This window comes from Rhizobium sullae (assembly GCF_900169785.1).
Taxonomy (GTDB): Bacteria; Pseudomonadota; Alphaproteobacteria; order Rhizobiales; family Rhizobiaceae; genus Rhizobium; species Rhizobium sullae.
The window spans coordinates 112,712-226,989 of record NZ_FWER01000004.1 but is presented as its reverse complement, the minus strand read 5'-3'; the positions used below and the strand labels follow the sequence as shown (position 1 = coordinate 226,989).

102 protein-coding genes, 1 tRNA gene and 2 pseudogenes (2 of these 105 running past the window's edge) are annotated in these 114,278 nt (G+C 60.0%); 49 read left to right on the top strand and 56 right to left on the bottom strand.

Features of this window, described 5'->3' with window-relative positions:
* A protein-coding gene (locus BN1800_RS05740) for a bifunctional diguanylate cyclase/phosphodiesterase (protein ID WP_086995342.1) crosses the window boundary here: on the top strand, positions 1-1,815 show its 3' portion. Its footprint begins 393 nt before the window's first position; the window shows 1,815 of its 2,208 coding nt (coding positions 394-2,208); the start codon falls outside the window, past its left edge; the stop codon is at positions 1,813-1,815.
* A gap of 2 nt (positions 1,816-1,817) precedes the next feature.
* Here BN1800_RS05740 and trhO read toward each other — a convergent pair whose 3' ends face one another.
* From trhO to BN1800_RS05725, 3 genes are all read right to left on the bottom strand, one after another.
* Positions 1,818-2,747: an oxygen-dependent tRNA uridine(34) hydroxylase TrhO gene (trhO, locus tag BN1800_RS05735; protein ID WP_086995655.1), complete on the bottom strand. Its 930-nt coding sequence runs from the start codon at positions 2,745-2,747 to the stop codon at positions 1,818-1,820.
* 94 nt (positions 2,748-2,841) lie between these two features.
* Positions 2,842-3,738: a CHAD domain-containing protein gene (locus tag BN1800_RS05730; RefSeq protein WP_086995339.1), complete on the bottom strand. Its 897-nt coding sequence runs from the start codon at positions 3,736-3,738 to the stop codon at positions 2,842-2,844.
* The gene (locus BN1800_RS05725; RefSeq protein ID WP_086995336.1) at positions 3,716-4,204 is read right to left on the bottom strand and encodes a CYTH domain-containing protein; all 489 of its coding nucleotides are present in this window, start codon (positions 4,202-4,204) and stop codon (positions 3,716-3,718) included. The genes BN1800_RS05730 and BN1800_RS05725 overlap by 23 nt, the downstream gene beginning before the upstream one ends.
* A 151-nt stretch (positions 4,205-4,355) precedes the next feature.
* Here BN1800_RS05725 and BN1800_RS05720 point away from each other — a divergent pair, with 151 nt between their 5' ends.
* The 4 genes from BN1800_RS05720 (at position 4,356) to BN1800_RS05705 (ending at position 6,778) form a co-directional block, all read left to right on the top strand.
* Positions 4,356-4,994 carry a 2-dehydro-3-deoxy-phosphogluconate aldolase gene (locus tag BN1800_RS05720; RefSeq protein ID WP_027507953.1) on the top strand — a complete coding sequence of 213 codons (639 nt, stop codon included), beginning with the start codon at positions 4,356-4,358 and terminating at the stop codon, positions 4,992-4,994.
* 104 nt (positions 4,995-5,098) lie between these two features.
* Positions 5,099-5,818 (top strand): tellurite resistance TerB family protein, encoded by a 720-nt coding sequence (locus BN1800_RS05715; protein WP_086995333.1) that lies wholly within the window; start codon positions 5,099-5,101, stop codon positions 5,816-5,818.
* A gap of 64 nt (positions 5,819-5,882) precedes the next feature.
* Entirely contained in the window at positions 5,883-6,575 is a 693-nt protein-coding gene (locus BN1800_RS05710) for a GNAT family N-acetyltransferase (RefSeq protein WP_086995330.1), read from the top strand.
* Complete coding sequence (locus BN1800_RS05705; RefSeq protein ID WP_027507956.1) at positions 6,572-6,778, top strand: hypothetical protein; 207 nt, start codon at positions 6,572-6,574, stop codon at positions 6,776-6,778. The genes BN1800_RS05710 and BN1800_RS05705 overlap by 4 nt, the downstream gene beginning before the upstream one ends.
* 4 nt (positions 6,779-6,782) lie before the next feature.
* Here the strand turns inward: BN1800_RS05705 and BN1800_RS05700 are convergent, their stop codons facing one another.
* The 3 genes from BN1800_RS05700 to BN1800_RS05690 all read right to left on the bottom strand — a co-directional run bounded on the left by BN1800_RS05700 (position 6,783) and on the right by BN1800_RS05690 (position 9,488).
* A complete protein-coding gene (locus BN1800_RS05700; RefSeq protein ID WP_086995327.1) occupies positions 6,783-7,856 on the bottom strand; it encodes a nickel/cobalt transporter in 1,074 nt (357 codons plus the stop codon).
* On the bottom strand, positions 7,850-8,491 hold the full coding sequence (locus BN1800_RS05695) for a DUF1007 family protein (protein WP_086995324.1): 642 nt from the start codon (positions 8,489-8,491) through the stop codon (positions 7,850-7,852). The genes BN1800_RS05700 and BN1800_RS05695 overlap by 7 nt, the downstream gene beginning before the upstream one ends.
* 103 nt (positions 8,492-8,594) lie before the next feature.
* On the bottom strand, positions 8,595-9,488 hold the full coding sequence (locus tag BN1800_RS05690; RefSeq protein ID WP_027507959.1) for a LysR family transcriptional regulator: 894 nt from the start codon (positions 9,486-9,488) through the stop codon (positions 8,595-8,597).
* A 524-nt stretch (positions 9,489-10,012) separates the two neighbouring features.
* Here BN1800_RS05690 and odc2 point away from each other — a divergent pair.
* Both odc2 and BN1800_RS05680 read left to right on the top strand, forming a co-directional pair.
* Entirely contained in the window at positions 10,013-11,146 is a 1,134-nt protein-coding gene (gene odc2 / locus BN1800_RS05685) for an ornithine/lysine decarboxylase (protein ID WP_027507960.1), read from the top strand.
* An 88-nt stretch (positions 11,147-11,234) separates the two neighbouring features.
* Entirely contained in the window at positions 11,235-11,825 is a 591-nt protein-coding gene (locus tag BN1800_RS05680; protein WP_086995321.1) for a GNAT family N-acetyltransferase, read from the top strand.
* Positions 11,826-11,859: 34 nt separating this feature from the next.
* Here BN1800_RS05680 and BN1800_RS05675 read toward each other — a convergent pair whose 3' ends face one another.
* A complete protein-coding gene (locus BN1800_RS05675) occupies positions 11,860-12,819 on the bottom strand; it encodes an NAD-dependent epimerase/dehydratase family protein (protein WP_086995652.1) in 960 nt (319 codons plus the stop codon).
* Positions 12,820-12,969: 150 nt separating this feature from the next.
* On the opposite strand from BN1800_RS05675, the gene BN1800_RS05670 reads away from it, so the two are divergent.
* Positions 12,970-13,980 carry a serine hydrolase domain-containing protein gene (locus tag BN1800_RS05670; RefSeq protein WP_086995649.1) on the top strand — a complete coding sequence of 337 codons (1,011 nt, stop codon included), beginning with the start codon at positions 12,970-12,972 and terminating at the stop codon, positions 13,978-13,980.
* Positions 13,981-14,024: 44 nt separating this feature from the next.
* Here BN1800_RS05670 and BN1800_RS05665 read toward each other — a convergent pair whose 3' ends face one another.
* From BN1800_RS05665 to BN1800_RS05655, 3 genes are all read right to left on the bottom strand, one after another.
* Positions 14,025-15,014: a WD40 repeat domain-containing protein gene (locus BN1800_RS05665; protein WP_086995318.1), complete on the bottom strand. Its 990-nt coding sequence runs from the start codon at positions 15,012-15,014 to the stop codon at positions 14,025-14,027.
* Positions 15,014-16,111 carry a CobW family GTP-binding protein gene (locus BN1800_RS05660; protein WP_086995315.1) on the bottom strand — a complete coding sequence of 366 codons (1,098 nt, stop codon included), beginning with the start codon at positions 16,109-16,111 and terminating at the stop codon, positions 15,014-15,016. Before BN1800_RS05660 ends, BN1800_RS05665 begins: the two co-directional genes overlap by 1 nt.
* A 132-nt stretch (positions 16,112-16,243) precedes the next feature.
* On the bottom strand, positions 16,244-17,137 hold the full coding sequence (locus tag BN1800_RS05655) for a LysR family transcriptional regulator (protein ID WP_086995313.1): 894 nt from the start codon (positions 17,135-17,137) through the stop codon (positions 16,244-16,246).
* A 104-nt stretch (positions 17,138-17,241) separates the two neighbouring features.
* Between BN1800_RS05655 and BN1800_RS05650 the strand changes: the two genes are divergently transcribed.
* Together BN1800_RS05650 and BN1800_RS05645 are read left to right on the top strand one after the other, a co-directional pair.
* Complete coding sequence (locus BN1800_RS05650) at positions 17,242-18,153, top strand: NmrA/HSCARG family protein (protein ID WP_086995647.1); 912 nt, start codon at positions 17,242-17,244, stop codon at positions 18,151-18,153.
* Entirely contained in the window at positions 18,146-18,409 is a 264-nt protein-coding gene (locus BN1800_RS05645; RefSeq protein WP_086995310.1) for a DUF2798 domain-containing protein, read from the top strand. Before BN1800_RS05650 ends, BN1800_RS05645 begins: the two co-directional genes overlap by 8 nt.
* A 91-nt stretch (positions 18,410-18,500) precedes the next feature.
* Here BN1800_RS05645 and BN1800_RS05640 read toward each other — a convergent pair whose 3' ends face one another.
* Positions 18,501-19,292, bottom strand: coding sequence for a creatininase family protein (locus BN1800_RS05640; protein WP_086995307.1), 792 nt, complete (start codon positions 19,290-19,292; stop codon positions 18,501-18,503).
* An 87-nt stretch (positions 19,293-19,379) separates the two neighbouring features.
* Here BN1800_RS05640 and BN1800_RS05635 point away from each other — a divergent pair, with 87 nt between their 5' ends.
* The 3 genes from BN1800_RS05635 to BN1800_RS05625 all read left to right on the top strand — a co-directional run bounded on the left by BN1800_RS05635 (position 19,380) and on the right by BN1800_RS05625 (position 22,008).
* Positions 19,380-19,892, top strand: a complete 513-nt coding sequence (locus BN1800_RS05635) for a MarR family winged helix-turn-helix transcriptional regulator (RefSeq protein WP_027507968.1) — start codon at positions 19,380-19,382, stop codon at positions 19,890-19,892.
* Between the two features lie 120 nt (positions 19,893-20,012).
* On the top strand, positions 20,013-21,035 hold the full coding sequence (locus tag BN1800_RS05630) for a LacI family DNA-binding transcriptional regulator (protein ID WP_086995305.1): 1,023 nt from the start codon (positions 20,013-20,015) through the stop codon (positions 21,033-21,035).
* A gap of 16 nt (positions 21,036-21,051) precedes the next feature.
* Positions 21,052-22,008 (top strand): 2-hydroxyacid dehydrogenase, encoded by a 957-nt coding sequence (locus BN1800_RS05625; protein WP_027507970.1) that lies wholly within the window; start codon positions 21,052-21,054, stop codon positions 22,006-22,008.
* Here BN1800_RS05625 and BN1800_RS05620 read toward each other — a convergent pair.
* Positions 21,997-22,779 (bottom strand): gamma-glutamyl-gamma-aminobutyrate hydrolase family protein, encoded by a 783-nt coding sequence (locus BN1800_RS05620; protein WP_086995302.1) that lies wholly within the window; start codon positions 22,777-22,779, stop codon positions 21,997-21,999. The two genes, BN1800_RS05625 and BN1800_RS05620, sit on opposite strands and share 12 nt — an antisense overlap.
* A 292-nt stretch (positions 22,780-23,071) precedes the next feature.
* Here BN1800_RS05620 and BN1800_RS05615 point away from each other — a divergent pair, with 292 nt between their 5' ends.
* Positions 23,072-24,178 carry a TRAP transporter substrate-binding protein gene (locus BN1800_RS05615; RefSeq protein WP_086995299.1) on the top strand — a complete coding sequence of 369 codons (1,107 nt, stop codon included), beginning with the start codon at positions 23,072-23,074 and terminating at the stop codon, positions 24,176-24,178.
* A gap of 81 nt (positions 24,179-24,259) precedes the next feature.
* Here BN1800_RS05615 and BN1800_RS05610 read toward each other — a convergent pair whose 3' ends face one another.
* Positions 24,260-25,819, bottom strand: coding sequence for a TRAP transporter large permease (locus BN1800_RS05610; protein ID WP_027507973.1), 1,560 nt, complete (start codon positions 25,817-25,819; stop codon positions 24,260-24,262).
* Between the two features lie 21 nt (positions 25,820-25,840).
* The gene (locus BN1800_RS05605) at positions 25,841-26,380 is read right to left on the bottom strand and encodes a TRAP transporter small permease subunit (RefSeq protein WP_027507974.1); all 540 of its coding nucleotides are present in this window, start codon (positions 26,378-26,380) and stop codon (positions 25,841-25,843) included.
* A gap of 320 nt (positions 26,381-26,700) precedes the next feature.
* Between BN1800_RS05605 and BN1800_RS05600 the strand changes: the two genes are divergently transcribed.
* The 6 genes from BN1800_RS05600 to BN1800_RS05575 all read left to right on the top strand — a co-directional run bounded on the left by BN1800_RS05600 (position 26,701) and on the right by BN1800_RS05575 (position 33,348).
* A complete protein-coding gene (locus tag BN1800_RS05600) occupies positions 26,701-29,004 on the top strand; it encodes a putative bifunctional diguanylate cyclase/phosphodiesterase (protein ID WP_086995296.1) in 2,304 nt (767 codons plus the stop codon).
* 140 nt (positions 29,005-29,144) lie between these two features.
* A complete protein-coding gene (locus BN1800_RS05595; RefSeq protein WP_027507976.1) occupies positions 29,145-29,897 on the top strand; it encodes an N-acyl amino acid synthase FeeM domain-containing protein in 753 nt (250 codons plus the stop codon).
* 176 nt (positions 29,898-30,073) lie between these two features.
* A complete protein-coding gene (locus BN1800_RS05590; protein ID WP_027507977.1) occupies positions 30,074-30,298 on the top strand; it encodes an aa3-type cytochrome c oxidase subunit IV in 225 nt (74 codons plus the stop codon).
* A 98-nt stretch (positions 30,299-30,396) separates the two neighbouring features.
* Positions 30,397-31,545, top strand: a complete 1,149-nt coding sequence (locus tag BN1800_RS05585) for a Re/Si-specific NAD(P)(+) transhydrogenase subunit alpha (RefSeq protein ID WP_086995292.1) — start codon at positions 30,397-30,399, stop codon at positions 31,543-31,545.
* On the top strand, positions 31,545-31,943 hold the full coding sequence (locus tag BN1800_RS05580) for a proton-translocating transhydrogenase family protein (protein WP_086995289.1): 399 nt from the start codon (positions 31,545-31,547) through the stop codon (positions 31,941-31,943). The genes BN1800_RS05585 and BN1800_RS05580 overlap by 1 nt, the downstream gene beginning before the upstream one ends.
* Positions 31,944-31,953: 10 nt before the next feature.
* Entirely contained in the window at positions 31,954-33,348 is a 1,395-nt protein-coding gene (locus BN1800_RS05575) for an NAD(P)(+) transhydrogenase (Re/Si-specific) subunit beta (RefSeq protein ID WP_027507980.1), read from the top strand.
* 97 nt (positions 33,349-33,445) lie between these two features.
* Here the strand turns inward: BN1800_RS05575 and BN1800_RS05570 are convergent, their stop codons facing one another.
* The 5 genes from BN1800_RS05570 to rpsU (BN1800_RS05550) form a co-directional block, all read right to left on the bottom strand.
* The gene (locus BN1800_RS05570) at positions 33,446-33,928 is read right to left on the bottom strand and encodes a DUF992 domain-containing protein (protein ID WP_027507981.1); all 483 of its coding nucleotides are present in this window, start codon (positions 33,926-33,928) and stop codon (positions 33,446-33,448) included.
* A 61-nt stretch (positions 33,929-33,989) separates the two neighbouring features.
* Positions 33,990-35,648 (bottom strand): sensor histidine kinase, encoded by a 1,659-nt coding sequence (locus BN1800_RS05565; RefSeq protein ID WP_027507982.1) that lies wholly within the window; start codon positions 35,646-35,648, stop codon positions 33,990-33,992.
* Between the two features lie 218 nt (positions 35,649-35,866).
* Positions 35,867-36,931 carry an NAD(P)/FAD-dependent oxidoreductase gene (locus tag BN1800_RS05560; protein WP_086995286.1) on the bottom strand — a complete coding sequence of 355 codons (1,065 nt, stop codon included), beginning with the start codon at positions 36,929-36,931 and terminating at the stop codon, positions 35,867-35,869.
* 26 nt (positions 36,932-36,957) lie between these two features.
* Positions 36,958-37,827, bottom strand: coding sequence for a tetratricopeptide repeat protein (locus tag BN1800_RS05555; protein ID WP_086995282.1), 870 nt, complete (start codon positions 37,825-37,827; stop codon positions 36,958-36,960).
* A 136-nt stretch (positions 37,828-37,963) separates the two neighbouring features.
* Positions 37,964-38,176 carry a 30S ribosomal protein S21 gene (gene rpsU / locus BN1800_RS05550; RefSeq protein ID WP_003585885.1) on the bottom strand — a complete coding sequence of 71 codons (213 nt, stop codon included), beginning with the start codon at positions 38,174-38,176 and terminating at the stop codon, positions 37,964-37,966.
* A gap of 365 nt (positions 38,177-38,541) precedes the next feature.
* Here rpsU (BN1800_RS05550) and BN1800_RS05545 point away from each other — a divergent pair, with 365 nt between their 5' ends.
* The 5 genes from BN1800_RS05545 to BN1800_RS05525 all read left to right on the top strand — a co-directional run bounded on the left by BN1800_RS05545 (position 38,542) and on the right by BN1800_RS05525 (position 42,099).
* Positions 38,542-38,751 (top strand): cold-shock protein, encoded by a 210-nt coding sequence (locus BN1800_RS05545; RefSeq protein WP_086995279.1) that lies wholly within the window; start codon positions 38,542-38,544, stop codon positions 38,749-38,751.
* Between the two features lie 126 nt (positions 38,752-38,877).
* Positions 38,878-39,171, top strand: coding sequence for a hypothetical protein (locus tag BN1800_RS05540; RefSeq protein WP_027507986.1), 294 nt, complete (start codon positions 38,878-38,880; stop codon positions 39,169-39,171).
* A 52-nt stretch (positions 39,172-39,223) separates the two neighbouring features.
* Complete coding sequence (gene rpsU / locus BN1800_RS05535; protein ID WP_022715889.1) at positions 39,224-39,460, top strand: 30S ribosomal protein S21; 237 nt, start codon at positions 39,224-39,226, stop codon at positions 39,458-39,460.
* A 54-nt stretch (positions 39,461-39,514) separates the two neighbouring features.
* Positions 39,515-39,745, top strand: coding sequence for a hypothetical protein (locus BN1800_RS05530; protein ID WP_027507987.1), 231 nt, complete (start codon positions 39,515-39,517; stop codon positions 39,743-39,745).
* Positions 39,746-39,927: 182 nt separating this feature from the next.
* The gene (locus BN1800_RS05525; RefSeq protein ID WP_086995276.1) at positions 39,928-42,099 is read left to right on the top strand and encodes a CHASE2 domain-containing protein; all 2,172 of its coding nucleotides are present in this window, start codon (positions 39,928-39,930) and stop codon (positions 42,097-42,099) included.
* Positions 42,100-42,103: 4 nt separating this feature from the next.
* On the opposite strand, the gene BN1800_RS05520 is transcribed toward BN1800_RS05525, so the two are convergent.
* Entirely contained in the window at positions 42,104-43,030 is a 927-nt protein-coding gene (locus BN1800_RS05520; protein ID WP_086995644.1) for a FecR family protein, read from the bottom strand.
* A 241-nt stretch (positions 43,031-43,271) separates the two neighbouring features.
* Here BN1800_RS05520 and BN1800_RS05515 point away from each other — a divergent pair, with 241 nt between their 5' ends.
* The 4 genes from BN1800_RS05515 (at position 43,272) to BN1800_RS05500 (ending at position 48,687) form a co-directional block, all read left to right on the top strand.
* Entirely contained in the window at positions 43,272-44,525 is a 1,254-nt protein-coding gene (locus tag BN1800_RS05515; protein ID WP_027507990.1) for a sarcosine oxidase subunit beta family protein, read from the top strand.
* A gap of 214 nt (positions 44,526-44,739) precedes the next feature.
* Positions 44,740-45,081 (top strand): sarcosine oxidase subunit delta, encoded by a 342-nt coding sequence (locus BN1800_RS05510; RefSeq protein ID WP_027507991.1) that lies wholly within the window; start codon positions 44,740-44,742, stop codon positions 45,079-45,081.
* Positions 45,078-48,146, top strand: coding sequence for a sarcosine oxidase subunit alpha (locus BN1800_RS05505; protein ID WP_086995273.1), 3,069 nt, complete (start codon positions 45,078-45,080; stop codon positions 48,144-48,146). Before BN1800_RS05510 ends, BN1800_RS05505 begins: the two co-directional genes overlap by 4 nt.
* Positions 48,139-48,687 (top strand): sarcosine oxidase subunit gamma, encoded by a 549-nt coding sequence (locus BN1800_RS05500; RefSeq protein WP_086995270.1) that lies wholly within the window; start codon positions 48,139-48,141, stop codon positions 48,685-48,687. Before BN1800_RS05505 ends, BN1800_RS05500 begins: the two co-directional genes overlap by 8 nt.
* Before the next feature lie 29 nt (positions 48,688-48,716).
* On the opposite strand, the pseudogene BN1800_RS05495 reads toward BN1800_RS05500, so the two are convergent.
* From BN1800_RS05495 to BN1800_RS05420, 15 genes and pseudogenes are all read right to left on the bottom strand, one after another.
* Positions 48,717-49,195, bottom strand: a pseudogene (locus BN1800_RS05495) (HIT family protein).
* A 12-nt stretch (positions 49,196-49,207) separates the two neighbouring features.
* On the bottom strand, positions 49,208-49,693 hold the full coding sequence (locus BN1800_RS05490) for a MaoC family dehydratase (protein WP_086995267.1): 486 nt from the start codon (positions 49,691-49,693) through the stop codon (positions 49,208-49,210).
* A gap of 88 nt (positions 49,694-49,781) precedes the next feature.
* Positions 49,782-51,761 carry a glycogen debranching protein GlgX gene (glgX, locus tag BN1800_RS05485; protein ID WP_086995265.1) on the bottom strand — a complete coding sequence of 660 codons (1,980 nt, stop codon included), beginning with the start codon at positions 51,759-51,761 and terminating at the stop codon, positions 49,782-49,784.
* Between the two features lie 10 nt (positions 51,762-51,771).
* The gene (locus BN1800_RS05480; protein WP_086995262.1) at positions 51,772-53,403 is read right to left on the bottom strand and encodes an alpha-D-glucose phosphate-specific phosphoglucomutase; all 1,632 of its coding nucleotides are present in this window, start codon (positions 53,401-53,403) and stop codon (positions 51,772-51,774) included.
* A gap of 5 nt (positions 53,404-53,408) precedes the next feature.
* On the bottom strand, positions 53,409-54,851 hold the full coding sequence (gene glgA, locus BN1800_RS05475; RefSeq protein WP_086995259.1) for a glycogen synthase GlgA: 1,443 nt from the start codon (positions 54,849-54,851) through the stop codon (positions 53,409-53,411).
* Between the two features lie 4 nt (positions 54,852-54,855).
* Positions 54,856-56,118, bottom strand: a complete 1,263-nt coding sequence (gene glgC, locus BN1800_RS05470) for a glucose-1-phosphate adenylyltransferase (RefSeq protein WP_086995256.1) — start codon at positions 56,116-56,118, stop codon at positions 54,856-54,858.
* A 22-nt stretch (positions 56,119-56,140) separates the two neighbouring features.
* Positions 56,141-58,348 (bottom strand): 1,4-alpha-glucan branching protein GlgB, encoded by a 2,208-nt coding sequence (gene glgB, locus BN1800_RS05465; RefSeq protein ID WP_086995253.1) that lies wholly within the window; start codon positions 58,346-58,348, stop codon positions 56,141-56,143.
* Entirely contained in the window at positions 58,345-60,807 is a 2,463-nt protein-coding gene (locus BN1800_RS05460; protein ID WP_086995642.1) for a glycogen/starch/alpha-glucan phosphorylase, read from the bottom strand. The genes glgB and BN1800_RS05460 overlap by 4 nt, the downstream gene beginning before the upstream one ends.
* Before the next feature lie 271 nt (positions 60,808-61,078).
* A complete protein-coding gene (locus BN1800_RS05455; RefSeq protein WP_244564441.1) occupies positions 61,079-62,200 on the bottom strand; it encodes a VWA domain-containing protein in 1,122 nt (373 codons plus the stop codon).
* 394 nt (positions 62,201-62,594) lie between these two features.
* Positions 62,595-63,482, bottom strand: a complete 888-nt coding sequence (locus tag BN1800_RS05445) for a transglutaminase family protein (protein ID WP_086995247.1) — start codon at positions 63,480-63,482, stop codon at positions 62,595-62,597.
* On the bottom strand, positions 63,479-65,899 hold the full coding sequence (locus tag BN1800_RS05440; RefSeq protein WP_086995244.1) for a circularly permuted type 2 ATP-grasp protein: 2,421 nt from the start codon (positions 65,897-65,899) through the stop codon (positions 63,479-63,481). The genes BN1800_RS05445 and BN1800_RS05440 overlap by 4 nt, the downstream gene beginning before the upstream one ends.
* A 14-nt stretch (positions 65,900-65,913) precedes the next feature.
* Positions 65,914-69,237, bottom strand: a complete 3,324-nt coding sequence (locus tag BN1800_RS05435; RefSeq protein ID WP_086995241.1) for a transglutaminase family protein — start codon at positions 69,235-69,237, stop codon at positions 65,914-65,916.
* Between the two features lie 108 nt (positions 69,238-69,345).
* Positions 69,346-70,728, bottom strand: a complete 1,383-nt coding sequence (locus tag BN1800_RS05430; protein ID WP_086995238.1) for a sensor histidine kinase — start codon at positions 70,726-70,728, stop codon at positions 69,346-69,348.
* Positions 70,725-71,402 (bottom strand): response regulator, encoded by a 678-nt coding sequence (locus tag BN1800_RS05425; protein ID WP_086995236.1) that lies wholly within the window; start codon positions 71,400-71,402, stop codon positions 70,725-70,727. Before BN1800_RS05425 ends, BN1800_RS05430 begins: the two co-directional genes overlap by 4 nt.
* A 101-nt stretch (positions 71,403-71,503) precedes the next feature.
* Positions 71,504-73,384 (bottom strand): annotated as a pseudogene (locus BN1800_RS05420) (TPR end-of-group domain-containing protein).
* A gap of 339 nt (positions 73,385-73,723) precedes the next feature.
* On the opposite strand from BN1800_RS05420, the gene BN1800_RS05415 reads away from it, so the two are divergent.
* From BN1800_RS05415 to BN1800_RS41285, 5 genes are all read left to right on the top strand, one after another.
* Entirely contained in the window at positions 73,724-74,788 is a 1,065-nt protein-coding gene (locus tag BN1800_RS05415; protein ID WP_086995232.1) for an ABC transporter substrate-binding protein, read from the top strand.
* Positions 74,789-75,098: 310 nt separating this feature from the next.
* Positions 75,099-76,043, top strand: a complete 945-nt coding sequence (locus BN1800_RS05410; RefSeq protein ID WP_086995229.1) for a Bug family tripartite tricarboxylate transporter substrate binding protein — start codon at positions 75,099-75,101, stop codon at positions 76,041-76,043.
* Positions 76,040-76,531 (top strand): tripartite tricarboxylate transporter TctB family protein, encoded by a 492-nt coding sequence (locus BN1800_RS05405; protein ID WP_086995226.1) that lies wholly within the window; start codon positions 76,040-76,042, stop codon positions 76,529-76,531. Before BN1800_RS05410 ends, BN1800_RS05405 begins: the two co-directional genes overlap by 4 nt.
* An 11-nt stretch (positions 76,532-76,542) precedes the next feature.
* Entirely contained in the window at positions 76,543-78,060 is a 1,518-nt protein-coding gene (locus BN1800_RS05400) for a tripartite tricarboxylate transporter permease (protein WP_027508012.1), read from the top strand.
* A gap of 159 nt (positions 78,061-78,219) precedes the next feature.
* Positions 78,220-78,390, top strand: coding sequence for a hypothetical protein (locus BN1800_RS41285; protein ID WP_086995223.1), 171 nt, complete (start codon positions 78,220-78,222; stop codon positions 78,388-78,390).
* A 105-nt stretch (positions 78,391-78,495) separates the two neighbouring features.
* On the opposite strand, the gene BN1800_RS05390 is transcribed toward BN1800_RS41285, so the two are convergent.
* Positions 78,496-79,623 (bottom strand): DUF475 domain-containing protein, encoded by a 1,128-nt coding sequence (locus BN1800_RS05390; RefSeq protein WP_086995221.1) that lies wholly within the window; start codon positions 79,621-79,623, stop codon positions 78,496-78,498.
* Between the two features lie 404 nt (positions 79,624-80,027).
* On the opposite strand from BN1800_RS05390, the gene BN1800_RS05385 reads away from it, so the two are divergent.
* Together BN1800_RS05385 and BN1800_RS05380 are read left to right on the top strand one after the other, a co-directional pair.
* Positions 80,028-80,261: a hypothetical protein gene (locus BN1800_RS05385; RefSeq protein WP_086995217.1), complete on the top strand. Its 234-nt coding sequence runs from the start codon at positions 80,028-80,030 to the stop codon at positions 80,259-80,261.
* A 73-nt stretch (positions 80,262-80,334) separates the two neighbouring features.
* Positions 80,335-80,532 (top strand): hypothetical protein, encoded by a 198-nt coding sequence (locus BN1800_RS05380; RefSeq protein ID WP_086995214.1) that lies wholly within the window; start codon positions 80,335-80,337, stop codon positions 80,530-80,532.
* A gap of 28 nt (positions 80,533-80,560) precedes the next feature.
* Here the strand turns inward: BN1800_RS05380 and BN1800_RS05375 are convergent, their stop codons facing one another.
* The gene (locus tag BN1800_RS05375) at positions 80,561-81,079 is read right to left on the bottom strand and encodes an MgtC/SapB family protein (RefSeq protein WP_086995211.1); all 519 of its coding nucleotides are present in this window, start codon (positions 81,077-81,079) and stop codon (positions 80,561-80,563) included.
* Between the two features lie 143 nt (positions 81,080-81,222).
* Here BN1800_RS05375 and BN1800_RS05370 point away from each other — a divergent pair, with 143 nt between their 5' ends.
* Complete coding sequence (locus tag BN1800_RS05370) at positions 81,223-81,921, top strand: hypothetical protein (protein ID WP_086995209.1); 699 nt, start codon at positions 81,223-81,225, stop codon at positions 81,919-81,921.
* Between the two features lie 3 nt (positions 81,922-81,924).
* Here BN1800_RS05370 and BN1800_RS05365 read toward each other — a convergent pair whose 3' ends face one another.
* Both BN1800_RS05365 and BN1800_RS05360 read right to left on the bottom strand, forming a co-directional pair.
* Positions 81,925-82,401 carry a hypothetical protein gene (locus BN1800_RS05365; RefSeq protein ID WP_027508018.1) on the bottom strand — a complete coding sequence of 159 codons (477 nt, stop codon included), beginning with the start codon at positions 82,399-82,401 and terminating at the stop codon, positions 81,925-81,927.
* Positions 82,402-82,593: 192 nt separating this feature from the next.
* Complete coding sequence (locus BN1800_RS05360; protein WP_086995206.1) at positions 82,594-82,791, bottom strand: CrpP-related protein; 198 nt, start codon at positions 82,789-82,791, stop codon at positions 82,594-82,596.
* A 317-nt stretch (positions 82,792-83,108) separates the two neighbouring features.
* On the opposite strand from BN1800_RS05360, the gene BN1800_RS43385 reads away from it, so the two are divergent.
* Positions 83,109-83,243 (top strand): hypothetical protein, encoded by a 135-nt coding sequence (locus BN1800_RS43385; RefSeq protein ID WP_022715855.1) that lies wholly within the window; start codon positions 83,109-83,111, stop codon positions 83,241-83,243.
* 184 nt (positions 83,244-83,427) lie between these two features.
* On the opposite strand, the gene BN1800_RS05355 is transcribed toward BN1800_RS43385, so the two are convergent.
* Together BN1800_RS05355 and BN1800_RS05350 are read right to left on the bottom strand one after the other, a co-directional pair.
* Positions 83,428-84,363 (bottom strand): HEPN domain-containing protein, encoded by a 936-nt coding sequence (locus BN1800_RS05355; RefSeq protein ID WP_086995203.1) that lies wholly within the window; start codon positions 84,361-84,363, stop codon positions 83,428-83,430.
* Between the two features lie 627 nt (positions 84,364-84,990).
* Positions 84,991-85,296 (bottom strand): hypothetical protein, encoded by a 306-nt coding sequence (locus BN1800_RS05350; RefSeq protein ID WP_179213751.1) that lies wholly within the window; start codon positions 85,294-85,296, stop codon positions 84,991-84,993.
* Between the two features lie 198 nt (positions 85,297-85,494).
* Between BN1800_RS05350 and BN1800_RS42225 the strand changes: the two genes are divergently transcribed.
* Positions 85,495-86,007 carry a sunset domain-containing protein gene (locus tag BN1800_RS42225; RefSeq protein ID WP_244564449.1) on the top strand — a complete coding sequence of 171 codons (513 nt, stop codon included), beginning with the start codon at positions 85,495-85,497 and terminating at the stop codon, positions 86,005-86,007.
* A gap of 492 nt (positions 86,008-86,499) precedes the next feature.
* Here the strand turns inward: BN1800_RS42225 and BN1800_RS05340 are convergent.
* Positions 86,500-86,574, bottom strand: a tRNA-Val gene (locus BN1800_RS05340).
* Positions 86,575-86,658: 84 nt separating this feature from the next.
* Complete coding sequence (gene cpdR1, locus BN1800_RS05335) at positions 86,659-87,021, bottom strand: response regulator CpdR1 (RefSeq protein WP_003542883.1); 363 nt, start codon at positions 87,019-87,021, stop codon at positions 86,659-86,661.
* Between the two features lie 188 nt (positions 87,022-87,209).
* Here cpdR1 and BN1800_RS05330 point away from each other — a divergent pair, with 188 nt between their 5' ends.
* Complete coding sequence (locus tag BN1800_RS05330; protein ID WP_086995197.1) at positions 87,210-88,091, top strand: N-formylglutamate amidohydrolase; 882 nt, start codon at positions 87,210-87,212, stop codon at positions 88,089-88,091.
* A 251-nt stretch (positions 88,092-88,342) separates the two neighbouring features.
* Positions 88,343-89,116, top strand: a complete 774-nt coding sequence (gene hisN, locus BN1800_RS05325; protein ID WP_086995195.1) for a histidinol-phosphatase — start codon at positions 88,343-88,345, stop codon at positions 89,114-89,116.
* A 12-nt stretch (positions 89,117-89,128) separates the two neighbouring features.
* On the opposite strand, the gene BN1800_RS05320 is transcribed toward hisN, so the two are convergent.
* Positions 89,129-90,103, bottom strand: coding sequence for an alpha/beta fold hydrolase (locus tag BN1800_RS05320; RefSeq protein ID WP_086995192.1), 975 nt, complete (start codon positions 90,101-90,103; stop codon positions 89,129-89,131).
* A 403-nt stretch (positions 90,104-90,506) separates the two neighbouring features.
* Between BN1800_RS05320 and BN1800_RS05315 the strand changes: the two genes are divergently transcribed.
* Complete coding sequence (locus tag BN1800_RS05315) at positions 90,507-90,974, top strand: Hsp20 family protein (protein ID WP_086995189.1); 468 nt, start codon at positions 90,507-90,509, stop codon at positions 90,972-90,974.
* Between the two features lie 70 nt (positions 90,975-91,044).
* On the opposite strand, the gene BN1800_RS05310 is transcribed toward BN1800_RS05315, so the two are convergent.
* On the bottom strand, positions 91,045-92,049 hold the full coding sequence (locus BN1800_RS05310; RefSeq protein WP_086995186.1) for a bile acid:sodium symporter family protein: 1,005 nt from the start codon (positions 92,047-92,049) through the stop codon (positions 91,045-91,047).
* A 94-nt stretch (positions 92,050-92,143) separates the two neighbouring features.
* On the opposite strand from BN1800_RS05310, the gene BN1800_RS05305 reads away from it, so the two are divergent.
* Positions 92,144-93,001 carry a LysR family transcriptional regulator gene (locus BN1800_RS05305; protein ID WP_086995183.1) on the top strand — a complete coding sequence of 286 codons (858 nt, stop codon included), beginning with the start codon at positions 92,144-92,146 and terminating at the stop codon, positions 92,999-93,001.
* 42 nt (positions 93,002-93,043) lie between these two features.
* Here BN1800_RS05305 and BN1800_RS05300 read toward each other — a convergent pair whose 3' ends face one another.
* Both BN1800_RS05300 and BN1800_RS05295 read right to left on the bottom strand, forming a co-directional pair.
* A complete protein-coding gene (locus BN1800_RS05300) occupies positions 93,044-93,562 on the bottom strand; it encodes a BA14K family protein (RefSeq protein WP_086995180.1) in 519 nt (172 codons plus the stop codon).
* Positions 93,563-93,910: 348 nt separating this feature from the next.
* On the bottom strand, positions 93,911-94,963 hold the full coding sequence (locus BN1800_RS05295; protein WP_086995178.1) for a threonine aldolase family protein: 1,053 nt from the start codon (positions 94,961-94,963) through the stop codon (positions 93,911-93,913).
* A 523-nt stretch (positions 94,964-95,486) separates the two neighbouring features.
* Between BN1800_RS05295 and gltB the strand changes: the two genes are divergently transcribed.
* The 4 genes from gltB to BN1800_RS05280 all read left to right on the top strand — a co-directional run bounded on the left by gltB (position 95,487) and on the right by BN1800_RS05280 (position 102,560).
* Positions 95,487-100,208, top strand: a complete 4,722-nt coding sequence (gene gltB / locus BN1800_RS05290; protein WP_086995175.1) for a glutamate synthase large subunit — start codon at positions 95,487-95,489, stop codon at positions 100,206-100,208.
* Positions 100,209-100,272: 64 nt separating this feature from the next.
* Positions 100,273-100,446, top strand: coding sequence for a hypothetical protein (locus tag BN1800_RS41280; protein WP_156915194.1), 174 nt, complete (start codon positions 100,273-100,275; stop codon positions 100,444-100,446).
* Between the two features lie 19 nt (positions 100,447-100,465).
* Complete coding sequence (locus BN1800_RS05285) at positions 100,466-101,920, top strand: glutamate synthase subunit beta (protein ID WP_086995172.1); 1,455 nt, start codon at positions 100,466-100,468, stop codon at positions 101,918-101,920.
* Between the two features lie 112 nt (positions 101,921-102,032).
* Entirely contained in the window at positions 102,033-102,560 is a 528-nt protein-coding gene (locus tag BN1800_RS05280; RefSeq protein WP_086995170.1) for a GNAT family N-acetyltransferase, read from the top strand.
* A 3-nt stretch (positions 102,561-102,563) separates the two neighbouring features.
* Here BN1800_RS05280 and BN1800_RS05275 read toward each other — a convergent pair whose 3' ends face one another.
* Positions 102,564-103,772, bottom strand: a complete 1,209-nt coding sequence (locus tag BN1800_RS05275; protein ID WP_244564440.1) for an SGNH/GDSL hydrolase family protein — start codon at positions 103,770-103,772, stop codon at positions 102,564-102,566.
* Positions 103,773-103,852: 80 nt separating this feature from the next.
* Positions 103,853-105,076, bottom strand: a complete 1,224-nt coding sequence (locus BN1800_RS05270; RefSeq protein WP_086995167.1) for a lytic murein transglycosylase — start codon at positions 105,074-105,076, stop codon at positions 103,853-103,855.
* Between the two features lie 202 nt (positions 105,077-105,278).
* Between BN1800_RS05270 and galU the strand changes: the two genes are divergently transcribed.
* Entirely contained in the window at positions 105,279-106,166 is an 888-nt protein-coding gene (gene galU / locus BN1800_RS05265) for a UTP--glucose-1-phosphate uridylyltransferase GalU (protein WP_027508033.1), read from the top strand.
* Between the two features lie 2 nt (positions 106,167-106,168).
* Here the strand turns inward: galU and BN1800_RS05260 are convergent, their stop codons facing one another.
* Positions 106,169-107,752: an outer membrane beta-barrel protein gene (locus BN1800_RS05260; protein ID WP_086995164.1), complete on the bottom strand. Its 1,584-nt coding sequence runs from the start codon at positions 107,750-107,752 to the stop codon at positions 106,169-106,171.
* Positions 107,753-107,890: 138 nt separating this feature from the next.
* Between BN1800_RS05260 and BN1800_RS05255 the strand changes: the two genes are divergently transcribed.
* Entirely contained in the window at positions 107,891-108,889 is a 999-nt protein-coding gene (locus BN1800_RS05255) for a KpsF/GutQ family sugar-phosphate isomerase (RefSeq protein WP_375714111.1), read from the top strand.
* Here BN1800_RS05255 and BN1800_RS05250 read toward each other — a convergent pair whose 3' ends face one another.
* The 6 genes from BN1800_RS05250 to BN1800_RS05225 all read right to left on the bottom strand — a co-directional run.
* Positions 108,890-109,345 carry an NfeD family protein gene (locus BN1800_RS05250; RefSeq protein WP_027508036.1) on the bottom strand — a complete coding sequence of 152 codons (456 nt, stop codon included), beginning with the start codon at positions 109,343-109,345 and terminating at the stop codon, positions 108,890-108,892.
* A gap of 3 nt (positions 109,346-109,348) precedes the next feature.
* Positions 109,349-110,359, bottom strand: a complete 1,011-nt coding sequence (locus tag BN1800_RS05245) for an SPFH domain-containing protein (RefSeq protein WP_027508037.1) — start codon at positions 110,357-110,359, stop codon at positions 109,349-109,351.
* 84 nt (positions 110,360-110,443) lie between these two features.
* The gene (hemH, locus tag BN1800_RS05240) at positions 110,444-111,478 is read right to left on the bottom strand and encodes a ferrochelatase (RefSeq protein WP_027508038.1); all 1,035 of its coding nucleotides are present in this window, start codon (positions 111,476-111,478) and stop codon (positions 110,444-110,446) included.
* A gap of 126 nt (positions 111,479-111,604) precedes the next feature.
* Positions 111,605-113,449 carry a 5'-nucleotidase C-terminal domain-containing protein gene (locus BN1800_RS05235; protein WP_086995161.1) on the bottom strand — a complete coding sequence of 615 codons (1,845 nt, stop codon included), beginning with the start codon at positions 113,447-113,449 and terminating at the stop codon, positions 111,605-111,607.
* A gap of 208 nt (positions 113,450-113,657) precedes the next feature.
* On the bottom strand, positions 113,658-114,020 hold the full coding sequence (omp10, locus tag BN1800_RS05230) for an outer membrane lipoprotein Omp10 (protein WP_027508040.1): 363 nt from the start codon (positions 114,018-114,020) through the stop codon (positions 113,658-113,660).
* Positions 114,021-114,196: 176 nt separating this feature from the next.
* On the bottom strand, positions 114,197-114,278 hold the 3' end of the coding sequence (locus tag BN1800_RS05225; protein WP_244564439.1) for a GNAT family N-acetyltransferase. Its footprint extends 503 nt past the window's final position; only the last 82 of its 585 coding nucleotides appear in the window; its start codon lies beyond the right edge, outside the window; it ends in the stop codon at positions 114,197-114,199.

Genomic DNA, 114,278 nt, shown 5'->3' with positions numbered 1-114,278 from the left:
CTGTCGATGAGTGAAGCGCTTGATGATTTCTTTGCGCCATCGCTTTGGACGTTGTTCGACAAAGTGAACGCCGCCGGACTTGAATCACCGGAAGCCGTAGGTTTCATCGGCACCAAGAGCGGCATCGCGGCAGTTGGCGTTGCGCTCGTGCGGGAAAAATCCGGCGCCTTGAATACACCCGTCGGCCAGCGCCGCTACCTGATTTTTGCTCGGCATCTGAACGACGCGACGATCAAGGGCCTCGGTGAGACCTACGTTATTCAGGGTTTGAAGCTGGTGCCAGCCGCTTACGACGCGCAGTATTCCGTGGCGATCGATGATGCCGCCGGTAAGGCGCTTGGCAAACTCGTGTGGATTTCGCGTTCGCCGGGCGACATCAGCTACGCCCAAGTGCGTCCGACGGTTGTGAAGGCGCTCGGTCTCGTCGGGCTGTTCTTTGCTGTGCTGCTCGTCATAGGCTGGCTCGCTGGACGCCGGCTGAAGGCAGAGGAAAACAATGCCCGCGAGGATGCCCTCCGCGATCGCCTCAGTGGGCTATCGAACCGTGAAGGCTTGGGAATTGCTGTCGATGACGTCGTTGCCAAGGCCAAGCAGACCGGCAAGAACGTGCTGCTTCTTTATCTCGACCTCGACGGTTTCAAGGAAGTCAACGACAGCTACGGGCACGGGACCGGTGACCAGTTGATCCGCGCGGTTGCTGCCGGTCTCAAGGTGCTGATCCCAGAGGGTGCGGTTCTGGCGCGCATTGGCGGCGACGAATTCGCGATCGCCTTCCAGTCCGAAGGCGGCAACGCCGATGCACTGCAGCTTTCGGAACAGATTCTGGATTTCCTGGCGGAGCCGCTGGAGATCGGCCGGCGCGTCGTAGTCATTGGCGCCAGTATCGGCATCGCGATGGCCGCTGGCGGGACGATCGGCCGCGAAGAATTGGTCCGCCGTGCCGATCTTGCGATGTACAAGGCCAAGGAAGCCGGTCGGGCCCGCATGACGCTTTACGATCCCGCTATGGATGCCGACCGCGAGGAGCGAAATGCGCTTGAACTCGATCTGCGCATCGCGATCGAAAGCGGCGATCTGACACTGGCCTATCAGCCGCTGATCGACGCCTCCTCTCATGAGATGAATGGTGTCGAAGCGCTGGTGCGCTGGAACCGTCCTGGCTACGGGCCAGTCTCGCCGGAGGTTTTCATTCCGATCGCAGAAACCAGCGGGCTTATCGAGGCACTCGGTCTTTTCGTGCTGCGCAAAGCCTGCGAGACGGCCAAGCAGTGGCCCGAACTGCGTGTTGCCGTAAACGTTTCCCCCGGCCAGTTCCGGAACCCGGCCTTTACCGACTATGTCCGCTATGTCCTGAAACAGACGGAGATCGAGGCGGAGCGCATAACGCTCGAGATCACCGAAGGCTACATGATCCAAAACCCGCAGCGCACCCGCCATTCGATCGAGCGGCTGAAGACGCTCGGCGTCAAGATAGCGCTCGACGATTTCGGTTCGGGCTTTTCATCGATCGGCTATCTCCGCCAGTTCGGCTTCGACCGCATCAAGATCGACCGCTCGCTGATTGAGGGCGTCACCGAAAGCGACAGCCAGCGCGAGATGCTGCAAGCGACGGTCGCGCTGGCCCGCTCATTGAATATTCCGGTGACGGCCGAGGGTATCGAGACAGAAGAGCAGGCGCTCGCCGCCCGTCTCTTCGGTTGCGATTGCCTCCAGGGTTATTTCTTCAGCAAGCCGGTGCCGGCAGACAGAATCACCGAAATGCTTGAGGCACGCCGTGCGCTTGACGCGATGCCGCGCCGGATAACCGCTGCCTGACCCTAAATCCCGATGTGCTTCTGACCGCGCTTCTTGGCAAGCGCGATCTGGAGCTGCCGTTGACGGTAGCGCAGCCGGTCGTCGTCGGTGCGCGTGTGGTAGCAGTTGCAGCAGGAAACGCCTTCCTCGTAGAGAGGCGACGTGATCTCCTCTGCGGTAATCGGATTGCGGCAGGCATGACAGAGCTTGTGCTCGCCTTCCTTGAGTCCATGCTCGACCGAGACTCGCTCGTCGAAGACGAAGCAGGCGCCATCCCAGAGACTTTCCTCCTGCGGAACTTCTTCCAGGTATTTCAGAATGCCGCCCTTGAGGTGGTAGACCTCCTCAAAACCTTGCTCTTTCATGAAAGCCGTCGCCTTTTCGCAGCGGATACCACCTGTGCAGTACATGGCGATCTTCGGCTTGTTGTGCAGGCCGGTGTTCTGGCGCACCCATTCCGGAAAGTCGCGGAAGGTCTTCGTCTTCGGGTCGACCGCGCCGCGGAAGGTACCGATCGCCGTCTCGTAGTCGTTGCGTGTGTCGATGACGATGGTGTCGGGGTCGGAAATCAGCGCATTCCAATGCTGCGGCGTCACATAGGTGCCGACGACCATGTTAGGGTCGATATTCTCGACGCCCATCGTGACAATCTCTTTCTTGAGCTTCACCTTCATGCGCAGGAAAGGCATCTTGGATGAGCGGCTTTCCTTGTGCTCTAGCGCCGCGAATTCCGGCTGCGCGCGCAAATAGGCGAGCACCGTCCGGATGCCCACATCCGGCCCGGCGATCGTTCCGTTGATGCCCTCATGCGCCAGAAGCAGTGTGCCTTTCACGCCGTTTTCTTCGCAAAGCGCCTGCAGAGGCTCGCGCAGGCTTTCGAAGCGCGGCACGGAAACAAAATGGTAAAGCGCCGCCACGAGGAACGGGCTGGTGTGATTGATGCTGTCGGTCATGCGCGCTGAAATACAGTCTGCAGCGTTTTCGCGCAAGCGTTGGCAATGCGACCTGAAGACACGGATCAGCCCACCTTCGAGATTCAGCTTCAAACTACAGCCAGAGTGCTTCGATACGGCTAGCCTCGCGCCGCGGTTTGTCGGCAAAGACGCGTTCGGCGCTGGCAAGAGCGCTGTGCCGCTCTTCCTGCTGGCGGAAGATGATGGCGTCGAGCAGATGAGCGAGATCTTCGTTGCGGGTAATGAGCTGCGGCTCGGCCTCAACCAGTTGCGAAAGCACCGAGAGATCATTTATACGGCCGAGCTGCTCTGCCAGTTCCTCGGCGTCATCGTGCTTCGCCTTCATCGCGGCGGGCCACAGATTGCGCAGCAGCGCGTGATAGAGCCGGTAGTCATAGGTTCGCTTGCGCAGTTCATGAAAATCTTCGGCTGCTGCCGTATCGTGGCATGCCGTGAGCGCCGCCCGCGCCCTTCGCAAGGTTCGCTGCCAGCCTTTGGCGAGCATGCGAGCGTTTCTGCGATGGCTGTTTTTGAAGGAAACCTCGTCGAGTGCGGCGATCGCATCCTTCAGCGTCACGGCCGTCTCGTGAAGCTTCTGTTCAAGCCCGCTTTCGGCCTTGGCCATCCAGTCGCGGCGTGCTTCCAGAACGGCGACGATGCGGCTGAGCGCCTCGCTCTCTGCGTCGCTGCGGGCGCCTCTTTGCAGATATTCGGCGGTGCCGATCAGAGCTGCTGCGTCCCTGATCGCCGAGAGCGATTTTGCGATGTCGCGCAGTCTGGCATTTTCGCACTTCTGAAAGTCCGGCACCTCTTTCGCCACGAGCCGGTAAAGCGAGCGCAGCCGCTTCAGGTTCTTGCGAAAATCATGGACCGCTTCGTCCGCGCCGTCCGGCCGCTTCTCAAGAACGGCAATGGCGCGTTCAAGCTGTTCCGTCGCCACCCTTCGGAACTCATCGGTAAAATCCGCATCAGGCCGTATGCGAAAGGGCATCCTGATCGTACTCGAATTCGGTGGCGAGTGCCTGGTTGGAATAGCGGAAATCGCCGGTCACTTCGCGGCCGAGCCAAGCGGGACGGGAGGGATTGTCATCCTCGGACTCCATTTCCACTTCCGCAATCACCAGCCCGCGGTGCGCGCCGGCAAAAACGTCGACTTCCCAGACGAAGCTGTCATGCGGCACGCGGTAGCGCGTCTTTTCAATCACGAGGCCGATGGCGCTCTGCATCAGTTCTTCGGCATCGGAAACAGGGATTTCGTATTCGAACTCGTCGCGGGTGACAGTGCTGCGGCCAATCTTGATCGTCAGCTTCGCTTTCTTTCCGTCGAGGATGCGCACACGCACGGAGCGGTCGTCCATCGAGGCGATGTAGCCCTGCCTAAGGAGCGATTTCGTCTCGGCCTTTGCGCGCCAGCCGTCGTTGCGTACCAGAAATTTCCGCTCGATCTCTTTCGCCATTTCAGTGAACCTTTTGTGACGATCGGCGTACCGTAACGTAAATCTCCCAGGAGGGATACCCACTTCTTGCCGCATCTGTTTTGTCTCGACAAAGCCCGTCCGCAGGGGTATTCGGGAGCCCGAATTCAACGCTTTAAGGAACCGTGCTGCTATGGGCGAGAAGACAGAAAAGCTCCTTTCCATCCTCAAACTCCAGCCAGTCGTTCCGGTGCTCATCGTCGATGACGTGAAGTCCGGCGTTTTGTTGGCGCGCGCGCTGGTCGCAGGCGGTCTGAAGGCGATCGAGATCACCATGCGCACGCCTGCCGCACTCGATACGGTCCGCGCCGTTGCGCAGGAAGTCGAAGGTGCCGAAGTCGGCACAGGCACGATCCTGAACGCCCAGCACTGGGATGCAGCCGTTGCCGCCGGCTCGAAGTTCGTCGTCAGCCCAGGCGCCACGCAGGAACTGCTCGCCGCGGCATCGAAATCGCCGGTTCCGTTGCTGCCGGGCGCTGCGACGGCCAGCGAAGTCATGGCGCTTCGCGAAGAAGGTTATCAGGTGCTAAAGTTCTTCCCGGCCGAGCAGGCGGGTGGTGTGGCATACCTCAAGGCGCTCTCCTCACCGCTCGCTGGCACGTTCTTCTGCCCGACCGGCGGCATTTCGCTGAAAAATGCCAATGACTACCTGTCGCTGCCGAACGTCATTTGCGTCGGCGGATCCTGGGTGGCGCCGAAGGAACTCGTCGCCGCGGGCGATTGGGCAGGCATCACCAAGCTCGCCTCGGAAGCGGCTGCGCTGAAGGCCTGACATTTTCCCCGAGTGTTCTAGGATGCCGGCGGTTTTGCCGGCATTTGTATTTGCAGGTTTGCTTCCTATCTTCAGGTCTGCCTCTAACAGGGAGACGATGAAGGATGTTCGACGCGAAGAAGCTTCTTGACCAGTTTCTGGGCTCGCAAATACCGGGCGTTGGCGGCAGTGTCCGCGACAGAGCCGGAGATACCGTCCAGTTGGCCAAGGACAATCCGTGGAAGGCCGGAGCGCTGGCAACCGTGCTTCTCGGAACGAAAACGGGCCGAAATATCGCCGGCAATGCGCTTACAATCGGCGGGCTTGCGGCTATCGCCGGTCTCGGCTACCAGGCCTACAAGAATTACCAGGCAGGTCAGGCGCCCGCCACGCCTTCGGATGTCACTCCACCTTCGACGCCCGTTCTGCTGCCGGCACCGGCCGAATCTGGCTTCGGCCCGGCATCGCCCGCAGGCAGCAATGAATTTGCCCTTGTGCTCATCCGCGCCATGATCGCGGCGGCCAAGGCCGACGGGCATATCGATGATGCCGAGCGTGCGCATATCATGGACAAGATGAAGGCCGCCGATGTCAGCGGCGAAGCCGCGTCCTTCATCGAGCATGAGCTTGCCTCGCCGACCGATCTCGACGCGCTGGTCGCCGCCGCCGGGACCGAGGAACAGAAGGTCGAGCTCTATACGGCCTCGCGCCTGACGATCGAGCCGGACTCGCGTGCTGAGCGCGGCTATCTCGACCTTCTTGCCGGCCGTCTCGGCCTTGCCGATGCGCTTGTGGACCACATCGAAGCAACGGTTTCCTCCGCCAAGGTTTCCTTGTCACAGTGACATGCGGGCCGGTTGCCTTTCCCGGGCGGCTGGCCTATCCACTCTTCCGATGAGAGGAGTGAGCATGCGCGATCTATCGAATTTCAAGGTGCCGGCACCTGATTATGTGACACTGAAGGGGCGCTACGTGACGGTCGAGCCCTATGTCCGCGCGGAGCATCTTCAGGCGCTCTGGGACGGCCTCGGCGGCATGGGTATCAATCCGCTGCTTCTCTATTTCTCGCAGGACGATTTCACCGGCTTGGACGATTTTGCCAAGTGGCTCGGGAACGCCCATGCCAAGTCCGGCTGGCTTACCCACGTCTTTCGCGACAATGCCACCGGCAGGATCGTCGGCATGGCCAATTACATGCGCGCCGACCCGGCCAACGGCGTCGTCGAAATCGGCGGTGTGGCGCATGGGCCGGATATGAAGCGTTCGCCGCTTTCCACCGAAGCGCATTACCTGATGGCCAAGCATGTCTTCGAAGACCTTGGTTACCGCCGCTACGAATGGAAGTGCGACAACAACAACGAAGCCAGCAAGACGACGGCGGCACGCTACGGCTTCACCTTCGAAGGCGTGTTCCGCCAGCATATGATCTCCAAGCGCCGCAACCGCGATACCGCCTGGTTCTCCATGATCGACAGCGAATGGCCGATAATCAAGGAAGCTTTCGAGACCTGGCTTGCGCCGGATAACTTCGATGCCGAAGGCAAGCAGTGCCGGCGCCTGCAGGATATCCGAGCCGATCTCGAAAAGGAAAGGCTCGCATGAGCCCGGAAAGCCGTTCTCAGGCGATCGCCGCCGGGATCATCCTCGTCGGGGTAGGGCTGGTCATCTATTTCCTGCCGACGCTTGTTCTTTGGATCGGCAATTACTCTCCAGTGCTCGCGTTTGTCGCCGGCGCGGCGCTGCTGCTCGGCTTCTTTGCGATATTCTGGCTGAGGGCGCGGTATCAACGAGGTAGGGGGAAGTAGCAGCCTACCCCTGAAGCGAGGCTCCCAACAGCAGCACGCCCATGAAAATCACCAGAACGGCACCCAGAATCTCGATCGCGTTGCCAACCCAGACTGAAGTCGTCGAGCCGCGGCCCGAGATGCGAACGGCGGTGCCTTTGGCGGTGACGGCAAGGATCGCGAGGACGGCGACCGTGATGGCCGTGCCAAGCGACATGGCGAGCACGGAAAAAATACCGCCGAGATAAAGGCCGTTCAGCAGCGAAAAGGTCATGACGAGCAGGGCGCCGGAGCAGGGGCGGAGGCCGACGGCAACGATCGCCGACCAGGCTTCCCGGATGCTGAACGTGTCGCCGCCCAGCAGCGACGGGTCCGGCGCATGAGAGCGGCCGCAGGTCTCGCAGGCCATGCCGGAGATGAAGTTGTGCCCCGCCCGGCGTGCCTGCTTCTCGCCGAAGGCAGAGGTCTCCCTGCGGCTTTCCTTGTCCTTCCAGTCGAGCATCATGCTGATCGGACCGGCCGAGGTTTCCACGACCTCGCGTTTTGGTAGGCCGCTGACCATCGAACGCAGTTTGCGAAAAAGCAGCCAGCCGCCGAAGGCGATGACCATCACGAAGCTTGTGATCTCCATCGCATTCGTCGCCTGCGTCAGTGTGATGCCGCTACCGCGCAGGATGAGCCAGGCACCACCAACGAGCGCCACTGCCACCGCACCCTGGAGGAAGGCTGAGATGAAGGAGATTGCTACGCCGCGCTTCAGCTCGATTTCGTTGGCGATCATGTAGGAGGAGATCACTGCCTTGCCGTGCCCGGGGCCCGCTGCATGGAAGACGCCATAGACGAAGGATAGGCCGACCAGAGACCCGAGTTGCCACGGGTCTTCGCGCATCGCCCTCAGTGCCGCGGTCAACGCGCGGTAGAAGGCCTGCTGCTCGTAATTGATGTAGGCAAGCAGCGGTGCCAGCGGGCCGCCTGTCGGCTGGAAACTCGGCTCCGCAGTTCCGATCCCGAGCGGCGATTGCGCATGTGCCCCGCTCATCAGCGCAAGCAATGCAAATGCGGCCATCGGAAGGAACAGCGAAGCGTTCCGTTTCAGCATGAAACCTCCAGCTTGGTGGCAAAGAGCTTGGACATGTTGGTGCCGGTCGGATCGGTGAAGAAGGCGTCGGTGAGCGACTGCTTGTTCTGAGAAATCACCTGATCGGCGTCCGGCCGCAACACATCGTGCTTGCAGTTCTTGAAGCCGTCGCCAACCATCGCCAGTTCCTGGTCCGTCGGAAAGTCGATCGAGGTGTAGAGCGTCGGATCGTAGACGCCGAAAGTGAGCTTGCCCTTCAGCGGCATCTTCTCCGTGGGTTTGACCGCGAAGAACATCAGAAGCTGGCCCTCCTTGTAGTCGACGTGAATGATGTCCGGCTTCTGCACGGTAACGTTCTTCCCGTCGATCGTCAGGTTCATGTAGTAGTCGTAGTCCGCGAGCGATTCCCGGACGGTCTTGCCGACTTCGGCGAGTTCGTTCGGCTCCAGCTTCAAATCGGTGTTCTTGTCGAAATCCATGACGACCGAGGAGGAGAACACCTCGTCGAAGCGCCAGACGTTCCGCAGCTCCTGAATGCTGCCGTCGGGCGCTGCCACGACTTCGAGCCGAGCTTCCACGAAAATATGCGGATGTGCCATGGCGGTGACCGGCGCAAGCGAGATCAGCGCGGCCGTAAGGAAAGTCGATTTTTTCATGCTTCGGGTTACCGCTCTGTCCCAAATCGGTTGGTGTTTTCTTGCCGGAGAATGGGACGGAATTGGGACCGGCCTCAAAGTGGCAAGGTGAACCAGGTCTGATTCAAGGGTGCTTCTTGAACCAAGCATGGAGGTAGTCCACGAAGATGCGGACCTTTGCGGGCAGGTAGCGCCGGTGCGGATAGACGGCATAAATCCCGCGATCGGTGGGTATGTAGTCGTTGAACAGCGTCACGAGCCGGCCGTCCTCGATCGGTTTGCGGGCGATGAAATCCGGAATGACTGCGATGCCGATTCCGGAGAGAGCCGCGCGTAATGTCGCATGCGGACTGTTCACTTCGATCGGTCCGGAAACTGCGACCGCGAAGGACGTGCTGTCCGGATTATAGAATCGGACGCTGGCCTGCGTACGCGAATTCGTATCGACGATGAAGGGAACGTTGGAAATGTCCGCCGGATGTTCGATGTTTGGATAACGCTCGAGAAACTCCGGTGTCGCGCAGACATGCACGCGGAAATCCGAGATCTTGCGCGCAATCATCCCCGAATCTTCAAGCTTCGTAACGCGGATCGCCAGGTCGAAGCCTTCTTCGATCAGATCGACGAACCGGTCGTCCGCCGCGATTTCCAGCTGCAGGTCCGGGTTCTCCTTGGCGAAATCGATCAGCGATTGACCAACATCAGCGTCGACAAAGGTACGTGGCACCGAGATCTTCAGCCGGCCTTTGAGCTGCGCGTTGTTCTCGCGCACCAGATCGGCGAGGTTGTCGATCTCCTTGAGGATGTCAGAGGCGGTGCGATAATAGGTGTGACCGGCTTCCGTCATCGAGAACTGGCGAGTGGTGCGGTTGAGCAACAGGGCGCCGAGTTCGTCTTCCAACTCGCGCACATATTTGGAGAGCAGCGCCTTGGAGCGGCCGGTGCGCCGCGCTGCGGCGGAAAAACCTTCCGCTTCAACGACATCGATGAAGGCGCGTATGCGCGTCAGTGTGTCCATGGCCATCCTCCGTTGTTGAGGAAGACTGAACAAATTGCGCGTGTTTGTTCAATTTATTTTTTGAGGGAGGGGCAAAAAAAATCTTGATTATGACTGCGAATATTCTTATCTCGTCCTCAGCCCAAAGTCGCACGTGCCCATGGGTGTCCGCCGACCCTCGATTAGGTGAGGTCATCGGTAAGGTACCTGGAACTAACCCCTCCAGTCGCTATTCCGGCCAACCGGGAAATGCGAGGACGCCTAAGCAACGACGGTGCGGGCCTTTCTGGTGTCTTCCGGCTTTCCATCAGCCGGGGTTACTGAAGAGGCACACCTTCATTGCCGGAAGTGCGGTTGGGATTTTCCCTCCAATCCATGGCAGACAAAGCCGAACTATGCCGCTGTCGTGGCGTTGGTTCAATATTTGCGCATCGAGCGCTTGCTATGGTTCCGGGGTCTCCACCGGCTGGTTCCAACGCGAGCATTCGTATGCCCTTTGTCCTCCGGTTTTTGCCGGAGCTCTGGAATTGGAAGAGGGAATCGATATGACCACCCAGCGCATCCGCGACTTTCTCGCAACCCGACGTCCCGACGGTCCGTGCCTCGTGGTCGACCTCGACGTCGTGCGCGACAATTTCAACGCCTTTCGTCATGCGATGCCGGACAGCGCGATCTACTATGCCGTCAAGGCCAACCCGGCTCCGGAAGTGCTGAAGCTGCTGGCAAACCTCGGCTCCAATTTTGACTGCGCGTCCGTCGCCGAAATCGAAATGGCGCTGGATGCCGGTGCGACCTCTGCCCGCATTTCCTACGGCAACACGATCAAGAAGGAACGCGACGTCGCCCGCGCTCACGCGCTCGGCGTCAGCCTCTTTGCTGTCGACAGCCACGAAGAAGTCGAGAAGATCTCACGCGCTGCGCCCGGCGCCCGCGTGTTCTGCCGTGTGCTGACAGATGGCGAAGGTGCTGAATGGCCGCTGTCGCGCAAGTTCGGCTGCGTCCCGCAGATGGCCGTCGACGTTCTCGTCTACGCCCATCAGCTTGGCCTTGAATCCTACGGCGTGTCGTTCCATGTCGGTTCGCAGATGACCAAAGTCGATGCCTGGGACTCGGCTCTCGCCGATGCCAAGCGCGTCTTCGTGCAGCTCGCTAAGCAGGGCATCCACCTGCAGATGGTCAACATGGGCGGCGGCTTCCCGACGAAGTACCTTCGCGACGTTCCGTCGGCTGAGGCTTACGGCCGTTCGATCTACCAGAGCCTGCGCGATCACTTCGGCAACCAAATTCCGAAGACGATCATCGAGCCGGGCCGCGGCATGGTCGGCAATGCCGGCGTCATCAAGTCTGAAGTGGTGCTTGTCTCGAAGAAGTCGGACAACGACACGGCACGCTGGGTGTTCCTCGACATCGGCAAGTTCGGCGGTCTCGCCGAAACGATGGATGAGGCCATCCGTTACCCGATCCGCACCGAGCGCGACGGCGACAAGATGGAACCTTGCGTCATCGCCGGCCCGACCTGCGATTCGGCCGACGTGCTCTACGAGAAGAACCTCTATCCGCTGCCGGTGAGCCTCACCATCGGCGACGAGGTTCTCATCGAAGGTACCGGTGCCTACACGACGACCTATTCGGCGGTCGCTTTCAATGGCTTCGAGCCGCTGAAGGCCTACGTTATCTGATCCAGCCGGCCCCGTAGCCAATCGGGGCGGCAACCTCACAATTCTCTTCAATCGCCGCTGATAACGGTATTGGGTACGGGAGGCCAAGATGGCCGCTGTTCTTGATTCTGTCCGCGCATTCTTTGCGCCCTCTGTCTTCACCATCGACGCCGAGAATCCGTCGGATGTGGTTGCACGCGAGAACCTGCTCGATCGCGCAATGGGTCCGAATCGCCGCAAGAAGTCGTCGGAGAAGATCCGCCGCGGCCGCATTCCGGCCGATGGACTGTCACTCGTCGCGCGCGACCGCGACGGCCACGTCATTGGTACCGTGCGTCTTTGGAATATCGAAGCCGGCATCAACACCGACGGCACGCCGATCAATGCCCTGCTGCTTGGCCCGCTCGCCGTCGATCCGACCTTTGAGGGCAAGGGTGTCGGTTCGGCGCTGATGCGCGCAGCCGTTCTCGAAGCCAAGAACCGCGGGCACGGTGCCATCCTGCTCGTCGGCGATGCTGCCTACTATGAGCGTTTCGGCTTTTTCGCCGAAAAAGCTTGCCATCTCGTCATGCCCGGTCCCTTCGAACGCTCGCGCTTCCTGGCGCTGGAACTGACGGAAGGCTGGCTTGACGGCGCGGCCGGCATGATCGTTCCCTCGGGGCGCATGCTGACCAGCGCGCCGGTCCGGAAGGCCGCCTGACAGGCTGAAGCCTCTCCCTGAAAAGGGGGGCGCTTCAAGCACCTATGCGTTGCCCCTGCGCTATCAGCCATTGGACCGACTCCTGTATAGCCTGGAGAGAGCTGTAGCGCGGCGTGAACTGCAGCAACCGTTTCGCCTTCTCCATCGAGCAATTCGGGCTTCGGGCGATGTGCTCCAACGTTGCCTTCGCGTCCTCGGCGCTCTCCATTTTTGACCATTCGTCATAGGGGAGGAACTCGAGTCTCGGCTCATGCCCGAACCAGCGAAACATCGCATCTGCATAACCTCTCAGTGTCAGGGCTTGACTGGAGACCGCATGGAAGCTCTCTCCGGTCGATGCGCGCCAATTGCCGGTAGCAGCCATGAACATGCCTGCTACGTCGTCGGCGTGAACGTGATGAACCGTCTCCAGGCCGAAATTCGGCAGCCTCAGCGTCTCGCCGCGAGCAATCGTTGAAAAGACGGAAACGTTGAAGTGTCCGGCAGGATTGAGTGGAGACCAGCCGGGTCCGACGATATGGCCGGGATGGATGAGGGTTGCGGGAAAGCCCCGCCCCCGTGCCTCGCCTAGAAGATAGTCCTCGATCGCCTTCTTTTGCACGCCGTAGTCTCCAAAGGGCGTTTTTGGCGCGTCCTCGCGCGTCGGAACCGAAATGGAGTGGCCGTGTGTCCAGATAGTGCCGGTGTGCAGAAAATGACCGACATGGCCGTCCAATGCTTTCACCAGATGGCGAGCACTTTCCGGCGTGAAACAGATCATGTCGATGACGATATCCGGTTTCAGCGCGCGGATGGCGGGGCCGAAGCTGCCTTCCTCCTCCAAAGGCGCTCTATCCATCTTCCGTCGCTCGACACTTTTCCATGTCGTATGGGGAAGATAGGGTTCCGCTTTGCCCCGGCTGATGGCGACCACCTCATGGCCAGCTTCCACAAGATGTGGGACGAGATACGTGCCGACATGACCGGTCGCTCCGATTACGATTACGCGTGCCATAGTCTGACGCTCCTGCCGTGTGTTGATCTGGTCCGGCCGATATGTTGGGCGGTCTGTCGATAGGGCAAGCAAGATCATAAACTTTCACGTCCCCGTGAATCGGCTCCACGAGTGGATGAATTCCTCCTGGGATTGCGCTAGCTCATGGCGATGATCAGAGCCTTCCTCATATGGTTTGCCCTATTCCTTTCCGCCGCGCCGGTCTCAGCCCAGCAGGAAGACGATCGCCTTGCGTCCTTGCTCGAAAACTTCGCTTCCCGCGAGGAGCTGAAACCGCTGAAAACCATCATCATTTCACGTGACGGAAGGATCGTGGCTGAGCGCGGCTATCGCGGACATACGGTCTCCGAATCGACGAATATCAAGTCTGCGTCGAAAGCGATCATCTCCGCGCTTGTCGGTATCGCCATCAGCAAGGGCGTGCTCGAAGGACCGGATCAGAAGATTGCGCCGATCCTGAAGGCGGATCTGCCGCAATCACCCGATCCACGGCTGAACGAGGTCACCATCGGAAACCTGCTGTCCATGCAGGCAGGGTTGGGCCGCATGTCGGGACCGAACTACGGCCGCTGGGTTTCGAGCCGAAACTGGGTGCGCTTTGCACTCTCCCAGCCCTTCGATGATGAACCCGGCGGCCAGATGCTTTATTCGACCGCCTCGACACATCTCCTGTCTGCAATCCTGACGACGGCGAGCGGTAAGACAACCCTTGCCCTGGCACGAGAATGGCTCGGGCCAGTCGAAGGCTTCCGCATCGGCGCCTGGGAGCGCGATCCGCAGGGCATCTATCTCGGCGGAAACCAGATGGCCATGAGCGCCCGCTCGTTGCTTGCCTTCGGCGAGCTCTATCGCAACGGCGGCAGGACGCCAGAGGGGCGACAGGTCGTTCCTGCCGAGTGGATTGCGTCCTCCTGGCAGCCGCGCACCAACTCGCGCTTTTCGGGCGATGCCTATGGCTACGGATGGTTCGAGCGCAATCTCGGCGGCGAGGACGTGCATTTCGCATGGGGCTACGGCGGGCAGATGCTCTACATCGTGCCGTCGCTCAATCTGACCGTGGTGATGACGTCGGAGGAAAGCGGGCCATCAGCCCGCAACGGCTATCGCGATGCTTTGCACGGGGTGCTGGGCGAGATTATCGAAAATGCGCGAACATCTTAGGGATGATGAAGGCACACCGCCATCATCATCCGCAGATCAATCGGTCAGGCCGAAATATCGACGACACCGCAATCGCCTGCTTCCGACGCGAAGGCAAGCAGCTTGCCATTCTTGCTCCAGCTCATTGCCGTGATTGCGCCCTTGCCAGGGCGGCGGATCAGCGCTTCCTTGCTGTCGGCGATGCGCACGGCAAGGATCATGCCGTCGATGAAGCCGATTGCAAGGATGTCCTCTGCCGGGTGGAACTTGACCGCGGTCGCCATGATGTTGGCGCGTGTGCCGAGTTCCAGAGGCGCCTTGCCCATCGGCCCCTCCTTGCCTTGGAAGGGCCAGACGATCGCTGCCGGTGCGCCAGATGAGGCGAGCCACTTGCCCTTGGCGGACCAGGAAACTGACTTCACCTTAGCCGGGTAACCGGTCATGCGCATGTGGCGGGCCTCGGCGCCAGGTTTGATGTCGAGTTTCCAGCCGTGCAGCGCATTTTCCTGCATGCTGGTCACGAGGAAATTGCCATCAGGCGAAAAGGTAACGCCTGTATGCGCACCCTTCCATTCTAGATCAACCGGCTTTGCGTTCATGCCGACCCAGTGCAGCGACACGCCGTTGTAGCGCGCCGCGGCGATGCGCATGCCCTTCGGCGCGAAGGCGAGGCCTTCGACGGTGCGTTCCTCGGCGAATTCCTTGGTCTCGCCATTCGACAGGCGAACGAACGTGCTCTTTCCGTAGGCATAGGCAACAGCGCCTTGCGGGCCTGCGGCCACCTGCGAAATCCATTTGCGCGGCGCACTGGCAATGTCGCTGACGCCGGCATCGGCCGCAATGCGCAGCACCTTGCCATCTTCGCCGCCGGAGATCAGGCTTTCGCTGTAGGGATCGCGAATACAGGTGAGCATGCCCTGATGGGCTTCGGAAACCTTCTCGCCGCCATCCAGCCGGTGAAACGTGCCGTTGGCGTTCGCGAAGAAGGGGACATCACCTAAAAATTCGACGGCCAGAATGTGGCCGTCGAGATCAAGCGGGGCAACTGTAGGCATCAGGCCGCGGCCTCACATGCCTTGAAGGAGGCTTCGAGCTTTTCGTGGTCGAGTTCGCGGCCGATGAAAACGAGGCGCGTCTCATGCTTCTCGCCGTCCTTCCACGGACGCTGATGGTCGCCCTCCACGATCATGTGCACGCCCTGGATGACATAGCGCTCGGCATCGTCCTTGAAGGCAATGATGCCCTTGAGGCGCAGGATGTTCGGGCCCTGCGTCTGGGTGACCTTCTGGATCCAGGGAAAGAAGCGTTCGGGGTTCATCTCGCTGCCGCGGAGCGATACTGACTGCACCGTCACATCGTGGATCGGCGACACCGCGCCGTGGTGATGATGGCCGTGATCGTGACCATGATGGTCGTGGTCATGGTCATGCGCGTGATGATCGTGATCGTGGTCGCAATCCGGGCCGCAGACATGATCGTCGTGATCGTGCTCCAGGAAGTGCGGGTCGTTTTCCAGCGCGCGCTCCAGATTGAAGGCACCTTGGTCGAGTACGCGGGCAAGATCGACGCCGGAGCGGCTGGTCTTGTAAACGCGAGCCGACGGGTTGATGGCGCGGACGATATCCTCGATCTGCGCCAGTTCTTCTGGCGTGACGAGGTCGGTCTTGTTGATGAGGACGACGTCGGCAAAGGCGATCTGGTCCTCGGCCTCGCGGCTGTCCTTCAGGCGCAACGGGAGGTGCTTGGCATCGACGAGGGCGACGACGGCATCGAGCTCGGTCTTGGCGCGCACGTCGTCATCCATGAAGAATGTCTGGGCGACCGGCACCGGATCGGCAAGGCCGGTGGTTTCGACGATGATGCCGTCGAAGCGGCCGGGGCGGCGCATCAGGCCTTCAACCACACGGATCAGGTCGCCGCGCACGGTGCAGCAGACGCAGCCGTTATTCATCTCGTAGATTTCCTCGTCCGACTCGACGATCAGGTCGTTGTCGATGCCAATCTCGCCGAACTCGTTGACGATCACCGCATATTTCTTGCCGTGATTTTCGGACAGGATGCGGTTGAGCAGCGTCGTCTTGCCGGCACCGAGATAGCCGGTGAGCACGGTGACGGGGATGGGCTTCTGCAGGGTCGAAATTGCGTCGGTCATGAGAACCTCGAAGAATGGGTTTGCCGCCGAGGGGGCTTTAAACGGTCGGTTTCATATAAGGGTTCGAGCGGATCAGTTCAAAGGGTTTTATAATGTTATAAGATCACATCGCCTCTGCTGCAAAAGCAGCAACTAGAGACCAGCGAGTTTCAGCCGCACCGTCAGAAGATCGATGAAAGCGCGGACTTTCGCTGGCGGAAATCTGTTCTCCTGCCAAAGCGCATGGATGGGAACCGGCTTCGGTTCGAATTCCTTCAGCACAAGCTCGATGCTGCCTTCGTCAACGAGATGCCTGACCTGCCAGAGCGGAGAATACGCTATCCCGAGACCATGGCTCGCCGCCGAATAAATCGCCGCCATCGTGCTGGCCCGAAACGATCCGCTGACCGTGATCGTGCGCGGTTTCCCATCAATCAGAAACGACCATTGGCCTGGTCGTTGATCGATCGTTCTGACGAGACAGGCGTGGCGCCGTAAATCCGAAGGGTGCTCAGGGCGGCCATGACGCTCGAAATAGGAGGGTGCACCGAAGACAACCCTGCGCAGCGAGCCGAGACGCTTTGCCTGCAGGCCGGAGTCCGGCAAATCGGCAATTCGCAGCACGAGGTCGAGGCCTTCCGCGGCCAGATCCACGAATGCGTCCGAAAGCTGGAGGTCGACCTCGATGCCCGGATAAGCACTCATGTATTCCGCGATCATCGGTACGAGAAACTCCGGGCCAAACAGAACCGGTGCGCCGATACGCACAGTGCCGGACGGTTCCGAGCGTCTGTTGTTGGCTTCGAGTTCTGCCTCTCTGATCTCGGCTACGGCCGGCTTTAGGCGCTTGTAGAAAGCCAACCCCGCTTCGCTTGGACTGGATTGACGCGTCGTGCGGTGGACGAGCTGGACGCCGATATCCTCCTCCAGTGCCGCGAGCGCCCGGCTGACGGCCTGAAGCGACCGGTCGAGATGGCGGGCCGCGGTGGTCAGGCTGCCATGTTCGATAATCGCAATGAATGCTTCCAGATCTGCAAGGCGGCTCATTCTATTATCTCATTTTTCGAGATGAAGAATGAATTTCTACGATGATTGTTTCGAGGGTCGCAACTGCATACTTCCAGGTCATTCGCAAACTTGGAGAAAGCACGATGCAATCGACTGGTCCGACCATCCTCGTTATAGGTGCGACTGGAAAATTCGCCCGCCTCGTAGTGCCCGAACTCGCGCGACGAAAAGCTGTGGTACGTGCGCTTGTGCGCAAGCCCTCCCAAGGTGACGGCGCGCTGGCGGCGGGCGCAACAGAACTTGCGATCGGAGACCTTCGAAACGCCGACAGTCTCATCAGTGCAATGGTGGGGGTCGATGGCGTCTTTCATATTGGCCCTGCCTTCTCGCCCGATGAAGCCGCTATGGGCGTGGCGTTGGTCGAGGCCGCAGAGCGCGGTGGCGCGCGGAAGTTCGTTTTTTCTTCCGTCATCCAGCCCACGAACACGCGGCTGAAGAACCACGCCAGCAAGGTCCCCGTAGAGGATGCGCTGTATTCATCGAGCCTGGAGTACACGATCCTGCATCCGGCAAACTTCATGCAGAACATCGGTCTGGCGTGGCCCGGCGTTGTCGAAAGCGGCCGCTTTTCGGAACCCTTCCCGAATGAAGCCAAGGTTGCGCGCGTGGATTATCGCGACGTCGCGGAAGTGGCGGCCATCGCCTTGACGAGCGAACTGCTTGCTTATGCCACATTGGAGCTCTGTACGGGCATGTTCAATCGAAACGAGATCGCATCCATCATGTCGGAAGAACTCGGTCGGACGATCCAGGCGTGTGAGTCCAGCTTCTCGCAATGGGCCGCCGGTGCGCGTCTTCCATACGGCGATCGTGAGCTGCAGCTGCTCGCCGATGTTCATGAGCACTACAGCAAGTACGGTCTTGGGGGAAACAGCCTGTCGCTTGCCGCGGCTCTTGGACGAGAGCCTCGCTCGCTGCGTCAATATATCCGTGAGCTCGTCCAAGGCACCCCCTCTGTTGTTCCTGCGCAAGATAAGGAGAAGAAGCATGGCTGATTTCGCACGCCGGTCGCGGACAAGGAAGCTCCCTTCGTCCTTTACTGTTGTGGTGATGCCGCTGGTGCTTTCGGTCTTCATGTCGGGCATCGTGTCGGCTGTTGCGACTGTGGTGAACATAGGGCTTGGAGCCACCTTCATCACCAATTGGCCCGGTGCGTGGGGAACGTCCTGGGTGGTTGCGTTTCCCAGCCTGCTGATGATCCTTCCGGTGGTACGCCGTATCGTATCGGCAGTTGTCGAAACGCCGCGATGAGGCAGTAGATCGTGCGCCCATTTCTTTGTTTCGGCTGGCTCCAACACTCAACCGGTCTTATTCTGCAAGGCGCAATTGACAAACCGAGCTGCTAGCTTAGCACCTCCGTGTCAAACGCATCCACATCCTGCAGCAGTTCGACCAGCCCCTTGACCGCATGCGCGATCAGCGCTTCGCCCTTTTCGACCGTAGCGGCGGCGGCGTTCCCTGCTGCGCCTCGGGCATTCAGATCGGACATCTTCCAGCCGAAGGCGTGCGGTCCGTAGGCCCGCAGATGCTTGAAGCGTGCGATGAATTCAGACTGCTGCGAAGTAAAGTTCCGAGCTTCGGAGATTGCAACCTTGCCGGGATGCAATGCGAGCATCACCGAGGTTTCGATATCACCGCCATGGATGTCGATTGCTTTATTCTGCGCTGAGATCACGTCTTCCGGCACGCCGAAACGGGTCCAGCTGGTTGCGACGGCCAGCATGTTGAACTTCACTCGCGCTTCGGTCGCGACGATGGTCATCAGCGGCGAATTTCCGCCGTGGGCGTTCAGCATCATCAGCTTGCGAATGCCGAGATCGTGCAGCATTCCGGCAATCCCGAGCCAGCGGTGGATCGCTTCGCAGCAGGTCAGCGTCTTGGTACCGTCGACATCCATGTGTTCCATCGAATAGCCGATCGGCTCTGCGGGCAGGAAGGTGACAGGCAATGCGGAGGGAAGGGTGGCTTTCAGCCTTTCTACGATACCTTCGGCAATCAGCGTGTCGGTTTCGAAAGGAAGGTGTGGGCCATGCTGCTCGTGCGCGCCGAGCGGCAATACCGCGATCCAGTTCCGACGGTCTTCGGGCGAAAGTGCGGCGTCGTTGTCCGCGAAGTTCCGGGCAGGCGCTGTCATCCGGTTTCAATGCCCCTTGTTTATGACGTGAACCTGCGCAATGTCATAACGCAGCGTTATCACGGCTTAAAGATCAAAGGGATGGCGATGGGGAAGAAGCACAAAGACGGCAAGAAAAACAAGTCCAAGAAAAAGGACCAGACCGAATATACGCTTGCCGATCTTTCGCCGGCTTTGACGCAAGCTGCGCGGTCCATGCGCACGGTGCTCTCGCGTAATCTGCTTGAGAGTGGGCTTTACGCCGGCCAGGACGGCGTCATTCTTTTGCTTGCTGAAACCGATGGCATGACTGCAGGCGGGCTTGCGCAGAAACTCGGCGTCAAGGCGCCGACCATGACCCGCACCATCGGCCGCATGGAAGCCCAAGGCTTCCTCGAACGCAAACCGGATGCTGAAGATGCGCGGCTGACGAAGGTCTATCTCACCGAACTCGGCCGCGGCAGCGTGAAGGCAATTGAGATGGCGGCGTCGGCCTGCGACCGGACGGCTACGCTTGATTTTTCGGAGAAGGAAGTCCGCAATCTCGTGCGCTTGCTGAAGGCGATCGACAACAATCTGCAGGCCGAAGCCGTGCCGTTCGAAGAACCCGACGAAATTTGACAGCCGATTAAAATTCGGTTTGCCTCCATGCGTTTAATCTTTTAATTAAACATTTTAAGGAGCGCTCTTTTCCGGTTTCGCGACGTGCTCCATATCTTGCGCGTTGCCTTGGGAGGATGCGTGGCACAAAAGATCAAACTTTCGACGATTGCCGAAACGCTCGGTATTTCAACGGCAACCGTATCGCTTGCCTTACGCGACAGCCCGCTCGTTGCGGGCAGTACGCGAGACAAGATCAAGGAACAGGCACGCGCGCTCGGCTATATTTACAACCGCCGTGCGGCGAGCCTGCGCACCTCTCGCTCAGGCATCGTCGGCGTCGTCGTGCACGACATCATGAACCCGTTCTACGGCGAAATCCTGAAGGCGATCGAAAGCGAGCTCGATCGCAGCCGTCATACCTTCATTCTGTCCAATCATTACGATTCGGTCGAGAAGCAGCGCACCTTCATCGAGACGCTGCTGCAGCTCGGCGGCGATGGCGTCATCATGTCGCCCGCGATCGGCACGCCACCGGAGGACATGCAGCTTGCCGAAGCCAACGGTATGCCGGCGATTCTGGTCGCACGCTCGATGGAGGGGATGGACCTGCCGACCTATCGTGGTGACGACAGCTACGGCATTTCGCTTGCCACCAATCACCTGATCGGGCTCGGCCACCGCTCTATCGCCATGATCGGCGGAACGGATCAAACCTCGACTGGCCGCGATCGCTATCAGGGCTATGTTAATGCGCTGCGCAAGGCGGAAATCGAAGTCGATCCGAACCTGCGCATTCCCGGTCCGCGCTCGATGCAGGGTGGGTTCGAGGCGGCTGTGCATTTCCTGTCGCTGCCGCAGAAGCCGACGGCTGCCGTCTGCTGGAACGATCTCGTCGCCATCGGGCTCATGAATGGCATTGCGCGTGCCGGTCTTGTGCCGGGCAAGGACATCTCGGTTACCGGCTATGACGATCTCGAAGAAGCCTCGCTGTCGACGCCAGCGCTGACGACGGTCTGGAACGGGCAGGCCGAAGTCGGCCGCCTTGCCGCCCGGGCGCTTCTCGATCGCTTGGCCGGCAGCCACGAGCCGGACGGCATCCACCTGATCAAACCCGAGATGCGCATCCGCCAGTCGACGAGCCCCTACAGAGCCCGCCAGTAAGACAAGAGGAAGAGCCATGTCCCGCATTGCCATTCTCGTTCCAGGGAAGATACACGAGCGCGTTCTAGCGACCTTGAGGGACCGTTTCGAGATTGTCGCGATTGAGAACAACGAGACGCTGAAAATCGACGCCGACACCGCAAGCCGCATTCGCGGCGCGGCCGTCAGCGGCGCGTTTCCCGGCAGGTGGATGGATCAATTGCCGAGTCTCGAGGTGATCGCGAGCTTTGGTGTCGGCTATGACGCCGTGGACGTCAAGCATGCTGCTGAAAAGGGAATCGTCGTCACCAACACGCCGGATGTGTTAAACGACGAGGTCGCCGACACCGCAATCGGCCTGCTGCTCAACGCCGTCCGCGAGCTGCCGCGGGCGGAGAACTGGCTGCGCGAGGGCCACTGGAAGCCGGGTTCTGCCTACCCATTATCGCGCTTTTCCTTGAAGGGGCGGCATGTCGGTCTCTATGGCCTCGGCCGCATCGGTCAGGAGATCGCCAGGCGCCTCGAACCGTTCAAGGTGAAGATCAGCTATTATACGCGCACGAAGCATCCGGACGTCGCCTACGACTATCATGCGACGCTGAAAAGCCTTGCCGACGCCGTCGATACGCTGATTGCGATCGTGCCGAAGACCCCCCATACCCACAAGACCATCGACGCGGAGATCCTTTCGGCGCTCGGCCCCGACGGCGTTCTGATCAATGTCGGCCGCGGCTGGACGGTCGATGAAGCGGCACTCGTCTTGGCGCTGAAGAGCGGCGCGCTGGGTGCTGCGGGCCTGGATGTCTTCTACGACGAGCCGGTGGTTCCGGCCGAACTATTCAGCTTGCCGAATGCCGTGCTGCTGCCGCACGTCGCTTCCGCCTCGATCCCGACTCGCAACGCGATGGCCGATCTGGTTGCCAGCAATCTCATCGAATGGTTTGAGAAGGGCAGGCCGCTGGCGCCGGTGCCGGAGACACCTTCAAAGCGTTGATTCGTGGACCGCAGCCGGTTGCATCTTTCCGGCTGCATATTCCCTTGCCGCATCACCGAAGGCGGCGAAGATCTGGTTCGAGGGTTTGTCGGTTTCAGCCCAGTATTCCGGATGCCATTGCACACCGACGGCGAAGGCTTTGGCGTCGATGACGGAAACCGCCTCAATCGTTCCATCTTCGGCGATCGCCTCCACCTGCAGGCGAGGCGCCGTCCTGGCAATTGCCTGACGGTGCAGCGAGTTCACCTGGATTTCGCCGGGGCCGATGATGCGGGCGATGCAGGAGCCTTCCTTGACGAAAACGCTCTGGCGGATCGCATACATGCCGTCACGATCGACATCGGCCGGCTTTCTGTGGTCCCAGATGCCTTCCTGCTCGTGAATTTCGCTGGCAAGCGAACCGCCGAGCGCGACATTCAGCTCTTGTATGCCGCGGCAGATCGCGAGCAGCGGGATGGCTCGATCGATTGCACGGCGGATGAGGGGTATGGCCGTTGCGTCACGCGCGGGATCGAAAGGCCCGTCGCTCTCACGGGATTCAACGCCATAGAGTGAGGGATGGACGTTGCTCGCGGAACCAGAAACGAGCAAGCCATCGACCCGGTCGAGGATTGCGTCCGTGTCGTAGCCTTCCTCGAACGCGGGGATGATGAAGGCCATGACGCCGGCTGCGTTCAGCGCGGCACGCACATACTGGTGCTGGACGGCATGCCAGTTGGCACCGTCGAGGGTGCGGATATCGGCAGGAACGGCGACGATCGGCTTGGTCATTTTCGGTCCGGAAAGCTCTCGATTTTTCTATTGTGAGAGCCGAGATCGGCGTCAATGTCAACGTCTCCGCGCAATGACGGGCCAAATTGCGGCTATCGGAGCCATCCAGGCGGAAGGCGCCTGCTAAACTGCTGATTCTTGATGGAAACACGGCGTCTGCCCAATTGCTGCCGTGATGCGAAAGTCTCATCGACTAAAGCTTGAAACGCAGGCGGCCACATGCTTAGCTCGCCTCCATTGCACCGGGTAGGGAAGAATTGTCCGTGCATACCATCTATACGGGAGGTTTTTGATGGATCGTCGTTCGTTTATTAAGAAGGCCGGAACTGCAGGGGCAGGTGTTGTTGCGGCAAGCGCACTCGCCGCACCAGCGATCGCGCAGGAGAATCCGAAGATTTCGTGGCGCATGACCTCTTCGTTCCCGAAGAGCCTGGACACGATCTTTGGTGGCGCGGAAGATATCGCCAAACATGTTTCTAATGCAACCGGCGGCAATTTCACGATCCAACCTTTTGCGGCCGGCGAGATCGTCCCCGCGCTGCAGGCAGCAGATGCAGTGACTTCCGGCACGGTCGAGGCGGCGCACACTACCTCCTATTATTTCGTCGGCAAGGATCCGACTTACGCCATCGGTACGGCCATTCCGTTCAGCCTCAACAGCCGTCTGACGAATGCATGGTATTATCAGGGCAACGGCAACACGTTGATGAATGAGTTCTTTGCCACGCAGGGTATATACGGCCTGCCGGCCGGCAATACCGGGGCGCAGATGGGCGGCTGGTTCCGCAAAGAAATCAATACGCTGGACGACCTCAAGGGCGTCAAGATGCGCATCGCCGGTCTTGCCGGGCAGGTCATGTCCAAGCTCGGCGTCATCCCGCAGCAGATCGGCGGCGCGGATATCTATCCGGCGCTCGAAAAGGGTACGATTGATGCCGCGGAATTCGTCGGTCCTTACGACGACCTGAAGCTCGGCTTTCACAAGGTGGCGAAGTACTACTATTATCCGGGCTTTTGGGAAGGCGGCCCGACGGTGCACGGGCTGTTCAATCTTGAAAAGTGGAGCAGCCTGCCGAAGCACTATCAGGCGGCCCTAACCGATGCCTGCGCCTTCGCAAATACGAACATGCTGGCGAAATACGATATGAAGAACCCTTCAGCGCTGAAGCAGCTCGTCGCCGAAGGTGCGACGCTGCGTCCCTTCAGCCAGGAAATTCTGGAAGCTGCTTTCCAGGTTTCGACCGGCCTCTACGCTGATATCTCGAGTTCGAACCCGTCTTTCAAGAAGATCTACGACGACCAGACCGCATTCAAGCGTGACGCTTATCTCTGGATGCAGCTCTCGGAATATACGTTCGACACTTTCATGATGATCCAGCAGCGGTCGGGCAAGCTCTAGGCGGCTCGGATTCCTTCTGCGCGTTCATCACATCTGCCAAAAAGAAGCCCCGGATCGAAATTCGGGGCTTCTTCATTGCATTCAATTGATCTTCGGCGGCTGGCTGAGATCGGGTGGCGGTGCCGGCTGTGCCGGATTGGCCGGCGCGGGCGTCGCAGGAGCCGGTTGCTGACCGGGCAGGCCGTTCAGTGGCGGCAAGGTGAGACCCGGAATCTGTGGTGAACCGCCGCCGCCAGGTGCCGGCGGCAACGAGAGCTGGTTGCCGCCGAAGCCGGGTATTTCGATCTTGATCGTATTGAGGTCGACGGCCGGACCCTTGTTCAGCCAGTAGGTCACGGATTGCGGCCAGAAGATCACGACTGCAACAAGGATGAGCTGCATGACGACCCAGGGGATTGCGCCCATGTAGATATCCCGCGACTTCACGTCGCGGCTTGCGATGGAGCGCAGATAGAAGAGCGCGAAGCCGAAGGGCGGATGCATGAAGCTGGTCTGCATGTTTACGCAGATGAGCACGCCAAACCAGATCAGGTCGATACCGAGCGCCGAAGCAACGGGTGCCAGCATTGGGATGACGATGAAGGCGATTTCGAAGAAATCGAGGAAGAAGGCGAGGACGAAGATGAAGACGTTGACGAAGATCAGGAAGCCGACCTGGCCGCCGGGGATGCCGGACAGCATGTGCTCGATCCAGCGCGAACCATCCATGCCCTGAAAGACGAGGCTGAAGCAGGTTGAGCCGATCAGGATCATCACCACCATCGAGGTGATATGCATTGTCGATGTCATGGCTTCGCGGACTAGCGGCCAGGTGAGGCGGCGATGGAGCGCTGCGAGTACCATGGCGCCCACGCCGCCGAGGGCGCCGGCCTCCGTTGGCGTTGCAAGGCCCATGAAGATCGTGCCAAGCACGAGGAAGATGAGGACGACGGAAGGCACCATGCCGGCCAGCACCTTCATTAGCAGTCCCCAGTTGAACTCGCCGCGCACCTCCTTCGGCAGCGGCGGCATCAAGCCTGGTCGGAAGATGGACAGGAACAGGATGAAACCCAGGAAGATCGCGACCTGCAGGACCGAAGGGCCGATGGCGCCGAGATACATGTCGCCGACCGATCTGCCGAGCTGGTCGGCAAGAACGACGAGCACGAGCGAGGGCGGGATGACCTGCGTGATCGTGCCCGATGCTGCAATGACGCCGGTCGCGAGCCGCGGATTGTAGCCGTAGCGCAGCATGATCGGCAGCGAGATCACACCCATGGTGATGACCGATGCCGCAACCGTGCCGGTGATGGCGCCGAGAACAGCGCCGACGAGGATGACGGCATAGGCCAGACCGCCTGGAACGGCGCCGAAAAGCTTACCCGTTCCTTCGAGGAGATCCTCCGCCAGGCCGCACCTTTCCAGAATGGCGCCCATGAAGGTGAAGAAGGGAATGGCAAGCAGCAGGTCGTTGGAAACGATGCCGAAGACGCGAAGGGGTAGGGCCTGCAAAAAGGCCTCGCTGAAATGGCCGGTTGCTATGCCGATGATGCCGAAGAAAAGGCCGACGGCCGCGAGCGAAAAGGCGACCGGAAACCCGTAGAGCATGAAGATGACCATGCCGAGAAACATCGCCGGCGGAATGATACCGAAGTCAAACAAGTCCGTTCCTCCCGGAGAGCTTTATTGCAGGGGCTTTTCGTATTTCGTTTCGAGCTGGATGTAGCCACTCAACGCGGCGACCCTCTTGATGAGTTCCGAAATACCCTGCAGCACCAGGAGTGCGAAACCTGCGAAAAGAATAAGCTTGACCGGCCAGCGAATGAGCCCTCCTGCATTGGCGGATATCTCACCTTGCTGGAAGGCGATCACGAAATAGGGCCAGCACAGGTAAGCCAGGAAGAAGCAGGCCGGAATCAGGAAGACGATCAGGCCGATGATATCGATCCAGATTCTGGCTTTGTCGGAAACCGATCCGTAGATCAGATCCACCCGCACGTGCTCGTTGTTGCGCAGCGTATGAGCTGCTCCGAGCACGACGATGTAAGCAAAGAGATACCATTGAATCTCCAGCCACCCGTTCGAGCTGTAATTGAAGAGATAGCGGACGGTTGCGTTGCCCGCGCTGATGAGGCAGCAGAAAAGCACCATGTAATCCGCGGTTTTTCCGATAAACTGGCTGACGCTATCGATCAGCCGGCTGACGCTTAGGAACGCCGGCATGCCTTCTCCCCTTATCTGCCTTTGCGGCAAGTTCTCCCTTTTTGAATTTGCTTAAACTACGGTTTCCGAAATTGAAAGAATAAACGGCCCTGTAGGATTTTAGTCGTAGATACTGGCTGCCGCGGCATGGCTGCAGCATGTACGATCAGCAACCTAAGCGTGGTTTATTTTTCCACGAACCTCGCCATAAGGCTGTGAAGAGTGTTTTAAACTTTGAAATTCCCTCTAAGGTTTTAGAAAAAACAACCAAATACATAGAGTCAAGGAAATCAATTTTTAAAGGGTTCTCCGTATTATCCCGGCGCACAGGGAAAGTATGGATGAAGCCACATAACCCGAACAGGGTCCCTACGGACGTGTATCTGTCGTTTGTGAGTTCTCTTTCCGGGAACCGCATGACGCTCCTTGCCGGCGTTATTGTGCATGTCGCGACCTTCCTGGCGGTTGCAGCCAAGACGCAATCCCTCGTCTACGTGCTGCTGTCGGCTGCAGCTCTCCTGGTCTTCTGCATCCGCATGGTCATCTTCCGGCGGTTCGATCGTGTGGACAAGGCGAAACTGTCGCGCGCCGGCATCGAGCGCTGGGAGCGGATACTCGTTGCCGCTGCAGCCTGCACCACCGCCATCCTCGGCATCGGCAGCGGCTACGCCATCTTCGTCGTCCGCGATTCCTTCGCTGAGCTCGCCTGCATCTCCGTCACCATGGCGACCATGGTTTCTGTCGTCGGCCGCAATTATGGCTCGCGGCTGGCGGTTGACCTGCAGACTTTCTCCTGCTGCCTGCCGATGATCGTCTGCAGCCTGATGGCGTTGGATTTCTATCGCGGCATCCTCTCGATCTTCCTCATTCCCTTCTGGCTGACGACGCGGGCGATGGCCAATGGCGTGCGCGAGTTCCTTTATGAGAATGTCATAGCCCACCGGCAGATATCGCTGATCGCCGATCGTTTTGATACCGCGCTCAACAATATGCCGCACGGCCTAGTGATGGTCGATCCATCGAACCGTATCCAGGTGATTAACCGCAAGGCCTGCGAGCTTCTCAAGATCGGCGATCCGGACCGATTGAAGGATCGCGATCTTGGTGCCGTCCTGCGCTACGGCGCGCGCTATAGCTTCATGGACGCCTCGCAACCGGAGCTGATCCTGCGGCAGCTGACCCAGGTTGCCGAGGAAGGCCTGTCGCGCACTCTGATCCATTTCCCCGAGAGTCTGTCGCTGGAATTTTCTGCGAAACGCCGCGCGGACGGCGGCGCCGTTTTGATCTTCGAGGACGTGTCGAGCCGCGTGAAGGCGGAGCAGAAGATCCTGCATATGGTCCGCTTCGATGCCCTGACCGGCCTGCCGAACCGCGAATATTTCGGTCATCTCGTCCAGGAATACCTCGACCGTCACCCGAAACGGCGCGGGCCGCTGGGTTTCATGGTTCTCGACATCGACGAGTTCAAGCACGTTAACGATATGCGCGGCCATATCACGGGTGACCATCTGCTCTGTGCGATCGCGGCGCGGGTCAAGGTTGAAGCAGGCAATGCCATCGTCGGCCGTCTCATGGGCGACCAGTTCGTCATCTTCTTCCCGCATACCAAGAGCAGCGAAGCGCTCGATGCCGAAATCCGCAGGGTGCATACCGCTATCCAGGGCAATTACGACGTGGACGAGGTGACCTTCCTCGTGTCGCTCAGCGCCGGCTATGCGGTCCTCGAAAGCAATGCATTTGCAATGGAAGAATGGAGCATCAAAGCGGACCTCGCGCTCTTTGAAAGCAAATCGCGGTTGCGTGGCGGCATCACCGGCTTCGAACACGAAATGGATGGCCGCTATATCGAGCAGCAGAAGCTGAAGGCGGATTTGCGCGAGGCGGTGGCTGCGGACGCGTTGAGCGTCGCCTTTCAACCGATGTTCAAAGCCGATGGAACGCGCATCGAATGCGCCGAGGCGCTGGCGCGCTGGGTCCACCCGGAAAAGGGCGCTATTCCGCCGGATGTCTTCATCGGTCTTGCCGAGGAGATGGGCATCATATCGGACATCACGCGGTTCATACTTTTCAAGGCCTGCATCGAATGCGTGACTTGGCCCGATCACATCGCGATATCGGTCAATCTTTCGGCACGCGACCTGCGTGACAACGATATCCTTGCCGTCGTTTCGGAGGCGCTTTCGACATCCGGCCTCAAGGCGTCGCGGCTGCATCTCGAAATTACGGAAAGCTGTCTCATCGATGAGCCTGCGGCGGTGCGCGCCATTCTCGCGGAACTGCGCTCCCACGGCATCACCATAGCGATCGACGACTTCGGCACGGGCTTCTCCAGCCTTAGCTATCTCGATACATTGCCGCTTGATATTGTGAAGATCGACCGCTCCTTCGTTCGCAATATCGCGGAAGATACGCGCCGACTGAAGCTATTGCGCGGCACGGTCAACCTTGCTCGCGAACTCGGGCTCAAGATTGTCATCGAAGGTGTGGAAACTCTCGAGCAACTGGCGTTGCTCAACAAGCATCGCAGCGCGGATCTCGTGCAGGGCTATGTCTTCTCTGCGCCAGTACCCTCAAAAGAGATCGGCATCCTTTCGCAAGCACTGAGCCGCCGCGCCGCCCAGCGCCGCCGCAGCAAGGTCGCTTGAGCCGACCGCGCCCTCGCTGCAAGAGCCCGCCTAACCGCGGCTGTTAACCTTAATAATTCAAATACGTCAAAAATTATTGATAGTTCTTGCTCTTTGCTCGGCCAGATATGATTAATGGCCCGTTAACAGCGGGGGCATTAATGGCGTCAATCCCTTTGAATACAAGTGACTTTTCAAGGAAGCTTCTCGAAATTCTGGATCACGTTGAATATCGCCGCATCGAAAGCACCGAGGACATGGAGGATGTCGAGCGGTTGCGCTGGAAGGCCTACAAGGCTCACGACGTGCTGGCGCTCGCCCCCAAGGGGCTGTTGGACGATAGCGATTTCGACAGCCATGCCTATGTCTTCGGCCTCTACTACTACGGCGAATTGGTCAGCACCATCCGACTCCACTATGCGACGCCGGAGCATCGCGTCACCCAATCCGGTGGCGCCTTTCCCGAGGCGATCGATGCGCTTCTGGACGCGGGGCTGACCCTGATCGATCCGGCGCGCTTTGCGGCCGATCCCGAACTGACCGCTGACCTGCCGTGGATTCCCTATCTGACGCTGAGGCCCAGCATCGTCGCGGCGGCGTATTTCCGTGCCGCCCGCGTTCTTCAGTTCTGCCGGCCTCCGCATGCCGCTTTCTACAAGCGTGTCTTCTATGCTGATACGATCGTGCCAGGCCGGCTCGCGAAGAATTACGGAATCGACATGACGCTGATGGCGACGAATGTCATCGAAGTCGGCCGCAAGCTTCTGACGCGCTATCCCTTCTTCATTTCCAGCGCCAGCGAACAGCGCATGATGTTCTCCCGCGACCCCGACAGCACGCTGCCATCGCTCACCATCATCCCCACCGCTCGCTTCGTGCCGGAGGGCCAACTCGGCACCGATCTGCCGCTTTGAAAGCCGCGCTCATGAAATGCCGAAGCGTACCGGCTGCGGCATTCTCATGCATTGCGCTTTTCCCAGGCTTTGTGTAAGCCCTGAATGGGATCAGTCCCTCGCGAAGGCAGGGGAATCATGGCATTCAGGCGGCCCGTATCATCCATGCGGGCGGGTATTGAGGGAGACGAAATTTCATGGCCGAAGAAAACAATGGACCCGTCGAAGTCGGCGCGCCGATGGACTACACGGAACATGAACAAACCTATAATCTGTTCATCTCGGCTGCGAAATACGGCACGATGTTCCTCGTCGCTTTGCTGCTTGGCATGGCAGCTGGTTTTTTCACCAGCAGCGGCTTTCTCGGCGGTCTTCTGGTCTTTCTCATCATCTTCGTTGCCGGCATCGTCCTGCTGCGCTGACCGCAGCAGGCGAGGAGCGGCATTTCCGAATTTTTGAATAGGTGCTTGGCCCGAGCGGGTGAGCCCGCGGTGGTCTGGCTGACCCGGAGGAGGGGCAGTTGGGCAATATCGTTTTCATTGCAAAAGAATCGACCGGTTCCGAGACACGTGTTGCGGCGTCCGCAGAGACCGTGAAGAAGATGAAGAACATCGGCTTCGACGTTGTGGTCGAGGCAGGCGCGGGCGCTCAGTCGCGCATACCGGACAGCGAATTCGAGGCTGCAGGGGCGCGAATCGGCTCCGCAAGTGATGCGGCAACTGCGGACGTGGTGCTGAAGGTGCGCCGCCCGACAGAGGCGGAGATCGCAGGCTATAAGAGCGGTGCAGTCGTCATCGCGATCATAGATCCCTACGGAAACGACGAGGTGATTGCAGCGATGGCGAAAGCGGGCCTTTCTGTCTTCGCGATGGAACTGATGCCGCGTATCACTCGCGCGCAATCCATGGACGTTCTTTCATCTCAGGCAAATCTTGCGGGCTATCAGGCCATCATCGAAGCGGCGGCGGCTTATGATCGCGCCCTGCCAATGATGATGACAGCGGCAGGCACCGTTCCGGCCGCCAAGGTTTTTGTGATGGGGGCAGGCGTGGCAGGCCTCCAGGCGATTGCGACGGCGCGCCGCCTCGGCGCTGCGGTCTCGGCCACGGACGTTCGCCCCGCTGCCAAGGAGCAGGTCGCCTCGCTCGGCGCCAAGTTCATCGCTGTCGAGGACGGGGAGTTCAAGGCGGCGGAGACGGCGGGCGGCTACGCCAAGGAAATGTCCCAGGAATACCAGGCAAAACAGGCAGCCCTCGTTGCCGAGCATATCGCCAAGCAGGACATCGTCATCACCACGGCACTGATCCCTGGACGCGCTGCGCCGAAGCTCGTATCGCGCAAGATGCTGGCTTCGATGAAGCCCGGCGCCGTTGCCGTCGATCTGGCGGTCGAGCGTGGCGGCAATGTCGAAGGGGTGGTTGCAGACGAGGTCGTTGAGGTCGAAGGCGTGAAGGTGATCGGCTTTGCCAACATGCCGGGCCGGATCGCCACCAGCGCTTCGGCGCTCTATGCCAAGAACCTCGTCACCTTCCTCGAGACCATGGTCAACAAGGAAACGAAGAGCGTTATCTTGAACCTCGATGATGAACTCATCAAGGCAACCATGCTGACCTATGCGGGCGATGTCGTGCACCCGGCATTCGGCGGGACGAAGAAGGGGGACAACTGATGGCCAGTGAAGCAATGGACAAGGCGCTGGAGCAGCTCGACCAAGCGGTCAACGCAGTCGTGACTGCGGCCGCGCAGGCACCGGAAGCGGCAAGTGCGGCGACGGGCGGGGCGATCGATCCCTTCATCTTTCAGTTCGCGATATTCGTGCTGGCGATCTTCGTCGGCTATTACGTCGTCTGGTCCGTGACCCCTGCGCTGCATACGCCACTGATGGCCGTCACCAACGCCATCTCCTCGGTCATCGTTGTCGGCGCTCTGCTTGCGGTCGGCATTTCGGCAAGCGGGCTTGCGACCGGCTTCGGCTTCGTCGCGCTTGTTCTCGTCTCGGTCAATATCTTCGGCGGTTTCCTCGTCACGCAGCGCATGCTGGCGATGTACCGCAAGAAAGACAAGTGAGGCCGGACGAATGACCAATATCGCAGCTTTCCTCTATCTCGTCTCCGGCGTGCTTTTCATCCTGGCGCTCCGCGGCCTCTCCCACCCGGCCACCAGCCGCAAGGGCAATCTCTACGGCATGATCGGCATGGGGATCGCGATCCTCACGACGCTGGTGCTGGCAACGCCTTCTTTCACCGGCTTCGTGCTGATCGTGCTCGGACTGGCAATCGGCGGCGGGGCGGGCGCCTATATCGCCCGCGTCATTCCGATGACCTCGATGCCGCAGCTGGTGGCAGGCTTCCACTCATTGGTTGGTCTTGCCGCCGTGCTCGTTGCGGCCTCCGCGCTTTATACACCCGCCTCCTTCGGCATCGGCGATATCGGCTCGGTCCGTGGAGAGGCGCGTATCGAGATGGCGATCGGCGCTGCGATCGGTGCGCTCACCTTTACCGGCTCGATTATCGCCTTCCTGAAGCTCGACGGGCGGATGTCCGGCAAGCCTATCCTCCTGCCTTTCCGGCACATTATCAACATTGCGCTGCTGGCACTGATTGTGCTCTTCATCGTCGGGCTCGCTGCAACGGAAAGCCATTTCGACTTTTGGGCCGTGGTGGCGCTTTCGCTGGCGCTTGGCGTGCTGCTGATCGTGCCGATCGGGGGCGCGGACATGCCGGTGGTCGTCTCCATGCTGAACTCCTATTCCGGCTGGGCGGCCGCCGGGATCGGTTTCACGCTTGGCAATCTCGCCCTGATCATAACCGGTGCGCTGGTCGGCTCTTCGGGCGCGATCCTCTCCTATATCATGTGCAAGGGCATGAACCGTTCGTTCATATCCGTCATCCTCGGAGGCTTCGGCGGCGAGACTTCTGCAGGTGCTGCGGATAATTCCGACAAGACCGTCAAACTCGGCTCGGCGGAGGATGCAGCCTATCTGATGGCGAACGCTTCCAAGGTCATCATCGTGCCGGGCTACGGCATGGCGGTCGCACAAGCGCAACATGCGCTGCGTGAACTGGCCGACAACCTCAAGAAGGCAGGCGTCGAGGTCAAATACGCAATCCATCCGGTCGCAGGCCGCATGCCCGGCCACATGAACGTGCTGCTGGCCGAAGCAAATGTGCCCTATGACGAGGTCTTTGAGCTCGAGGACATCAACTCCGACTTCGGCCAGGCCGATGTCGCTTATGTCATCGGCGCCAACGACGTCACCAATCCAGCGGCGCGCGATGACAAGACCTCGCCGATCTACGGGATGCCGATCCTCGATGTCGACAAGGCCAAGACCTGCCTCTTCGTCAAGCGTTCGCTTGGCTCCGGCTATGCCGGCATAGACAATACGCTCTTCTACAAGGACGGCACGATGATGCTGCTTGGCGACGCCAAGAAGGTTACCGAAGAGATCAACAAGGCGATCGGCCACTGAGCCATGGCCCGGCTCCGAGCCGAGTGTTCATAGCGGCGTGCCAGTCGAAGAAAAAGGCCCGCCTGGGCGAGCCTTTTTCCATCTCCGCTGACCTTTATCAGGTAGCAGCGGGCGCCAGCGTCATTTTCTCCACGCCGATCGCGAGATTGAGGCCCTCCTGGGCCTGGACATTCAGCGGCTGCAGCATGAAGGCCTGGTTGGTTCCACCGGCGATCACCTTGGCGCCGGCACCTGCGCCGAGGCTGGCATCGGCACCAATGCCGTAATATTCGCCAGCAAGCGCAAATTCCGGAATGTTGGTGCCGGTCCTGGCAAGAACCTGCCAGATCATGACGCTCTTGCCAGTCTCACCGATATCCAGGCCGAATTTTTCGATTTTCCCGGCATAGACGGCCTTAGGGCCGCCGCCAGCAGGGGTGTAGGTGCAGATCAGATTCTTCCGTGAAGTGACGATCAGTCCCTGACCGCCTTCCGATCCGCAGACCAGACGGCCGAGGCTGACATAGTTTGCAGCGCTTGCCGGGCTTGCAAAGGCTGCTGCCGCCACTGCCGTCGCTGCGATCATCATGTGCTTGATCATGGCCGTTCTCCTTTCGGATGACCTATCGGAAACGAATTGATCCTTTTGATTGTTCCGGCGGTTACTCGCGCTCGAGCGTGCTGCGCGGAGCTGTCAGCGTCCAGGTCATGCCTTCCGGCAGGTAGTCCACCTGCACCGTTCCTCGAAAAGCGGCCGCGGCATGCGTCTTGATGACCGTGGTTCCGAAGCCGGAGCGGGATGGGGTCGCGACTTCAGGGCCGTTCCGTTCTTCCCAAATGAAACGCAGCATCGCTTCGGGCTGGTCCTCTGTCTGAATATTCGCCCAGGAGAAGGAGACGCGGCCCTGCGGTATGGAAAGCGCCCCATATTTAACTGAATTGGTGGCCAGTTCATGCAGCGTCAAGCCGAGGTTTTGGACGGCCTCGGGCTTGACGACAAAGTCCTCACCGGAAATCTCAAGCTGTTCTGCCGCCTGCGGGAAAGCCTCCAGATGAATGTCGATGACCCGGCGGAGCGATGCGCCGGACCATTGTTCGCTTGTCAAAAGCTCGATCGAACGGACGAGGCCGTCTAGGCGATCGGAAACGGCGGCTTGGAAGCTCTCGACACTCTCTGCCTGTTTGGCGAGCTGGCGCATCATTGCCTGGGCCAGCGTGAGCAAGTTCTTCGTTCGATGCACCAGCTCATGCATTATGAAATGCAGACGGTCTTCCGTCTGGCTGCGGTCGAAAGAGGCATTGGAAAGAGCTACGGCGACCTGGTTTGCCTCGATGACGCTAGTATCGATCGGCGCCACGATATGGCCCTCTCCCATGCGGCTTGCCATGTCGGCGATGTCGCGGATCGTGGTGCGCACCTGCCGCGCCACGGCATAGGCCGCGAGCACCGCGACCAGAAGTAATGCGATGCCGCCGACAATCAGGAAGCGCCAGGTCGTGAGGATCGATGCCTGTGCCGTGGCGATTGGCCCCCAAACCACCGTTTTCCAGGACCAGCCCGGAATTTGAGCATAGCCCAGGAGCTGATCCGGCAGAATATCCTCGTCCTCGAAGACGCCGCGCGAAGCGATAAGCGACGGCAGGATGCGCGTGTCGAACGGCGTTCCGGGGTCAATGCTCGCCATGCCGCTCGAAGCCACCACATGGCCACCCTGATCGATGACCGCAGCCGACCACCCCGATGGAAGCCCTTCGGTCGTGACAAGTCTGGCGAGATCCTTGGCGTTCTGGGTGACGATCAGCGCCGCAACCTGACCCGCATCCAGGGGCATCGTGACGTTGTAGACCCATTCGCCGCTCGTCGTTCCCTTGAAGACATCGGATGCTTCGATGCGGCCGGAGTTGAGGGCCGATTCCATCGCCGGGATGTTGGCCGTCTTGCCAAGCGGCGTGCCGAAATCACGGCGCGTGTTCAGAAGTTGCTGGCCGCTTCGGTCGACGGCCAGGACGTAAAGCGTGTCGCCGCGCAGGGCCGTTTCTGTGCGTTCATGGAAGGCAGCGAAATCGTTGTTCTCGAGCTCCGGCGAGGTCGAGAGCAGGCGAAGGGTCGTCGCCATGTCCTGCAATTGACGGTCGATCGTGCGGGAGAGGGTCAGCGCGTCTTGCGCCGTCTCGCGTCTTAACGTCGTCCGCTGATTGTCCTCGAGCTGCAAAAGCAGGAGGGTGACAAAGGCAAAGATTGGCACAGCGATCGAGACCGCCATGGCGACGAGATAGGTGCCAATAGAGGCTTTCGGAAACAGCCGCGCGCGCAGACTCATGGGCATATTCTTTGCAGGCTTTCGAGGGCGAATTGCCCGGCCGGATTTTCGCAAACAGTTGCGAAAGCAAAAAACTGCATCGCCGTCAGTGCCCTCAATGCGTTCGGATTCCCGATAGCCTGCTATCGAAGCAGGGGCATGTTAGGGGCAGGGGGAAGTGGTTGCAACACACTAAAACATCCTGACGGAAGAATTGTAATCGCCATACAATTGCGCCGTCAGGCAAACCGGGAGAACCGAAATGGGCTCAAGCTTGCGTCAGTTGCGCCTGACAGAATCTCGTTTGCCGCCAGCGCGCCGATCAACGGAGCAAGCGTCACGCCGGAATACATGACCGCAACATAGAGGCCACTGATGCCACAATTGCCGATAATCGGGAAGCCGTCCCGCAGCGTCGGGCGGTATCCGACCGTGAGGAAGTCCATTGTCAGCGCATCGCTTCCAAAAAGGTTTGCTTTGACCTTTGCAAAGAGAGTCGCGGCGGTCGCCAGGCGGTCTTCACCGGGATCGCCGCCGCCGAAGTCGCTGCCGGCGATGATGCGCCCTTCGGCGGTTTGGCGCATATGCAGCTCCGTCGCGATCACCAGGCCGTTCAGCCGCTTCCCGAAGGGGCGGGAGTGCACGATCAGGCCAGGCGGCGCGTCGATCGGCAGTGTAATCCCGGCCGATGCAGCGATCGGAACGGATCCTGCCCCGGAAGCGAGGACGACATGGTCCGCTTCGATCAAACCTTGGGACGTGACGATGCCCGTAATGTGCTCGCCGCTGCGGATGAGGCCGCGAACGGCACCGCCGATGAATTTTGCGCCTCGCGCTTCTGCATCCGCCAGCATCATGCGCGCTGCGGCAACCGGCTCGACTGCGCCTTCCTCAGCGACGGCGAGGGCGAAATCGGGAGGATTGCGGAGATAGGGTTCGCGACGCGAGATTTCGCTGCGATCGATACGGCTGATTCCGTAGCCCCAGCCGCTGTGCTCCTTCTCGAACGCCGCGAGTTGATCGGGAGGCAGGTCCCAGCAGATACCGCCGCACCAGGAAAGCGGCAGGCCCGGAAGCTCGGCGGCAAACCGCTTCCACTCCGCCATGGAACGGCGCCGGAAATGAAAGTAGAATTCCGGGTTTCCCCAGCTGGCGTTAATCCAGGCAAATGAATTGGGTGTCGCAACGCCGCCCGTTTCTTGGGCGATAACGGTCACAGCGGCATCGGCCTTCGCCAAATGCCAGGCGATCGATGCGCCGATGATGCCGGCGCCGACGACGATCACATGCTGTTTCGCCGCCATCGCTGGTTCTCCACGATCTTCGGGTATCAGCCGCTGGTGGTGGCACCGACGCGGGCCAGGCCGTCACGCGCCGGCTGGTATTTCGGGTCCAGGCCGATCGCATGGCGATAGGAACGGGCAGCCTTCGCCTTGTCGCCGCGACGTTCATAGACAAGCGCCTGGTTGGCCCAGGATTCGGCGATGTTGCCGTTGAGCTCGATCGCATGGTTGAAGTCGGCGAAGGCATTGTCGTCGTCGTTCAGCGCGATATAGGAAATGCCCCGGCCGTTATAGGGCTCGGGCGAATTTGCTGACAGCGAGATCGCCTTCGAGAAATCGTCGATCGCCTTGTCCTGCTGATTGCGCTTCTGGAAGATCAGGCCGCGATTGTGATAGGCGCGGCCATCCGTCGTGTTGAGCTGGATCGCACGGTCGAAATCGTTGAATGCCGCATCGTCCTGGCCGGCCTGACGATAGACGTTGCCACGGCCGATATAGGCGACGTCATAGCTCGGGTTGATCTGCAATGCCGCATTGTAGTCGGAGATCGCCTGTTGCGGCTGGCCCATGTTGCGATAGACAAGCGCGCGGTTGGCATAGGCCTGGAAGAAGCGCGGATTGATCTGCAGAGCGGTGTTGAAGTCGTTTAGCGCGGCCTTGAATTGACCGCCGCGGCCATAGGCCGAACCCCGCACGTTATAGCCTTCCGGATCACGCGGATTGGCATTGATCACCGAAGTTAGCGAGGCGATGTTCCCTTCAGAGCCCTGGGCCTTGTCGAGGCGGATCACAGCATCGGAGGTGTTGTCGGTCTGGCAGGCGGCGAGACCGACTGCGGCAAGGACTGCGAGCACCGGCAGCAGCGTCGCCTTCGGCGCGCGCAAGGACCGGGGCGAGATGAACAAGAAATCAGCCATTCGTGCGCTTTCCCCATGCGTCATATCCGCGGTAATCGGATATGCGATCTTCAGCGGCAAAATAAAAAGGCGGCGGCGACACGTAATCGCCCCCGCCAACATGCATCTGAAAACGTCGAAATAACGACGGCTCCGCCTAGCGTGCAACCAGACCTTCGCGCTGTGCCCGCTTGCGAGCCAGCTTGCGAACGCGGCGAACGGCTTCGGCCTTCTCGCGAGCGCGCTTCTGCGACGGCTTCTCGTAGTAGTCGCGCATCTTCATTTCGCGGAAAATGCCTTCGCGCTGCATCTTCTTCTTGAGAGCGCGGAGAGCCTGATCGACATTGTTATCGCGGACAAGTACCTGCACGAGAATCACGTTCCTTTGGTTTTGGTTGACACCAGCGGCGACAGCGCCAGGGCAAAATAATACGGTTCGCGCGGCCGGAGCCTTGCGATTGGTGATGGGGGATACCAGATCGGAGGGGTGAAGTCCAGACTGATATGGCGATCTGCCGAAAAAATGGCGGGCGCAGCCCTCCGCTACGCTGGCGGACACGGCATCTCGATGCATTTGCTATTGCCGTATTTGAAAATGCACCTATATGTAGCGCATCGAATATTGCTTGCGACCTTTGTCCACACGCCGAAAGCGTTCTGTCAGATTTCCTCTCAACATCGATAAGAACCGGCGAGTGTTTCTCCGGTAAGGCAACGATTGAAAGGAGATCGTTCATGAATTCAGGCACAGTTAAATGGTTCAACAGCACCAAGGGTTTTGGTTTTATCCAGCCGGATGACGGCTCGACTGACGTCTTCGTGCATATTTCCGCAGTGGAACGCGCCGGGTTGAGCACACTGTCCGATGGACAGAAGGTACGCTACGATCTGGTCCGGGATAAAAAGTCCGGCAAGAACGCAGCGGACAATCTCCAGGCCGCATGATTTGTCATTAGCCCTGGCTGACCACGGATGTACTGGCAGCAGGCTGAATGATGGGAGAGGTCGGGTAAAGCGCCCGGCCTTTTTGTTTAGGCGATCCGACCATCTGACATTTGAAAGGGTGCCGCGATGCCAAAGCCGAGCTATTCGAACTATAAAGTCGGCGACCTTGTGGTGCTGAAGTCCGGTCTCACCCGAACGGCGGCGGCCAACAGGCGATGCAAGGTTGTCGGCGTACTGCCGAACGACCATGGACATGTGCAGTATCGTGTCCGGTTCGAGGCTGAAAACTTCGAGCGCAGGATAACTGCACTTGATATCGATGCGACCGAATCCCCACCGCGGATCGTCGGTACTCAGGCAATTCAAACTTCCAATGCCGAGCCTTGGTTGAAGGTTTCCAGCATCAAGATTCGAAAGTAACGTCTTCACTCGTTAACAGCACGGCATGTCATGCCGGCGAAAGGAAAAGATTTTGCAGGTTCTCGTCAGGGACAATAATGTCGATCAGGCTCTTCGCGTGCTCAAGAAGAAGATGCAGCGCGAAGGGCTGTTTCGCGAAATGAAGGCGCGTAGCGCCTATGAAAAGCCGTCCGAGAAGCGGGCCCGCGAAAAGGGCGAGGCTATTCGCCGGCAGCGGAAACTCGCGCGCAAGAAGATGCAGCGCGAAGGTTTGCTGCCGATGCCCAAGAAGGCGGCAAATACGCGCTAATGACCGCTTGCGGGGCTGGCTTCCAACTACGCTAACCATCCAAGGGAAAAGCGAATGACTGCCACAAAGGACGCATTCTTCAACGCCACGAAGATGTCGGCCCGTGACAAGGCCGAAGCGACGGATCACACGGCGCGGGCGATCATCGCAGATGAGGCGAAACTGCGCGAAAAAAAGACGGAGAAGTTGAAAGCTCTCCGTCTTCAGCGGGAAGCCGAAGCTGAGCCGGAGCTTCCGGCAGCAAAACGGAAACGCAAGGCCTCAGTCAAATCGGCCGGCCAATAGGTCTATTGCAAACGTGATCCTCTCCTCCGGCCGGTAGTCTGCCTAGCCCCATTTCCGCGCTCCGACACAATTTGTCTTTATGCTGCGAGCCAGTTCGTAAGACAGGATGGTGTTCAGGGCTAAAGCGGCGTAGCTTTTCCTTGCTGCTCAGCAAGCTTGCAGCGTAGGGGCGCCATCGGTTCATGACACGCACGCAGCAAATCGGCGTCATCATCGGCTTGGCGATTGTTGCCATGCTCACGCTGCTGCGGGCCGGTGATCCGCAGCTCCTGCGATCGATCCGCGATGTGACCTTCGACGAGTACCAGCGCGTGTCGCCGCGGCCGTTCGAAGAGCTGCCCGTGCGGGTGATTGATATTGATGAGGCGTCGCTGCGGGAATTCGGCCAGTGGCCGTGGCCGCGCGATAGGTTGGCCCTGCTTGTCAACAGACTGTCCGAGATGGGTGCGGCGGCGATTGCTTTCGATATACTTTTTGCCGAACCGGACAGGCTTTCACCTCGCGCTGTCGTCGGCAATGTGCCGGGGATCGATCCGTCGCTTCTGGCGCAGTTGCCGGACAATGACAACATTTTTGCTGATTCGATTGCCGATAAGCCCGTCGTGCTCGGCTTCGGCTTATCCAACGAGGGAACATATCGTCCATCGGTCAAGGCTGGTTTCGCCTTCACCGGCGAAAGTCCCGTCGAGGCACCTCCGCATATCAAAGCTGCAACGCCGTTGCGGCCGCGTCTTGAAGCGAATGCCGCCGGTGTTGGCCATATTAGCCTTAACCCAGGCAGCCCCTCATCGGTAGTGCGGGCGGTTCCGCTGTTTCTGACGGACGGCGAGCAGCTTTATCCTAACCTGGCGCTCGAAGCGCTGCGTGTTGCCCAGGGTGCTTCGACCTACGTGCTGGCAGGCGCACCGGACGCGGTCGGTGTCATGACATCGGCCAAGATCGGCGACTTCGTCGTTCCCGTGACGGCGGCAGGTGAGCTCTGGCTTTACGTCAGCGCCGACCATGCGGAGAGATATGTCTCCGCGCGGCATGTGCTTGCGGCGGAAGGAGCATCGCCGGAGGTCAGCGCGGCGATCAACGGCAGCATCGTCTTTGTCGGCACCTCGGCTGCCGGATTGCAGGATATCCGCGTTACGGCGCTTGGAGAGAATGTGCCGGGGGTTTCGCTGCATGCGCAGACTGTCGAGCAGATCCTGAACAGCCGCTATCTGTCGCGGCCGGATTGGGCCGATGGCCTGGAGATATTCGCCATCGCGATGTTGGGCAGCCTTCTGGTGATATTGACGACCTTCGTCAGCCCGGCCGTGGCGCTCGCCTGCGGTTTGGCGATCACTGCGCTCGCTCTTGTCGCGTCTTGGCTTTGTTTTTCCTATTCCGGGCTTCTCTTCGATCCGTTGGCGCCGATCATCAGCGGATCGATCACCCATTTTTCAGCGACATCGTTCCGCATCCTTGTAATCGACCGGGAGCGGCGCGAGGTTCGCCGCGCCTTCGGACAGTATCTGTCACCGTCACTCCTCTATCGTATCGAGCATACGCGCGACGCATTGCGCCTTGGCGGCGACGATCGGGAACTGACGGTCATGTTCGTCGATGTACGTCATTTCACCGAAATCAGCGAGCGCCTATCGCCAACGGCCGTCGTCAGATTCCTCAACACGCTGCTCGATGCGTTGAGCCGCCATGTCGTCGCCAATGAGGGCACGCTCGACAAATTCATCGGCGACTCGATCATGGCCTTCTGGAATGCACCAGTCGATGTTGCCGGTCACGAGACGAAGGCGGTGCGTGCGGCACTGGCCATGCGGGAAACGCTTGCCGAACTAAATGCTGCCGACGCCTTCGGCTTCGGCACGGACCAGCCCGTCGGTATCGGCATCGGCATCCATACCGGCGTTGCCTGCGTCGGAAACATGGGGGCCGAAACGCGCTTCAACTATTCGGCCGTCGGAGATGCCGTGAACGTTGCTGCGCGCATCGAATCCTCCTGCAAGGAAGTCGGTTTCGATATTCTGATTTCGGAGGATACGGCGCGGCTGCAGCTAGGTGCCGCGCTGCTAGAGGCGGGCATTATCGGTCTGAAGGGAAAGAGCAGCCGCACGCGTCTATTCGCTGTCGTTGGCGATCAGCGCTTGGCACAATCAGCGGAATTTGGGGAACTGCAGCGCCTCCACAATCAGCTTATTGAAGCCTTTCGCTCGCGCTCGCCCGACGCTCGCCGGATCGTCAGCGCCATCAGGCTGAGGGCCAAGATGATGGCTCCTGGATTGGCAGAATTTTATCGCCGGATTTCCCGCAGGGCTGATCATTTCCGCGATGAACCGGTTTCCGAGGAAGCGCGGCCGGCTGAGTGAGGTGTTAACGATGGCGGTTCCGTTCGCCACGATCCCTGTCATGATCCTTGTCATGACGATCGGCCTTATCGCGACCTTTGTCGTGATCCCCCCGGTTGTGGTCATATGATTTATGCGGCCCGTCAGGGTCGTGCGGCCTATCGGTGTGATCACGCGGCTTGTCCGTGTGAGGCCTGCCAGGTTCCCGCGGCTTCTCGGGCTTTGGTTCCGGAGGCGGGGTGCTCGGTGCCTGTCGCTGAGGCGCTTCAGGGCGCCGTTGCAACGCCGCGGTCAACCCGCAGCCGCCGCCCATCATGCCGGTAAGCGACTGGCCGCCGGAAAGGAATGGCAGCGCGTCTGACGTTCCGAGCCTGCGAAGGACGCCCTGGTTGACGCGCGCCACATCCGTCATGTTTCCGTTACGTGTCGCAACGACACAGTCGCAACGGCGTGTCAGCTGCCGGCAGCCGCCGGGGCCGCAAAACTCAGCGGCACCATTCAGCATAACGACGGCTGTTGTTCCATCGGGGCCGACATAGAAATCGAAGGCAGTGCCGCGCACACCGATCGTACCTGCAGGCGTCAGGATCTGGTAGGCGGACGATTTCGAACTGCCGCTGATCCAGCGGAACGTTCCCTTCGCTGCGCGGATGCTCAGCCTCTTCACCGATTGCGAATCATCGAAGATGTATTTGTCGATGACGACCGACGAGCCCCAGCCGACCGCAAGCTTCGTACCGTCCCGGAAGACAAACTGACCAAGTCCGGATTGCGAGGTACGAATGCGCTCGTCGCGATGGACAGCGGCATTTACCGTCAGCGGTCCCGATTGACCGGTGACCTCCGTCTTGATCCGGATCGCCTGGCCGACCTGCTCGGTTGCGGAAACCGGCATGGGGCTGGAAAGCACCGCGCAGAGCACCGCAGCTGTAACAGGACGCAGATACGACATGGAAATACCCCTAAGCATAGGAATATTAGCATATGATATGCCACCCGTCTGCCTGCCCTCTTGGGTTAGTTCGACTAATCCGGCACGAATGCGGTTCAGCCGGTGGAGTGTCATCAGCACTTGTTTCAGGCATGTCAAACAAAAGCCCGTTCGCGTCGCAAAAGAAACGTTGTGCCGCATTTCGATTTGCGATTTGTATGGCCACGAAGGAAATGCCTTTCCCTGAAGGAGACGAAGGCGGATGCGGAAATATTCGGTTTTTGCCGTGGCACGGGAAGCGCTCAGAGGCCATAAGGGCTGGGACAGGCAGTGGACTTCGCCGGAACCGCGCGCGGAATACGACGTCATCATCATCGGCGGCGGCGGGCATGGTCTGGGGGCAGCCTACTACCTTGCCAAGGAGCATGGCATTACCAATGTCGCGGTGCTGGAAAAAGGTTGGCTCGGCGGTGGCAATACCGGTCGTAACACTACCATCATCCGCTCGAACTATCTCTATGAAGAGAGCATGCACATCTACGAGCATTCGATGAAGCTCTGGGAGAATCTGTCGCAGGATCTCAATTACAATGTGATGTATTCACCGCGCGGCGTGATGATGCTCTCCCACAACATTCACGACCAGCAGTCCTTCAAGCGGCATATCCATGCCAACCGGCTCTACGGCATCGACAACGAATGGCTGACGCCAGAGCAGGCAAAGGCTTATTGTCCGCCGCTCGATATTTCGGCAACGGCGCGCTACCCGATCAACGGCGCGGCTCTGCAGCGCCGCGGCGGTACGGCACGTCACGATGCAGTCGCCTGGGGTTATGCTCGTGCGGCGTCGGATCGCGGCGTTCACATCATCCAGAATTGCGAAGTCACAGGCCTCCGCCGCGGTCCTGATGGCAGGGTGACGGGCGTTGAAACCAATCGCGGCTTCATCGGCGCGAAGAAGATCGGCGTCTCCGCAGCCGGCCATACGACGACCGTGATGAAGATGGCGGACGTTCGCGTGCCGCTGCAATCGAGCCCGCTGCAGGCCCTGGTTTCCGAACCGCTGAAGCCGATCTTCCCCTGCGTCGTCATGTCGAACACGGTGCATGCCTATATCTCGCAGTCCGACAAGGGCGAGCTCGTCATCGGCGCTGGCACGGACCAGTACAATTCCTATTCGCAGACCGGCGGCCTGCAGATCATCACGCATACGCTCGATGCGATCTGCGAGCTCTTCCCGATGTTCCGCCGCGTGAAGATGATGCGCTCCTGGGGCGGTATCGTCGACAACACGCCGGACCGTTCGGCGATCCAGTCGAAGACGCCGGTTCCGGGACTCTATGTCAACTGCGGCTGGGGCACTGGCGGCTTCAAGGCGACACCGGGCTCGGCTAATCTCTTTGCGCACCTGATCGCCCGCGACGAGCCGCACAAGTTCAACGCCGGGCTAACGCTGGAGCGCTTCCGCACCGGAAGGCTCATCGACGAAGCGGCCGCCGCAGCGGTGGCGCATTGATGAGGTCGCCGATTGATTTGCACGGGACGGTGCGATGGGTCTTCCCTTCTCCCCACCGGGGAGAAGGTGGCCCGCAGGGTCGGATGAGGGGGCGGTACGGTGGGCCGTTAATTGCCCTTCGCTTCCACTCAGGCCGTTCGCCGCGTTCGCTCCTCACCCCCCTCATCCGCCCTTCGGGCACCTTCTCCCCGCGGGGGAGAAGAGGGAGAATAAAATGCTACTGATCTACTGCCCATACTGTCAGGAAGAACGTTCCGAGCTCGAATTCCGCGGCGCAGGCGATGCGCATATTGCGAGGCCGCAGAACATCGCTTCGATTTCCGACGAGGAATTTGAAGAGTATTTCTTCCTGCGCGACAATCCGAAGGGTCTGATCTTCGAACGCTGGCGGCATATCCATGGCTGCGGCCGCTTCTTCAATGCGGCGCGCGATACAGTCAGCGACAAATTCATCATGACCTACAAGGCAGGCGAGCCGAAGCCCGAAATAGGCGCTGCCAGTGTTCCGCACGCCCCCGTCGAAACCTATGAAGCGACGGAAGGAGAGGCGAAATGAGCGGCGCGAACCGAATTGCAGGCAAGGGACGCCTGACGCCGGCGAGGACCGCCCGCTTCACCTTCGACGGCAAGAGCTATACCGCGCTCGAAGGCGATACCGTCGCCTCGGCGCTTATTGCGAACGGTGTGCATCTCGTCGGCCGCTCCTTCAAGTATCACCGCCCGCGCGGCATCCTTTCAGCCGGCGCGGAAGAGCCGAATGCGCTGATCGACGTTTCCCGAGACTCGGCTCGCAAGCAGCCGAACGTGCGCGCGACGGTCCAGGAAGTCTTCGACGGAATGACCGTCAATTCGCAGAACCGCTTCCCGTCTCTCGCTTTCGACGTCGGCGGCGTCAACGATCTGCTTTCGCCGTTCTTCGCGGCGGGCTTCTACTACAAGACCTTCATGTGGCCGAAGGCCGCCTGGAAGCACGTCTATGAGCCAATCATCCGACGTGCTGCCGGTCTCGGCGTGGCGCCGACGGAAAGCGATCCGGATCATTACGCAAGCCGCTACGCGCATTGCGATGTGCTGGTGGCAGGTGCGGGCGTTGCCGGGCTTTCGGCCGCCCTTGCCGCGGCTGAAGCAGGTGCCAGCGTCATTATCTGCGACGAGCAGGCGGAATGCGGCGGCGCGTTGCGTTTCGACAGTGGCATGAAGATCGACGGCATCGAGGGTTACACCTGGGCGCAGCAGGCGACTGCCAAGTTGAAGGCGATGGACAACGTGCAGGTTCTGACCCGCACGACGGCCTTCGGCTACTACAACCACAATTTCATCGGTCTTGCCGAGCGCGTGACCGACCATATCGCCAAGCCCGACCGCGGCCTGCCGCGCGAGCGCCTCTGGCAGGTCCGCGCCAAGCGGGGGATCCTCGCTGGCGGTGCGATCGAGCGGCACATGGTNCCGCGCGAGCGCCTCTGGCAGGTCCGCGCCAAGCGGGTGATCCTCGCTGGCGGTGCGATCGAGCGGCACATGGTATTCCCGAACAACGACCGTCCGGGCATCATGCTGGCGTCCGCCGCGCGCATGTACCTGAACCATTACGGCGTCGCCGTCGGCGCAAAGGTTGGCGTCTACACGGCGCATGACTCGGCCTATGAAGCCGCCTTCGATCTGAAGCGGGCAGGCGTGGCAATCGCTGCGATCGTCGATTGCCGCCAGACGCCGGGGGCTGCAGTTCTTGCCGAAGCGCGTTCGCTCGGCGTCGAGGTGCTTACTGGACAATCGGTTATCAATACTTCGGGCAAGCTTCGCGTCTCATCGATGACCGTTGCGCGTAACGGCGGCGGTTCGCCGCGCAAGATCGTCATCGACGCATTGCTGGTTTCGGCCGGCTGGACGCCGTCGGTGCATCTCTTCTCTCAGTCGCGCGGCAAGGTGAAGTTCGAGCCGGAAAGCCAGCGGTTCCTGCCCGGCACCTATGCGCAGGACTGCCTGTCGGTCGGCGCTTGCAACGGTACGGACGGCCTGCAGCAGACGATCGAAGAGTCGCTGGCGGCCGGTGAGCTGATGGCGCAGGCCGTCGGAAAATCCGGCAGCGGCAAGATCAGTATTTCGGGCGAACAGGCCCATGACTGGACAGGCGGCATGATCGGCGCTGCCGAAGGCGCCGGACCGGAAGCGAGCGCCAAGGCCTTCATCGACCTCCAGCACGATGTCTGCGCCAAGGACATCCGTCTTGCGGTGCGCGAAGGCATGCACTCGATCGAGCACATCAAGCGCTTCACGACGAACGGCATGGCTTCCGACCAAGGCAAGCTCTCTAACATGCACGGTCTGGCGATCGCCGCCGAAATGCTCGGCAAGGAAATCCCCCAAGTGGGCCTCACGACCTTCCGTGCGCCCTATACACCGGTCACCTATGGCGCGCTCGTCGGCCATTCGCGCGGCGAACTCTTCGACCCAACGCGCAAGACGCCGATGCATCAGTGGGAAGAAGATCACGGCGCTGTCTTCGAAGATGTCGGCAACTGGAAACGTGCCTGGTTCTATCCGCGTGCCGGCGAGACGATGCATCAGGCGGTTGCCCGCGAGTGCAAGACGGCGCGCGAGGCTGCAGGCGTCTTCGATGCCTCGACGCTAGGCAAGATCGAGGTCGTCGGTCCGGATGCGGCGGAATTCATGAACCTCATGTACACCAATGCCTGGGATACGCTGAAACCGGGCAAGTGCCGCTACGGTATCATGACCCGCGAAGACGGCTTTATTTACGACGACGGCGTCGTCGGACGCCTGAGCGAGGGTCGCTTCCACGTCACGACGACGACCGGAGGCGCGCCGCGTGTGCTTCATCACATGGAAGACTATCTTCAGACGGAGTTCCCGCATCTGAAGGTGTGGCTGACTTCCGTGACGGAACAGTGGGCGGTGATTGCCGTGCAGGGGCCGAAGGCGCGCGAGATCGTCGCACCGCTCGTCGAAGGGCTCGATATTTCCAACGAGGCCTTCCCGCATATGAGCGTTGCCGAATGCAAGGTCTGCGGCGTGCCTGCGCGCCTCTTCCGTGTGTCGTTTACCGGTGAAGTCGGCTTCGAAATCAACGTTCCTGCCGACTTCGGTCAATCGGTGCTGGAAGCAGTCTGGGCGAATGCGGAGCCGCTCGGCGCGTGCGTCTACGGTACCGAGACGATGCACGTCCTTCGCGCCGAGAAGGGCTATATCATCGTTGGCCAGGATACGGACGGCACGGTTACGCCGGACGATGCTGCTCTTTCTTGGGCGGTTTCGAAGAAGAAAGCGGATTTCGTCGGCATTCGCGGGCTGAAGCGTCCCGATCTCGTCAGGGAAGGGCGAAAGCAACTCGTCGGCCTTGTCACGAAGGATCCGAAGGTCGTGTTGGAAGAAGGCGCACAGATCGTCGCCAACCCGAACGAGCCGAAGCCGATGACGATGCTCGGTCATGTGACCTCGTCCTACTGGTCGGAAAACCTCGGCAAGTCGATTGCCTTCGCGCTGGTCGCGGGCGGCCGGGCGCGCATGGGCGAGACGCTTTATGTACCGATGCCGGACAAGACGATTGCCGTCGAGGTGACGGACATGGTGTTCTTTGACAAGGAAGGAGGCCGGATCAATGGTTGATGTGGCAATTCGTAAATCCGCCCTTTCCGGTCGCCACGGCGGTTCTGCCGCCGTGCGGCTGACGCCTGCACCGGCGGCGAGCCGGTTGGCGCTCCGGGCGCCGGCAGAATCCCTCAAGGGGCTTTCTTCGGCCCTTGGCGTGACGATCCCGGATGCGCCGAAGACATCAGGCCACAAGGACGGACGCTCGGCTCTGTGGCTCGGTCCGGACGAATGGCTGGTGATCGATGAAAGCGGCGCGGACCTGATGGCCGCCTCTTCCGGCGCGGACGTGCTGCATTCGGCGACGGATGTATCCCATCGCAATGTCGGCATCATCGTTTCCGGCCCGGGCGCCGAAGTGACGCTTTCGGCCGGCTGCCCGCAGGACCTTTCGATCGGCGCATTTCCGGTCGGCACCTGCTCGCGCACGCTGTTCGGCAAGGCGGAAGTCGTGCTTTTCCGCACCGAGGATCATACGTTCCGGATCGAATGCTGGCGGTCGTTTTCCGACTATGTCTTCGGCCTGCTCACCGAGGCGGCGGGAGATGCTGGCCATTGACGGGCTGGCGGCGAAATTGCTGAAAGCGGTTAAGGACGCAAAGCCGTTCTCAGCAATTCAATGGCCTTTGAAACGGAAGGGCCTTTGATCGGCGGCGGAACCGCTCGTTCGCAAAATTCCCGCGATACGAAGAGCGTCAACTCCGCGCCATCAGTGGTCTTGCCGGGAGATTCGATCAAGCCCTCAAGCACCCGATATCTCGCATCCTCCCAGAAGCGGTTTCCACCCAATCATAAATGGGAATTATGGGGAAATGGATCGGATAGCCCGGGGTGTGTCCGTATCGGCCGATATAGACGCGCCGCGCTTGCAGGACCTGTTGCAGAGCGTCCTGAGCCTTTGCCAGCAGCGGGCCCAGTTCTGTAAGCGCGCTGTCGGTCAATTCGGAAAGTTCACTTGCAGGCGTCTTCGAGCCGACCATGAGATAGCCCGGCAACGCCGAATTTATCCTGTGGTTTACAAGCCATCTCCCGGTTTCGAGGACATGGAACTGTGCTGGGATTTCCAAAGAGCCTGCTACTTAGGTTTCCTCCGGCCGGTCCTTCGGGTCGAACTGGATGATGGTGATCCAGTTGGCCGTAAGCGCTGGCTTCCTCTCGTTCTCGATCTCGATGGACACCTCATAGGTGGTCATCAGCATGCCGGCGCCGCGGAAGCGTGCGTCCGCGAGGACGAAATGGCCGCGGATGCGGGCGCCAGATTTGACCGGAGCCATGAAGCGCACCTTGTCGAACCCGTAATTGATGCCCATCGTCTGCTCGCGAATTTTTGGCAGCGCATTGTAATTCATGGCGGAAAGCAGCGAGAGCGTCAGGAAACCATGTGCGATCGTGCCGCCGAATGCGCTCTCAGCTGCGCGGACCGGATCGGTATGGATGAACTGATGGTCGTTGGTGGCGTGCGCAAAAGCGTCGATCATCGGCTGGTCGACAAGAATCCAATCCGAAAGGCCTGTTTTCGTGCCAATGAGCCCGCGGACTTCCGCGAGCGAAATTTCTTTGACCATAAATTCCCCGTGAAGAAGCCGCCTGCTCAATTGCTTACAGTGGATTTGTGACAATTACGACAACGATTCACATCCGTTGCGGGTTCAATCAATTCCCAACGCAAAAGATGACCGACCGCGGCGGAACGGTCACTGTTCCGCCAAGCTTCCGGGAGTTACCCGATGCACCCAACAGCCGCCACACCGCAGTGTTCGGGGCTGGGAGAAGGAAGTCGTGTGCCCTGTCCGATCGGTTGAAAAGCACGGCCAGACGCACCTGTCTGCGGCTATCACCATCGCGTGTTGTGAGTAGCATGCCAAGCGTGGAAAGATTCGCCGTCTCCCACTCGCCGACGGTCATCGGGTGGCCGGAGGGCGAAATCCATTCGACATCGCCATCGCCGTCGAAGAAACCGCTTTCCGACAAGGCGGAGAAGCGCTTTCGCAATGCGACGACGAAGGCGGTATGAGCGATCAGTTCCTCATCCAGCGCCTTCCAATCGACCCAGGTTATCTCGTTGTCCTGGCAATAGGCGTTGTTGTTACCGCGCTGGGTTCGCCCGCCTTCATCACCCGCAGTCAGCATAATGCTGCCGCGGCTGGCAAAGAGCGTCGAGATCAGCGCTTTCAGATCGTCGCGGCGTTTCTTGATGATATCCGGATAGCGTGTCTCGCCTTCGATGCCGTTGTTCCACGAATGGTTCTCGCTGTGCCCGTCGCGGTTTTCCTCGCCGTTCGCCTCGTTGTGCTTGTGACTATAGGAAACGAGGTCCTTCAGCGTGAAACCGTCATGGGCGGCGAGGAAGTTGACGCTGCGCGTCGCTGTCCCGCCGTTCCGCGAGAAGATGTCGGAGGAACCCGCCAGTGCTGTTGCGAGCGGCCCTGTCTTCCAGTCGTCGCCGCGCCAATAGCAGCGGATATCGTCGCGAGTGCGGTCATTCCATTCGAGGAAGGGAGCCGGGAAATTGCCGAGTTGATAACCGCCAGGACCGATATCCCAGGGCTCGGCGATCATTATGCGGTCGGAGAGCACGTCATCGTCAAGGATCGCGGAAAGGCTGCCCCCATGGGCTTCGAAGCCGTTTGTCGTGCGGCCGAGCACAGGCGCCAGATCGAAGCGGAAACCATCGACGCCGGCCCCGAGGACAAAGTGGCGGAGGCTGTCGATGATGAGCTGGCGGATATAGGGGTGATCGCAGGCAACCGTATTGCCCGTCCCGGTGTCGTTGACGAGCTCACCGGGACGCTCGGGCTGATGGCGGAAGAAGGAGAGATTGTCGAGGCCGCGCAACGAAAGTGTTGTGCCGTATCGATCGCTTTCGCCCGTGTGATTGAAGACGAGATCGAGGATAACGCCGATGCCTTCGGCGCGAAGCTTCGCGACCGCATCGCGCAGTTCCGCCATGCCACCCGGCACGAGGCGGGGATCGAGCGCCATGAAGGCAACGGGATTGTAGCCCCAACCGTTTGCGAGCTCGAGCGGAGGCAGGTGGCGCTCGTCGATCCAAGCGATGATCGGCATCAGCTCGATCGCATCGACGCCGATACGCTTGAGATGAGCGATTACCGAGGGATGGGCAAGTGCAGCGACGGTGCCGCGCTGCGTCTCGGGAATATCCGGATGGAGGATGGTGAACGGCTTGACCGCAATCTCATAGATAAAACCGCCTGGCTCGAAGAGCGGCTTCTCCAGCGTCACTTTCGTATCGCGGGTCACCATAGCCTTCGGCATCAGGTTCTGGGTGTCTTCACCAAAGACGCCGAGGCGCGGATCATGACGGAAGGGCCGGTCGAGCTGCTTTGCGTACGGGTCGACCAGAAGCTTGGACGGGTCGAACCAGAGGCCGTTTTCCGGCGCATAGATGCCGTCGGCTCGAAAGCCGTAACGGGTGCCTTCCTTCAGATCGTCGACAAAGAGCCGGTGCACATGGCCGTCTTCGCGCGCCATCGGCAGGCGCGCGAATTCCTTGTTGCCGGTTTCATCGAAGAGGCACAACTGGATCTCCGCGGCGTGCTGAGACCAGACGGCGAATTCGACGCCAGTTTCGAAGAGGATCGCGCCTCCTTTAGCCCTGTTGTCCGCTCGCATGAGCCTCCGATCAGGTGATCACAGAAGGTGCATCACGGCCCGTGCGCTTGCGGATATCCGCAATGCTTTCCGCAGCGGCGATCAGGTCGGCCAGCGCCTCCTGCGTCTCGATGTTGTGCCGGGTCGAATCCGGCTCGTAACGCTCGAGGTATACGCGCAGCGTCGCGCCGGACGTACCGGTGCCGGAGAGGCGGAACACCACGCGCGAGCCGCCCGTGAAAAGAATGCGAATGCCCTGATGCTCGCTGACCGACTTATCGACCGGATCGTGATAGGCGAAGTCGTCCGCCTTATCGACGGTCAAGGCGCCGAAAGTCTTGCCCGGCAAGGTCGAAAGTTGGCTGCGCAAGTTATCGATCAGCACGTTGGCGGCGTCGGTATCGACGCCCTCATAGTCATGGCGGGAATAGTAGTTGCGGCCATAGGTCTGCCAATGTTGGGTGACGACGTCTTGAACGCTTTCGCCGCGGACCGCGAGGATGTTCAGCCAGAGGAGCACGGCCCAGAGACCGTCCTTTTCGCGGACGTGGTTGGAGCCGGTGCCGGCGCTTTCTTCACCGCAGATCGTCGCCATGCCGGCATCGAGCAGATTGCCGAAGAATTTCCAGCCGGTCGGCGTTTCGTACATGCCGACGCCACGTTTTTCCGCGACACGGTCGGCCGCGCCGCTGGTCGGCATGGAGCGTGCGATGCCTGCCAGGCCGCCGGAATATCCGGGCGCGAGATTGGCGTTGGCTGCTAGAATCGCCAGGCTGTCCGATGGAGTGACGAAGATGCCGCGGCCGACGATGAGGTTGCGGTCGCCGTCGCCGTCCGAAGCTGCGCCGAAATCGGGCGCGTCGTCGCCCATCATCTCGTCATAGAGCTCCTTGCAGTGGACAGGGTTCGGGTCCGGATGATGCCCGCCGAAGTCCGGCAGCGGCATGAAATTGCGCACCGATCCCAGCGGCGCGCCGAGACGGTTTTCGAAGATTTCCTTGGCATACGGGCCGGTAACGGCGCTCATCGCATCGAAGGCGATGCGGAAACCGAGGCTGATCAGATTGCGGATCGCGCCGAAATCGAAGAGCTCCTCCATCAGCGCGGTGTAATCCTCGACCGAATCGATGACCGAAAGCATCATGCCGCCGGGCAGTTCTTCCTTGCCGATGCGATCGAGGTTCACGTCCGGGAAATCAGCGATCTTGTAGCTGTCGATCGCCTTGGTGCGGGCATAGATTGCGTCCGTGATCTTTTCCGGCGCCGGCCCGCCGTTATTGACGTTGTATTTGATACCGAAATCCTCGGTCGGGCCGCCGGGATTGTGGCTGGCAGAAAGGATGATGCCGCCGAAAGCCTTGTATTTACGGATGATGTGCGAGGCCGCCGGGGTCGAAAGGATGCCGCCCTTGCCAACCATGACTTTTCCAAAGCCATTGGCGGCGGCCATTTTGATCGCCTTCTGGATGACTTCGCGATTGTAGTAGCGTCCGTCGCCGCCAATGACGAGGCACTTGCCCTGATAGCCTTCCAGTGAATCGAAAATCGATTGGATGAAGTTCTCAGCATAGTTCGGCTGCTGGAAGACCGGGACCTTTTTCCTGAGACCCGACGTGCCGGGTTTCTGGTCCTGATAGGGCGTTGTGGATACAGATTTGTTCATTTCTGTCACTTGCCTTTCGGGGCGAGGCTTGAATAGAGGGCAGCGTAGCGCTCGGCGCTCTTCTCCCACGAGACATCCGATTTCATGCCTTGCTTTTGCAACTGGGTCCAGACTTTTTGGTCCGCGAAGAGATGTAGTGCACGCCGGATTGCCTGCAACATACCCTCTGCGGTGACGGGAGAAAACTGTATCCCCGTTGCGACTTTCGCTGCAAGCGCGGCGTGATTGGCGTCGATCACGGTATCGTTGAGACCGCCGGTGCGTGCCACGATCGGCACGCAACCGTAACGCAAGCCGTAAAGCTGGGTGAGACCGCACGGTTCGAAACGCGAGGGAATGATGATGGCGTCGCAACCAGCCTGCATCAGGTGTGACATCGGCTCGTTATATCCGATCGAGACGCCGATGCGGCCAGGATGACGGGCGGCGGCGGCAAGCAGCGAGCCTTCAAGCGCCGGATCGCCGGAACCGAGAATGGCAAGCTTGCCACCAAGGGCGACGATTGCGTCGGCGGTCGCGGCAATCACGTCCATCCCCTTTTGCCAGGTAAGGCGGCTGATGATGCTGAAGATCGGCGCACCGTCGTCATGCAGGCGGAAGAACTCGGCGATCGATTTGCGGTTCTCTTCGCGATTTTTCAGCGTCGTGATGCCGTAATGGGTATGGACGACCGGATCAGTCGCCGGGTTCCAAACTTCTGCGTCGATGCCGTTGACGATACCGTGCAGCACCTCGCGGCGGCTGGCGATGGCGCCTTCCAGCCCCATGCCGAACTCGTTCGTCAGGATTTCTTCAGCATAGGTGGGGCTGACGGTCGTGATCGCGTGCGCAGTCTGCAGGCCGCCCTTCAGGAAGCCGATATGGCCGTAGTATTCGATGCTTTCAGTCGAGAACGCATGCGGCGGCAGGCGCAGGCCCGGGAAAATATCGGCGCCGAACTGGCCCTGGAAGGCCATGTTGTGGATCGTCAGAACGCTTGGCAGCTCTGGCGTCGGATAGTAGCGCATATAGACCGGCGTCATCGCAGCCTGCCAATCATGGGCATGCACGAGGTCCGGGCGCCAGTCCGGCATCAGGCCCGCGGCGATTTCGGCAGCTGCCAGCGACAGCGCCGCGAAGCGCCGCCAGTTGTCGGCATAGTCCTTGCCCGTCTGGTCGAGATAGGGACCGCCCGCACGATCGTAATATGCGGGGGCGTCAAGCACGAGGATATCGAGGCCTTCATACTCCACTTCCAGCACCGTCGCGGGCGCTCCCAGCAGATCATCGAACTGCAGGCGGACGACAGGATCGCGAATGACCTTCATGACTGCCGGGTAGCCGGGCATGAGGGTCTTCGTCTCGATGCCGAACCGCTTGAGTGCGATTGGCAGGGCGCCGGCCACGTCGGCAAGGCCCCCTGTTTTGATCAAAGGGAAGACTTCGGACGAAACCGAAAGAACTTTCATATGTCTAAAGATCCAACTTATCGATCATCGGTTGCGTAATCAGGCAAATACCGCTTTCCGTGCGCCGGAACCGCTTAGCATCGATTTCCGGATCCTCGCCGACGACAAGGCCCTCCGGAATGACGACGCCATGATCAATCACGACGTTTTTCAATTGCGCGCGCCGGCCGACCTTTACGCTCGGCAGGACGACGGCTCCCTCCAATTTTGAATAGGAGTTAGCGCGAACACCTGTGAAAAGAAGGCTTTTATGAAGCGTGGCGCCGGAGATGATGCAATCGCCGGCAACGACCGAGGAGGTTGCCGAGCCTCGGCGGTCCTCGTCGTCATGGACGAATTTTGCCGGCGGCGAGATTTCCGCATAGGTCCAGATCGGCCAGGATTTGTCGTAAATATCAAGCTCCGGAACGATCGCCGTCAGGTCGATATTCGCCTGCCAGTAGGCTTCGATGGTCCCGACATCGCGCCAATAGGGCTCATGCTCGAAATCCGAACGGACGCAGGACTGGCCGAAGCGATGGGCGACCGCCTTACCGTTCTTGACGATATAGGGGATGATATCCTTGCCGAAATCCTTGCTGGAATTCGGATCGGCGGCGTCGCGGCGAAGCGCGTCGATCAGGAACTTCGTGTGGAAGACGTAGATGCCCATAGACGCCAGCGCGAAATCGGGTTTGTCCGGAATGCCTGGCGGATTGGCGGGCTTTTCGACGAAATCGATGATCCGGTCGGTCTTGTCCACATGCATAACGCCGAAGCCGACGGCTTCCATGCGAGGCACTTCCAGGCAGCCGATGGTGACATCCGCGCCCGAATCGACGTGCTGCTGCAGCATCCATTCGTAATCCATCTTGTAGACGTGATCGCCCGCAAGAATAACCATGTACTCGACGCCGTAATCCTCGATGATGTCGATGTTCTGATAGACGGCATCAGCAGTGCCTTCGTACCATTGCGTTTCCGAGACGCGCTGGCTGGCAGGCAGGATGTCAAAGCTTTCGTTTCGCTCGGGACGGAAGAAGTTCCAGCCACGCTGCATATGGCGGATCAGAGAGTGCGCCTTATATTGCGTCGCGACGCCGATGCGGCGGATGCCGGAATTCAGTGCGTTCGACAGCGCGAAGTCGATGATGCGTGATTTGCCACCGAAATAGACCGCCGGCTTGGCGCGCCGGTCGGTGAGTTCCTTGAGGCGGCTCCCCCTGCCGCCGGCCAGAACGTAAGCCATTGCGTCGCGGGCAAGTGGCTGAATGCGCTTTTCTACCATTGTCTACTCCTCCCACCAGTCTTCAAGTCTCAGGTTCAAGCATGATCGTCGCCAGCGGCGGCAGGGCGATTGACGCGGCAATGCTGCCGCCGGCGTTGACGGTCTGCACGCGCCCGCCATTACCCTTGCCGCTGCCGCCGTAGATATCGGCATCGGTGTTCAGGATCTCCCGCCAGCGGCCTTCGAACGGTAGGCGGATGGAATAGTTCTCGCGGTAAGCCGGCGTGAAATTGGTGATGACGGCGATCGGTTTCTGGTCCGGCGCCTTGCGCAGCCATGCAAAGACGGAGTTTTCGTGATCGTCGGCGATCAGCCATTCGAAACCGTCGCCCTCGCAATCGCGGGCGTGCAGCGCCGGCTTGGAGCGGTAAGTGAGGTTGAGGTCGCGGACGAGACGGCGCATGCCCTCGTGCATGCGGTATTGCAGCAGGTTCCAGTCGAGCGAGGTTGCCTCGCTCCATTCGCTCCATTGCGCAAACTCCTGGCCCATGAAGAGCAGTTTCTTGCCGGGGTAGCCCCACATGAAGGCATAGTAGGCGCGCAGGTTTGCGAATTTCTGCCAGTCGTCGCCGGGCATCTTTGCAATCAGCGAGCCTTTGCCATGCACCACTTCGTCATGGGAGAGCGGCAGAACAAAGTTTTCCGAATAGGCGTAGAGCAGGCCAAAGGTCAGTTCGTTGTGGTGATGTCTGCGATATATCGGATCACGTTTCATGTAGCTCAGCGTGTCGTGCATGAAGCCCATGTTCCACTTGAAGCCGAAACCGAGACCGCCGTCATGCACCGGCTGCGAGACCTTCGGCCAAGAGGTCGACTCCTCGGCAATGGTCATGACGCCGGGGTGCTCGGCATAGATGCGGGTATTCATGTCTTGAAGGAAGCGGACGGCCTCCAGGTTTTCGTTGCCGCCATATTCGTTCGGGATCCATTCTCCGTGTTTGCGCGAATAATCGAGATAGAGCATCGAGGCGACGGCATCGACGCGCAGGCCGTCGAGATGGAATTTCTCTGCCCAATAGAGTGCATTGTTGACCAGATACGACTGAACCTCGGTACGGCCGAAATTGTAGATGGCTGTATTCCAATCCGGGTGGAAACCCTTGCGCGGGTCCTCGTGCTCGTAAAGTGCGGTGCCGTCGAACCAGCCGAGGCCGTGTTCGTCGGTGGGGAAGTGCGCGGGCACCCAGTCGAGAATGACGCCGATGCCGACCTTGTGGCAGCCATTGACGAAGCGGGCAAAACCCTCCGGTTCGCCGAAGCGGGCGCTCGGTGCGTAAAGCCCGGTGGTCTGGTAGCCCCATGACGGATCGTAGGGATGTTCGGTGATCGGCAGGAATTCGATATGGGTGAAGCCCATGTCGACGCAGTAGGGGATGAGGCTGTTTGCGAGTTCATCCCAGGAGAGGAACGAACCATCCTGGCGGCGTTGCCATGAACCGGCATGGACCTCATAGATCGAGATCGGCTGGCGGCGTTTGTCGGTTTCGCTCCAGTGCTTGAGGTGGTCTTCGTCCTGCCATTCAGGCAGAAGCTCGGGCGCCACGACGGAAGCGGTTTTCGGGCGCAATTCGCTGCGCCGCGCAAACGGATCGGCCTTCAACGGCAGGAGGACGCCGTCATGGCCCCGAATCTCGAATTTATAAGGAACGCCCGTCGGAACATCCGGCGCAAAGATTTCCCATATGCCGGCGCTGGCGCGGAAGCGCATCACATGACGGCGGCCGTCCCAATTGTTGAAATCGCCGACGACGGAGACGCGCTGGGCGTTCGGTGCCCAGACGGCAAAATGGATTCCCTGCGCGCCCTCATGCTTGATCCAGTGCGCACCCATCTTGTCGAAGAGGCGAAGATGCGAGCCTTCACGCGCGTAGTAATCGTCCATCGGACCAAGCACGGGGCCAAAGCTGTATGGGTCGGTGACGGCCCATTCCGCATCGCCGCGCCGGGCGCGGTAGCGCACGGGCTGCCGTTTCGTCAGCGCTGCTTGCCCTGCGAAAAAGCCATCCGCATGGAGCTGCTTCAGTTCACCAACAACGCTGCCGTCGAGCGTCAAGGCGGTGACTTCTTCGGCGCCGGGAATGAAGCACCGGGCAGCGTAGCTGTCGCCTGCATGGTGCACGCCAAGTACGGCAAATGGATTTGCATGCGAACCGGCAAGGATTGCCGCGATTTCGTCTGCCGAAATTTCCCAGGGACGCTTTACTTCAAGGGCGGCTTTCGGCGTTTTCATCCGGCTCTCCAGATTTCATCGGCATACTGCCGAATCGTGCGGTCGGAGGAGAACCAGCCCATTCGAGCGGTATTGTTGATGGTCTTGGCATACCAGGAGGATGGCTTGTTCCAGATCTGGTCCACGTCTCTCTGCGCGGCCGCGTAGGCATCGAAATCGGCGGCGACCATGAACCAGTCGTGCGAATAAATGCCATCGATCAGCTGGGCGTAGCGATTGCGGTCATCCGGCGAGAAGACGCCGCCGGCGATCGAAGCCAGCGCCTGCGACAGTTCGCGGGAGCTTTCGATGATGGCGCGCGGGTTGTGTCCATCGCTGCGGGCGTCGGAGACTTCGTCCGCTCGAAGGCCGAAGATGACGATGTTGTCGGCACCGACATTGTCGCGCATTTCGACATTCGCCCCGTCCAGTGTTCCGATCGTAAGCGCCCCATTCAGACCGAATTTCATGTTGCCGGTGCCGGAGGCTTCCATGCCGGCGGTCGAAATCTGCTCAGACAGATCTGCTGCGGGCACCATGACCTCGGCAAGCGAGACATTGTAATTGGGTATGAAGACCACTTTCAGGAGGCCGCGGACGGCCGGGTCGTTATTGATCGTGCGGGAGACGTCGTTGATCAGCTTGATGATGAGCTTGGCGTTGTGATAGCTCGGCGCCGCCTTGCCGGCGAAGAGCTTCACGCGCGGCACCCAGTCGAGTTCGGGATGCGATCGGATTTGGTCATAGAGGGCCACCGCCTCGATAACGTTAAGCAGCTGGCGTTTGTATTCGTGGATGCGCTTGATCTGAATGTCGAACATCGCGGAAGGATTAATCTTCACGCCCATGCGGCTGGCGACAAGATTGGAGAGCGCCACCTTGTTCGCGCGCTTTACGGCGCCGAACCGTTCCTGGAAGCTCGGATCGGTGGCGAATTTTTCGAGCGGCTTCAGCTTCTCGGCGTCATCCATGAATTCGTCGCCGATCGCCTCGCGGATGAGGCCGGTAAGCCCGGGGTTGCATTGCTGCAGCCAGCGGCGCGGGGTGATGCCGTTCGTCTTGTTGTTGATGCGGTTCGGATAAAGCTTGTGCAGGTCCGCAAAGACCGTGACCTTCATAAGTTCGGTATGCAAGGCGGAGACGCCGTTGATCGAATGCGAGCCGACGAAGGCGAGGTTGCCCATGCGCACCCGGCGATCTCCGCTTTCGTCGATCAGCGAAATCGACCGGATTTCGGTGTCGGAGAAGTTCTTTTCCCTGCGGGCCTCAAGCAGGATCTTGGCGTTGATCGCGTAGATCAGCTGCATGTGCCGCGGCAGCAGCCGTTCAAAGAGCGGGATCGGCCAGGTTTCGAGAGCTTCCGGCAGGAGCGTGTGATTGGTGTAGGAAATCGTGCGGCGGACGATGTCGAAGGCTTGCTCGAAATCCATGCCGTGGACGTCGCACAGCAGGCGCGTCAGCTCGGCCACCGAAACGGCTGGGTGGGTGTCGTTCAGCTGGATCGCGACCTTGTCGGGCAATGAGGTGAAATCGTCATATTGCTGCAGGTGGCGACGCAGGATGTCCTGAAGCGAGGCGGAGGAGAAGAAGAATTCCTGGCGAAGACGCAGCTCCTGTCCAGCCGGCGTTGCGTCTGCCGGATAAAGCACCCGCGTCAGGCTTTCGGCCTTGTTGCTTTCGCGCAGAGCGCCGATGTGGTCGCCGGCATTGAAGGCGTCGAGCAGGATCGGGTCGATCGGCTGGGCCGACCAGAGACGCAACGTGTTGACGCGCTTGCCGCGCCAGCCGACGACCGGAGTGTCGAAGGCAGCGGCGATGACGCGCTCTGCCGGTTTCCAGACATAGCGCGGCTCGCCTTCGGCGTCGTTGGCGACGTCGACGGCGCCGCCGTAGCCGATTTCATAGGCGCTTTCGCGGCGTTCGAACTCCCAGGGATTGCCGTGCGCCAGCCAGCTTTCCGGCAGTTCCACCTGCCAGCCGTCGGCGAGTTGCTGGCGGAAGAGGCCGTGGACGTACCGGATGCCGTAACCATAGGCCGGCACCTCGACAGTCGCCATGCTTTCCATGAAACAGGCCGCGAGGCGTCCGAGGCCGCCATTGCCGAGGGCGGCATCCGGCTCGAGGCCGGCGATCACGTTGACGTCGACGCCGAGGGAAGTCAGCGCATCGCGCACCTGCTCCATCAGGCCCATGTTCGTGACGGCATCGCGCATCAGGCGGCCGATCAGGAATTCGAGCGACAGATAGTAAACGCGCTTGTCGCCGGTCGCGTAGACCTTACGCGTAGATTCCATCCATTTGTCGATGATGCGGTCGCGAACGACGAGGATAGTCGCCGTCAGCCAGTCATGCGGCTTGGCAACCTTTGCATCCTTGCCGATGCGGTAAGTCAGGCGTTCGATGATTTCTTCGGCGAGAATTTCCGGCCGGGAACTGCGCGGAGCGGGAGAGGGGATGGTCGGCTTGGAAACGGTATTCATCGTCATATCTCGCCAATTTTGATTTATTTTCAGTGCGTTACGTCTGACGAAGCCGACTTTGCACGCACGCCGGTCACGGCAGTTTATGCATCGTTACCAAGCACTTGCAACAAGGGATTTAGCGAAAGCGAAAATTTGCGGAACCTTCACATTCGCCGGCATAAGGGACTTGATTTCAATTGGTTTTCCCGGTCTGATGCGCGAGATGAGCGCTAAACGAAAAGCCGCCCCAGTTTGTTCCGGAGCGGCTTTTTTGTTGAGAGCACGGAGTCTATTGGGTGAGGCGCACGCTCTGCTTGGCGGCCGAGGAACCGATTATCTTGAAGGCGGCGACAAGCGAGGCCATGTTCTCGGCGGCGAAATAGGTAGAAGAGCTCGTCGCGCAATAGCTAAGCAGCGCCTTGCCACGATCAGGAGCCATGAACGCAACCGTATAGACCGTGATATTTTTGTCGCGCGCCAGGTCGCACCATTCTCTGGTTTCAGTGTCGGCCGAAGTGTAATTGTTGTTGCCGTCTGTCATGAAGACAATGTATTTGTCTGGCGTCAGACCGTTCTTATTCAAATGTGCTGTATCCTCGGCCGGGGCGATAAGCTTGTTGTAGGCGGCCTTGAAGGCAGCACTTGAATTCGTCCCGCCTGTCGCGGTTAGAGCGTTGACGTAGGTTGACACACGCGACGTTCCCCACGCCAGCTTCAAAGCTGATTGCATTTGGTCATTGTAAGAGACGCTGCCGGTGCGGACGTATTGCAGATTGGGATCGGCGGTATTCAACTGGGTCAGCAGGCTGGAAACGGCCAGCTTCAATGCCTCGATCTTGGTGTAGTAGTCCGTAACAGTTCGTTCACAGGTCTTTGGGCTCCAACTCGTGCCGCAGTTATAGCTTTCCGTCTTCGTATATGAAGACGTAGTATCTTCGGCCATTGAGCCCGAACGGTCGAGCACGAGATACATGGAGAGCGAGCTCTCTGTCACGGTATTTTCGGTGCTGCTTTCAGTCTTGGACAATGAACCGATTTCCGTGCTCTCTCTGCCCATGAGGCGCACCAGGGCGCTGTTGTCCATGTTATAGGCGGTTTTGACCTCAACTTTGTAAGTCTTGCCGCCCGAACCGGATGTAGTTTCGGTGACAACGACAGACATTCCATCCTTTAGGGCCGCGATAGTGTCCGAATCGTCGAGGTAGTTTGACATCTGGCCAATGACAAAATTCTTGGCAAGCTCCTTGGCGCCATTCACATCGACCGTTTCGGCGACGAGCGCGGAGGCTGCGGCCAGAGCAGCCGAATCGGAGGCTTCCTGCAACTGACGTTGCGAAAGCATCATACTGGATACATCGACTGCTACACCGGCCGCACCAATCGCCACCGGCATTAGAATGGCGGTCATCATGGCGAAATTGCCTGAACGGTCGCGTAGGATGCGCGCAATATTGGCGCGTAGAAAAGATATGCGGGACATCATGTCACCTGAAAGTAAGAAGGTTTATTCTGCCTCGATACCTACAGCGCGGTTGTTACCGCAGGTCTTAAGGTAATCGTTAAAATTGCAGATAACTTGCGATTTCGGGACATGATCTACTGCGTTTGCCGGATAATCCTTCTCGACAAGCGGATAGCTGGCGCTTTTGCGCATTAACGTCTGTGGCGGCGGTTGCTGCGTCAGTCCTGCACACTTTTCCGTCGCGTTGGCACATTCCGGCACGGACGCCAGGAAGCATGCGGACGGTTCGGCCAAGGCCGGCTGATTTCGGGAGTCCAGCAGTCAAAAGCTATTCCTCTTCCGATTACTTGATCGGAATAACGTCGACAGCCTGTACGGCGCGGTGGCCGCCGTAGCTTTTCAAGACGCCGATGACTGGGGCGACGTCGGAGTAGTCGCGGCCGTAGGCGACGACGATGTGGTCGGTGCCGGCGGGCATGTCGTTGGTCGGGTCGAGCTCGGTCCAGCCCAGCGTTTCGCCGCACCAGACGCGGACCCAGGCATGCATGGCATCCGCCCCTTCGAGCCGTTCCTTGCCGGGCGGCGGGATGGTGCGCAGGAAGCCTGAGACATAGCCTGCCGGAATGCCGAGGCTGCGGAGTGCGAGGATCATCACATGGACGAAATCCTGGCAGACGCCGCGTTTCAGCTTGAAGGCGTCGAGGGCGGTGGAATCCACCGTCGTCGCTTCCGTGTCGTAGGTGAAATCCCTGTTGATGCGGGTGCACAAGGCGTTGGCGATCTGCAGGACGGTGAGGCCGGGCAGAGCGCAGTCCCTGGCATAGTCGGAAATCGCGCGAGTTTCCGAGAGGCGCGGGCTGCTGGCGAGGAAATGATGTGGAGAGTCCGGCTCCAGCGACCAGATGCCGGCGACTTCCTCCGGCAGGCGGTCGAGATCCGGCGAGAAATCGGCGGCGATCGAACGGCTATCGACCTGCACGCGAGCCTGCATGCGGATATCCAGCGTCTCGTGCGGCGACCGCAGCAGGAAGGACGTTGCCGGATGGCGGAAGAAATCGGTGAAATGCGATTGCTCATCCGGCTGCGGAGAAATGGTAATCGAGCCAGCAACCAGCCGCTGGCGATCGCGCAGAGACAGCGGCATCAGCCGCATGATGTGGCGCGCGCCGGAGGCTGGCGTCTCGTAGGTGTATTCCATGTGCAGGGTGAGGTCGTAGAGCACGGCGGTCACCCGAGATAGGTCTGGGCGAGAAGGTCGGACAGCTGCTCCAGCTCGCGTTCGAACTTCTTGTAGATCTCGCCCGTCATCGCTTCCGGCGTCATGACGGCGAGGCCGGAATGCAGGCGCATGGCCTCGCGGTAGAAGGGCGACATCTGGCCGTTGACGAAGGCGTTCGGCAGTTGCTCGACCTCGCGATGGATCTCATTCATCTGGAAGAGAACCGAGCGCGGGTTCAGCGGATCGAGCGCCAGAAGATCGGTGACGGTCAGGCGCGCGGTGTTGACGTTGTAGCGGCGGCGGTGGGTCATGACGCTGTCGCCGATTTCGAGCAGCATGTCCAGCGCGCCATCCGGAGCTTCGGGACCGGACATATGGCCAAGCAGGCGCGTCATGTGCAGTCCGCGCTCGATGTAGCGGCCGAGCGAGAGGAAGCGCCATCCGGTGAAGCGATACATGTTTTCGTGCACGAGACCTGCGAAGCCCGCGAGCTTGCGCAGCAGGATCGTCATGGCATGGCTGGCGTCGTCGCCCGCGGCAACACTGACGTGGAAACGGTGCGCGGTCTTGGCAAGATCGTTGAGCGCCAGCCAGCCGTCGGGCGAGAACCGGTCGCGGATATTGCTGGCGGAATAGACGGCGCTGTCGATGTTGCGCAGCAGCGTTTCGGGCACGGCTTCTTCCGTATCGATGTCGACGGCGGCGAGATATTCCGAAACATCGGCAAGCAGCGGCTGGCTTGGGTCGGCGGCTTCGGCGTAGCGGGCGTGCCAGGCACGAAGGATACGCAGCGCTCCTTCGGCGCGCTCGATATAGCGGCCGAGCCAGAACAGGTTGTCGGCCGCCCGGCTCGGCAGGCTGCCCGGCATGTTGCGCGTGAAGCTTCCTTCAGCGGGCAGCAGCGTATGGCGCTCGACCGGCTTGTCGCTGACGATCCAGACGTCCGCCGCCGCGCCGCCTGACTGCATGGCGATCGCGGCAGCGTCGGCGCCGGCGCCGATGCGGGCAAAACCGCCCGGCATGATCTGCCAGCCCTTGGCGGTGCGGGCAGCAAAGACGCGAAGCGACATCGGCCGCGGCGTCAGCTTTCCGTCCACCCAGGCCGGCGTTGTCGACAGCGTCACGACTTCCTGGCCGACGAGTTTCGGACCGTCGGAATTCAGCCAGTCGGTGATCGAGTCCTTTGCGGTTGCGCGGAGCGACGAGCCGAGCACGGATTCGCCGCTGTCGTCGAAGAAGGGCGCGCGCGAATAGGCGGGACCGATCACCATCTTCTCGATGTTCTTCGCGACATGCTCGCGTTCTTCCTTTTGCCCGCACCACCATGTGGCGATCGACGGCAGGTGCAGTTTTTCGCCGAGCAAGCGGCGACAGATCGTCGGCATGAAGGCAAGCAGGGCGCGCGTCTCGAGGATGCCGGTTCCGAGAGCATTGACGATCGTCACCGATTCGGCACGCAGCGCCTCGACCAGACCAGGCGTGCCGATATGCGAATTCTGGTTCAGCTCCAGCGGATCGGCGTAGGCGGAATCGAGGCGGCGCCAGAGCACGCCGATCGGCTTCAGGCCGGCCACCGTGCGAACCATGACGCGGCCGTTGACCACCGTCAGATCTTCGCCTTCGAGCAGCATGAAGCCGAGATAGCGGGCGATATAGGCGTGCTCGTAATAGGTCTCGTTTGCCGGGCCGGGGGTCAGAACGCCGATGCGGTCGTCGCCGGAGTGCTTCATCGCCTGCAGCGCGTCGCGGAAGGCGCCGAAGAAGGAGGCGAGGCGATGGACCGGAGTTTCGGCGTAGATATCGGAAAAGGCGCGGGTGGTGGCAACGCGACTTTCGAGCGCGAAGCCTGCACCTGACGGCGCTTGCGTGCGGTCGGCTAGAACCCACCAGTTACCGTCCGGTCCGCGGCCGATCTCGAAGGCACAGAAATGCAGGTAGTGGCCGGTCGCGGGCTTTATCCCGGCAAGTGGGCGCTGGAATTCCGGATTGGCCGCAATCAGGGCGGGCGGCAGAAAGCCTTCCTCGACCAGTTTGTTGTCGCCATAGATGTCGGCGACGATCGCTTCGAGCATATCGGCGCGCTGCACGAGGCCGGCGGAAAGCGCCTGCCATTCGCGCTCGTCGATCAGGACCGGGATATGCGACAGTGGCCAAGACCGCTCGCCGGTGCCCTTGCTGCCATAAGCGCGGTAAAACACGCCGGCATCGCGCAGATAGCGGTCGGCACGGGCGAAACGCTCGGTTAGTTCCTGCTGCGGAATTGCCCCGAAGCCCGCAAGAAAGCGCTGCCAGACCGGACGGATTGCGCCGTCGTTGTCAACCATCTCGTCGGCAATGCCGGGCAGAGGCGCATAGCCGAAGGCCGCATCGTTGCCGCCGCGGCTTTGAACCTCGTCCCTGCGCTTCGCCACTGCTGGTTTCTTGCCCATTAAAACCTAGCTCGTCAAATGCCTGCGGGCCTGCGGAGATCCAGCGTCAGCGGGAATTCCGGCGAACCCGTCTCGGCGAGCGGAATGAAGCCGCCGGCCGTATGCCCCCACGGCTCGAATCGGGAGAGCCGCCTTGCTTCCGCTTCGTTGCCGTTTACCGGGAAGGTGTCATAGTTGCGCCCGCCCGGATGGGCAACATGATAGATGCAGCCGCCGATCGAACGCTTCGACCATGTATCATAAATGTCAAATGTCAGCGGCGTGTTCACCGGCAAAACCGGATGCAGGCCCGAGGACGGCTGCCATGCCTTAAAGCGGACCCCGGCGACGGACACACCGGACGTGCCTGTTGGCGTCAGCGGCACGGTTCGGCCGTTGCAGGTGACGGTGTAGCGTGAGGAATTGCTGGTTTCGAGGCGAACCTGAAGTCGCTCGACCGAGCTGTCGACGTATCGAACGGTGCCGCCGATCGCGCCTTCCTCGCCCATGACGTGCCAAGGTTCGAGCGCCTGACGGAGCTCGAGTTTCGAGCCCTCGTATTCCACTTCGCCGCAGAAGGGGAAGCGGAATTCGAGTTGCGCCTTGAACCATTCCGGACTGACATCGAAACCGTTCTCCTTGAGATCGGCGAGCACGTCCAGGAAATCGGCCCAGACGAAATGCGGCAGCATGAAGCGATCGTGCAGGGAAGTGCCCCAGCGCACGAATTTGCCATCCGCGGGATTGTTCCAGAAACGGGCAATGAGGGCGCGGACCATCAATTGCTGAGCCAGCGACATGCGGGCATTCGGGGGCATTTCGAAGCCGCGGAACTCGACGAGACCGAGACGGCCGGTTGGCCCATCCGGCGAAAAGAGCTTGTCGATGCAGATTTCGGCCCGGTGCGTATTGCCTGTCACGTCGATCAGCAGATTGCGGAACAGGCGGTCGGCCAACCAGGGAAGCGGTTGCGGGCCGCCGCCGGGTGCGGGGACATGGGCAAGCGCGATTTCCAACTCGTACAGGCTGTCGTGCCTGGCCTCGTCGATGCGCGGCGCCTGGCTGGTTGGTCCGATGAACATGCCGGAGAAGAGGTAGGAGAGCGAAGGATGCCGCTGCCAATGCAGCACAAGGCTCTTCAAGAGGTCGGGCCGGCGCAGGAACGGACTGTCGTTCGGGTTGGCGCCGCCGACGACGACATGGTTACCGCCGCCCGTGCCCGTATGACGGCCGTCGATCATGAACTTGTCGGCGCCGAGGCGGGTCATCCGCGCTTCTTCGTAGATCGCGGTGGTGATCGCGACGCAATCCTGCCAGTTCGAGGCGGGATGGATATTCACCTCGATGACACCTGGATCCGGTGCGACACGAATGACGTTGATGCGCTCGTCCTGTGGCGGCGAATAGCCCTCGATATGGACGGCAAGGCCAAGTTCAGCCGCCGCGTTTTCGGCGGCTGCGATGAGCTCGAGGTAGTCTTCGATGCGCTCGACGGGCGGCATGAAGACGCAAAGCCGGCCGTCGCGCGGCTCGACCGATATCGCCGTGCGAACCGCGCCGCCGATTTCGCCGAGCGTCTGTTCCACGCGGCTCTGGCCGCTCTCGTCGCGCTGAAAGGAGGCCTCTGGCATGGCGCGGCCGGCGGGCACCAAAACTTCGGGCAGGGGCTGGCGCGGGATCGATGGGTCGGCGATGTGGATATAGGGATATTGCGATGGCGGCACGTAAGGAAGTGTGCCAAGCGGCAGACGGTATCCGACCGGACTGTCGCCCGGCACAAGGAAGATCTTGCCGCGCCGGGTCTGCCATTTCTCGCTGATCCAGCGGTGTCCCGCGGCCTTGGCATTCCAGGCCTGTACCGGAAGAATGTAGCCTGTCGGAACCGTCAGGCCGCGTTCGAAGACGCGGGCGATGCGGCTGCGCTCTTCCGGATCCTTCAGCTTGGAATTCGACGGATCGACATTTTCGGGAAGGCTTCCTTCCTTGACGATCCATTCGGCGGGATCTTCATAGGCGGGCAGCACCATGTCAGGCGCAATCGCCAGCTCGCGCGCGATGCCGGTGAGCAGCCGCTCGGCGTCTTCGGCCTTGGCGGCGGTATCGGCGCCTTCTGCCGCGATCAAATCCGGATTCTGCCAGATCGGCATTCCGTCCTTGCGCCAATAGAGCGAGAAGGTCCAGCGCGGCAGGCTTTCGCCGGGATACCACTTGCCTTGTCCGTAATGCAGGAAGCCGCCCGGAGCGAAGCGCTGGCGCAGCCTGCGGATCAGGCTGTCCGCCTTCTCCCGTTTTGTCGGGCCTACGGCGGCGGTATTCCACTCTTCCGATTCGAAATCGTCGATCGACACGAAAGTGGGTTCCCCACCCATCGTCAGGCGCACGTCTTCCGCTTTGAGGATGCTATCCACTTTTTCGCCAAGCGCGTCGAGCTCGTTCCAGCTCTCCTCCGAGAATGGCTTGGTGATGCGCGGATGTTCGGCGACACGAGCCACCTTCATGTCGAAGGCGAACTCGGTATTGGCTTCGCCGAAATAGCCGCCGGAGATCGGGGCAGCGTTGCGGTAGTGCGGGGTCGCTGCCAGCGGGATATGGCTTTCACCAGTCAGCAGCCCGGATGTGGGGTCGAGACCGACCCAGCCAGCGCCGGGCAGATAGACCTCGGCCCAGGCATGAAGGTCCGTGAAATCGACTTCCGTGCCGGAGGGGCCGTCAAGAGCCTTCAGGTCTGGCGTCAACTGGATGAGGTAACCGGAAACGAAGCGCGCGGCGAGGCCGAGATGACGGAGAACCTGAACGAACAGCCAGCTGGTATCGCGGCAAGAGCCTTTGGCTATTTCGAGTGTTTCCTCCGGCGTCTGGACGCCAGTTTCCATGCGGATGACATAGCCGATCTGCTGCTGCAGGCGGGCGTTGAGGCCAACAATCATGTCGACGGTCGGCTGATCCGGCGAATAATCGAGCGTTTCGAGGAAAGCCTTGAGCCGCGGGCCGGGGTCCTCCGCCTTCATGTAGATCGAGAGGTCTTCCTGGATCGTCTCAGGATAGTCGAAGGGCCATTTGGTAGCTTCCTCCTCGACGAAGAAGTCGAAGGGGTTATAGACCGTCATGTCGGCGACCAGATCGACCTCGATCTTGAATTCGGTCACCGGGTCGGGAAAGACGTAGCGGGCAAGATAATTCCCGTAGGGATCCTGCTGCAAGTTCACGAAATGGTTCGACGGTGTGACCTTCAGCGAATGACTGAGCACGCGCGTCTTCGAATGCGAGGCGGGCTTGAGGCGGATGACCTGCGGCCCGAGGCGGACCGGTCTGTCGTATTTGTAATGCGTCAGATGATAGATGCTGGCTTTGATCGACATATGTTGCCTTATCCGGCGCCGCCTCACTGTGCGGCATGAGCTGTTCCCATTGTCGATAGTGTGCAATGCAGCGAGAGAAAGCAAGGCGGAAGGCTAACGCTGCAGCCTTTACGACACTTTTGCAAAGGCGACGACGGCTTTGAGCCCCTTGCCGCGGGCCGCTGGCGAGAGCGTGAGCATCGCATTGAAAAGATTGGCGATTTCCTCAACGATCGGGAGGCCGAGGCCGGCGCCTGGCGCATCGGAGTTGCCGCCGCGTGAAAAGCGGCGGCGCACCGCTTCGAGCTTCTCCGGCGGGATACCGGGACCATTGTCCTCAACCTCGAGGCGCACAGCATCGCCTTCGTGCGCGATCCGCACGGTGACCTCGGCACCCTTGCCGGAATATGCGATAGCGTTTCCCGCGAGATTGCGCAGCAATTCGCCGATCAGCAGGGGTTCGGCGCGGATCATCGCAGGACCTTCACCTTCGAACCCCAGGTCGATACCGGCTTCGGCGGCAGCGGGGATCAACTCGCCCGTGATGTCCTGGGCGATGGCGGCGATGTCGATCTTCGAGGCTGCCAGAGCCTCCTTGGCCGTTGCGGCGTCAATCTTTGCCATCAGCAGCAGCTGGGCGAGGATGCGTTCGGCATGCGCGACGGCCTGGTCGCCCTTCAGGGCCGAGTCCTGCGCTTCAGGCAGCGTTGCGGCGCGGGCGGAAAGCGCGAGCTGGGTCCGGATGATGGCAAGCGGCGTGCGCAATTGATGGCTGGCATTGCCGGTAAAATTCCGGAGGGCGTCAAGGGCGGACTGCAGGCGTACCATGAAGCTGTTCACCGTATCCACCAGCGGCTGCACCTCGCTCGGCACCGATTGCTCGATCGGATGCAAGTCGTCCGGGCTGCGCTCGCCGATCGCATCGCGAAGTTTGTAGAGCGGGCGGAGCGCGACCGAGACCGAGATCCAGACGATCACGGCCGCACCCGCGATCATGAAGGCGAGGCGGACGGCCGAACGAAGAAGGATGGCACGTGCGAGATGGCGCCGGGCGATCGTCGTTTCCGCGACGGTGACGACGAAGGGAACGGAGCGGATACCGGTCGAGGCGGAGCGCTCCAGCGTGGCGACGCGGATCGGTTCGCCGCGGAAAATATCGTCTGCGAAGACGGCCGCGTCGCCTTTGGTTTCCTTGAGAACCGGAAGCTCCTGATAGCCGGTGATGAACGCTCCGGGCGGGCCGTCGACGCGGTAGAACACCCGATCCTGCGCAGCAGACGTAAGCATTTCCAGTGCGACATAGGGGATATCGACTTCCAGCGTACCGTCCTCCGCCACGACGACGCGCTCGGCAATGGCAAGCGCCGAACCGGCAAGCACACGGTCGGACACGATGTTCGAGGTCTCGACCGCCTCCCGGTATGTGTCGGCAAGCGCTAGCGTGCCGATGACGGCTGTGGAGATCAGCAGCCAGAAAAGCAACCGGCGCCTCAGCGAATAGGCGGCTTTCATGAGGCCTCGTGAAGCTTGTCGAGATAGTAGCCGATGCCGCGTGCGGTCTTCACGGTCAATCCATGCGGCGCAAGGCGCTTGCGCAACCGGCTGACATATTGCTCGATCGCGTTGGCGGAAATGTCATCGTCGAAGGCCGTCAGCGACTGGGTGATTGCCTCCTTGGACACGACCTTGCCGGCACGCATGAAGAGGATTTCAAGCAGTCCGACTTCGCGAGCGGGAATATCAAGCTGCATGTTTCCGGCGGAAAAAGTTCGGGATTTGAGATCGAAAGACACGCAGCCATACATCACCGTCGCTGAGTGCAGGCCCGCCTGGCGCCGGAGCAGCACGCGGACACGCGCTTCGAATTCGGCAATGTCGAAGGGCTTGATGAGGTAATCGTCGGCGCCGAGATCGAGGCCCCTGACCCGCTCCTCCGGCGCTCCGCGTGCGGTCAGGATCAGGACCGCCGCCTGGTTCTGCCGGGCGCGCATGCTGCGCAAGACGTCCAGCCCGTCCATCTCCGGCAGGTTGAGGTCGAGGATCACGAGATCGAAATTTTCCGCCGCGATGACCGCATTGGCGGATGCGCCGTCATGGACGACGTCGACGGCATGCCCCGTACCGCGCAAGATCGCAGACAGGCCGTCGGCCAGCGCGATGTTGTCTTCGGTGAGCAGGATGCGCAACAGTGTTTCCCCAATGTTCTGCGAGAGATTATCAGGTATGGGGAATGGATGTCATAGTGAAATTGTGTGGGGTGATGGTTGGGTGCGGAGCCCCTGGCCGGCTACACAGTACACCGCTCCCTCCCCCCCTCGATCCGTTCGCGCTCCTTCATCGCCTCCGCCAGCAGTTTGCGGAAGCGGGGGTCGTCGCGCAGATTGTCCAGGTCCGAATCGTGGGTGAACCACTTGATATGGTAAACCGAGCTGCGCGGCAGCAACTGCTCCAGGATATCGATCGCCTTGTCCACGTTTCCCAGCACGGCATGGACGCAGGCGAGGTTGTACTGGGCGACGATGTCGTCCGGATCGATGGCGATGGCCCGTGCTGCCCAGTCGCAGGCGCGCACTGCATCGCCGAGATGGGCAAGCGCCAGCGCGCCGCGATGAGCCGGGCCTGAATTTTCCGGGTTGAGGTTGAGCGCCCGTTCGGCTCGCTGGAGGCCGAGGCGGGCCTAGTTTTCCTTATCCAGCGTCCGGCCGAGGGATAGATAGGCCGACATCAGGTGGATGGGAGAGACGTAGTCATCCGGCCGGATTTCGGCGGCGCGGGTAAAGTATTGCACTGCCTCGGCGAAATTGCCACGCATGAAGAAGAAGCGGGCATAGTGGAAATTCGCTTCGTAGAGATTGGGGTCGAGGGCAAGCGCGCGCTCGAAAGCGGCCATGGCCTTGTCGTCCTCGCCGTTCTGGTGGAGCGCCAGGCCGCGGGAGGCATGGGCCTCGGCAAGGTCCGGATCGATCTCCAGGGCGCGGGCACTCATTTCGAGAATGCCCTTCAAAGGCACATCCGCCGGCGCCCAATCGCGGATTGCCGCGTCGCAATCGGCGATGCCAGCATAGGCCCGGCCGTAGTCCGGGTCGAGTTCGACCGCCTTGAGGAACATACGGCGCGCAAGCTGCAGGTAGGATTTCGTCCAGGTATGGGAGAGTTGGCGGCCGCGCAGATAATAGGTATAGGCCTCGACATTGGCGGTCGGCTCGACGGCAATCGCCTTTCTCTCCTCCGGCAGCAGGCGCACCTTCAACTGGCTGACGATGGCATGGGTGATCTCATCCTGGATGGCGAAGATGTCGGTCAGGTCGCGATCGTAGCGTTCGGCCCAGAGATGGTCGCCGTTCATCGTGTCGACCAAATGGCTCGAGATACGCACGCGCTTGCCGGCGATGCGAACGCTGCCTTCGAGCATATAGCGAACGCCGAGTTCCTGAGCGACCTGCTTCACTTTTACCGACGTGCCCTTGTAAGTGAAGACGGTGTTGCGGGGAACGACGTGCAGACTGGAGATCTTGGAGAGGTCTGTGATGATGTCTTCGGTTATCCCGTCCGAAAAATAGTCTTGATCGGCGTCACCGCTCATGTTCGTGAAGGGCAGGACGGCGACGAAGCAGGTATTGCGGTTCTGTGCCACGAAGCGCGCCGAAGTCGGCGCGTTGAAGGCGACCGTGTAGACCGGGACGGCCTGCCTGATATTTTTGAACACGTGTTCACCTAAAAAGTCGAAGCCGAGATTGAGGCGCGAGCCCACCTGATCGCGAACGATGGAGGAAACGGCGATGCCGCCCGGAGGCGCGACGCGCTCCAGCCGTGCCGCCAGATTGACACCGTCGCCGAAGACATCGCCATCCTCGACGATGACGTCGCCGAGATTGATGCCGATGCGGAACTCCACGCGCTCCTCCTTCGGTACGTCCTCGTTGCGGACGGCCATGCTGCGCTGGATCTCGGCGGCGCAGGCGACCGCGTTCACCACGCTCTGGAACTCGGCGAAGATGCCGTCGCCAGTAAGTTTGAAGATGCGGCCCTTGTAGTCTGAGATTCGAATATCGATCAGTTCGCAGCGGTGGCGGTTCAGCGCCTGCAACGTGCCGGACTCATCGATACCCATCAGCCGGCTGAAGCCGACGACATCGACGGCGAGAATAGCACTCAGTCGCCGTTCCATGACTCTCTCCATGGATTCTCTCATGTCAGTCTCGCTTTTCCAGATTTTGACCGCGCAAAGCCATCCCCCCTGCAAGAAGCGTCTTGCGATATAGGCGTGCTTCGCGGCTGGTTGAACCTATTATGTTGTGGCCACGCATCAATACACCGTTCGGGCGAAGATTGCGCCAAACGCTAATCCTTTAGGATTGGTTCGCGGCGGCAACTGGCCAAAAGCATATTTTGAGGCAGTGCCTCGATTCGCAACACGAGCCGATCCGCGACTCAGCGGCACTCTCTTGAAATTCCTAATGCGGTCGGCTGCTTGTGCCCTTGCGGCCCCTGATGCATTGTTGGGCGCATGAGGATCCGTTTCATTCTGCTTTTGTGTCTTACACCGCATCTCGCGCTTGCGGATCAGGCCTTTTATCCCGCGAAATCCGGCAAGGCGGATGCACGAGTGCTGACGGTCTATTCCTCGCTCGACGAGCCGCTAGCCCAACCGATGATCCATGGCTTTCAGAAGGCCAATCCGGATGTCGCCGTGCGTTACGAAGACATGCTGACGGGCGAGATCTACGACCGGATCGTGCGGGAGACGGATGCCGGGAAGAAAACGGCGGATTTTGCCTTTTCGTCGGCGATGGACCTGCAGGTGAAGCTCTCCAACGACGGCTACGCGCAGGTCAGCAATCTGCCGATGAGCGGGCAATGGCCGAAATGGGCAAACTGGCGGAACACCGCCTATGCGCTCACTTTCGAGCCGGCCGTTTTCGTCTATCACAAGCCGAGCTTCACGCATGAGCCGGTACCAAGTTCACGGGCGGAATTCGTCGATTATCTGAAGCGCAAGGGCAACGCGGTCTACGGCCGGATCGGCACCTATGACATCGAACGCTCCGGCGTAGGCTTTCTTTTCATGGCGCGCGATCAGGAGCAGTTCGGGGACATCTGGTCAGTGATCCGGGCCATGGGAGCTGCTGGCGTCAAGCTTTATTCGACGAGCTCGGCGATCCTGGAGCGGGTCGCCGACGGGCGCTTCGTGCTCGGTTACAACATCCTCGGCTCCTATGCGGCGGACTGGGCGTCCCGGCACCCTGATGTCGGCATCGTGCTGCCAAAAGACTATACCGTCGTAATGTCGCGGATCGGCCTAGTGCCGCAGGCCGCTGCCGAGCCGGAACTCGGGCGGCAATATCTCACCTTCTTCATGTCGAAGGAGGGACAGACGATCATGGCCCGCGAGCTCCAGATTCCCGCTGTCAGCCCGGAGGTCGCGGGCGAGAATACGGCCAATACCCTGCAGGAACTTCTCGGCGCCCAGCTCCGGCCCGTTCCGGTCAGCCCTGGCCTGATGGTCTATCTCGACCAGGTCAAACGCGCGCGGCTGATCGCCCATTGGAACGAGGTGCTGCGGACGCGGTAGATGATGGCGGCGTTCGCATTCCCGTCCTTTGCTGAAGCGGATTTGAGGTGTGTGCCGCTGGCGTGACCGGGCGCCCCATGCTCGAATTACGGCAAAAAAGTGTCACCGGCGCTGGATATCCTGGTAATGTCAGCTAAATGACAGCTTGATGTGGTGCGGTTCTGGCACTTCTCTCCGTGGAGGCGGAGGGCAGACGTTTCGGGAGGAGTTTCCGTCGCCATTGCGGACCATCAAGTCCGCTGCCCGGCATTGCTTCCCGATTCCCTTGAGAACAATACGCGGCGCTCACCGCGGTCACGGAGGACACATCGTGAAGCATACTTTCCTTGCTACGCTTTTCGCAGCGGCTATCGCGCTGCCGGCCTATTCGGCCGACTACACCATCATGGCGCCTGCCGCACCTGGCGGCGGCTGGGACCAGACGGCCCGTTCGCTGCAGACGGTCATGCAGAAGGAAGGCATCTCCGGCAATGTTCAGGTTCAGAACGTTCCGGGCGCCGGCGGCACCATCGGTCTGGCGCAGTTCGCCAGCCAGAACAGCGGCAATCCGAACGCCCTGATCGTTGGCGGCTATGTCATGGTCGGTGCGATCCTGACCAATCAATCGCCTGTCACGCTGAAGGACGTCACACCGATCGCTCGCCTGACCGGTGAGTATGAGGCCATTGTCGTTCCGGCGTCGTCCGACATCAAGACGATGGGCGATCTCGTTGCCAAGCTGAAGGCTGATCCGGGTTCGGTGTCCTGGGGTGGCGGTTCGGCCGGCGGTACCGACCACATCGCGGTCGGTCTCATCGCGAAGGCCTCCGGCGTCGATCCGACGATGATCAACTATGTCGCCTTCTCGGGCGGCGGCGAGGCGCTTGCCGCTATCCTCGGCGGACAGGTGACGGCCGGGATTTCAGGCTATGGCGAATTCGAATCGCAGGTAAAGGCCGGGCAGCTCCGCCTGCTCGCCGTCTCGAGCGATCAGCGCATTGAGGGTGTCGACGCCCCGACGCTGAAAGAATCTGGCGTCGATGTCAACGTGCAGAACTGGCGCATGGTCGCCGCCGCTCCCGGCCTGACGCCTGAGCAGACGGCTGCTGTGACTGCTGATTTTGACAAGCTTTCCAAGTCGGCAGGCTGGCAGGAAATCCTGAAGACGAAGGGCTGGGCCGACACATACCTCGCCGGCGATGCCTTCAAGGCGCAGCTCGAGAAGGACGTTTCGGCTACCGAGGCCATCCTCAAAGAGATCGGGCTTGTTAAATGAGCAGGGGCAACGCACCCTTGGCAACGAAGCGCCGCCCGGATTGGGCGGCGCTGATCATTGCCATCTGTCTTTTCGTCGTTGCGACCGTCATGCTTTGGGACGCCACGCATATGAGAGCGATCGCGCAATATGCCCGCATCGGGCCGGCCACCGCGCCCAAGGTCGTGGCGTTCGGGTTGATTGGCCTCGGCATCTGGACTGTCTTTGAGGCGGTGCGCGGAGATTTTTCCGAGCGCGAACGCCAGGAAGTCGCTCCCGTCATCTGGATCGTTGCCGGTCTTGCGGCTCAAATGCTGCTTCTGAAAACGGCCGGCTTCTCGATTGCCACCGGCATTCTCTTTGCGTTCACGGCACGCGGCTTCGGGCGCCGCAAGCTCTGGCTTTCGATTCCCTTCGGCATCGTCTTCAGCTTCATCGTCTGGGCTATCTTCTCGCAACTGCTGCAGCTCACCTTGCCTGCCGGGCCGCTCGAAAGACTCTTCTTCTAGGATTGGATGCGATGAGCACCTTTGAATTCCTCTTCCAGGGTATACTGGTCGCCATGCAGCCGATGAACCTGCTTTACGCATTCGTCGGTGTTACGCTTGGCACCGCTGTCGGCGTTCTGCCAGGCATTGGCCCTGCGCTGACCGTTGCCCTTCTCCTGCCTGTCACCTACCGGCTCGATCCGGCCGGCTCGCTGATCATGTTTGCCGGTATCTACTACGGCGGCATGTATGGTGGCTCGACGACCTCCATTCTGTTGAATACGCCGGGCGAGAGCGCCTCGATCGTCACTGCGCTTGAAGGTAATAAAATGGCACGCGCGGGCCGCGGTGGTCCGGCGCTGGCGACTGCGGCAATCGGTTCGTTCGTGGCCGGCCTCATCGCCACGCTGGGGCTTGCTTTCGTGGCGCCTTATATCGTCAAACTGGCGCTGATCTTCGGCCCGCGCGAATACTTCGCCCTGATGGTACTCGCTTTTGTGACCGTTTCGTCGGCCTTCGGGGACTCAGCGCTGCGCGGCTTGACCTCCCTCTTCATAGGCTTTGTCCTTGCCATGGTCGGTATCGACCAGCAAACGGGTCAGGCACGGCTTTCGTTCGGCATTCCCGATCTCCTTGACGGTGTCGAAGTGACGACGCTTGCGGTTGCCATGTTTGCGATCGGAGAAACGCTTTACATCGCCGCCCAAGGCAATCGCGGCGAGGAAAAGGTGGAAGCCGTCCGGGGCTCGCTGTGGATGACGGCGCAGGATTGGTCCCGTTCTTGGAAACCCTGGTTGCGCGGCACGCTGATCGGCTTCCCGATCGGCGCCATGCCGGCCGGTGGTGCCGAGATAGGCACGTTCCTTTCTTATGCGACCGAGAAACGTCTTGCGAAGAATCCCGAAGAATTCGGTCAAGGCGCGATCGAAGGTGTTGCAGGTCCGGAAGCGGCAAACAATGCGTCGGCGGCTGGCACCCTTGTGCCGCTCCTGACGCTCGGCCTGCCGACGACGGCAACGGCGGCGATCATGCTCGCCGGCTTTCAGCAGTACGGGTTGCAGCCTGGGCCGCTGCTGTTTGCGTCCAATCCGCAGCTTGTCTGGGGGCTGATCGCCAGCCTTTTGATCGCCAATGCCATGCTGCTCGTGCTCAACCTGCCGATGATCGGCCTATGGGTGCGTCTGCTGACGATTCCGAAGCCCTGGCTTTACGCCGGCATCCTGCTGTTTGCGACGCTCGGCACGATCGGCGCCAATCCGTCGGTGTTCGAACTCGGCATGCTGCTCGCCTTCGGTGTTCTCGGCTATATCATGCGGCTCTTCGGCTATCCGATCGCGCCTGCGGTCGTCGGCCTCATCCTCGGGCCGCTTGCCGAACAGCAGTTGCGGCGGGCACTCGCCATCAGCCAGGGCGACGTGACGACGCTTGTCATGTCGCCGATTGCAGCCGGGCTGCTGATCGTTGCGGCTGCGGCCTTTATCATTCCGCTGATCTTGAGAATACGCGGCCGCGGAGAAGTTCTTTCGCAACTTGCTGCAAGCGAAGACTAAAAGAAAAAATACTGCTCGAACCCCTGCCTTGCGGCCGGCCATGAAACATGGGCCGGCTGCTTGTTTTTGCATGGCAGGCCTGAATTCCCGTCACTTGTGGAGAATGCTGCGGCGCATCATATGTGAACAGTCAGTAATGAAGCTAAGTGAGAAAAATAAATGTCCTCCTACAGCAAGTCCATTCGGGAAGGTTTCTTCGGCCGTGCCTTCGCTGTGATCGGCGCCGCAAACGCCGTAAGCGCAGCTTTCGAAGCTGGCCGCCGTCCGAAGGGTCGGGACCTCAAGGTTCTCGGTATCGCGCCGGACGCCTTCGACCATATCGGCCGTTAATCTGCCGATATATTACGCATGAAACAGCCCGCAACCGGTTGGTCGCGGGCTTTATTTTTGCCCCGGACAAGCCGCAACGCATGAAACGCTGCGGCTTTGCTTGCATCAGGCCTTCAGCCGCTCGCGGGCAGGTGAATGGGCTTCGGCTTGCGCCTTCGCTTCTGCTTCCGCTTGGGTTTTCTCGCCTTTCCGCTTGTTGTGGCGGATCGAAGACCAGAGCGAGACTCCGATGAGCGCTGCACCGGCGAGACCGGTGACGACTTCCGGAATGTGGAAGAGGGTCTGGACGTACATTATGATCGCAAGGATCAGGATCGCGTAGAATGCGCCATGTTCCAGGTAGCGGTAATGCGTCAGCGTCCCCTTTTCGACGAGCATGATCGTCATCGAGCGTACATACATCGCGCCGATGCCCAGACCGATGGCGATGATGAAAAGGTTTTGCGTCAGGGCGAAAGCGCCGATGACGCCGTCGAACGAGAAGCTCGCATCCAGCACCTCGAGATAGATGAATGCGCCGAGGCCGCCGCGTGCCGCCTCTGACATGGCCCTTTGCGAGGCGTCCAGCAGTGCGCCAATCACTTCGACGACTAAGAATGTGACAAGACCGTAGATCGCGCTGTAGACGAACGTCGTCGATTCTTCGCCCTCAAGCAGTGAAGCAAAAGTGAGAATCAGCAGGAGAACGAAGGCGATCTCGATGCCCTTGATCGTTGCGCCACGCGACATCAGTTTCTCGAGAGAGACGATCCAATGGACGTCCTTTTCATGGTCGAAGAAGTAAGTAAGGCCGACCATCAGAAGAAAGGTCCCGCCGAAGGCTGCGATCGGCAGATGGGCCTCGTTCATGATGCGTGCATATTCGGCCGGTTGCCGCGCTGCGAGGACCACGGCGTCGATCGGGCCGATATTTGCGGCAATCGCCACGATTGCCAGCGGAAAGACGATGCGCATGCCGAAGACGGCAATGATGATGCCCCAGGTCAGGAACCGGTGCTGCCAGGCTGGCGTCATTTCCTTGAGCTTGTTGGCATTGACGATCGCGTTGTCGAAGGAGAGGGAAATCTCCAGCACTGCCAGAACCGCGCAGATGAAGAAGATCGTCGCCATGCCGCTGATCGTGCCGGTGGACTGCCAGCCCAGCAAAGCGCCAAGCGCCAGGCCAAATGCCGTCATGATGAAAGCCCAGCGGAAATAGCCGAGCGTGGGTTTATGGCTGATGGATTGCTTCATGGCCGCACTCCTTTGGTGCGGACATCGTTTTTGAAGGATGATGTGATTGAAAAGCGCGGCATATCGAAAGGGATATGCGCGTGAGGCATTGTGAGCTTTTTCATCGAATGAAAATCCGCCGGCTATTTGCAGGCGGTACCGACATCACGAGAGCGCCGTAAAAACTCTCGCCAGAGGGGCCCGGCACCAGTGTTTGTCCTGCAGCCGATGCTTTTGCACGGGGGGCAACCATGCGCATCATTTTGGCTGCAGACAGCCTTTTAGGTAGTCAACCTGCGGCAGCAGTCAAGGCGGCCGCATTACGTGCCGGAGCTTTTCTTTGGAACCATGCAGGCGCCCGCCCGTTAGGCTCTGGTTGAGGCAATGGAACTCCATTGCCGGCGCGATAAAAAGGAGGGACAACGATGCAGGCTTCGACCCATTCTCCCGACAAGCGGGCGGAAGCGGCTGACCGCATGAAGCGGGCAAAGCCAAACCGCATGCAGAAGGTGCAGGTGCTGCCGCCGCACCATGTCGATCTGACGCTGCCGCAGACGCCGATGGACGACATTCATGTTCCGGCTCATGTCACCGGCGCTGATCTTTCAAAAGGCGGTCCCGACACTGCAGCGTCCAAAGGCCGCAAACCGCGCCGCTAGATTTTTTCAGACGGCGCGGGAACCGGCGTCAGGGTTTTTGCATTTAAAGCCCGGACAAAAATGTGAGGACCACATGACGACTGATCTCGTGCCGCAGGACATCTATTTGAAACACGAAAGCGAATGGCAGGCTCTCAAGGAAGCCTTCGGGAACGGCATCGATATCCAGAAGCGCAAAACGGCACTCGGGAATATCACTGGCGGTGGGACGAAGGTGCCTCCGGAGAACGACAGTTCAACAGGGCAGCCCGCTAATTCTGATCGCAATTAAAAGGAAGCGCTTGCATGCCTGGCGTTTTCTATGAGTCGGCCTCGTCCTCCGGCGGCAGATTTTTTCCGGAATCGCGTTCCAGGCGCTGCTCCATTTTACCCAGAGCAAACAGGACGCAGACTGCAGCCGCCGTCGCGAAGAAGGCGACCGGCCAGTAACCGAAGCCCACGGCAAGGCCGATCGCGCCTGAGAGCCACATGCCAGCTCCGGTCGTCAGTCCTTTCACCCTACCTCTCGAAAAAACGATCATGCCTGCGGCCAGAAATGCGACGCCCGCCGTCACGGCCTCGATGACGCGCAGCGGATCGATGCGGACCTGCTGGTCGTCGGCAAAGCTCGGCACCTGCACGGCTTCGATGGAAATGATCCCGAAGAGCGCTGCAGCAAGGCTCACCAGAATATGAGTGCGGAGGCCCGCAGGATGGTCGCGCACCTCGCGTTCGAAACCGATGATGCCGCCGAGCACGATCGCGCCGATGAGCCGCGCAAAGATGACCGAATAATGAATACCGGTTTCGGGGAGCATATCGGCAAAAATGACGTCCATGACGGGAACTCTTCCGGTGAAAACATCTCCGCGAGCTAACGTCCTGCGTGGCTCTTTGTTCGCCGGGAGGAGTGTGAGCGCTCATGCCAACCTTTCGGAAAGGATTGGGAGGCGATAATCGGCCATCACGGGATTCGGACCAGATGGCTAGAACTGTACCTCGCGGCCGCCGCCGCAAATCATCCGCAAAATCGAAGGGCAGGGGGCAGGGCGGAGCCTTGCCCTGGCTCTTCGCAGGCGCCGTTGCCGTAAGCGGCATTGCTCTTTACGACAACTGGAAGAGCGTGCGGCCGATCCTTGCCTCACGGGCGCCGGATACAGCTGCGATTACCGCTGCAATCAAGCCAGATGCGCCCAAAGCGGCTGTCGCCAACAGTGTGCCGAGGCAGGCCGCTGTTTCGCAGCCGCAGCGCCCCGTGCCGCCTGCCGCCGTTCCGGTTCCTGCTGCGCAGCCTGTGAAGCTGTCCTCGACGGCCGCATCACCCGCCAGTTCGGAAAACGCCCGCGCTGCCTTCGGCTATTGCGGGCAGGGCGAGCATATGAACTGCGTCGGAGACGGCGGGACTTTTTGGTATAAGGGTGAAAAGATCCTGATCGCGGATATGGCCGTGCCGGACGTCGGCGCCGCGCGTTGCGAAGGAGAGCGAAGGATCGGCTTTGCCGCAAAATCGAGGCTGCTCAAATTTCTGAACGCCGGGCCCTTCGTCATGAACGCTGCCGGCAAGCCGGTCGGTGCCGGTGCACCGCACGTGATTTCGCGCGGCGGCCGTTCCTTGGGCACTCAACTGATTAACGAGGGCCTTGCCCGCAAGCCAGGCGCTGCCGGTGGGTGGTGTACCTGAGATCTATTTCTGCTTCGGAGCCTTACCGCTGGTGCGGAAGCTGCCGGTGAAGGCCGTATCCTTGCTCTCGGCGGTGCATTCGATCACGATAGGCTTGCCGCCGTAAGGATTGCCGAAGGTGCAGGTGCCTGCCACCTTGACCTGGCCTGTCATTTTCTCGCCGGCGCCCGTCGTCACCATCTTGAGCGGAATGCGGGCATTGCCGTTGGATGCCGGCTTGATCGCGGTGCCATCGCCTTGAAAGCCAAGCATCTTGCCGCCTGACGTGAAGATGAAGGTCACTTGACCGTTCGGCAGTCCCACACTGGCGAGTTCGCCCTTGCAGCCCTTCGTTGCATCCACTTTGCCAACGACGAGTTTTGCGCATTTGCCCGCGAGTGTCGAAACGCCGGCACCTGGAAAATTCTGGGAGGCGGCGCTGGCGCCGGAGGCGAAAGCTGCGGCGGAAAGCGCCGCGGCTGCAATCACTATCAGTCTCATCTGTTCAGGATTCCTGTCATGCTGGTTTGCCGGACGGGCGTCGCATGTTTCTGTGTCCGAAATTTGCCGCACTCAAAGAAAACGGGCCGCTGCAGGGATAGCGGCCCGTTCCGGGAAGCGTGGCCATTAACAACAACGGCCGGCCTCAGTCTTCCGTCTTGCTTGAGCGGGGCTGAATAGGACTTCGCCTGTTCAATGGCGCCGGCTGGCGTCCTCGACGGACCAGCCGAAGCGCCATGCTTCGTAGCGGGCGTGCCACACCTCGAGTTCCGTGGCGTCGCGGATCGGCATCAGTTCCGGCCGCGACATGGGGTTGTCGCTTAGAGTGTAGCCAAGGACCCGATCGCGTATTCCGCGCTCCTGCATGTCGAGCAGTTCTTCGATTTCCATCACTTGCCCCCAACCGCCGGCCCCTCAGCCAGCCTGCCTAGGCAAACATTTCTCCTTGCTAATGTCCAGAGGGCCGGCGTCGATTCCCGCTATTCACAGGATTAGCTCAAATGGAGCAATACCTTCGTCACGGTCATGGAACCCTCCTTCTTCCGGCTTATAAGCCCCCGTGGGAACGGGAGAGACTCTCCGAAATGTGTTGTAAAAATATCGTTAAAATGCCCTGTCACAAGTTTTTGTTCATCTCCCGTTCAGAAAACGGTTTGGGAAAGCTCCGATATGGGTCAAGCTGTTCCTTGTGAATAAGGAGATACTGAATGATTCGATTGACCGCGGTGCTGACGCTGTTCTCAGTTTATGCGTTCACGATGTTCTTCATCGCAGCCATCCCTGAGACGCCGAACCTGCAAACCGCAGCAACTCTATCTGAAGACGCCACGCTTACGAAGTAAAAGTACTTGTTGGGGTTTTGGCTGGCTTGTCAGCCGTGTTGGGCAAGAGCGTAGCACTGCGCTGTGAGGCGCGATTTCTCGCTTTCCTGGAAGATAACTCGCCAATCACAATCTGTGGCTTGGCGAAATCCCCTTTCTAGCGTGGAACAACGCTTTGACCGCTCAATATGAGGAAGATCCGGCTTCATGGACCAAGACGGTCTTTGCAGATCTCCTCAACGAGCGCCTGCAAGTCCTTCACGCGCGCGACGAGCCATTGCAGCTCTTCACTGCTGATCGTGTATTTCGACGAGTACCTCGCCTCGACGTACGCGCGAGACAAAAGCTCAAAGCAACGGCGGGCAAAACGCGTGTCACGCGGCCAGGCGGCAACCAGTCGCGCATCGGCGCTTTCGGCTTGCGAGCGTAGCACCTTGATCCGGTGCGATTTCGGGCTGTGGAGAGCCAGAGTGAGTAAAACAGTATGATAGAGCCGCTCGACCGCCTGATGTAAATTAAACGCAGCCTCCTTCAAATTTCCTCTCTCTATGAGAAAACCTGCGGATGCGCTGAATGCATCCGCGCTTGGAAACCACTGATCGAAATACCGCTGTGCCTCAGCCCTTGCCTCCTCCGGTGTCAGCGCTTTCGGCTGGGCGAGGGGATGGCCAGGCTCCTCGTAGAGCACGATGCCGTCTTTGGCGATGTCGGTAAAGAACGGCCGGCCACGCGCCAGTTGGTCGTTGACGTCTGCCAGGCAGTGCACGATCGGGATCACCGGCGTTTCGATCCGATGGCTGATCTGCTCCCGCAGTAATCGTTCCTCCAGCGCCTCCCACAGCTCATGCTCCTCAGCAAAGCTCTTGGTGTTGACGACGATGAGAAGGTCATAATCGGAGCGGTAGCCGCTCGCACGATCCTCGACCCAGTCGCCGCGGGCATAGGAGCCATAGAGCAGCACCATGAGCACCTTGCCGGCTGCCTTCTTGCCGGACAGCTTGGTGGCGCGGAACTGCTCGACCTCGAAGAACAGGATTTCGAGGATGCGGGCGAGCTCTCGACGCTTCTTGTCGGGCAGATGGTCGAGATGGTCTGTCAGGGTCACTGCCGCATCAAAGCCTTCGGTGGGAATCGTATCCATCGTAACGGCTCATCGGTTGTTGCGCATCTAAACGCTTTACGAGAGACGCACATTTGATGCAACCGACAGCTATTTGTTCTGGCGGCAAATCAGCAACATTGCATGCTGCTGGCGCGGTGGCGTAACCCTCTCGTGTATTCGTACGCTCTCACGCGCGGGCTACATCAAGCCAGGCAAGCGGAGGGGCTTCTATTGCCTGGGCGACGTCATCGACGGGCATGCTGAGGCGGTGAGGATGGGAGCACTCGAACCGCCGCACGAGCGCTGCAACTGCCCTCCGACGTTCTTATGCAACATCGAAGATATAGCCCATATTAGCTAGTTGCCATACACAAAGGCTTCACGCTTTATGGTTAATGAACTTTGGTCGGTTCTCGGCCACCGCTTCGCCTTTGTCGCAGAAGGCAGAGCGGTGGCCTTTTAATGACCGTCCTGTTCGAAGGCCCGCCAACACCCCGGCGGGCCTTTTCGATTGAGCGTTGCTTTCCCCGAATAGATTAACCGGCGACGATCCGCTCGGCTTCGTGATCAGCGTCAACCTCAGGCGCAGGCACCTGACTGAAAGCCAGCGGGCGATGGTCGCGACCAAACTCGAAACCGTGAAGCACGGTGGCGACAGGAAGGGGATCAAGATGCAAGTTTGCACGTTGATCGTTCCGCCGCTGCGCAGATGCTTTCCGTGTCGCCACGATCTGTCGCAAGCGCAGCAAAGGTCATTGAGCAGGGCACGCCCGAACTGGTCCATGCCGTCGAAACCGGCAAGGTCTCGAAAGCGAGCTTCGGAAGAGCCAGATCAATCTCCTTGGCAGTAACCGGCTTATTATTCTGGTCTGGAATAATACTTGGTTGGCCAACCTCTGCGACTTCGCCGCGATCTTGTGCCGCGTCGTATTCTTCTGCCAACCGCATCTTGGCCCGGGCCTCGATCATCAACGCGTCGGCCTGTGCGCGATAGACTTCGGCAAGAACCGTACGTCTCCGCCGCCGTCATCGCCAAACAAGACGAAGACACCCCGACGCCTGACGCGCGTCCATGGCCCGTCCCTGAGTCAATGCACCGCAATCATAAGCTTAGTTGGCTATCTGAACTGTGCATCTCTCAGTCGGCATTCTCCGTCCGGGGGGAGTGCAATGGGGAAAAGCGTCGACCTCGATCCGCGGAAGCGTCAGAAATGGAAGACAGGGGATAATGCGCCAGGTCAACTTAGGCCGCATGCGCGGCGGCGATCGCGCCAGCGCAAGGGCATCAGTCGGATTGCCAGCATCGCCTTTATCACAGCGGTTGCTCTCTTCAACATTTCTCAGTACGTGCCGCTAATCCATGGCTGCGACATAAAGGGCAACATCAGCCACAACACCGGGCAGCGGATCTACCATCTCCCGGGGCAAGAATACTACGACGAAACGCGTATCAATTACTTCGATGGGGAACGGTGGTTCTGCTCTGAGCAGGCGGTTCGCGAAGCCGGGTGGAGAAAAGCTCATTCGGAGCAGAAACCAACGAGAGGGTGGGCTTTTCTGAGCGATTTCCTCGATCGGGAAACAGTTCTCGCCCTGTTGGTCGGGATCATTGTCGGACCGGTGGCGTACTTCGCGGTGTCTAAGGTCGTTGGCCGGCGACCAACCAAAACCAAGCGAACATGAGGGAGATTGCGGAAGAGTGCCGCGAGGTCATCAAGGGATGGCAGCTCTGCATCACGATGCTGCCACGTACGCCCCTTAGGTGGCTGCTACGGCATTTCGAGTTCAAGGATGGAGCGGACTACCTGCCGAGGAGGTGCCGCCGGAACACGCGATTTGGGTCAGCGTGACGAAAACCTGGGCTGAGATGGGAATCCCGTTAAAGGAGCCGCCGCCAAGCACAGTGGCTTCCGCCGTGGGCCAAATTCCCGAAGATGGTGGCGATTTCCTTCCGTTCCTCATCCGATACCGTGAGACCATCGAAAGCCCTGTAAACCGCCCTCCAGAGCTTCAGCTTGAGCAATTAAAGGCCGAGTATCCGCAATACGCGCATGTAATTGAACCGAAGCCAAGAAGACGTAAGGCGCGCTCTTCCCCAGGTTCAGCGAACCTACCGGGAAATATGTAAAAGGCTCCCGAAGGAGCCTAAAACATCTTGAATATCAAGTAATTGGATGGTGGGCGTGACAAGGATCGAACTTGTGACCCCTACGATGTCAACGTAGTGCTCTCCCGCTGAGCTACACGCCCATCCGATGGCGGCGCATAGATCACAAAACCTTGGGAGCCGTCAATAGGCTTTTTTGAAGTTTTGTGACGCGCCGGCCGCAAGCCTTATGCGGCAAGCATTTTGTTTACTTCATCAACGAGATCGCGAAGATGGAAGGGCTTGGAAAGCACCTTTGCATCCTTCGGCGCTTTCGAATCGGGATTGAGCGCGACGGCTGCAAAACCAGTGATGAACATAACCTTGAGGTCCGGGTCGAGTTCGGTCGCCCGGCGCGCGAGCTCGATGCCGTCCATCTCCGGCATGACGATATCGGTCAGGAGCAGGGAGAAGGGCTCTTCACGGAGCCTGTCATAGGCGCTTGCGCCGTTGTCGTAGGACAGGACCTTGTAACCGGCCTTCTCGAGCGCCTTCACGAGGAAGCGGCGCATGTCGTTGTCGTCTTCGGCGAGCAGTATCTTCTGAGTCATTATCCAGACCGATTGTGAATAGGTTTTGGTGGGAGGTGCCAGCTATTTACACTAGACTTTAGCCGGTAAACAACCGGTGAATTGCCTACCCCAGGCTGTCATCCCCGCTACATAGTATGGACTTGAGGTGAGGCAACTGGCAACATGGGCGAAGCAGCCGTCCTGTGACATGGTTAAGAGGGAAAAAGGTGCCGGAAATTCGCGAATACGAGCTTTTTGAGATCCGTGAGCCCGTGTCGCAGACCATTCCCTTCGTTTATAATTCCCCCCACAGCGGCCGTATTTATCCACCGGAATTTATCGCCCAGTCGCGGCTAGAGGGCATTTCCATCCGCCGGTCGGAGGATCACTATGTCGACGAGCTCTTTTGCGCCGCCAGTCGGCTCGGCGCGCCTTTGCTTCTCGCCAATTTCCCGCGCGCCTATCTGGATGTGAACCGCGAACCCTACGAACTAGATCCGCGCATGTTCGATGGGCTGTTGCCGCCTTATGCGAACATCAATTCGCTGCGTGTTGCAGGCGGGCTCGGGACCATTCCGCGCATCGTTGCCGAGAATATGGAAATCTATGCCCGTCGGCTGCCGGTGCAGGAAGGGCTCGATCGGGTCGAGAGTATCTACAAACCCTACCACGCCGCGCTGCGTCGCCTGATTGCGCGCACCCACGTGCAGTTCGGCTTCGGCGTGCTGATTGATTGCCACTCCATGCCGGGCAATGTGCGTGTCGCAGGCAGCAATACGCGGCCCGACTTCATCATTGGCGACCGGTATGGCACCAGCGCATCGGCAGAGCTTTCGCGTATGGCAATCAGTATTCTCGAGGAGATGGGTTTCACCGCCATCCGCAACAAGCCTTATGCCGGCGGCTTCATCACCGAACACTACGGTCGGCCGGCGCGAGGGTTGCACGCCCTGCAGATCGAGGTGAATCGGGCGATCTACGTGGACGAAGTGACGCTGGAAAAGCACACGGATTTTCCGCTGATCGTCAACGCCGTAACGGGTTTCATGCGGCAGATGGCGAGCTACGTGGAACAATTCTCGATCGATACGGCGCTTGCTGCCGAATAAGCTCCCAGACAGTCGCTCAAAAAAGAACCGCGCTGTTCAGCGCGGCTAAGTCTAGGGAGGAAACACCCAAGGAGGGTATTTACAGTCAGAAGACTGTATGAAGACGCTACTGCTGCGCTGCACAAATGTCAATCATTATTTTGCGATGCAAAATCTTTAGGCAGCTATCGAGAAAATGCCTGAAACGTTTGCATTCGAGCGCAATTCCGCTAAGAAATGCGGGCCACACGGCCCAGAAAAACGGATCGCCCATGCTCCCTGACCGCTCGTTCTTCAATCGCCTGGCGGAAGCCGCCAAGGCTGAAACGTTGCCGCGATTCCGGTCCGGCCTCGATGTCACAAACAAGCTTTCGAGCGGTTTCGATCCCGTTACCGAGGGCGATCAGGCAGCGGAAGCTGCAATCCGCAAGCTGATTGAAGAGCGTTTTCCTGATCATGGCATTCTCGGCGAGGAACATGGCAACGTCGGGCTAGATCGCGATTATGTCTGGGTCATCGACCCGATCGACGGCACGCGGGCCTTCATTTCCGGCGTGCCGGTCTGGGGAACGCTGATCGGGCTGCAGAAGAACGGCCGGGCGATCATGGGTATGATCGAGCAACCCTTCACTGGTGAGCGCTATTTCGCGGATCAGAACGGCTCGATCTATTCCGGGCCGGAGGGCGAACGGCGTTTGAAGACACGCGATTGCGGCATGCTTTCGAAGGCGATCCTCTTCACCACTTCGCCGCATCTCTTCACCGGCTTCGAAATGGAGAAATATCGTGAGATCGAAAGCCAGGTCCGGCTTTTCCGCTACGGAACCGATTGCTATGCCTATGCACTGCTGGCGGCTGGCCATGTCGATCTGGTGATCGAAAACGGCCTCAAGCCCTACGATGTCGGCGGGATCATTCCGGTGATCGAAAATGCCGGCGGCATCATCACGACTTGGGAGGGCGGGCGGCCGGAAAACGGTGGCTCGATCATCGCTGCCGGCAGCCGTGCTGTTTACGACCAGGCACTTGCGATCCTGCAGCGCTAAGCTACCGTCCGCTCAGACACCGATCCCCTCGACCTCTTCCCTGGCCTCGGCGTCGCTACCGGGGATAAACGCATGGAACGCTGCGAGTGCTGCGGCGCGATAGGCATCGCGCTCCTGAAAAATCTCATGCCGCGCGCCGTTGATCGGCACGAGCTGGCCGGCACGGAAATAGCGGGAGAGCCGTTCCTGCGCGATATAAGGCACGACGCCGTCGCGGGTCGGGGCAATGACGATCGTTGGGATGGTGATCGAAAAGAGATGGCTCGGCATTAGAACCCTGTCTATCGCCCTAAAGGATTCGTGCAGCCAGCGTGCTGTGGGCGGGCCGAGTGTCAGTTCCGGGTGCTCCTTCATCATCGCGACGTTCCGTTCGAAACGCACTTCGTCCGATGTCAGCGGATTGTCCTGGAAAGGCAGTTCCCGGAGATTGCGGCTTAGTGGCATCGAGCCGAGTCCGAGCGCACAAGCCGTGGCGGCGAGGCGGCGGATGGTCGAGGCTGACGCCGCCTGGCCGATCAGGCCGATGAAGGGCGCGGAAAGCACGATGCGTTCGATGCGCGTCGTCAGATAGGGTGCTGCCGAAAGCGCAATCAGGCCGCCGGTCGAATGGCCGAGCAGGTAGAATGGCAGGCGGGTGTCGGGCAGCACCACCTTCTCCAAAAAGGTGTCGAGGTCCCGTTCATAGTCGGAAAAGCGGCGCACATGGCCATGCTGCCGCTTCTTGATGAGCCGTGGCGAACCGCCCTGACCGCGAAGATCGAAGATCGCAACCCAGAGGCCCTTTGCCGTCAGATCGCGGATCGTCTCGAAATATTTCTCGATATATTCATTGCGCCCCTGGAGAATGACGACCGTGCCTTTCGCAACGGAGGTATCGGACCGGAATACCGCATAGCGCAGCTTCCAGCCGTCATGCGTCTCGAAATAGCCCTCTGTGCGGCTTTCCGGAACCGGATTGTCAGGTGTGGAGATGAGGATGCTGTCCATAAGCCGCTGCTTTCGATGCCGCCTTGAATGTAGGGGATAATGCACGGAGACGGAAAATCAACTCTTAAGCTGGAGCAAGAAAAAGAGACCGGCGGGGCGATCTGAGGGGATGCCCGGCGCCGGTCGCAAATCGGACTGAAGAAGAAGGGACGATGCACTTCAGCCATCGGGCCAGTTTGATTACCCGACGATACAATGTTTACAGAAGTGCGGCTGAACGCATGCCGAACCGCGCGTTCATGCCCTGTTCACCTGGCTTCAAACGGGGTCTTGAACTGCGGAAAGTCGATCACCATCTCAATTCTGCGGGTGCCAAAAGGGGTCCGCTGAACCGTCCCGAAGCTGCCGAATATGGGGTTTCAGGGGCATCTATCGCAACACGTCGCTTCCTTAGGAGGACATCATGCGTCACGTCGACTTTTCCCCACTCTATCGCTCGACCGTCGGTTTCGACCGTCTCTTCACCATGCTTGATAGCTTGTCTCAGCCGGATCAGGGCAATACCTATCCGCCCTACAATATCGAGCGAACCGGTGAAAACACCTACCGCATCACCATGGCGGTTGCCGGTTTCGATGAAAGCGAAATCTCCATCGAGGCTCAAGCTCACACGCTGACCGTCAAGGGCGGAAAGAGCGAAGAGAATGCGGAGGGCAGCGAGTTCCTCTATCGCGGCATCGCCAAGCGCGCCTTCGAGCGCCGCTTCCAACTTGCCGACCATGTCGAGGTAACCGCTGCTTCGCTGAAGAACGGCCTGCTCCATATCGACCTTCTTCGCAGCATCCCGGAAACCATGAAGCCGCGCAAGATCGCGATTGCCGCAGAGCCGGTAAGCGCGCCGAAGGCTATCGAGGCCCACGTCGCCAACTAACCAATCCCTCCCAGGATAGGAAAAGGCAGGCGGCGCTCCGTTGGGGCGCCGCTTTTTTGTTACCTGCGGATCAGGCCGGGCTTGCAGCCTCCTCGGCTTCCTCTTCCGTTATCCGGTGCGCGGCCGCTGCGGCATATTTCTGCGCGATCACGGCGCAGACCATCAACTGAATCTGATGGAAGAGCATCAGCGGCAGGACGATTGCGCCGATCGACTGGCCGGCGAAGATGACGCTTGCCATCGGCACGCCGCTTGCCAAACTCTTCTTTGAGCCGCAGAAAGTGATGGTGATCTCGTCGGCCTTGTTGAAGCCGAGAAAGCGGCTGCCGTGCATGGTGAGCATCAGGACGATCGCAAGCAGCAGCATGTCGAGCACGACGACGACGGCGATGTCTCTTACTGAGAAGGTGTGCCACAGTCCCTCCACGACCGCGGTGCTGAAAGCGAGATAGACGACCATCAGGATCGAACCGCGATCCACCGGCATCAGGACCTTTTTCTTCGCGCGGACCCAGTTGCCGATCCAAGGCTGCAGGATCTGGCCGGCCACGAAGGGCGCAAGCAGTTGCAGCAGGATCTGCTCCAGCGCATCCCAGGAAAAGCCGCCATGGCCACCAACGGAAAAGAGCAAGCCGACGAGCAGCGGCGTCAGGAACATGCCGAAGATGTTGGAAGCAGAGGCCGAGCAGATGGCCGCCGGCACATTGCCAGCTGCCATCGAGGTGAAGGCAATCGAAGACTGCACCGTGGACGGCAGGACGCACAGGAAAAGAATGCCGAGATAAAGCGGCCGCGGCAGGATCGAATCCGGGATCAGGCCAAGCCCCATGCCGAGCAGCGGGAAGATGGCGAAGGTTGTCAACAGAATGACGAGGTGCAGCCGCCAGTGCAAGAGGCCCGCAATGACGACGTCACTGGAGAGCCGTGCGCCATGCAGGAAGAAGAGCAGAGCGATGGCAAGATTAGTGGCGACGCCAAAATAACCCGCGAAAATGCCGCTTGCCGGAAGCAGCGAGGCAAGAATGACAGTAAAGACGAGCAGGATCGTGAAGGTATCGGGCAAGAAGCGGCGCATGATGCTCTCTCGGCATTTTTCAGAAGCTCGTTGCTTTGTCGCTAATTATGATTCAGGATGCAAGGAATAACAGTTATCGCGAACTTGGATTTCCGTGCTTGATTTGACGCAATTGCGCAGTTTTGTTGCCGTCGAGCAGATGGGCAGTTTCACGCTCGCGGCCGAGCGGCTGGGCCTTGGGCAATCGACCGTCAGCCAGCATATCCAGCGGCTGGAGACTTCCCTCGGGCGAAAACTCCTGGCTCGCGATACCCACAAGGTCGTACTCACCGGAGATGGGGAAGCGCTGCTTTCGCATGCGCGCATGATGCTTTCGATCGAGGGTCAGGTTCAATCGCTTTTCAAGGACAACAGCCTGCGTGGCCAGCTCCGCCTCGGTGTCTCGGAAGATTTCGTGACAAGCCAGCTTCCGGCCGTCTTGGAGGATTTCGTGCGGTCGCATCCGTCGGTTGATCTGGAATTGACCGTAGCGCTCTCTGGAGCGCTCTACGAGATGCAGGACAATGGCGAGATCGATCTGGTGCTCGCCAAGCGCCGGCTCGGCGATGCCCGCGGCAGGCTTGTCTATCGCGAGCCGCTAGTCTGGCTGGCGCGCGATCCGGACCATGTGCTTGCGCAGGGACCGCTGCCGCTGATTGCCTTCCCGCCGCCGAGCGTGACACGGACCATTGCGCTCGAGGCCCTCAGCCGGATGCAGGTGCCTTGGCGGATCGTCTGCACCTGCGGCAGCCTCAGTGGCTTGACAGCCGCGGCGCGGGCTGGAATGGGCGTGCTGGTGCAGCCGCGCAGCATGGCTCCCTCCGGATTGAAAGAGATTGGTGCGGCAAGGCTGCCGCTGCTGGAGGATGTGGAATTCGTGCTGGTGCCGCGCAAAGGGGCCGATCAGGCGCTGGTGTCGGCGCTTTCGGAGGATATTCTTGGGAAGGTGCGGGGCCTGCGATCAGCCGCATAGAAATAGAAACCCGCTTGGTGGCGGGTTTCGGTTGCTCGCCGATCAATAAGGCGAAACGCACTGCCGGCGCGGGCCATAGTACGGCTGGAAAGTATTGTCCCAGGCCCTGTAGGAGCGGTATTGATTATAGCACCAGCGGGTATGGGCGTTGCCGCCATAGTAGCGCGCCGGAGCATAGTAACGTGGCTGAGCCAAAGCACCGCCGATGATCGCACCGAGTGCCAATCCGCCAATAATGGCCGCGGCGTCGTTATTACGATGCCGGCGGTAGTAGCGGCGGCCGTAATAGTCGTCATAGTTCCGATATCGATAGCCACCATAATTTCGATAGCGATAGCCACCATAATTTCCGTAGCGATAGCTGCCGTAATTCCTATAGCGGGTACGACCCGGATAATAGCGTCCAGTCCACCGGCGGATGATCACGCGGCGGTCTTGAATCTGCTCTATGTTCGAAACCACCTTCGGTTTTTCGAAATTGACAACCGGAAATGCTTCGGCAGGTGGAATACCGGCAAAAGCCGTCACAAGTGACATGAGCGCGACTGCAAACTTTTTCATGGCTCTTCACCTTTCGCTGATAAACGAGAAAACCTCCTTAAAGTTCCAGTCGATGGAAGATTTGCAGCATTTCGCCCGCAAAGGTTAACCGGCTGCTTGCCGTTTTAAGCCCCTCTCAACCCTTTCGCTTAGCTGTTTGGTGAGATTCCGACTCCTAGTTTGGGAGCAGGTAACGGTCGTCGCTCGGGGCAAGGAAGGACGGACCGATGATGTATGGCGCACTATTCGTATCCGGGCTGGTGGCCTGTGTAATGATGATCCTTGTGATCGGGCACGAAGCGGAAAAGGCGGCTCAAAGTGCCCCGCAATCCGCCGTCTATGGCCATCAGAACTAAATGTAATCGGCTTTTACGCCGCCAGGCATTTCAGGAAGCCGTCGACATCGGCTTCCGTCGTGGCGAAGCTGGTGACGAGGCGGATCAACGTCTCGTTGCCGCCGACGAGCTCCGGGGTTGCGGCTGGAACCGGCCACTCGTAGAACTTCGCACCCCTTCCCTCGGCGATCTTCGCCGCCGCCTTCGTGACGACGGCGAAGACTTCGTTCGTGGCGGTGGGCCATGCGAGTCTGGCCGAATTGCTGGCGCCGATGCCTACGCGAAGGCCGTCCGCCATGCGGTTCGCATGGCGGGCGAGATCGAGCCAGAGGTCGTTCTCGAAATAGGCGTCGAACTGGGCGGCGATGAAGCGCGACTTGGAGAAGAGCTGCGCGGCACGCTTGCGGATGAAGGGCATCTCTCTGGCCTGATCCGGATTGAAGAAGACGATCGCCTCCGCGCACCAGCAGCCGTTCTTGGTGCCGCCGAAGGAAAGCATGTCCACGCCGCGTTTCCAGGTCATTTCGGCAGGCGTTGCGCCAAGCGCCACGAGTGCGTTGGCAAAACGTGCGCCATCCATATGAAGAGCTAGGTTGCGCTTCCTTGCGATGCCGGAAATCTCACCGATTTCCGGCATCGAATAGACGGTACCGATCTCGGTGGCCTGGGTAATAGTGACGGCACTCGCGCGGCCGTGATGCACGTCATCCTCAGGGAAGCTTGCGATCTTTGCCGAAAGCTTTGCCGGATCGATCTTGCCGGACTCTCCGGGCACAGCGACAAGGCGGGCGGAACCTGAAAAAAATTCCGGTGCGCCGCATTCATCCTCAATGACATGGGCCTCCGAATGGCAGAAGGTGACGCCGCCGGGGCGTTGGACGCTCGCAAGAGAAAGGGAGTTCGCAGCCGTACCCGTCGCGACAAAGAAGACAGCGACTTCGCGCTCGAAGACTTCGCAAAAGCGCACCTCGACTTTTTTATCGAGATTGCTGGTGCCGTATGCGGAAGCGAAACCGGCGGATTCGGCGAGCAGGCGTTGGGCAATGGATTCATGGGCGCCAGCCCAGTTGTCGGAAGAAAAAAACATGAAGGACCGTCGGGGAAAATGTGGGGTTGGCAAGTTCGCCAGGGACATTACGCCAAAGCTTTACGGGATCAAACATCTGCCTCGCAATGCATCACAAAAATTGAACTCCGCAATCAACAAACAAAATAGTGCGGCAATGTGTAATTTAATTTCGTCATTCCTGTTAATTCGGCAATCTTCCGTCCAAAATTGACGATTTTTTAATCGCGCGCTCTTGCGGAGCGCATAGGTTTCTGGCATAGAACTGATGAATTAGGACAGTGTTGCTGTCCTATTTTGGCCTTTACGGCCGAAGAGGCGCCGAAAGCCCTGACCTTTGCAGGGTTTCACGCTATAGTCCACTCAAGCGCAGCCTTGGCAGCGCGGAGGCGACTGGCAGGCGCGGAGCGCGGCGGCTTGCTTTAGCGGGTCAACGCGACCGGATCTTCGATAATGCAACAAGCGCTGTCACGCGTCGACCCCAGTATCAAGGGTGGCGGGCGACGAAGAGACGCCCGCTCGCGGGCTTTGACAGGAGGGAAAGATGACGAAGACGCCATCCACGGGTTTTGACCAGTTCGCAGCGGACGTGCGCGCAACGGCCAATACGCGTAAATCCGCCTCCGGTCTGCCGCGGAAACAGGGGCTTTATGATCCGCGCAACGAGCATGACGCCTGTGGCGTCGGCTTCGTCGCGCATATGAAGGGTCAGAAGTCACATCAGATCGTCAAGGACGGTCTCTTTATTCTGGAAAACCTGACGCACCGGGGTGCTGTCGGCGCCGATCCGCTGATGGGCGATGGCGCCGGCATTCTCGTGCAGATTCCCGACCGCTTCTTCCGCGAGGAGATGGCTAAGCAGGGCGTTATCCTGCCGAAGGCCGGCGAATACGGCATGGGTCATATCTTCATGCCGCGTGATGAAGGGCAGATCGAGCACTTCAAGAAGGTGATCCAGGATGTGATCACAGAGGAAGGCCAGGTCTTCCTTGGCTTCCGCGACGTACCTGTCGACAACTCGTCGCTCTCCAAGGCACCGGATATCGCCGCGACGGAGCCGCACCATGTGCAGGTCTTCATCGGTGCAGGCGAGGATGCAGCGACGAACGACGAGTTTGAGCGCCGTCTCTTCACGCTGCGCAAGGTGATCTCCAATCGCATTTACGACGAGTTCGAAGGCGAGGAGAGCAACTTCTATCCGGTGTCGCTGTCGTCGGCGACCGTCGTCTACAAGGGTATGTTCCTCGCCTATCAGGTCGGCGTCTATTATAAGGACTTGTCCGACCCACGTTTCGAAAGTGCGGTCGCCCTCGTGCACCAGCGCTTCTCGACCAACACCTTCCCGTCGTGGAAGCTGGCACACCCCTATCGCATGGTCGCACACAACGGCGAAATCAACACGCTGCGCGGCAACGTCAACTGGATGGCGGCGCGCCAGGCTTCCGTGTCTTCGCCGCTCTTCGGCGAGGATATCTCCAAGCTCTGGCCGATCTCCTACGAAGGCCAGTCGGACACGGCCTGTTTCGACAACGCGCTCGAATTCCTCGTGCGCGGCGGCTATTCGCTGTCGCATGCGGTGATGATGCTGATCCCGGAAGCCTGGGCCGGCAACCAGTCGATGGCGGCCGAGCGCAAGGCATTCTACGAATACCACGCAGCGCTCATGGAGCCGTGGGACGGACCGGCTGCCGTCGCCTTCACGGACGGCAAGCAGATCGGCGCGACGCTCGACCGCAACGGCCTGCGTCCGGCCCGCTATCTCGTCACCAACGATGATCGTGTCATCATGGCATCGGAAGCGGGCGTGCTGCCGGTTCCGGAAGAAAATATCGTCCGGAAATGGCGCCTGCAGCCTGGCAAGATGCTGCTGATCGATATGGAAGAAGGCCGCATCATCTCCGATGACGAGGTGAAGTCGCAGCTTGCGACCCAGCATCCCTATCGCAGCTGGCTCGATCGCACGCAGCTCATCCTCGAAGACCTCAAGCCGGTCGAACCGCGTGCGCTGCGCCGTGACGTTTCGTTGCTCAACCGCCAGCAGGCCTTCGGCTATACGACCGAAGACACGAGAATCCTGATGTCGCCGATGGCGACGACGGGTCAGGAAGCGATCGGCTCGATGGGTACGGATACGCCGATTTCGGCGATGTCCGACAAGTCGAAGCTGCTCTACACCTACTTCAAGCAGAACTTCGCGCAGGTCACGAACCCGCCGATCGACCCGATCCGCGAAGAGCTCGTCATGAGCCTCGTTTCCTTCATCGGGCCTCGGCCGAACATCCTCGACCATACGGGCATGGCGAACGCCAAGCGCCTCGAAGTGCGCCAGCCGATCCTGACCAACGGCGATCTGGAAAAGATCCGCTCGATCGGTCACACGGAAGATCGCTTCGATACCAAGACGCTCGACTTCACCTATGATGTGGAGCGCGGCGGCGCCGAAGGCATGCCGGAAATGCTCGACCGCCTTTGCGAGCGCGCGGAAGCGGCGGTCAAGGGCGGCTACAACATCATCGTGCTCTCTGACCGTCAGATAGGGCCGGACCGCATCGCGATTCCCGCGCTGCTGGCGACCGCTGCCGTGCACCACCACCTGATCCGCAAGGGGCTTCGCACCTCCGTCGGTCTCGTCGTCGAAACCGGCGAGCCGCGCGAAGTACATCACTTCTGCCTGCTCGCAGGCTATGGTGCCGAAGCGATCAACCCTTATCTCGCCTTCGACACACTGCTTGACATGCATGCCAAGGGCGAGTTTCCAAAGGAAGTGGACGCCAGCGAAATCGTCTACCGCTACATCAAGGCGGTCGGCAAAGGCATCCTCAAGGTCATGTCGAAGATGGGCATCTCGACCTATCAGTCCTATTGCGGCGCGCAAATCTTCGACGCAATCGGCCTGCAGTCGGATTTCGTCGACAAGTATTTCTTTGGCACTGCAACGATGATCGAAGGCGTCGGCCTGGAAGAGATCGCCAAGGAAACCGTTGCTCGCCATACAGCCGCCTTCGGCCGCGACCCGCTGCTTGCCAGCACGCTCGACATCGGCGGCGAATATGCTTTCCGCATGCGCGGCGAAAGCCACGCTTGGACGCCGGACGCGGTCGCTGCCCTTCAGCACGCGGTTCGCGGCAATGCTGAGGATCGCTACCGCGAGTTCTCCGACATGATGAACACCACGGCACTGCGCATGAATACCATCCGCGGCCTGTTCAACGTCAAAAGCGCCGAGCAGCTTGGCCGCAAGCCGATTTCGATCGACGAGGTCGAGCCGGCAGCCGATATCGTCAAGCGCTTCTCCACGGGCGCGATGTCCTTCGGTTCGATCAGCCGCGAGGCGCATACGACGCTGGCGATCGCTATGAACAAGATCGGCGGCAAGTCGAACACCGGCGAAGGCGGCGAAGAGTCCGACCGCTACATGCCGTTGCGCGACGGCTCGATGAACCCGGAACGCTCGGCGATCAAGCAAATCGCGTCGGGACGCTTCGGAGTGACGACCGAATATCTCGTCAACGCCGACATGCTGCAGATCAAGGTCGCGCAGGGTGCCAAGCCTGGCGAAGGCGGGCAGCTGCCAGGTCACAAGGTCGATGCGACGGTTGCCAAGACCCGTCACTCGACGCCCGGCGTCGGCCTGATCTCACCGCCGCCGCACCATGACATCTATTCGATCGAAGATCTGGCGCAGCTCATCTACGACCTGAAGAACGTCAACCCGGCGTCGGACGTCTCGGTCAAGCTCGTCTCAGAAGTCGGTGTTGGCACGGTTGCCGCCGGTGTTGCCAAGGCGCGCGCCGACCACATCACGGTTGCCGGCTTTGACGGCGGCACGGGTGCTTCGCCGCTCACCTCGCTGAAACATGCCGGCAGCCCTTGGGAAATCGGCCTTGCCGAAACCCAGCAGACGCTGGTGCTGAACGGCCTTCGCTCGCGCGTCGCCCTACAGGTCGACGGCGGTCTGAAGACCGGCCGCGACGTCATCATCGGGGCGCTACTCGGTGCAGACGAGTTCGGCTTTGCGACGGCACCGCTGATTGCCGCTGGCTGTATCATGATGCGCAAGTGCCATCTCAACACCTGTCCGGTGGGGGTTGCGACGCAGGATCCGGTTCTGCGCAAGCGCTTCAAAGGCACGCCCGAGCACGTCATCAACTACTTCTTCTTCGTCGCCAACGAAGTGCGCGAAATCCTGGCCTCGCTCGGCTTCACCAAGCTCGATGACATCATCGGCGCTTCAGAACTGCTCGAGAAGGACGAGATGCTGGCGCACTGGAAGGCCAAGGGACTCGATTTCAGTCGCATTTTCCACAAGGTCGATGCCGCGAAGGAAGAGACTTACTGGACGAGCCGTCAGAAGCACCCGATCGACGACATTCTCGACCGCAAGCTGATCGAGAAGGCCGAGCCTGCGCTCTCCTCGAAAACGCCGGTTGCCTTCGAAGTCGACATCAAGAATGTCGACCGTTCGGCGGGCGCCATGCTTTCGGGCGAGGTTGCGAAGCGCTACAACCACCGCGGCCTGAAGGACGACACGATCAACGTCACGCTGAGGGGCACGGCGGGTCAGAGCTTCGCTGCGTTCCTCGCACGCGGCGTCACCTTCACCCTGATCGGCGACGGCAACGACTATGTCGGCAAGGGCCTCTCGGGCGGCAAGATCATCATCCGGCCCCCGGAAAACTCGAAGATCGTCGCTGAAGACTCCATCATCGTCGGCAACACGGTGCTCTACGGTGCGACCGAAGGCGAGTGCTACTTCCGCGGTATCGCGGGCGAGCGCTTCGCCGTCCGTAACTCGGGCGCAATCGCTATCGTGGAAGGTGTGGGCGATCATGGCTGCGAATACATGACGGGCGGCGTGGTGGTCGTGCTCGGCGAAACGGGACGAAACTTCGCGGCCGGCATGTCCGGCGGCGTTGCCTACGTTCTTGATGAGGCTGGCGATTTCGCCAAGCGCTGCAACATGGCCATGGTTGAGCTCGAACCAGTTCCGGAAGAGGACGACATGCTGGAGAAGCTGCACCATCACGGCGGCGACCTCATGCACAAGGGACGCGTCGACGTCTCCGGCGACATGACGCGTCACGACGAGGAGCGCCTTTATCAGCTGATCTCCAACCATCTGCACTACACGGGCTCGACCCGCGCCAAGCAGATCCTGGACAACTGGGCCGACTACCGTCCGAAATTCCGCAAGGTCATGCCGGTCGAGTACCGCCGTGCGCTCGAGGAAATGGAGCGGAGCCGGATGGGAGTTGCCGCGGAGTGAGTGCTCTAAATCGGTAGATCTGTCACTGCTCTGACGAGCGGCATGGAGGATGCTGGAAAGAACGATGATGAAAAATCGGTTTTCGCTGCTTCATTCCTTCATCTCTCTGTGCCTCGCCGTTGCAGTTTCCGCCGGCGCCTCTTTTGCCGCCGGCGGCCTTGAAACGGAATTCATAGCCCTGGGCGCAGTCATGGGACTGGCCTACAGGTACTGGGGGCCTTTGGGTCTTGGGCTTTAAGATGATGAGGGACGAAAATATGGGTAAGGTCACAGGGTTTCTGGAAATCGACCGGCAGGTAGCGAAGTATCAGCCGGCGTCGGATCGCATCCGGCATTTCCGCGAATTCACGATCCCGATGTCGGACCCGGAAGTGCAGAAACAGGCCGCCCGCTGCATGGACTGTGGCATTCCCTATTGTCATGGCCCGACCGGCTGCCCGATCCACAACCAGATTCCGGACTGGAACGACCTCGTTTACAACAACAACTGGGAAGCGGCGATCCAGAACCTGCATTCGACCAACAACTTCCCGGAGTTCACCGGCCGTGTCTGCCCGGCGCCCTGCGAGGAGGCCTGCACGCTGAACCTTGAAGATGCGCCGGTTGCGATCAAGACGGTCGAGCAGGCGATTGCCGACAAGGCTTACGAGCTCGGCTTCATCCGTCCGCAGCCGGCAACGGTCCATACGGGCAAGAAGGTCGCGGTCATCGGCTCCGGTCCCGCTGGTATGGCGGCCGCCCAGCAGCTCGGCCGCGCCGGCCATGAGGTCCATGTCTACGAGCGCGAGAGCCGGCCGGGCGGCCTGTTGCGCTACGGCATTCCGGACTTCAAGATGGAGAAGAATTTCATCGACCGTCGTGTTGAGCAAATGAAGGGCGAGGGCGTCACCTTCCATTGCGGCGTTAATGTCGGCGTCGATCTGAAGGTCGAGCAACTGCTGTCGGATTACGATGCGGTGCTTTATTGTGGCGGCTCCGAAACGCCGCGCGAAGCGGGCATCCCCGGCATCGAACTTGCCGGCGTCCACGACGCGATGCCTTACCTCGTGCAGCAGAACAAGCGCGTCGGCCGCGAAAATATTGACAGTGTCGGCTGGGCGTCAGATCCGATCCTGGCGGGCGCCAAGCATGTGGTCGTCGTCGGCGGCGGTGATACCGCTTCGGACTGTGTCGGCACGGCCTTCCGTCAGGGCGCCGTCAAGGTCACACAGCTCGACATTCGTCCGCAGCCGCCGGAGAAGGAAGACAAGCTCGCCGTCTGGCCGTTCTGGGCAACGAAGATGCGCACGTCCTCCTCGCAGGCCGAAGGCGCCGTCCGCGAGTTCCAGGTCGCGACGCTGGAATTCATCGGCGAGGATGGCGTGCTGACAGGTGTGAAGTGCTGTGAAGTCGATGAGCGCCGCAAGCCGGTTCCCGGCACGGAATTCGTCATCAAGGCGGATCTCGCCTTTATCGCCATCGGTTTCCGCGGCCCGTTCACCGACAGCGTGCTCAAGGATCTCGATGGCAAGCTGACGCTCAACACCGACCGCCGCGGCTCGACCAATGTCGTTGCCAACGACAAGGACTACAAGACCTCCGTCGACAAGCTGTGGACGGCAGGCGATGTCCGCCGCGGCCAGTCGCTGGTCGTCTGGGCGATCCGCGAAGGCCGCCAGGCAGCACGCGCGATCGATGAGGCGCTGATGGGCTCCACGGTTCTGCCGGGCTGATGCTGTCGCTTGAAGCCGAACATGACATGGACCGCTCGCAAGAGGTTGTGGGCGGTTGATCTATTGAGCAGTCTGTAGGGCAAACTGCTGATTTGGCCATGCTGAGCGCTTAATGACTATGAGCTTTCGGAAAGCTTTGCCGGACGATGCGGCGAATGTAGCAGCCCTGACGACCCAGGTCTGGCTGCACACCTATGCCAGGAGGGGAATCCGTCAGGCGCTTTCAGATTATGTGCTGACACAGTTCACGGCAGAGAATTTCCGGCCTCACCTGGCCGCTGACACCCAGTATTTCATCCTGTGCGAGATCGACGGACATCTTGTCGGTTATCTGCGTCTCGATTTCGATGCGCCGTGTCCGGAGCTTTCCGACGTCACGACACAGGTCGTCACACTCTATGTCCAAGAGCACTTCATCGGAAAGGGCATCGGTGCCGAATTGCTGCGGGAGGCAGACCTCCTCTCGGCCAGGCGTAGCGCGACGCACATATGGCTGGCCGTCAACCATCAGAACGCCCACGCTATCCAGTTCTATGAACGGCAGGGCTTTGAAAGGCGGGGCTCGACCTACTTCGAGTTCGAAGGCGAGCGTCACGAAAATTTCATCTACCTTCGCATTGTCGCTCAGCCGAAGGGCTGAAGCTTATTTGGCCGAGACCTGCTTCGGTACTTTCGAGGCCGGAAGGCTGTAGTCGTCCACGCGTCCTGCCGGCGCCGGTTCCATCTGGCCGTCGTGCACCAGCATGTCTCGCGGCGACCTCGTCAGCGTGACCGGAGGCTGCCTGCCGCCGAGGAGCTCGGTGCCTCCGTCGAGATTGGGATCCGAAAGGCTGATCGGCTGTGTATGCGCGGCCGGATCCGACGGCAGCCCTAGATGGGGCAGATTGCTTGTGTCGAGGCGCATGAGGTCGGGGCTTGCCTGCGTGCCGAGAAGACGACGGGCCGGCTTTTCCACGTAGAAGGCCACCTTGCGGCGTCCGGCCTGTGTCAAATTGATGCCGTCCGACGTGCGCAGGCGCACCTGCTGGCCATTGATGTCGGAACCGGTAACGACGAACTGTCCGTTCTCGTCTACAAAGCCATCCCAGATATCGACGAACTCACCGCCGATGGTTTCGACCTGCTTGCGATAGAGCTGGTTCATCTGAACGGCGTCGGCCGTCATCGAGGGTGATTCGAAGGCGGGCAAGCCGACCCAAAGCAATGGTATCTTGCGGTTGGTTATTTCCTTGCCGAAGTTCAGCACGCGCTTCTGATATTCGCCATACCAGGCGTCCGTGCGGAACTTCTCCTTGGTGCCGCCGATTGCCATCTGCTGCCGGTCGTTGGCGCCGATCATGACGACGACCATCGCCGGCTTCAGTTCGTCCATCATTTTCAAGAGCTGTTCGGGCCAATCGTAATAGTCGTCGCGCACCAAGCCGGAAGCAACGTTGCCCCGGGCTTCGACGACGACGCCGGGTGAAGCCTTGAAGGCTTCCATCATGCCGTCGCCGAGGCCGCTCGCAAGGAAATCGCCGACGATCAGGATTTTTTGTGCGTTCTCGAGCTTCTGGACCACGGGTTCCTGGGGAACCGGCGCTGCGGGCCGCGGAGTAGCAACCGTCTTGGGTGCGACTGTAGTGCGTCTACGCTGACGCTGCGGGGCGCGCCGGACCTCGGGGGCGGCTGGATATTCATCGATATAACGGCGTCCGAGGAAGAAATCGAAGATCGAGCGGCGGTAATAGTAGCGCTCTTGGGCATCGGCGAAATCGACGGGAGCTGTGATGCCGAAAGAAAACACCAGAACGGCGGATAGAAGCGCCCTCCAGCCCGATTTCAGCCTCTTACCCGATCTACGCATCGTCATGCCCACCTCTCGCGACATTTTCGCATGGAGGGGACGCAGGCGTCCACTCTCATGAAATCTATGTCGCGGATTTTTCCTTTCTAGCGCCGGAGCGCGTTCAGGAGGGGGAGCGAAGGTTCGCCATCGGCCTGCATGCCGAGGCGTTCCTGAACAGCCGAGATCGCGGCTTTCGAACCTGAACCGAAATTGCCGTCGACCTCGCCATTGTAATAGCCGAGCGTCTTCAAGCGATTTTGCAGCTCGAATTTTTCCTTCATGTCGAGCGTGCCGTCCGGGCGCGGCCAACGCTGCTTCACGCCGCCATAACCGGCGATTTCATCAGCAAGCAAACCGACGGCGAGCGCGTAGCTGTCGGAAGCATTGTACCTCTTGATGGTGAAAAAGTTCGCGGTCATCAGGAAGCCGGGACCGCCGGCGCCGGCCGGCATCTTCAGCACGGCCCTTGTTGAGCCGTCGCGGAAACCCTTGCCGTTGGGGCGGGTGACGCCCATCGCTGCCCACTGCGCGATCGTATGCGTCTTACCGGCCTGCTTTGCCAGGCTCGCCGGAACCGAGACTTCGTAGCCCCATGTTCTGCCGGTGTCCCAGCCGTTCTTTGCGAGAAGATTAGCGGAGGTCGCAAGCGCGTCCGGCACGGAATTCCATATGTCGCGATGACCGTTGCGGTCGGCATCGACCGCATAGAGCAGATAGCTTGTCGGGATGAACTGCGTATGGCCCATGGCGCCTGCCCAGGATCCCGTCATGCCATCGGCCGAGATATCGCCGTTCTGCAGAATCTTCAGCGCGGCGACGAGCTGCTTCTTGGCGTATTTGGCGCGGCGGTCGTCCGCGTAGGCAAGGGTCGCCAGCGCGCGCGGCACGTAGTGTAGGCGGTCGTCCTTTTGGAGCACGGCGCCATAATTTGATTCCATCGACCAGATCGCCAGAATGATGTTCTTGTCGACGCCAAAATGCCGTTCGATCGCGGTAAGGGTTGCCGCATGCTTTGCGGCCATTTTGCGGCCGATCTCGGCTGTATAGGGGTTCACGCGGGAGTCTACATAGTCCCAAATCTTGGCCCTGAATTCCGGCTGATAGGCCGCCTTTTCAAGGACTGTTGGGTCCGGTTCAGTCACGCCTGCGAAAGCTTTCCGGTAGGTTGCCTTGCTGATGCCATTTTGCGCGGCAGTTTGGTAAAAGTCCGCGATCCACTTCTGGAACCGCTGGTCGGCAGCCGCGTTATGGGGAGCCAGACCTGCGGAAGCGGTCACAATGAGGGCGAGAGCAAGACCATGAAGGGAGTATTTGCGATTCTGGGCCATCGGCAGTCGTATCCGTCATCTTCGTTACACGTGCGGCGGAGTTGCGGTTTCCGGCCAAACCCGACACTACCGGAACGGAGTCAACAAATTCTTTACCATGACCGGCTTCTCCCGTCATCCTTTGCAAAACGGTAGCGATTCTAATCTAGTTCACCCTAAATAGCTTGAGTGTAAAAGCGATCCAGCCCCCTAGGAGGTCTACGTGGGACAGCAGAAAAAAGTTCGTAAAGCGGTATTTCCGGTTGCAGGTTTGGGGACACGGTTCCTCCCGGCCACCAAAGCCGTTCCGAAGGAAATGCTGACTGTCGTCGATAAACCGATCATCCAGTATGTGATCGACGAGGCGCTCGAAGCCGGCATTGAACACTTCGTTTTCGTGACGGGCCGCAACAAGCATATCATCGAAGACTATTTCGACATTCATTTCGAACTCGAGCAAACGCTGAAGGAACGCAGCAAGCAGGCGGAAATGACGCTGCTCGCCAATCAGCTTCCGAAAGCAGGCACGGTCAGCTTCACACGTCAGCAGGAGCCGCTCGGCCTCGGCCACGCCGTATGGTGCGCCCGAGAGATCGTCGGCGACGAACCTTTCGCCCTGCTGCTGCCGGACATGATCATGAAGGTGGAAGGCAAGGGCTGCATGAAGGGCATGATCGATCTCTATGCCCAGAGCGGTGGCAACATCATCGCCGTTGAAGAGTGCGATCCGGAGCAGGCGCACAGATACGGCATCGTGGGAGCGGGCGAACCGATCGGCGAGGGTTTCCGCATCACTGGTATGGTCGAAAAGCCAGCCAAAGGCACTGCACCCTCCAACTTCTTCATCAACGGCCGCTACATTCTGCAGCCGGAAATCTTCAAGATCCTCGAGACGCAGGAGCGCGGTGCCGGCAATGAAATCCAGCTGACCGACGGCATGCTGAAGTTGCTCAAGGAACAGGATTTTGCAGGCTACCACTTCCGTGGCACGACCTACGACTGCGGCGCGAAGGATGGTTTCATCCTGGCCAACGTGGCGTTCGCACTCGAACGTGCGGATATTCGCCCGACCGTCGAAGACGGTTTCAAGGCACTGCTGAAAGGCCTTTGAGGCTAGCGTTTCAGCTTGAGACCGACGCCGGCTCGCCATTGCTGCGAGTCGGCGCCTACATCCCGCGTCGTCAGCTCGTATCCCAGCGTGCTGGTGAAATCGAGATAGCGGTTGATGTTCCAGGTCAATCCGCCGCTCGCGGTGTAGACCGTCTCGTCGCTGCTGCCGCCGGACGGATAGTCCCGCAAAGTCACCCCACCCAGCACCGTTGCTTGAAGATTGTCGCGCAGCTGATGCGTGATCGCCGTCGTCAGCACGTGCGAGATATAACCGCTCTGACCAGCCGTCGTTGAAGGTTGGATGCTGGTCGATAGATCAAAACGAACGTCGGTTCCACGCAGCGGCGACCAGAGGAGGTTTGCGTCGACGGTTGCGGTGTCGATCGAGTCGAGGCGGCTATCATCAAAGGTTGCAGTTTCGTAGCCGAGACCGACTTCGCCTTTCAGCTTTTCTCCGAGATCGATTTCGACGCCGGCTATGACACCGTAGCTGTCGCCGGAGCGTGCAAAGCCTGCCGAATCCCGCGTTTCATCGTAGACCGTTGTGCCGATGGAGGCCTCGATGAAGGGAATGAGTGCGGGCGAAAGCTCGTAGCCGACGCGGGTCCGCAATGTGCCTGACGTCTGGTTGCGGTCGCTGAGCGAGACCCTCGTGCCGTTCGAAAGCACGGCGTCGGAGTAGATCGTCCGTGTCAGATCGAGTGCTGCGGTACCGCGCAAGATCCCGAAATCGCGCTCGACGGATGCGCCCGCCGAAAACTCCTGCACGTCCGATTGCTGCTCGGCATCGGCGATTGCGTCGGGATCGTCGGTGTCCTCGCGATAGAACCGGTATCCGCCCTTGATATGCGCGACCGTGTCGTCATGCAGGTCGAGGCGAAGGTCGCCGTCGATGTCGAAGGCGGGCTGCTCTTCGCCGCTACCGCTGATATTCTGCTGCCATGTGCCCTGGCTGGTGATGAGGAGCTGATGCAGCGCCCAATCGGAGGTCAGTGTTGCGTAGGCATCGGTTTCGAGGAAAGCACGGGTTTCCTTCGTGCTGCCGTCCTTCGTGGTTTCGGTATTGATCGACTGGGTAACGGAGGGGCGCAGTACGAAGGTGCCGACGTGGATGCCCGCCGTCTCCTGGGCCGAGAGGGTTTCCTCCAGTTTCCGTGGCGCCCTCCTGTCATCGACCGCTGGTTCGCGGGTGTTCAGGCGGCGTATCTCCTCATCGAGGATGGAGCCGGTCGTTTCATCGGACGGATCCTGATTCGTTGCCCCGGCTGTTGTTGATGTTCCGGCTTGTTGACCTGAGTTGGATGAGGTGCCGCTGATTAATTCATCGTTGGAAGGATTTGCTATATCGCTATCATCGACTGCGCCATTGCCGGCGGGAAAAGACTGCTGTGCATTCGAGGAACCGCTATACGGCTGCGAACTGGATGCAGACGAATAGCCGGATGTGCCGCTGCTGATGCTGCTCTGCGTGGACTGAGCAAACCCAGGGCCAGGTGGAAGAAACACAGCGCAGAGAACGATAGAAGACACGGCAAAACGCGTCGCGCGGAGCGGCGTCAAACTGCTCGTCTCATTTTCCTTGGCCATCCGGATTCCGCGCGTGGCATGCTCAATTTGTTACCCGAACGTAAAGCCTTGTGGTTAATCATTCGTTTCGGCTACAGCGCTCTGTTCACAGGTTGCAAAGCGGCATGGGTGGACACCTTAAATGAAAAGCGCTAACGCATGGCCATGAGGAAAGCGGTCAAACTTGTTGAAAACAGTGTGCTCGAATCCGCCAAGCGGACGATCGAGACGGAGAGACGCGGCCTTGAGGCGCTGGAACGCGCCTTGAACGACGGCCTGTCTGAGCCCTTTTCTCAAGCGGTTGAGACGATCGGCGGCATTAGCGGCCGAGTCATCGTGACTGGTGTCGGCAAAAGCGGGCACATTGGTACAAAATTGGCGGCTACTCTTGCTTCGACGGGCACGCCGGCGTTTTTCGTTCACGCCGCGGAGGCCAATCACGGCGACCTCGGGATGATCGCGAGGGACGATCTTGTCCTCGCCATATCCAAAGGCGGCGAAAGCGCAGAACTGCGCAGCATCATTGCCTATACACGCCGATTCTCCATTCCTTTGATCGCGCTCACGTGCAGCGAGCGCTCGTCGCTGGCGACAGCATCTGACATCGTATTGCTGATCCCGAACGAACAGGAAGCCTGCCCGAACGGGCTTGCGCCAACGACATCGACATTGATGCAACTCGCCCTCGGGGATGCGCTGGCGATCGCGTTGCTTGAAGCGCGCGGTTTCACGGCGCGGGATTTCCATGTCTTCCATCCGGGCGGAAAGCTCGGCGCCAGCCTGACGCATGTCGGCGACGTCATGCACACTGGCGAGCGCGTGCCGCTGGTGCCGAAGGGGACGCCAATGCCGGAGGCGATCCAAGTGCTGTCGCGCAAGCATTTTGGCTGCGTCGGCGTTCTAGAGGAAGACGGGCGGCTCTGCGGCATCGTTACCGAGGGGGACATTGCCCGCAACCTTACACGCAATCTGTCCGAGCTTTGCGTCGACGATATCATGACGCGCACGCCGAAGACCGTGAAGCCGACGGCGCTTGCAACAAGCGCGCTGGCATTGCTGGAGCAGTATCAAATCGGCGCACTGATCGTCATCGATGACGACAACAGACCGGCGGGCCTGGTGCATTTTCACGATCTCTTGCGGATCGGCGTCGCCTGATTAGAGCGGCTCGACCGTCAGGTCGCGGCCATTGCTTGCGACCACCTTCACCTGCGTTCCGGCCGGGAGGTTCGGGCCTGTCACCCGCCAGATCGTATCATCGAGGCGAATGCGGCCGCGGCCTTCGGCGATCGGTTCCGAGAGCGTTGCCGTTCGGCCGACGAGACTTGCGCCCCGCTGATTGAGGAAGGGCTCGTCAGTCACATTATGGCGAAGCGTTAGCCGGCGGCCGAGGAGTGTCGCGGCAACGGCCAGGACAGCGAACAGGATGAGCTGCGTTTCCCAGACCCAGAAGGCGGCATCCCAAAACAGTAGCGACAGAACGCCTATGGCGAGTGCGGCGAGCCCGATCCAGACGAGGAAAAAGCCAGGCACGATCATCTCGGCGGCAAGCAGCACCAGGCCCACGATCCACCAGCTCCATGGTCCCAATTCTGCAACGATGCGTGCCAGCATTCGTCAGCGCTCCGGGGTTTGGTTGAAGGGATTGACCGGCGGGTTCGTGCGCGACGGCACTTGACGCGGACGTGGCGGGGAGGGCGGATTGTTGCCGTCGCCGAAGACCTCCCTAGCGATCGCGCCGATACCGCTCAGAGAGCCGATAATGGACGAGGCTTCCATCGGCATCATGACAATCTTGGAATTGGAAGCCGAGCCGATCGCGGTAAGTGCCTCGGTATATTTTTGAGCGACGAAGTAGTTGATCGCCTGCACATCGCCGGCGGCGATTGCTTCCGAGACCATCTTTGTCGCCTTGGCCTCGGCCTCGGCCAGACGCTCCCGGGCTTCCGCCTCGCGAAACGCTGCCTCGCGCTGGCCTTCCGCTTCGAGGATCGCCGATTGCTTGGCCCCTTCGGCGCGAAGGATCTGGGCGTTGCGCGAACCTTCGGCTTCCAGAATTTGGGCACGCTTCTCACGTTCGGCCTTCATCTGCCGTGCCATGGCGTCGACGAGATCGGTCGGTGGACGGATGTCCTTGATCTCGATGCGCGTGACCTTGATACCCCAGGGCTGCACCGCGTCATCAACGACGCGCAGCAGCCGGTCGTTGATCGCATCGCGGTTGGACAGAAGCTCGTCGAGATCCATGGAGCCCATGACGGAACGGATATTGGTCATCGTCAGGTTGAGGATGGCGTTTTCGAGATTGGAGACCTGGTAGGCGGCCTGAGCGGCATTCAGGACCTGGTAGAAGGCGACGGCATCGGCGGCGACGGAAGCGTTGTCGCGGGTGATGACTTCCTGGGTAGGAACATCGAGCACCTGCTCCATGACGTTCAAGCGGGCGCCGATGCGCTCGATGAAGGGCGTGATGATGTTGAGGCCCGGCTCCAGCGTCCGCGTATAGCGTCCGAACCGCTCGATCGTATAGCGATAGCCCTGCGGCACCGTCTTGACGCCTGCAAAAAGCACCAGGATGACGAAGACGACGAGCGCAATAACGACGATATCGAAACCGCCCAAGACCATGAAACCCCTCCCTCGGCGCAGGCCGCGCCACAACATCGGATGTGGTGAGTTAACATGTTCTTTGCAATTGGGAAATGACGACCGTCAGACCCAGCCGAGCAACTCGCGACGCACGACTTTTTCCAGCACGCGCATGCCGTCGTCGCTGTCGTTGAGGCAGGGGATATGCGCAAATTTCTCGCCGCCGTTCGCGTGGAAGGAGTGAGCCGCCTGCTCGGCGATCTCTTCCAGTGTCTCCAGACAGTCGGAGACGAAACCCGGATTAAGGACGGCGATGCGTTTGACGCCGTCCTGCGCCAGCTTCTCGACGGTCTTGTCCGTATAGGGTTGCAGCCATTCTTCCGGCCCAAAGCGGGACTGGAAGGTGACCATGAACTTCTCCTCCGAAAGGCCGAGCTTTTTGCGGAGCAGGTGCCCTGTCTTCTGGCACTGGAAGTAATAGGGATCGCCTTGTTCGGAATAGGAGAGTGGGATGCCGTGGAACGAAGCAAGGATCATCTCCGGTTCCCAGTCGAGCGTCCCAAGACGCTTCGTCACCGAACTGGCGAGCGCCTCGATATAGGTTTCATCGTCATGGTAGTCCGGCACGGTCCGCAGCGCCGGCTGCCAGCGCATCTTCAAGAGATGCTGGAATGCCTTGTCGTTGACCGTCGCGGTCGTTGCTGCCGCATATTGCGGATAGAGCGGGAAAAGAACGATGCGGTCGCAGCCTTCGTCCTTTAGTGCGTCGATGCGCGAGCCGATGGAGGGCGTGCCGTAGCGCATCGCCCAATCGACCTTGACGTTCGGCAGGTCCTTCAGACGCGCGGCCATGAGATCGGACTGGTTGCGCGTGTAGGTACGCAGATAGCTCTCGTTATTATCCTTGTTCCAGATCGTCTCGTAGGCCTTACCGACCTTCTGGGGGCGGGTGTTAAGGACAATGCCGAAGAGGATCGGATACCATTTCCACGGCGACCATTCGATGACGCGTTTGTCTGTCAGGAATTCGCGCAGATAGCGTCGCATGGATGTGTAGTCGGTGCCGTCAGGCGTGCCGAGATTGACGAGAAGAACACCGACCCTGCCGAACTTGACGGGTGGATGCTCCGCCGGGAGGTATGAAGTTGCAATGGTCATCTTGGCCCCAACGCTTAATAGTCTCTACCCGCTCATGCGCAGTCGGGCTCGGTTGGCTCATCCCTATAAGTAGAAAAACCGGCCCGGGAAACCCCGGACCGGCTTTCAAGCTCGGGACAAATCGTCTTACTTCGCGGGAACCTGAAGCTCCTTGCCCACCATCAGACGGCGCGGGTCTGGATTGCCGTTGGCTTCGGAGATCTTCTTCCAAAGTTCGCCGTCACCGTAGAATTGCTTAGCAAGATCCCAAAGCGTGTCACCTGCCGCGATAACGTGGTTTGCCGGCGTTGCAGCCGGTGCAGGTGCAGTGGCTGCGGGAGCAGGTGCCGTCGCAGCTGGAGCCGCAGGCGCTGCAGCCTCAGCCGATGCGAGCGCCGTTATGCGGCCGTCGGTATAGGGCTTGTAGGGGTTATGGGCCGCCAGATATTCGACGGTTACGTCCGCAAGATCCGGGCCGAAATCATAGGCGTTCTTGCCGGCCGTTTCGAAGATCGAATAACCGTCGCCGCCGGCGCGCATGAAGTTGTTCGTGACGACACCGTAGCTCTTGGCGGGAGCGATCGGGACGAATGCATCGCCTTCCCTCACTTGGACGTCGCTGATGCGGCTGCCTGCCGGCTTGGATTTGTCGAAGCTGTACTTCAGGCCGGCAACCTGCGGGAAGCGGCCAGCGCCCTCGTCGATCTGGCTGACGCCGTTTTCCAGCGCCTTGACGATGTCCGCGCCCGTCAGCTGGAAGGTGGCCACCGTATTCTGGAACGGCAGGACGGTGATGACCTCGCCCTGGGTGATATCGCCACCGTCGATCGAGGCGCGCAGGCCGCCGCCGTTCTGGATGGCGATCTGCATGCCCTGGTTTTTCGTGCGGTCCAGCATGGCGTCGGCGACGAGGTTGCCCATCGAGCACTCCTTGACGCGGCAAACCGTGCGGTCGCCCTCGATCGGCGCTTCGGATGCGCCGATGACCTTCTTGCGGAGTTCTTCGATCGGTTTTGCCAGCTCCTGGATACGGGCAACGAGGGCCGGGTCGGGCGTGAAGGAGGAGTCGATCAGGATCGGATCGCCCTTGGCGCTCTTGACGACGCCGCTGTCGTCGAAGTCGACGACGAGATCGCCGAGATACTTGCTGTAGGAGGCAGCCTGCACGACCGGCACCTTGTAGCCGCCCGGATTGTCTACCATCGTCGGGTAGGGGCCTTCCGCCTTCGGATCGGTGTTCGAAAGCAGGCTGTGCGAGTGGCCGCCGACGACCACATCGACATCCGCAATCTTGGCGATGGCTGCGAGATCGCGCGGATAGCCGACATGGGTGAGAGCGATGATCTTGTTGATGCCCTGCGCCTTTAGTTCCCCGATGGCGGCGGTGATCGTCTGGACATCTTCGGCAATCATCACCTTGGGGCCGGGAGAGGAAAGCTCTTCAGTATCATTGGCCACAGCCCCGACGATGCCGATCTTCTGGCCGCCGACATCGAGTACTAATGAAGGCTTGATGCGATCGCCGACCTTCGCGCCGTCGGCGGCAAGGACGTTGGCGGAAATGACCGGGAACTGCACCTTGTCGAGGAAGGCGGCGAGACCGTCCTCGCTGTCGTCAAATTCATGATTGCCGACGGTCATGACGTCGAATTTCATGGCGTTCAGCATTTCGGCTTCCGCAGTACCCTTGTAGGTCGTGTAGAAGAGCGAGCCCTGAAAGTTGTCGCCGGCGTTCAGCAGCAGGACGTTCTGGCCGGAGAGCGCCTGACGGCGCTGGTCGATCGCGGTCTTCAAGCGGGCGGCGCCGCCGAAGCACGCGTTCTTGCCTTCGTCCTCCGCCGAGCAGGTGGAATCGAACTTGTTGATCGACTCGATGCGTGAATGGAAATCGTTAATATGAAGAATATTGAGCTGGTAGTCCGCGAAGGCTGCGCCGGCGCTGAGGGCCAGCATCGATGCGGTCAACAGACCGAAGCTAAATGACTTGGTCATCCTGTTCTCCTGATTTGATGGCGAGGCCCGTACCCCTGGCTCCGCCCTTCCCTTATTCGTTTTGGCGGTTACCCGGCGGGCGGATGTTTTCATCAACGATGACCGACCGCAAGTGCAAAAAGCCGTGTTTCCCGAGGTGCTTTCCAAAAGGCAAAAACGAAAAAAGCTCCCGCGAAGGGAGCTTCTTCATTGAAGGTGGGCTGGGAAATTACATGCGGCGCGTCAACGTGAATTGCGAACCTGCATCCGAGGTGCAGTTCAGCTGACTTTGGTTGACGAGCGCGCAATTGACCTTCGACTGCGTCTTGCGAACCAGCGATGTCATGCTGATTTCGACCAGTGACGGCGAAGTGTTAATGTAAGTGCCGGACGCGAGCAGCTGGTTGCTGTCGGTCGTGCGGGTGGTGAAGGTGCCGGCCTGGAAGGTAGAAATGATGCCGTTCGGATCAGCCCAGGAACCCTCGACGCCGGTCGGCGCAGCGCGTGTCGCTACCGGCATGGGGCGGTCTGAGACGCAGGCGGCAAGCGCTGCCGCTGCACCCGCAAGGACGAGAATGTTTCTGAACGTCATATGGTTCTCCCGGCGATTCGGAGCGGACTCTATCCGCGAAAGTCCTGAAAAACATGGCCCGAGCCCGCCGCCATGGCAAGTCTCCTGCAACGATGAAGCGAAATTACACAGCAGGCGTTACAAAAATGTCCGCCTTTGCCCGGCAAATTGGGGCGAAGTTTCTGATGCGCTGATGATTAGCATTCCGTTTTAATTGACTTGCTCATATTAATGCCGGTGACGCGAAAGCCAGCTGTCTCATAGACATGCTTGGCGCGC

Bases quoted from the DNA above. Each gene is read 5' to 3' on its own strand.
- trhO (WP_086995655.1), bottom strand. From the start codon at position 2,747: ATGACCGACAGCATCAATCACACCAGCCCGTTCCTCGTGGCGGCGCTT.
- BN1800_RS05730 (WP_086995339.1), bottom strand. From the start codon at position 3,738: ATGCCCTTTCGCATACGGCCTGATGCGGATTTTACCGATGAGTTCCGA.
- BN1800_RS05725 (WP_086995336.1), bottom strand. From the start codon at position 4,204: ATGGCGAAAGAGATCGAGCGGAAATTTCTGGTACGCAACGACGGCTGG.
- BN1800_RS05720 (WP_027507953.1), top strand. From the start codon at position 4,356: ATGGGCGAGAAGACAGAAAAGCTCCTTTCCATCCTCAAACTCCAGCCA.
- BN1800_RS05715 (WP_086995333.1), top strand. From the start codon at position 5,099: ATGTTCGACGCGAAGAAGCTTCTTGACCAGTTTCTGGGCTCGCAAATA.
- BN1800_RS05710 (WP_086995330.1), top strand. From the start codon at position 5,883: ATGCGCGATCTATCGAATTTCAAGGTGCCGGCACCTGATTATGTGACA.
- BN1800_RS05705 (WP_027507956.1), top strand. From the start codon at position 6,572: ATGAGCCCGGAAAGCCGTTCTCAGGCGATCGCCGCCGGGATCATCCTC.
- BN1800_RS05700 (WP_086995327.1), bottom strand. From the start codon at position 7,856: ATGCTGAAACGGAACGCTTCGCTGTTCCTTCCGATGGCCGCATTTGCA.
- BN1800_RS05695 (WP_086995324.1), bottom strand. From the start codon at position 8,491: ATGAAAAAATCGACTTTCCTTACGGCCGCGCTGATCTCGCTTGCGCCG.
- BN1800_RS05690 (WP_027507959.1), bottom strand. From the start codon at position 9,488: ATGGACACACTGACGCGCATACGCGCCTTCATCGATGTCGTTGAAGCG.
- odc2 (WP_027507960.1), top strand. From the start codon at position 10,013: ATGACCACCCAGCGCATCCGCGACTTTCTCGCAACCCGACGTCCCGAC.
- BN1800_RS05680 (WP_086995321.1), top strand. From the start codon at position 11,235: ATGGCCGCTGTTCTTGATTCTGTCCGCGCATTCTTTGCGCCCTCTGTC.
- BN1800_RS05675 (WP_086995652.1), bottom strand. From the start codon at position 12,819: ATGGCACGCGTAATCGTAATCGGAGCGACCGGTCATGTCGGCACGTAT.
- BN1800_RS05670 (WP_086995649.1), top strand. From the start codon at position 12,970: ATGATCAGAGCCTTCCTCATATGGTTTGCCCTATTCCTTTCCGCCGCG.
- BN1800_RS05665 (WP_086995318.1), bottom strand. From the start codon at position 15,014: ATGCCTACAGTTGCCCCGCTTGATCTCGACGGCCACATTCTGGCCGTC.
- BN1800_RS05660 (WP_086995315.1), bottom strand. From the start codon at position 16,111: ATGACCGACGCAATTTCGACCCTGCAGAAGCCCATCCCCGTCACCGTG.
- BN1800_RS05655 (WP_086995313.1), bottom strand. From the start codon at position 17,137: ATGAGCCGCCTTGCAGATCTGGAAGCATTCATTGCGATTATCGAACAT.
- BN1800_RS05650 (WP_086995647.1), top strand. From the start codon at position 17,242: ATGCAATCGACTGGTCCGACCATCCTCGTTATAGGTGCGACTGGAAAA.
- BN1800_RS05645 (WP_086995310.1), top strand. From the start codon at position 18,146: ATGGCTGATTTCGCACGCCGGTCGCGGACAAGGAAGCTCCCTTCGTCC.
- BN1800_RS05640 (WP_086995307.1), bottom strand. From the start codon at position 19,292: ATGACAGCGCCTGCCCGGAACTTCGCGGACAACGACGCCGCACTTTCG.
- BN1800_RS05635 (WP_027507968.1), top strand. From the start codon at position 19,380: ATGGGGAAGAAGCACAAAGACGGCAAGAAAAACAAGTCCAAGAAAAAG.
- BN1800_RS05625 (WP_027507970.1), top strand. From the start codon at position 21,052: ATGTCCCGCATTGCCATTCTCGTTCCAGGGAAGATACACGAGCGCGTT.
- BN1800_RS05620 (WP_086995302.1), bottom strand. From the start codon at position 22,779: ATGACCAAGCCGATCGTCGCCGTTCCTGCCGATATCCGCACCCTCGAC.
- BN1800_RS05615 (WP_086995299.1), top strand. From the start codon at position 23,072: ATGGATCGTCGTTCGTTTATTAAGAAGGCCGGAACTGCAGGGGCAGGT.
- BN1800_RS05605 (WP_027507974.1), bottom strand. From the start codon at position 26,380: ATGCCGGCGTTCCTAAGCGTCAGCCGGCTGATCGATAGCGTCAGCCAG.
- BN1800_RS05600 (WP_086995296.1), top strand. From the start codon at position 26,701: ATGAAGCCACATAACCCGAACAGGGTCCCTACGGACGTGTATCTGTCG.
- BN1800_RS05595 (WP_027507976.1), top strand. From the start codon at position 29,145: ATGGCGTCAATCCCTTTGAATACAAGTGACTTTTCAAGGAAGCTTCTC.
- BN1800_RS05590 (WP_027507977.1), top strand. From the start codon at position 30,074: ATGGCCGAAGAAAACAATGGACCCGTCGAAGTCGGCGCGCCGATGGAC.
- BN1800_RS05580 (WP_086995289.1), top strand. From the start codon at position 31,545: ATGGCCAGTGAAGCAATGGACAAGGCGCTGGAGCAGCTCGACCAAGCG.
- BN1800_RS05575 (WP_027507980.1), top strand. From the start codon at position 31,954: ATGACCAATATCGCAGCTTTCCTCTATCTCGTCTCCGGCGTGCTTTTC.
- BN1800_RS05570 (WP_027507981.1), bottom strand. From the start codon at position 33,928: ATGATCAAGCACATGATGATCGCAGCGACGGCAGTGGCGGCAGCAGCC.
- BN1800_RS05565 (WP_027507982.1), bottom strand. From the start codon at position 35,648: ATGAGTCTGCGCGCGCGGCTGTTTCCGAAAGCCTCTATTGGCACCTAT.
- BN1800_RS05560 (WP_086995286.1), bottom strand. From the start codon at position 36,931: ATGGCGGCGAAACAGCATGTGATCGTCGTCGGCGCCGGCATCATCGGC.
- BN1800_RS05555 (WP_086995282.1), bottom strand. From the start codon at position 37,827: ATGGCTGATTTCTTGTTCATCTCGCCCCGGTCCTTGCGCGCGCCGAAG.
- BN1800_RS05545 (WP_086995279.1), top strand. From the start codon at position 38,542: ATGAATTCAGGCACAGTTAAATGGTTCAACAGCACCAAGGGTTTTGGT.
- BN1800_RS05540 (WP_027507986.1), top strand. From the start codon at position 38,878: ATGCCAAAGCCGAGCTATTCGAACTATAAAGTCGGCGACCTTGTGGTG.
- BN1800_RS05530 (WP_027507987.1), top strand. From the start codon at position 39,515: ATGACTGCCACAAAGGACGCATTCTTCAACGCCACGAAGATGTCGGCC.
- BN1800_RS05525 (WP_086995276.1), top strand. From the start codon at position 39,928: ATGACACGCACGCAGCAAATCGGCGTCATCATCGGCTTGGCGATTGTT.
- BN1800_RS05520 (WP_086995644.1), bottom strand. From the start codon at position 43,030: ATGTCGTATCTGCGTCCTGTTACAGCTGCGGTGCTCTGCGCGGTGCTT.
- BN1800_RS05515 (WP_027507990.1), top strand. From the start codon at position 43,272: ATGCGGAAATATTCGGTTTTTGCCGTGGCACGGGAAGCGCTCAGAGGC.
- BN1800_RS05510 (WP_027507991.1), top strand. From the start codon at position 44,740: ATGCTACTGATCTACTGCCCATACTGTCAGGAAGAACGTTCCGAGCTC.
- BN1800_RS05500 (WP_086995270.1), top strand. From the start codon at position 48,139: ATGGTTGATGTGGCAATTCGTAAATCCGCCCTTTCCGGTCGCCACGGC.
- BN1800_RS05490 (WP_086995267.1), bottom strand. From the start codon at position 49,693: ATGGTCAAAGAAATTTCGCTCGCGGAAGTCCGCGGGCTCATTGGCACG.
- glgX (WP_086995265.1), bottom strand. From the start codon at position 51,761: ATGCGAGCGGACAACAGGGCTAAAGGAGGCGCGATCCTCTTCGAAACT.
- BN1800_RS05480 (WP_086995262.1), bottom strand. From the start codon at position 53,403: ATGAACAAATCTGTATCCACAACGCCCTATCAGGACCAGAAACCCGGC.
- glgA (WP_086995259.1), bottom strand. From the start codon at position 54,851: ATGAAAGTTCTTTCGGTTTCGTCCGAAGTCTTCCCTTTGATCAAAACA.
- glgC (WP_086995256.1), bottom strand. From the start codon at position 56,118: ATGGTAGAAAAGCGCATTCAGCCACTTGCCCGCGACGCAATGGCTTAC.
- glgB (WP_086995253.1), bottom strand. From the start codon at position 58,348: ATGAAAACGCCGAAAGCCGCCCTTGAAGTAAAGCGTCCCTGGGAAATT.
- BN1800_RS05460 (WP_086995642.1), bottom strand. From the start codon at position 60,807: ATGAATACCGTTTCCAAGCCGACCATCCCCTCTCCCGCTCCGCGCAGT.
- BN1800_RS05455 (WP_244564441.1), bottom strand. From the start codon at position 62,200: ATGATGACCGCCATTCTAATGCCGGTGGCGATTGGTGCGGCCGGTGTA.
- BN1800_RS05440 (WP_086995244.1), bottom strand. From the start codon at position 65,899: ATGGGCAAGAAACCAGCAGTGGCGAAGCGCAGGGACGAGGTTCAAAGC.
- BN1800_RS05435 (WP_086995241.1), bottom strand. From the start codon at position 69,237: ATGTCGATCAAAGCCAGCATCTATCATCTGACGCATTACAAATACGAC.
- BN1800_RS05430 (WP_086995238.1), bottom strand. From the start codon at position 70,728: ATGAAAGCCGCCTATTCGCTGAGGCGCCGGTTGCTTTTCTGGCTGCTG.
- BN1800_RS05415 (WP_086995232.1), top strand. From the start codon at position 73,724: ATGAGGATCCGTTTCATTCTGCTTTTGTGTCTTACACCGCATCTCGCG.
- BN1800_RS05405 (WP_086995226.1), top strand. From the start codon at position 76,040: ATGAGCAGGGGCAACGCACCCTTGGCAACGAAGCGCCGCCCGGATTGG.
- BN1800_RS05400 (WP_027508012.1), top strand. From the start codon at position 76,543: ATGAGCACCTTTGAATTCCTCTTCCAGGGTATACTGGTCGCCATGCAG.
- BN1800_RS41285 (WP_086995223.1), top strand. From the start codon at position 78,220: ATGTCCTCCTACAGCAAGTCCATTCGGGAAGGTTTCTTCGGCCGTGCC.
- BN1800_RS05390 (WP_086995221.1), bottom strand. From the start codon at position 79,623: ATGAAGCAATCCATCAGCCATAAACCCACGCTCGGCTATTTCCGCTGG.
- BN1800_RS05385 (WP_086995217.1), top strand. From the start codon at position 80,028: ATGCAGGCTTCGACCCATTCTCCCGACAAGCGGGCGGAAGCGGCTGAC.
- BN1800_RS05380 (WP_086995214.1), top strand. From the start codon at position 80,335: ATGACGACTGATCTCGTGCCGCAGGACATCTATTTGAAACACGAAAGC.
- BN1800_RS05375 (WP_086995211.1), bottom strand. From the start codon at position 81,079: ATGGACGTCATTTTTGCCGATATGCTCCCCGAAACCGGTATTCATTAT.
- BN1800_RS05370 (WP_086995209.1), top strand. From the start codon at position 81,223: ATGGCTAGAACTGTACCTCGCGGCCGCCGCCGCAAATCATCCGCAAAA.
- BN1800_RS05365 (WP_027508018.1), bottom strand. From the start codon at position 82,401: ATGAGACTGATAGTGATTGCAGCCGCGGCGCTTTCCGCCGCAGCTTTC.
- BN1800_RS05360 (WP_086995206.1), bottom strand. From the start codon at position 82,791: ATGGAAATCGAAGAACTGCTCGACATGCAGGAGCGCGGAATACGCGAT.
- BN1800_RS43385 (WP_022715855.1), top strand. From the start codon at position 83,109: ATGATTCGATTGACCGCGGTGCTGACGCTGTTCTCAGTTTATGCGTTC.
- BN1800_RS05355 (WP_086995203.1), bottom strand. From the start codon at position 84,363: ATGGATACGATTCCCACCGAAGGCTTTGATGCGGCAGTGACCCTGACA.
- BN1800_RS42225 (WP_244564449.1), top strand. From the start codon at position 85,495: ATGGGGAAAAGCGTCGACCTCGATCCGCGGAAGCGTCAGAAATGGAAG.
- cpdR1 (WP_003542883.1), bottom strand. From the start codon at position 87,021: ATGACTCAGAAGATACTGCTCGCCGAAGACGACAACGACATGCGCCGC.
- hisN (WP_086995195.1), top strand. From the start codon at position 88,343: ATGCTCCCTGACCGCTCGTTCTTCAATCGCCTGGCGGAAGCCGCCAAG.
- BN1800_RS05320 (WP_086995192.1), bottom strand. From the start codon at position 90,103: ATGGACAGCATCCTCATCTCCACACCTGACAATCCGGTTCCGGAAAGC.
- BN1800_RS05315 (WP_086995189.1), top strand. From the start codon at position 90,507: ATGCGTCACGTCGACTTTTCCCCACTCTATCGCTCGACCGTCGGTTTC.
- BN1800_RS05310 (WP_086995186.1), bottom strand. From the start codon at position 92,049: ATGCGCCGCTTCTTGCCCGATACCTTCACGATCCTGCTCGTCTTTACT.
- BN1800_RS05300 (WP_086995180.1), bottom strand. From the start codon at position 93,562: ATGAAAAAGTTTGCAGTCGCGCTCATGTCACTTGTGACGGCTTTTGCC.
- BN1800_RS05295 (WP_086995178.1), bottom strand. From the start codon at position 94,963: ATGTTTTTTTCTTCCGACAACTGGGCTGGCGCCCATGAATCCATTGCC.
- gltB (WP_086995175.1), top strand. From the start codon at position 95,487: ATGACGAAGACGCCATCCACGGGTTTTGACCAGTTCGCAGCGGACGTG.
- BN1800_RS41280 (WP_156915194.1), top strand. From the start codon at position 100,273: ATGATGAAAAATCGGTTTTCGCTGCTTCATTCCTTCATCTCTCTGTGC.
- BN1800_RS05285 (WP_086995172.1), top strand. From the start codon at position 100,466: ATGGGTAAGGTCACAGGGTTTCTGGAAATCGACCGGCAGGTAGCGAAG.
- BN1800_RS05280 (WP_086995170.1), top strand. From the start codon at position 102,033: ATGACTATGAGCTTTCGGAAAGCTTTGCCGGACGATGCGGCGAATGTA.
- BN1800_RS05275 (WP_244564440.1), bottom strand. From the start codon at position 103,772: ATGACGATGCGTAGATCGGGTAAGAGGCTGAAATCGGGCTGGAGGGCG.
- BN1800_RS05270 (WP_086995167.1), bottom strand. From the start codon at position 105,076: ATGGCCCAGAATCGCAAATACTCCCTTCATGGTCTTGCTCTCGCCCTC.
- BN1800_RS05260 (WP_086995164.1), bottom strand. From the start codon at position 107,752: ATGGCCAAGGAAAATGAGACGAGCAGTTTGACGCCGCTCCGCGCGACG.
- BN1800_RS05255 (WP_375714111.1), top strand. From the start codon at position 107,891: ATGGCCATGAGGAAAGCGGTCAAACTTGTTGAAAACAGTGTGCTCGAA.
- BN1800_RS05250 (WP_027508036.1), bottom strand. From the start codon at position 109,345: ATGCTGGCACGCATCGTTGCAGAATTGGGACCATGGAGCTGGTGGATC.
- BN1800_RS05245 (WP_027508037.1), bottom strand. From the start codon at position 110,359: ATGGTCTTGGGCGGTTTCGATATCGTCGTTATTGCGCTCGTCGTCTTC.
- hemH (WP_027508038.1), bottom strand. From the start codon at position 111,478: ATGACCATTGCAACTTCATACCTCCCGGCGGAGCATCCACCCGTCAAG.
- BN1800_RS05235 (WP_086995161.1), bottom strand. From the start codon at position 113,449: ATGACCAAGTCATTTAGCTTCGGTCTGTTGACCGCATCGATGCTGGCC.
- omp10 (WP_027508040.1), bottom strand. From the start codon at position 114,020: ATGACGTTCAGAAACATTCTCGTCCTTGCGGGTGCAGCGGCAGCGCTT.